The organism is Advenella sp. RU8, assembly GCF_048381675.1.
Classification (GTDB): domain Bacteria; phylum Pseudomonadota; class Gammaproteobacteria; order Burkholderiales; family Burkholderiaceae_B; genus Advenella.
In genome coordinates this window covers 1-93067 of the sequence record NZ_JBLWIS010000012.1, presented here as the reverse complement: position 1 = coordinate 93067, position 93067 = coordinate 1, and the positions used below count along the sequence as shown (strand labels likewise).

Here is a 93067-nt window from a genome sequence, read left to right as displayed (position 1 = left end):
GAGCGTGGGAACCACCTCCAAGCACTGGCCATTCTCAACTTCAGGAAAACCGCCAATGACCCGCTTGATTATTTCTTGCTATTTTCAATATCCATCAGGGCCTGGTCAACCAGCGCTGCACCAATCCGCTCTTTCCATTTATCAAACACAGGCCGGGTTGCCTTTACAAACGCCTCATGCTGGTCAGAAGTGAGTGCACTGATTTCTACCCCATGATTGACAATTTCTTTTAATAAGGACTCATCTTCCGGTGTGAATCCTTTGCGGGCAAGCGCCACTTCCTGCCTGGCGGCATCCAATGCGGCCTGGCGCACAATTTCCCTATCCTGCGCGGTCCAGCTGTTCCAGATGTTTTTATTCACCACAAACACCAGTGGATCATTCACATAATTCCATAAAGTCAGGTATTTCTGGCCAGCATCGTACAGTTTGGAGCCCAGATAAATCGACAGCGGGTTTTCTTGCCCGTCTACCGTACCTTTGGCCAACGCAGGCTGCGCCTCGGCCCAGCTCATTTGCACCGGCACGGCACCCAATGCGGTAAATATATCCAGAAAGAGAGGGGACCCCACTACGCGCAGCTTCATGCCTTTCATGTCCTCGGGCAATTTGATGGGCTGTTTGGCATTGCTGATTTGGCGAAAGCCGTTCTCACCCCAGGCCAGCGGCACTACACCGGCATTATCAATGAGCGAAAACAGTTGCCTGCCCACCTCGCCCTGTACCAGGGCATCCACCGCGGCATAATCAGGGATCAGAAATGGCATTGAAAAAATATTCAGCTGCTTGACCTGGGGGGACCAGTTAATGGTTGAGCCCACCGCCATATCAATTACCCCTTGGCGAATAGCGGTAAATTCGCGTGTCTGCTCACCCTGAACCAGCGAAGCTCCCGGATAGATCTTGATATTGATGCGTCCTGCCGTTCTTTCCTTGACCAGATCAGCCCAGATCTGGGCACCCTGCCCCCATGGAACCTGGGCATCAGCGACAATCGACAGCTTGTATTCCGATTTATAATTATTGGCCAACGCTTCAGTTGCAGACAAACAGGCCATGACCGCCACAGACAAGAAAAATGCGTTGAACAGGGCGCTTAATTTCATTTTGGATTCCGTTTGATCTGAACACATCGCGTATTTTCTGTTTCAATACTTTGCCTTGAACCCAATTGGAAAACAGGCAGAAGAGGAACCCTTGCGCCCAGCCAACTCCTTCAAGGATAAAACAATATCAGGGTATTCTATCTGAACCCGCACAACATGTAACTACGTATTTTCACTTAACGAACGCACACCTGCATTTAAGCAACTTTATGCAGGCAATTATCCGCTCAAAAGCCTGCCAGCCGCCAGAAAAAAATATCAGGGTTAAAATAAGCGCACTAAAAGCAGTAACAAAAACCGTTTCATATTCAATAAACCAACTTGATAGAAGGGTTAACCCGTGCAAACAAAAAAATGAATAAAAGCCTTTTTTATTGCACTAAATAACGAATATTCATTAGGTTAACTGTTGCCAGCCATGGTTAACCCCAATATGTTTACAAAACAAAAATCAGTAATCTAGCAACCATTTTCAAAAACAAAAAAGAAGGAAAAACATGGGCAATTTAAATCCTATGATTATTACTTTCGCCATTTACCTTATCGTGGTTATTGCGGTAGGGTTTATTGCGTACTTTTCAACCCGAAATTTTGACGACTACATTCTGGGTGGCCGAAGCCTGGGCAGTTTTGTAACGGCATTGTCAGCGGGCGCCTCGGACATGTCCGGCTGGCTGCTGATGGGCCTGCCCGGCGCCATTTACCTCAGTGGCCTGACCGAGTCCTGGATTGCCATCGGGCTTACTGTAGGCGCCTACCTGAACTGGCTCCTGATTGCTGGACGTTTGCGTGTTCATACCGAATACAATAATAACGCCCTGACCCTGCCCGAATACTTCTACAACCGTTTCGGTGCCGAAAGCCGCCTCATCAAGCTTGTGGCAGCCACCATCATCCTTTTCTTTTTCACCATTTACTGCGCATCCGGTATTGTTGCCGGTGCCCGCCTGTTTGAAAGCCTGTTCGATATCGAATACAGCACCGCCCTTTGGCTGGGTGCAGGTGCCACCATCGTCTATACCTTTATTGGGGGCTTTCTGGCGGTTAGCTGGACCGACACCATTCAGGCCAGCCTGATGATTTTTGCCCTTATCCTGACCCCTATCATGGTCCTGATCGGCCTGGGCGACTGGCAACAGGCCATGGCATCCATTGAAGCGGCTGCCATTACGACCGGCAGGGAATATTCCAGCCTGTTTGCCGGCACCACTTTCCTGGGCATTGTCAGTACCGCCGCGTGGGGCCTGGGTTACTTTGGCCAACCCCATATCCTGGCGCGCTTCATGGCCGCCGAAAGCGCTAACGCCATGAAAAACGCCCGTCGCATTGGCATGACCTGGATGATCCTGTGTCTGGCCGGTGCCGTGGCGGTTGGCTATTTCGGCATTGCCTACTTCCAGGCACACCCAGAACTAGCCGGTCCCGTTACCCAAAACCATGAGCGCATTTTCATTGAACTGGCCACCATCCTCTTCAACCCCTGGATTGCCGGCATCATCCTGTCCGCCATTCTAGCGGCTGTCATGAGTACCTTAAGCTGCCAGTTGCTGGTCTGCTCCAGTGCCATTACCGAAGACTTCTACAAGGGTTTCCTGCGCCCATACGCATCGCAGAAAGAACTGGTCTGGATTGGCCGTTTCATGGTCCTGCTGATTGCCTTGATTGCCATCTGGCTGGCCAGCAATCCCAACAGCCTGGTACTGGGTCTGGTTGCCTACGCCTGGGCCGGCTTTGGTGCCGCTTTTGGTCCCGTTATCATCCTGTCGGTGTTCTGGAAACGCATGACCGGCAAAGGTGCCTTGGCGGGCATGATTGTGGGTGCCATCGTAGTGGTGCTGTGGAAAAACTCGGGCATTAACCTGTACGAAATCGTACCCGGCTTTATTGCCTGCTTTGTGACTATCATTCTGGTTTCCCTGTTTGGTGCTGAGCCATCCAAAGAAGTAGTCAAGAAGTTTGAAGATGCCGATAAAGCTTACAGGGCTGAAGTTTAAACCAGTTGGCGGGGTAACCACCCCGTCAGGCTTTGTTTGGGACCGTGACTTGTTACGCAACCACCCCGTCAGGCTTCGCCTGCCACCCCTCCGAAGGAGGGGAATTTTCCTTCTTCGTGGCATCATTTGCGCTACACACTCCCCTGTGCTGAACTGACTCCCAAAGTTGAACACCCATTCAACCGTTGGGGGTCAGTCAGTATTTATTTCAATACCCGTTGCACCCGCTGCTTCAGTTCCGGCAGCACGTCTTCTTCAAACCAGGGGTTGCGCCAAGCGGCAAATGGGACTCACATAGCGCGGATGGCAGTACCGTCCTTTGAATACTTAATGATTTATACGCCCAGATAGCGCGACCACAGGCTGCGATCGTTGGCCAGGCTGGCAGACGTGCCCTCCCAGACCACCCGGCCACGCTCCAGAATAATATGACGGTCGGCCAAGCCCAGCAGTTTTTCCAGGTACTTGTCAACAATAAGCGTAGTTTGGCCCTCTTGGCGCAATTTGGCAAGACAGGCCCAAATTTCATCCCGGATAACCGGGGCCAGCCCTTCGGTGGCCTCATCCAGGATCAGCAGGCGCGGATTGGTGGACAAGGCCCGTCCAATCGCCAGCATTTGCTGCTCGCCACCGGAAAGCTGGTTGCCCATATGTGAAGACCGCTCTTTCAGCCGGGGGAACAGCGCATAAATGCGGTCAATATCCCAGCCATCGGCCCGCCCGTTGCGCTGATCGGCAAAGGCCAGCAAATGCTCGCGGACGGTCAGGTTCGGAAAACACAAGCGGCCTTCCGGCACAATCGCAATCCCCAAGCGGGCAATCGCATCCGCCTTCAGGGCCTGCACCGGCCGGCCCATAAAGTGAATTTCACCCGACTTGCCGCGGATGTCACCAATAATGGATTTAATGGTGGTGCTTTTACCCATGCCATTGCGGCCTAACAAGGTAATGGTTTCACCTGAATGAATTTCAAAACCCACATCAAACAGAACCTGGCTCGCACCATAACCTGCATTCAGGTGTTTACAGCTCAGCAAAGGCGTTTCGCTCATGCCTGTTCTCCGGTACCCAGATACACCGCCTGCACTTGTGGATGGCCCTGGATATGGGCAGCATTGCCTGAAGTTAAAACACGACCATACACCAGCACGGAGATCCGGTCGGCCAGCTGAAAAACGGCATCCATATCGTGCTCGATCAGCAAAATGGCGCAATCCTGCCGCAGGTTGCGAATCAATGCAATCATTTGCAAAGCATCCTCGGGCCCCATGCCTGCCATGGGCTCATCCAGCAGCAACAACTTGGGCCGCGAGGCCAGGGCCAGGGCGACATCAAGTTTGCGTTGCACACCATGGGGCAAGGTGCCTGCCAAGACATTCAGGCAATCGCCTAGCCCTGTTTTCTCAGCCAATGCCAATGCCCGCTGATGCAGCAACACTTCGTGGTCACGCCGGCCAAAAAAGCGGAAACTGGACCCTTCGTGCGCCTGGGCCGCCAGCATTAAATTGCCAAATACGGTTTGCCCGGTAAAAATGCTGGTTACCTGAAAACAGCGCGACAGGCCATGGCGTACCCGCTGGTTCATGGACTTGCCCACCAGCTCGACCCCGTCCAGTTTTATGGTGCCTTCGTCAGGCGCCAGCAATCCGGATATCAGGTTAACCAAGGTTGATTTACCGGCACCATTCGGGCCAATCAAAGCATGGATTTCGCCCGCTTCCACGCCAAGGTCAACATGATCGGTTGCCAGCAGGCCACCAAACCGTTTTACCAGGCCTTGTACTTGCAGCAAACTCATTTAATCACCCTTCGGCGACTGCCACCTGCCAAGCCTGCCGGTAGCAGGAAGACAGACAGCAGCAAAATCAAGCCCATGGGCCAGTGCCAGTAATCGGTATACAGCTTAAGCACTTCGGCCAGAGTCAGCCACACGACCACCCCCAGTGCCGGGCCCCAACGATGTCCCATACCGCCTAAAATAACCATCACCAACAACCCGGCCGATTCCCCAAACGACATCATGGACGGGCTGACAAAATTATTATTGACCGCCAGCATGGCACCAGCCAAACCGGCAAACGCACCGGCCACCACAAAGGCAAGCAGGCGAATGGCATACACCGGATAACCCATGGCACCCATACGCACTTCATTGTCGCGAATGCCCTGCAGGGCAAGACCAAACCGGGAACAGGCCACCCGGCTGCCCATGGCAAACACCAGAGCCGCAATCAGCAACACGATCCAGTACAGGGCATGGGGCACGTCATCGAGCCAGCTACCCAAGGATAACGGGGTATAAATGCCATAACCGTCTTCCCCGCCAAAGCGGCTGAATGAAACCGCCAGGTAATACAACATTTGGGCAAACGCCAGGGTAATCATGATGAAATACATGCCACGGGTACGAATGCTGATACTGCCAATCAACAGGGCAAACAGCGCCGACACCCCCATGGCCAGCCCCCAGGCCAACCACACGGAATCTTGCCCGCTATCAAGCAGGGCTACCAGCGTATAGGCACCAATGCCCAGAAAACCGGCGTGTCCCAGCGCCACCATGCCACCATAGCCAATCAGGAAGTTCAGGCTGCTGGCGGCAATACTGTAAATCATGAGCCTTTGCACAAAACCCACGTAATAGTCCAACCCAAGCAGGGGTGCCACTAGCGGAAAGACCGCCAGCACCCCCAACACCAGCCAGGGGGCAAATAAAAACCAGCCGCTTTCCTGCCGCAACTGGTACTGAAGCGGCACCGCAGGCACCATGGCTTGATCATTGTTTTGCATCGCTTAGCCTCTTGCCGGAAAAAGACCGGATGGCTTGAGTGCCAATACGGTAGCCATCAGGATATACATGGCAATACTGGCCAGTCCCGAACCCAGGTCTGCTGCCAAGGCGGGCGGCAACATCACATGCAGCAAAGGCGGCAAGAATGCCCGGCCGGCAGTGTCTATCAGGCCAACCAGCAATGCAGCCACAAAGGCGCCCCTGACAGAACCAATACCACCAATCACAATCACCACTAATGCTGGAATCAGGATAGCATCGCCCATGCCGATTTGCACCGCACTAATAGGCCCCATCAGAGCACCTGCCAACGCAGCCAGGCCTGCCCCCAGTATGAAAACAAAAGAAAACACCCGGTTTACGCGGACCCCCATCAGCTCGGCCATGCGCCGGTTGGAAGCCCCTGCCCGCACAATCATGCCAAGACGGGTATGGTTAACCAACAGATACAACCCCAGCGCCACCAGCAACCCTGCCACAATCAGCATCAGCCGGTATGACGGGTAAGGCAGGCTACCCAACAGCGTCACCGGCCCCGACAGCCAGGCCGGTGTGGGTGCCATGATGGGGGATGGTCCCCAAATGGCCCGTACCGCATCATCAGCAATCATGATCAGGCCAATGGTGGCCAACACCTGGGAAAGATGATCGCGCCGGTAAAGCCGTCGCATGACCAGCACTTCCACCAGCAAAGCCAGTATTTTTGTACCCGCAACCGCCACCACAATGGCAAGCAGGAAACTGCCACTGGCTTCGTGTACGCGGGCCGCCAGATAGGCCCCCACCATATACAGCGAGCCATGCGCCAGGTTCAACGTGTCCATGATGCCAAACACCAGGGTCAGGCCAGCCGCCAGCAAAAACAGCATCAGGCCATAACCCACCCCGTTAAGCAATTGCTCGAAAACAAAAATCACATCCATCAATACGTCCGTTTATAAACTGAACACAACTTACATCTTGCATTCAGCCACATAGGCATCCTGATGGTTTGGCAAAATGGTTTTCACCAGAACATTGGTTAATTCACCGTTGGCATTCTTGCCAATTTTGCGCACATAATAATTCTGGATAGGGTAATTGTTAGCCCCGTACTTGAACTCGCCACGTACCGAGTTGAAGTTGGCGTTTTTCAGGGCAGCCACCAGGGCATCACGATCCTGGACATTGCCTTTGACATCACGAACCGCTGCATCCATGGCCATGACCACGTCATAAGACTGGGCCGCATACACGGTGGGATAGCGCTTGTATTTGTCACGGAAGGCCTGCACAAACTCCTTGTTGGCCGGATTGTCCAGGTCATGCGCCCAATGCGCCGTGTTTTGCATGTTTTCCACCGCATCGCCCACCGCGGCAATCACGTCCTGGTCGGCAGAAAAGCCGGGTGCCACCAACGGAATGTCTTTCAGGCCTGCCCCCACAAACTGTTTTACAAAATTAATCCCCATCGCGCCCGGCAGGAACAGGTAAACCGCATCGGGTTTTTCAGAACGGATCCGGGCAATTTCAGCCGCGTAATCAATTTGGCCCACTTTGGTATAGATTTCTTCTTTTATTTCACCCTTATAAGTGCGCTTGAAACCACCCAGGTGATCTTTGCCGGCCGGATAATTGGGCGCAATGATAACCGCGTTTTTATAGCCGGCCTCGTTGGCCAGCACCCCTGCCGCTTCATCATAGGTGTCGTTTTGGTAAACACCAAAAAAATACGGGTTGCATTGCTTGCCGGCAAACTGGCTGGGGCCGGGGTTGCTGGAAAGAAAAGGTACTTTGGCGGCAAACAGGGCTGGGCCAACGGCCAGTGCCGCATTGGAAGCAACCGGACCGGTGAAGAAATCAATCTTGTCTTTCTGGATGAACCGGTTGGCCAGTTGATTGGCCTGCTGGGGGTTGCCGGCAAAGTCGGTTTGCAGGAACTCGGCCTCTACGCCACCCAGCTTGCCACCCAGCTTTTCAATCGCCAGCTCAATGCCATCACGGGTTTCCACACCAATCGCCGCAAAAGGGCCGGAAATATCCAGCGCAACGCCCACCTTGATCGGCTCGGCTGCCTGTGATGCTGACAAAACACCCAAGGACAGTGCCATGCAAAGCGTGGTTTTTTTCAGTTGAAACATATCGTCTCCTCTTTTTCTATGTTTGCAAAATTCCAAATATCCTGCCAAACCGTCTATTCACAGGCCAATTCACCAGGGCAAACAGAATGTTACCCCATTTAACACCACCCTCCATGGCCTGATTCACCGGATAGGGCAAATCTGGCCCGGGCTGTTTCCTGCATACAACGACAAATCCGTTAAAATCAATACTTCCTGCCCAATACCTTGTGGCCAAACACCCAAACGGAAATGAGAAATGTGGACCAACCTGATCGATGAACCGCTGCTTGCCATGTTAGTGGCTGTACTGCTTGCACTGGCAGCCTGTTTCTGGCTTAGCCGGGCCGCCTATATCCTGCCACGCACAATTGATCCGGACCTTCCGCTGCAAGTGCCTGCCTGGCATTTTCGGTTACGCAGCCAGTTCATGGTGCTCGGCCCGCTGATTGCCGCACTGTTCTGCTGGTTTTTTGGCAGTAGTTTTGCCGCCTTGGCCAGTATTGGCTTCATGCTGGTTTTACTAAGCCTGGCCTGGATCGATGCCGAAACAAGCCTGTTGCCCGACCACCTGACCCTTTCCCTGTTGTGGGCGGGTTTGCTAATCAACATTAATGATACTTTCGTGCCACTTGAGCATGCCGTGCTGGGTGCCGCAGGCGGCTATATGAGCCTGTGGCTGCTTTACCAGATATTTTTACGCATTACCAAAACCGAAGGCATGGGGTTTGGCGACTTCAAGCTAATCGCCGCCCTGGGTGCCTGGTTTGGCTGGATGTTCCTGCCCGTGCTGCTGATTGTAGCCACCGGGCTCTCTTTGATTGTCGTGCTGGTACAGCGCCTGCGCGGCAAGCGCAACGCAGGTAGCATGATCCGGTTTGGACCGTATCTGGCCTTTGCCGGGATAATCGGCATGCTGGAAAGGTGGATATAAACGCCATATCCGGCTGGCTGATGTTTTTTTCGGCTGACCGGATTTTCCATTTATTTCAAGATTGAATCAAATCACGGTAATCCATGAAGCGGGCATTGGCAGGATAGTCAAAAACCTTTTCGCCTCCATAACCGGCTTCATGATGGACGAAATCCATGTTGATCTGGCTGGCACACAGCGCATCTACGTAGGTATCACCTACAAAAACCGCCTCTTCAGGGGCCATGCCAATTTCCTGCAGGGCCTGCAACAATGGTGCCGGATGGGGTTTGGGATGCACGGCAGTGTCACCACCAATCACGCTGCCAAAAAATGGCAAAATTTCGCAATGCGCCAATACCCTTAATGCATCCTTCCTGATCTTGTTGGTACAAACCGCCATAACACACCCCCTTTGCTGCTGGTTTTGCAAAAACGCCAGCACACCGGGATACAATTGCGCATCGACATGGCCATTGTCACGGTAATATTTGGCATAAGCGGCAAGTAAATCGGGCATGGCCGCGGCAGGGATACCCTGGTTTTCCATGACGGTGGTAACGATATCCCCCAGCGTGGCATGCATATTGGGTACCGGCATATGCGCAGGCATGGGTTCAAAGCGGCATTCTTTCAGCGCATCATTGAGGGCACGGCGAATATCAGGCTCGGTATTGATTAAAGTGCCATCAAGATCAAAAATCAGTGCGGTACGGGTATTCAGGATTTTTCCTGCATCATTCATTGCGGTTTCCTGCAACAGGGTACCGGATAACATCCGGCACCCTGCAAATAGTTATACAAACTTCAGATTATAGTCGCGACTGCAAACCTTCCGGGCTGGCGGCATAGCCAGTCAAGGATCGATCGGCATGACGCAGGCGCCAGTTCAGCATTTTCTCTGCCATGGCAAGCCTTGCGCTGTCGTAGGCGGGATTCCCGGCCTGATTAACCAGTTGATGTGGGTCTTGCTCCAAATCAAAGAACAACGGTGGCAAACCGGCAAAATGCACATACTTGTATTGCTCATTCTGTACCACGGCCAGGGAACTTTCATCCATTTGCAGGCCCAAGACTTCTTCAGGTTTGGAGTAATAAATATTGCGGAAATCGAATTCGTAATGCACTTCAGTGCGCCAGTCCGCGGGGGCTTGCCCATCACGCACAAAAGGCAATAATGAGCTGCCATCGCAAGCCCTTGGCACCGGCAGTCCCATCCAGTCAAGGATAGTAGGCATCGTGTCGATGGTTTCGCTAAAGCGATTGACAATCTGGCCACGAGTCTGGTCGGCCTGTTGGGAAGGATCACGCACAATCATCGGAATATGAAAGCTCTGGTCGAAATAGCCCAGCTTGCCCAGCAGGTGATGATCGCCCAGCTGCTCACCATGGTCACTGGTAAACACGATCAGGGTATTATCCCACTGGCCGGTTTGTTTCAGGTAATCAAACACACGGCCCAACTGGTCATCCACCTCGCTCATCAGGCCATAGTAAGTAGCGCGCATCTGGCGTACTTCGGCATCATCCATTTCAGCACCCAGCCCCTCGCCATTTTCAAAAAAACGATTGCGCTTGATGGAGTCAAGATAGAACTTGAGCATGGGATGCTGCTCACCTTCCTTCTCGACCGTCTCGGCACGGATGGCATCAGGACAATCAGCCGGATCATACATATCATGGTAAGGCGCTGGCGCGGCAAATGGCGGATGCGGACGGTAGTAACCCAAATGCAGGAACCAGGGTTTGTCTTTAACGCCGTGCAAGTACTCAAGCGCCTTATTGGTAAACCAGGTTGTATCGGACAATTCTGCCGGAATAGAGCTGGGTTTATTCGTGGCACCAATATCACCGGCTTCCCGGCCTTGCGGCAACCAGATATCCCAAGGATTATCGGGTACCTCAAAACCTTTCGCGCTCAGCCAGGCAAAGTAAGACTCCATGTGCAAACCCCAGGAGCCTACCGGACGCCAGCCTTCCATATCACCGCCCAATACCTTGAAGCGGGGATCCTCGGGAGACACCTTACGTGGATCAGGCGTGGTTGTGGTGTAGCCAACCAGGGCCGGTTCATAGCCTGCCTTGCGTACTTCCCAGGCAATATTGGTATGACGGGAATCCAGCGGAATGGTGTTCTGTACGGCACGATGCGTCATCATGTACAAACCGGTCAGCAACGAAGCCCTGCCTGGTCCGCAAGGTACGGCTTGGGTATAGTGCCTGGCAAAGGTAACTCCCTCCTCGGCCAAAGCATCAATATTAGGGGTCTTGATGACAGGATGGCCCAGTTTGGCCAGGGTATCGCCACGCCATTGGTCGACAACAATCAATAATACGTTTTTTCTTTGCTTGCTCACAAGAAACTCTTTAAAAATGAAGGGTGTTAACGCAAGGTTGGATCCAGCCGGTCACGCAGCCAATCACCAACAATGCTAATGAAAAAAGTAGTCAGGACAATAATCAAACTCGGCGCCAGAAGAATCCACGGTGCGGACTGCAGGTATTCTCGTCCATAGCCCACCATGTTGCCCAGGCTGGTCATGGGAGGCTGTACCCCCAACCCCAAAAAGGACAAACCGGATTCAAGCAAAATAATTTCCGGGAAAGTCAACGTAACGCTGACAATAATCGTGCTGGCAATATTGGGCAGTACATGGCGGATATACACCCGCCACGGCGAAGCGCCAATATCATGTACGGCACTGGCATAACCCTGTTCATTGGCAGCAATCGTCAGGCTGCGGGTAATCCGGGCGGTTCGGTCCCATCCATAACAACCCATCAAGACAATGAATAGCGTGAGTGAATTGCCAAAGAAAGCCAAGACCGCCAGTGCGATAATCATGAAAGGCAATGAAGCCTGAAAATCAATCAGGACCAGCACCAATTGCTCTACCCAACCACGAAAGTGGGCGGCTAAAAAGCCAAGCACCATCCCAATAAAAGCGGATATCAGGGTACTGATAAAAGCAATCAACAAACTGATCTGGATCGAAATAATCAAACGGGACAACACATCCCGCCCCAGCTCATCGGTACCCAACCAGTGACTGGCCTCACCACCCAGGAATACGGGTGGTTGCAAACGCGCTTTCAGATCCAGCGCACTATATGTGTAAGGAGCCAGATAATTGGCGAACAGGGCCACCACCAGCATCAGTACAATCCAGGCAATGCCGGCCATCACCAAGGGTGGGCAGGCCTTCAACCAGCGTTTGGCACGACTGATACGCACCGGTGCAGTAGCCATATCAAGCACTGCAGGAGTAGCTAACGGCAAAGCACTGATAGACGAATTTTTTTGCATATTAGCCCCCTGTTCCGGAAAGACTGTGCCTGAGCTTTGGATCTACCAGGCAATACACCGCATCGACCAACAAATTAGCGGTTACCATACTGAACGTGATCAAGAGCAAGGCCGATTGCACAACAGCAAGATCACGATTGGAAACGGCCGATACAAGCAGGCGCCCCACTCCCGGCCAGGAAAAAACACTTTCCACAACCACCGCACCGGCAACCAGGCCACCCAGCATCAAGCCGATAATGGTAATAATGGGAATTGCCGCATTAGGTAAAGCGTGCCGGATAACCACCTGTTTCCAGTTCAATCCCTTGGCAACCGCAGCACGAATATATGGGCGTCCCAACACCTCGAGCATCGCTGAACGCGTAAACCGGGCCAGCACGGCGGCGCCACCGATCGTCAGGGTCAAGATAGGCAAAACAGCCGATTGCGCGGATTCATAGCCACCACTGGGAAGCCAGCCCAGACTGACCGCGAAGATCAATACCAGCAATAATCCCAATACAAAGCTGGGCAAAGTATGTCCCGCCACCGACAAGCTCATGACAAAACGGTCAATGAACGAGTTGCGGTTCAGTGCTGCCAGAATACCCATGGGCACACCCAGCAACAGCTGAAAAACAAACGCGGGAAAGGCAATATACAGTGTGGCGGGTACGGCCTCCAAAACCATGGTCATCGCCGACCGGCCATCACGCATTGACACACCAAACTCTCCATGGAGCAGACTGGAAAAATAACCCAGATACTGTTGCCACAATGGGGCATCCAGCCCTTGGCTTTTACGGAAAGCCTCAATCGCCTCCGGCGGTGCATCCGGTGAAAGAATAATCAGGGCCGGGTCACCCGACATCCGCAGAATGACAAACGCAAAACTGAGCACCAAAAAAACAGTTAATGAAGAACGAAAAATACGAGATGCAAAATACGACAGCATAGTTACGCTCCTGCTGCGATGCTGTGGTCCGCAACGCCAGCCACCTGATACAAGTGGCAAGCGACCTTGCGTTGCGAATCAAGCGATACCAGAGCCGGTCTTTCCTGCCTGCAACGTGCGGTTGCATGCTGGCAACGCGGATGAAAAGCACAACCGGCCGGTACATCAATGGGGTTGGGTGGCTCACCCTGCAAAACAATACGTTGGCTTTGCTGTCCCTGCCGCATAACGGGAATCGCAGAGACCAGTGCCTGTGTATATGGATGTGCCGGATGACTGAAAATTTGTTTGGTGTCCCCCTGCTCGACGATCCGGCCCAAATACATGACAGCCACTTCATCACAAATATGCCGCACCACCTTCAGGTCATGACTGATGAACAGGATGGCCACCTTTCTTGCTTTTTGCAGGTCCTCAAGCAAATTGATGACCTGGGCCTGAATCGAAACATCCAGAGCCGAAATCGGCTCGTCACACACCAGCAGGCTCGGTTCCAAGACTAGCGCGCGGGCCAGCACGACCCGTTGACGTTGGCCACCGGACAATTCGTGGGGATAGCGTTCAAACATATGAGGCATGAGGCCGACCGCCTCGAGACTATTGGCGGCTTTGCGATAATTGAATTCTCTTGAACCGTTACCCTGTACCGTTAATGGCTCAATGACCTGCTCGATAATCGGCAAACGACGATCCAGCACAGCCAACGGATCCTGATAAATCATTTGCATGCGCTTTCTCAGTGCACGCCAATGCCTGGTCCGCTGATGGGGGACTTCTTCACCTTCAAAACGGATCGAGCCCTGACTAGGCGCTAGCAACCCAAGCACCATTTTGGCCGTCGTCGATTTGCCACAACCGGACTCACCAACCAGACCCAGGGTTTTGCCGGCCTGCAGGGTAAATGACACCCCATCTACAGCTTTCAGGACATTTTTTTTACCAAATAACAATGATGATGACTTGACCGGATAGTGACGGACAAGTTGATTGACTTCAAGCAACACTTGACTGCTCTCCAAGGTTGAAACAGGAAACCAGATGTTCCCTGTCCAAGCGAACCTGCACCGGCTGGGCATTTACACACAATTGGGTACTACGCTCGCAACGCGGGCTAAAACTGCACCCTAGTGGCAACTTGCCCGGTTCAGGCACAAACCCCGGAATCGACTTCAGGCGACCAGACGATTGCAAATCAGGCAAGGCATCCATCAATCCACGGGTATAAGGGTGAGCCGGGCTGGAAAAAATCCGCTCGCTGCTTGCCGATTCCACCACCCTGCCGGCATACATCACCATCACCCGGTCACTAATATCGGCAATCACCCCCAAATCATGCGAAATCAGGGCCATTGCCATGCCAGACTCGGCACGCACTTCTTTGAGCAAGTCAAGAATCTGGGCTTGCACCGTGGCATCCAGCGCAGTGGTTGGCTCATCGGCAATCAAGAGTTCGGGTTCACCAGCCAGTGCCATGGCAATCATGACACGCTGGTTCATACCGCCGGACAATTCGTGTGGATAGGCTTTCATGCGTTGTGCCGCATCGGGAATCCGTACCCGATCCAGCAATCGTTTGGCTTCTTCCAGCGCAGCCTGGCCATGCAGGCCCCGGTGCAGGCTAACCGCCTCGGCGACTTGTGAGCCGATGCGGTGTGCCGGATTCAGGGAAGAAGAAGGATCCTGAAAAATCATGGCAATGCGCTTGCCCCGCAGGCCGGTCAAAACCGTTGATGAAGCCGACAGAATTTCCTGCCGGTTCAACTTCACCGAACCGGACAGACGGGCCCGCTTGCCCAGCAAGCCCATGATGGCCAGCCAGGTTACGCTTTTGCCGCAGCCGGACTCACCCACAATACCCACGGTTTCACCCGGCAGAATATCCAGATCGATACCATGCAATACTTGCACAATACGGTCTTGCTGCTCAAACGCCACTTTCAGATTACGTATGCTAAGGGTTGCTTCCTGGTTGGCAGGCGCGGCTGCCCCCTGGACAGAGCGCAAACCGGTTGCCGGTTTAAGCTGGATTTCAGGCTGCTGCCCGGCATCAACGTCTACATCGCGCCGGTTTTCCGGAGATGAAATAGGCAATGGCATAATGATTCAGGTCCTGTGCTTTATTTGAATGTGACGTTTTCAGCGCGGAAATCCATCATGAAATTGGGAGACCATTTCCAGTCGATGTCTTTACGCTTGCCATAAAACACAGCCGTACCATACAACACGGTATAAGCGGGATCCTCGCGCTCGCTGATTTCCAGCATGCGACGGAAAGTTGCCTTGCGCTCTTCAGGATCAACCGATGTTTCCAAAAGCAGGGAAAGCTTGTTGAACTCTTCATTGGCCCACTCACCATTTTGCTGTTGCTGTCCATTCGGGCCATGTTGGTTCACCAAAGAACTGACCGGGTCACTAAATGTTGCCGAGTTGGACCAGTCACGTGCACCACGATTGGTCTTTTCAGAAACCTGTGGCCAGTTTTCCTTCATTTGCAACTCGATGTTCAAGCCAACCGCACGCCACATTTCAACCAAAACCTGGGCAGTCTGGGTTTGGTTTCCATAGTAGTTGTTCAAAATGCGGTAAGGAATAGGCTCTCCGTTATAACCGGCCTCCTTGAGCAATTTTTTAGCCAGCTCAGGGTTATATTCAGGCACTGTCCAATCTTTCAGGAACATGTCACCGTAATATTCCCACTGCAAACCAGCCGGTACGCTGGTGCGACCGTCCCACAAAGCTTGCACAATCGCCTCACGGTCAATCGCATGGGTCATCGCCTGACGCACTTTGGGATTGGCCAACACAGGATGATTCTTGTCGAAAACAACAATACGGTGATTCAGAACCGGGCCACCCACCACTTCGAACTTGCCATTGGCTTCGATAGTCTTGATTTGATCTGAAGGCACATCGGTCACAAAATCATACTGGCCGGAAAGCAGACCATTAATCCGGGAAGACACCTCGGGCACAACCACATAACGAATTTCTTTTACATTGGGCTTGCCGCCGAAATACTCATCGTGAGCTTCCAGTATCAAATATTGGTCAGGCTTAAATTCTTTAACCTTGAAAGGACCAGCACTAACCGGGTTACGTGCCCAGCTGTTCCAGTCTTCAGCAGACAGATACGCTTTTTTCGACACAATCTCGGCACCCACACGGGTCAAACGGCCCTCCAATGTCAAATCAGGTACTGCATTAACCAGATGTACCGTATAGTCATCAATCACTTTGACTTCTTCAACAGAAGGCCACAAGCGACGCGCAATGGCAACTACCTCTGGCGGAGGTTCAATTGTGGTCTTGGTATTGACGGTAGCCAGTTTTTTACCATAGTCCACTGCAATGGTTTTATTGTCATTCTCTGCACGGCGCGGTTGGGTCTTGCCAAACATGCGCTCCGGGCCAAAGCTGAACGCCACGTCTTCTGCGGTCAGTTCTTCACCATTATGAAACTTCACCCCTTTGCGCAGCTTCAACTCTACGGTATTGTTATCAATCCGTTTCCATGATTCAGCAATGCCTGGTTTTTGCGACATATCACCGGTTGCATTGACCTCGATCAGGCCTGAGTAGATCATGGGCAGTACGCGTCCGCCAACGTTGCTTTGCTCACGCAAAGGATCCAGGGAACCCGAGTTCACAACTTGTTGCACGGCAACCGTGATAACCGGCCTGTCATCAACAGGCTGGGCCAGCAACTGGCCGGAAAAAAAAGGCGAAGAAAAGGCAAAGGCAGTGCTTATCAGCAGCATGCCGCGACGGGTAATTTTCATACAACTTCCATAAAAATGACACACAAATGACAGTAATTTTTTGTCATTAATTAACAATTAATTATTTTTTAAAAATAATTTTTATGGAATTTTAGGTAGGCTATATTTCAGGGTAATTACTAATATTGATTTAAATATATATTGTTTATAAACTTAATTTTTAAACTTAATATGATTGAAACATTATTAATATAAGTACATATAAAAATAATATTTAAATTTAAATTACACTTCATAAAAATGAAATAAAAAAAAAGCACTGGTCAAATACCAGTGCTTATCATACGCAATCTTAAAAGATCAGAATTATTTATTTCCAGTTTTACCTTCGCCCGGGAACCGGCTGCCTGTGACGCTCTTCCTTGCGCCGCTCAAGCCACTCCATCAGGATTTTCAGCACTAATGTCATTAATGCCATCAAGGCCAGCACACTGGCTGCCGTAAAGGCCGCTGCCACCTTATAGTCATTATTCAGCTGATCAACCAGCAATGGCAAGGTCAGGGTCTGGTTCATGATGGTACCGGACACCACCGCCACCGCGCCATATTCACCCACCGCACGTGCGTTGCTTAACACGGCACCATACAGCAGACCCCATTTGATATTGGGCAAGGTTACTTTGGTAAAGATTTGCCAGCCGTTGGCACCCAGCGTCAGGGCGGTTACTTCTTCATCCAGCCCCTGGGCCCTGATGAGCGGAATCAAAATACGGGCCACATAAGGTGAAGTCACAAACAGGGTCACCAGAATGATGGCAGGCCAGGCGAACACCACCTGGATGTCATTGGCCGATAACCATTGCCCCAAGGCACTTTCCCGGCCAAACAGTATCAAGTAGCAGAAACCGGCCACTACCGGCGAAGTGGCATAAGGAATATTGACCAGTGCCTGCAACAGCTTTTTGCCCTTGAATTCGTAATGGGTAATGCACCATGCCAACATGATGCCAAACACGATATTGACAGGCACCGCAACCAGTGCTGCCAGCACCGTCAGGCCAATGGCATGCAACATATAATCTTCGGAAAGATTGCTCCACAAAGCGGCAAGGCCATCACCCAGTGCCATTGTGAAAATCAATACCAAAGGCAGAACCAGCAAAACGATGGCAAAGACAACGCCCAAGCCAATCAGAAACCATTGCCCAAAAGTATCCGGTTTTTGTCCACTCATTTTATCTTCTACCTGTCTTCGTATTTATCAAGGAAATTGCTTTGCCACCATTGCAAGACAAACAGCAATAACAGGGAAGCTACTAATACCACAGAGGCAATTGCCGCTGCTGCCGGATAATTGAACTCCTGCAAACGCACAAACAACATGAGTGAAGTCACTTCGGTTTCGAAAGGAATATTGCCGGCAATCATGATAACTGCCCCGAATTCGCCCAGGCTACGGATAAAAGCCTGCGATGCACCGGCTATCAGGGCTGGCCTGACTGCCGGAAACAACACCCGGGAAAATGTCTGCCATTTATTAGCCCCCAGCATGGAAGCCGCTTCTTCGTATTCGCCCTTGAGGTCTTCAAGCACCGGTTGCACCGAACGCACAATAAAAGGAATACTGGTGAAAATCATGGCCACCACAATACCCGGAAAAGCGTAGGCAATCTTGATATCCATGGCGGCAAACCACTGCCCGATCCAGCCACTGGGTGCAAAAAGGGCCGACAAGGTAAGCCCGGCAACCGCGGTGGGCAGGGCAAACGGCAAGTCCATTAAAGAATCAAGCAGGCGTTTGCCCGGGAAGTCATAGCGGGTAATAATCCAGGCAAACAAAAACCCGATCACACAGACCAGGATAGTTGAATACAAAGCACCCAGAATAGTCACCCGATAACTGCTTAGCACGCGCGGGTCGGTAATGGCGCCCCAATACTCTGCCCATGTCATCCCGCTTACGTAAACCAGCAGGGTGGACAGGGGAACCAGAATAATTAGGCTGATGTATAAAACGGAAAAACCGAAGGTCGGGCCAAAGCCCGGCAGCAACGGTGTCCGTTTAAAAAATGAGAATGTGGTTGACATCAAGAATATTTAACGACGCTTGGACAATAAACCGTCAAGTATACCGCCTGAACCAAAATGTTTTTCCTGGATTTCATTCCATGATCCCAAAACATCGGTAGGGTTAATGGTACGTACAGGCGCATACTGGGCTTCTGTTGCCTTGACCACTTCAGGGTCATGCACACGCAGATTAAACGTGGTTAACAGTTGCTGGATATCCTTGCTGTACTGGAACTGCAGGTATTCTTTTGCCAGATCTCGGGTACCACGGTTATCGACCACTTTGTCCACCACGGCTACCGGGAATTCGGCCAGTACGGAAACCGGTGGCACCACCACTTCAAAGCCCTTGTCTTTATATTCTTTGTCGTTGGCAATGTTAATTACTTCCGATTCAAAGGTCAGCAGTGCATCACCCTGCCCGTTTTGGGCAAAGGCAACCGTTGCGGCACGGCCACCTGTCGGGAAGTTAACCACATTACCCAGCAATTTGCCGACAAATTCCTTAATCTTGGCCTCATCACCATTGAATTTCTCATTGGCATATAACCAGGCGCCCAAGTAAGAGTAGCGCGCATTGCCGGATGTTTTCGGGTTGGGAAAAACCACTTTTACATCTTCACGCACCAGGTCATCCCAGGTTTTGATGTTCTTGGGATTGCCTTCGCGTACCAGGAAAGCGATCGTGCTGTAGTAAGGAGAGCTGTTGTTTGCAAACGCCTTCTGCCAGTCTTCTTTAACAAGGCCATTCTTTTCCAGAAAATTGATATCCGTCACCTGATTGAAAGTCACCACGTCCGCTTTTTTGCCCTGGACGATATCCTGGGCCTGGCGGGAAGTACCGGCAAACGATTGGTCAATCTTGACGTCCTCGCCCGTTTTGGCTTTCCAGTATTCGACAAACTTGGGGTTAATGGCGCCAAACAGCTCGCGGGCAACATCATAAGAGGCATTCAGTATGGCTTTTTCCTGGGCATGCGCCGCTGTTGCTGAAAAAGCGGATACCGTTGCCACAGCCAGAATTATTTTCTTCAACATAATCTATATCTCATTCAAATAAGTAAATTTTGCAGGCACCTTTATTCTCTTTTACCCACAGTGTTTGCTTCGTTGCCAACTGGAAGTTATTAGCGTAAGGTTGAAGCAAGAATAACAAAGAGATATATACATAGGAACGACTAAATAATAATTTCCATATTACCAAAAGATATATTAAATATTCATCCACAAACAATGAAAAGCGGCTTTGCCCGCTGGTCCCGCCAGCCAACGCAAAGCCGCTTCGGTCTCAAAACCCGCCTGTTTTTCCAGGCAGGTCAATGACACATTAATAATGAATTACCGCACGGATGGATTTACCTTCATGCATCAGGTCAAACGCTTCGTTAATGCGCTCCAGCGGCAAGGTATGGGTAATGTACGGATCAAGATCAAGCTCTCCGGCCATGACCTGCTCTACCATGCCAGGCAATTGGGTACGCCCTTTGACACCCCCGAAGGCACTGCCACGCCAGACCCGACCGGTGACCAGCTGGAATGGACGGGTCCGGATTTCCTGACCGGCGGCCGCCACACCAATAATCACGCTTTCACCCCAGCCTTTATGACAGCATTCCAGGGCTGAACGCATCACATCAACATTACCGATACATTCAAAACTGAAATCCACGCCGCCATCGGTCATTTCAACAATGACGTCCTGAATGGGGCGGTCATGGTCTTTGGGGTTGACGCAATCGGTCGCGCCCAGTGCCTTGGCCAGAATGAACTTATTGGGGTTGGTATCTATGACAATAATCCGGCCGGCCTTGGCCTGCACGGCTCCCTGGATAACCGCCAGGCCAATGGCGCCCAGACCGAACACGGCCACGGTGTCTCCCTCTTTGACCTTGGCGGTGTTGTGAACCGCTCCAATACCAGTGGTGACACCGCAACCCAACAGGCAGACCTTTTCAAGCGGTGCCTCGGGATTGACCTTGGCCAGCGACACTTCGGCCACCACTGTGTATTCACTGAAAGTACTGGTGCCCATGTAGTGGTAAATGGGCTGGCCGTTATAGCTGAAACGGGTGGTGCCGTCGGGCATGAGGCCCTTGCCCTGGGTTTCCCGAACGGATGAACACAGATTGGTTTTACCCGATGTGCAGAATTTGCACTTGCCGCATTCTGCCGTGTAAAGGGGAATCACATGGTCACCCGGCTTGACGCTGGTCACGCCCTCGCCCACTTCCACCACAATACCGCCACCTTCATGGCCCAGGACGGCCGGAAAAACCCCTTCGGGATCAACCCCGGAAAGCGTATAGGCATCGGTATGGCACAAGGCGGTATGGGTGATTTTGACCAGCACCTCGCCTTTACGGGGTGGTTCAACATCAATCTCTACAATTTGCAAAGGCTTGCCCGGTTCAAAAGCAACTGCGGCACGTGATTTCATGGTTTTCTCCTGGAATAGCAGTTTGTTCAGAGGGAATGCGGCAACGGCCGCTTTATATTATTTCAGATATGAGCGGACCAGACCGGTTAACTCATTGACGCTTTGCGCACGCCGTTCTGCCGAAAGATCCGACTGACCGAACTCTTCGCGTATATGGGCCTCCATCACTTCCGACATCAGGCCGTTTACAGCACCGCGGATAGCCGCAATCTGCTGCAGTACGGGACCACAATCGGCCCCGTCTTCAAGCGCACGTTCAAGCGCATCACACTGACCGCGAATACGGCGTATGCGTGCGAGTACACGTTTCTTTTCCTGAGGCGAATGTGGCATGAGATATTGCCCTTAAATAATATACTAGGGTATAGTATATCAGAGGAAATTTGAAAATAAAAGGGTTAAATTTCAATACAATAACCGTGCTGATAATCCTCACACTGTACCTGATTCATGACTTTGCTATAGCCTCGCTGATTCGACAGAAAACGAGTTGCCCCCACCGTGGTTTCAATACAATCATGACTGTGACCGTATATCCAGACATCGGCCAATTGATATAAATGCGGGATATCCGTGGCCCAATAAGCACTCTGAATCAGCGCATCAGCATCCTGGCGATAAGCCGTAGCCAGCAACTCGAAGGCAGGCAGAAAATGTGAAACCACCACTTTTTTCCTGACCGCTTTGTTTTCTGACAGCAAGGCTTCCCGAATGAAGGCACAGGCTTTTTTATATTCTTTGACCGTATTGGCTGGCTGCATCGCCACCAGACTGCCATTAGCGGAATAACAATGTATTTTCCGGAAGTCGGGAATTTTTTTACGGGCCCACTGCATGGAAATATCGGCCTGCCCAGCCAGTGAAAAATCAGTCCAGAGCGTACTGCCTACAAACAGCACATCGCCTATTTGCACCACCTCATTGTCCAGCAGGGTTACCTGATAAGCTTCACAAAGCTGACGGTAATATTGTTTGGCCTTTTCAAACTCAAGGCCATAATATTCATGATTGCCTAATACATACAGAACGGGTAATCCGGGGGCCTCGCGCCTGATTCGGCCCAAAAAGTGGGCCATCGAAGACAAGTCTCCCATATCACCGGCCAGCACCAGGACATCCAGTTCTGGCAAATTAGTAATGGTACATGCACTAAACTCGGTATGCAGATCGCTGTGGATGCCAACTTTTAACATGGGTTTGCCTGTAACAATGAGGATTCAATAAGCTTTACATACTGGTTCACAGGATAGCCCGAATATTGGCAATTTTGAAGCAGTATCCGCCAGCCTCAACAAGACATGCATTAAAAATCACGGCCAGTTTCATTCTGCCCTGCAAATACCCATGCGCTCATACCGGCTTATGGAAAAAATAAAAGCGGGACATCGTAAAGCTGGCTGGACACTCCTGCCCAACCGTTGCCGGGCCTACCTGATGACCCTCAAAGCCTTGCAAAAACTGTATGGCAAGAAAGAGTCAAGCGGATTTTCGAGAATGCGGACCATCCAGAGTTGATTGTTTTCAGTTAAAACCACATCAATTCCGATGACTATCGTCCTTCAGGAAATGGTCAAGCCAGATTGTTGCCAGAGGGGTAAGCTCACACCAAGCCTGGAATTTAACCGCTAAACAGTAACTTGCCTGCCTGAGATTGGACTCACTGGATCCAATCTCAGGCAGGCATTTCTTATTATGAAAAAAAACGGGTTGAAATTTACAATTCTTATATATTCACCTTCACCAAGAAATGTACATTAATAAATTTACCATTGAAATACCTAAATAATGACAGTAATATTTAATAAAAATTGAAAATGAAAACTTACCTCGGTTGTTCATTCTGTTAAATTTCAATGTAAAAATTTCAGAACTAAAATTTTTTTGTCATAAACGCACAGTATTTTGCTTTTATGATCAGCAACAGTCAATCCTCAACCTTAACTTTCACAACACGTTCGCGCTTAGGATAGTAAAATGACTAAAAATCCAGATACGAGCTTTAATCAACTTGACGATGTGTACTCATCGCTCGAACTTTCTTCCTCCTTACCCAAAAGCAAATTCCCTTCACATGAACGCAACCCGCAAAATGTTTTTGCCGCTGTTCGCGATGAATTGATGCTTGACGGCAACTCACGACAAAACCTGGCCACCTTTTGCCAGACTTGGGTCGATGACGAAATCCGCGACCTCATGGATCTGTCCATCGACAAAAACATGATCGATAAGGATGAATATCCCCAGACCGCCGAGATTGAGGCTCGTTGCGTAAGAATGATCGCTGACTTGTGGCATTCTCCCGATGCGGAAAACACCCTGGGCTGCTCTACCACCGGCTCTTCCGAAGCCGCCATGCTCGGTGGCCTGGCCCTGAAATGGAGCTGGCGCAAAAAACGCCAGGCACTGGGCAAACCCACTGACAAGCCAAACCTGATTTGCGGTCCGGTACAAATCTGCTGGCATAAATTTGCCCGTTATTTCGATGTTGAACTGCGTGAAATTCCGCTGGAAGGCGACCGCCTGATCATGAGCCCTGAAGAAGTGCTCAAGCGCGTAGATGAAAACACTATCGGTGTTGTACCTACCCTGGGTGTCACCTTCACCTGCCAATACGAACCGGTCAAGGCAGTACATGATGCCCTTGACAAACTGCAAGAAGAAACCGACCTGGACATCCCCATACACGTAGACGGCGCAAGCGGCGGCTTCCTGGCTCCTTTTTGCGCACCCGATATCGAGTGGGACTTCCGCCTGCCACGCGTCAAATCCATCAATACTTCCGGCCATAAATTTGGCCTGGCTCCCTTAGGTGCCGGCTGGGTTGTCTGGCGTGAAGCAACTGACTTGCCCGAAGAGCTTATTTTCAATGTCAATTACCTGGGCGGCGATATGCCCACGTTTGCATTGAACTTTTCCCGCCCCGGTGGACAGATCATTGCCCAGTACTATAATTTCCTGCGCCTGGGCCGCGAAGGCTACGCCAAAATCCACAACGCCTGCTATGCAACCGCGCAATACCTGGCCAAAGAAATCGGCAAGCTTGGTCCCTTTGAAATCCTCTTCGATGGCGACAGCCAAAAAGGCATTCCAGCCCTGGCCTGGAAACTGAAAGAAGACCAGGCGATTGGTGGCTACACCCTTTATGACTTTGCCGATCGCCTGCGCAGCCGAGGCTGGCAGGTTCCTGCCTATTCCATGCCTGCCAACCGCGAAGACCTGGTCGTTCAACGTATTCTTGTCCGCCACGGTGTCAGCATGGACCTGGGCAGCCTGCTGATTGAAGACATGAAACGGGCGCTCGACTACTTCGAAAAACACCCTGTCTCCCGGCCCCTGACTGAAAAAGAAGGGTCCGGCTTCAACCACGGATAATCCGCTTTTCTGCCGTGTAATGTAAATCGACACTTTTTGGCAATGCTTTTTTCTGACCTTGCCCAAAAGTGTCGTCACGCATAAGGCCAATTACCTATTGGCCTTGTCGGTATCTTGTACCCTATTCTTCATGGAGACAGCGATCGTGAAACCATCTGCGTCCAATGCCAGCAAACAACTTTCCCTGCTGGGCTTTTTTGCCATTACCGCATCCATGGTGATGGCCGTTTATGAATACCCAACCTTTGCGACATCCGGCTTCAGCCTGGTGTGTTTCCTGCTTCTTGGCGGACTTTTATGGTTCATTCCGGTTGGCCTGTGTGCAGCAGAAATGGCTACCGTCAAGGGCTGGGAAGAAGGCGGTGTATTCACCTGGGTATCCAATACACTCGGTGAAAAATGGGGCTTTGCCGCCATTTCCTTCGGCTACCTCCAGATCGCCGTGGGCTTCATCCCCATGCTGTATTTTGTTTTAGGCGCACTTTCTTATATCCTGAACTGGCCAGCACTTAATACGGATCCAACCACCAAAACCGTTGCTGCCCTGATTATCCTCTGGGCATTGGCCTTTACACAATTTGGCGGCACCAAATATACCGCACAAATTGCCAAAATCGGTTTTTTTGCCGGTATTCTGTTACCTGCGCTTGTGCTGGTTGTGCTCGCCATCAGCTATTTGCTAAGCGGTGCCCCCCTGGCTATTGAAATGAGTGCATCCACGTTTTTCCCGGATTTCACCCAAATCGGTACCCTGGTGGTCTTTGTTGCCTTCATCCTGAGCTATATGGGCGTCGAAGCTTCTGCCACCCATGTAAACGAGATGAAAAACCCCGGGCGCGACTACCCGATGGCCATGTTGCTCCTGATGATTGCCGCCATCTGCCTGAGTTCGATTGGCGGCCTGTCAGTAGCATCTGTCATTCCTCATGCTGAAATCAACCTTTCCGCCGGTGTGGTGCAAACGTTCAACGTACTGATTAACCATTTCGGCCCCGGTTTTGAATGGACGGTACGCGTAATCGCTGCATTCCTGATGCTTGGCGTGCTGGCTGAAATCGCTTCATGGATTGTTGGTCCTTCACGCGGCATGTATGTCACCGCACAAAAAGGAATCCTGCCCGCCGCCTTTTCGAAAGTAAACAAAAACGGGGTACCGGTCAGACTGGTTATTTCTCAACTCTTGATTACGAGCGTTGCCATTATTGTGTTGACCAATACCGGTGGAGGCGGTGGAAACATGTCGTTCCTGATTGCCTTGGCGCTCACCGTGGTCATTTACCTGTGCAGCTATTTCCTGCTGTTTCTCGGGTACATCCATCTGGTACGCAAGCAACCTGAAAAAGAACGCGCCTTTAACATTCCCGGTGGCAATGGTGTCAAGATTCTGGTTGCCTCAACCGGCTTTATCATCTCGGTGCTGGCGTTTATCATCTCTTTCTTCCCGCCAAGCTCGCTGCCTGGTGCCGCTGCAGATGAAAGCTACGTAACATTGCTGGTGGTCAGCTTCCTGATCGTTGTGGCCCTGCCATTTATCATCTATGCCATCCATGATAAACGTGGCAAGAAAACCAACGTCACCTTGGTACCCATCACGTCACAGAATGCACCCAAAGGGCATTTCTTCATGCACCCACGGGCACGTTCACCGCACCATCTGTTGTCCAAAGAGGCCGATGAAAACGCCTAACGGCCAATAACAGCAAAATGGGGGACTTGACCCAAAATGGCATCCCCCATTTTTGCAACAGATCGTCCCCTGATCTTTAACGATTATCATAAAACTGCTTGATAAACGACTGACGGAAAATTTGATGACAAGCCAGGCAATTCTGCTGCGTTTTTGAAAACGCTGCAATAACACCTGGTCCATCAGCCTGCTTTGCCGCTTCGCCCATCTCTGTTGCTGCCTCTTTCATCTTCAGGTCGGTACCCCGGAATTTGCTGGCGTCAGCACCCAGCCAAGTAATGATTTTCACCCTTTCCTCTGGAGGGGGTTCGGCATGGTTGGCAATTTTTGATGCCAACCCGGCAACCAGTGCCCAGTCTTCATGGGAAATTGCACCGGTGACTGCCTGCATATCATCGCCAAGCTGTTTCATGACAGCGCGAAGCGCCATGGGCTTTTCATCTTGCACGGACTGAGCATGAACACCAGTGGCAAACGCTGTCAATGTGACAGACAAGGCAATACTCAATAGCGAACGGGACTTAAAAATAATACTCATGGAACTCTCCTTTGGTATTGTTAACTGCCAATGTGTATTGGCAATAATGATAACCAGTACCTGCCTGATTGCACTAAAAAATCCGTGCCATTTTCTTGGATAGTGTATAACCCGGGCCCTGTAATTCGCTAAAAACAGTCCGGCCAAACCCGGGAGTCCAGACATGAAATTAATAGCTGACATGATTTGAAAAAAAAGCCGAAACAGTCTTAACCCCCCCGTTAGACTGGGGCCATAAAGCAAATTTTATACATACCAAGGAATTATAAAAATTATATTTATTATACCTTTCTGTTATAAATTACCAATTTTTTTATATTTCTATTCCCGGGCTGCAACGTGATGTAATAAGTCACATTCTGTTAATAAACAGAACAATTTACGCAACCTGCCCAATTGAAATGGAATTGATAATGAAAAACAAAATTACGGCTTTAGCCTTGGTAGCCACTGCTTTTTTTGCCGGTTTTTCCGGTGCGGCACACGCCGATCGCCTGGAAGATATTAAAAAAGCCGGCGTACTTAAAGTAGCCTCTTTTGACAGTAACCCGCCATTTGGCTTTGTAAACGAAAAAACCCGCCAAATTAACGGGCTGGATGTCGATTATGCACAAGCACTGGCAAACAAGCTGGGCGTAAAACTGGAAGTGGTGCCCACCAACCCGGCCAACCGTGTACCTTTATTAACATCAAATAAAGTGGACTTAGTCCTGGCAAACTTTACCATCACGGAAGAACGCGGCAAACAGGTTGATTTCAGTATTCCCTATTTCGCATCAGGCCAGCAATTTATTGCCAAAAAAGGGGTATTAAGCTCTCCGGACCAATTAAACAGTTTACGTATTGGTGTTGATAAAGGCACCACCAATGAAATCGTTCTACGTGAAAAATACCCGCAAGCCAAACTGGTTGCCTATGATGATACGCCCTTTGCCTTTACCGCATTACGTAATGGCAATGTACAGGCCATTACACAAGACGGCCCTAAATTAATCGGCTTGCTGGCCAATGTACCTGATAAAGAAAACTATGAAATTCCCGCATTTTCAATTTCAGACGACTTGATCGGAATTGGCATACCCAAAGGTGAAACGGCATTGAAAGCATTTGTGGACAACGCTTTGCTTGAATTGGAAGCATCTGGTGAGGCAGAAAAAATATATAACACCTGGTTTGGCCCGGACACCAAAACACCATTGCAACGTATTTATAAAATTGGCAACAAATAAAAAATAATAATCCGGCAACCCGATAGGTAAAACTATCGGGTTCTACAAAATAAAAAAAATGAATGATTTTTGGCTTGCCCCGCATTACGTCAACTGGCTGTTGGCCGGTTTTGGCGTAACCTTAATCCTGTCTTTTTGTGTTTCCCTGGCCGCTACGCTGCTGGGATTTTTTGTTTGTCTGGCCAGGGTTTCCCATTCGGCCTTTTTTACCATACCTGCCAAAATTTACCTGAGCATTTTCAGGAACACGCCTTTACTCGTGCAATTGTTTTTCTGGTATTTTGGTGTTTCTTCGCTCCTTCCCGCTTCTGCCGTCACATGGCTGAATACCCCCCATATCTGGACTGTTTTTATGGGTGATATTCATTGGCCTGCTTTTGAATATATTGCCGGTTTCACCGGTTTAACGCTTTATACAGCCGCCTTTATTGCCGAAGAACTTCGTTCAGGCGTACAAAGCGTTTCCATCCAACAGCGGTTTGCCGCCACGGCATTGGGCATGAAAGCCTCGCAAATGTGGCGTTACGTGATTTTTCCCCAGGCAGTGCGCAATGCCTTTCCGTCTTTACTGGGGCAATACATGAATACCATCAAGAATACCTCTTTGACCATGGCCATCGGTGTGGCAGAACTGTCTTATGCTGCCCGGCAGGTAGAAACTGAAACATTTAAAACATTCCAGGCTTTTGGGATTGCCACTATTCTTTATATTCTGGCAATTGTGGTGCTTGAAGTGGTGGGCCAATACATCCTGAAATCCCGTACATTCGTACAAGGCAGGCGCTAATGGATTTCACCGTCATCAGCAATAACCTGACCTATTTTTTAATTGGTGCTTATCCGTACGGCCCCCTGGGAGGCGCGGCACTCACCATTATCTTAAGCATTGCTTCCGCCCTTGCTTCCGCCATTCTGGGATTGGCATTTGGCATCACCCTTGCATTAACAAAAGGCATTGTTCATACGGCACTGCTTACTTTCCTGGGGTTTTTCAGGGCGATTCCGGTCATCATGCTTATTTTTTGGGTTTATTTTTTATTGCCCATTCTTTTTCATATTGATATTCCGGGAACCATTACGGTGGTTTGCTCTTTATCTTTGATTGGCGGCGCCTACCTGGCCCATGCCGTCTATGCCGGCATTCGTAGCCTACCGGCCGGCCAATGGCAAGCTGCCGCGGCATTGGGCATGAAACCCCATCAGGTCATGCGTTATGTCATTTTACCCCAAGCCCTGCCGGTCATGATGCCCTCATTCATCAATCAATGGGTATCACTCATTAAAGACACCTCTCTTGCCTATGTGATTGGCGTTGCCGAACTGTCATTTGTGGCCACTCAGGTCAGTAACCGGGTAATGGTATATCCGGCAGAAATATTCCTGTTTGTTGCCGTTATTTATTATATATATTGTGTTGGCCTGTCTTTTGTTGCCAATGCCTTGTTAAAACGCTACCAGGCAAAATCAGCCCACACGTAATTTATTTCCAAATATGCCCCTATGATCAGCATTGAAAACATCTCCAAGTGGTATGGAACAACTCAGGTATTAAAAGACTGTTCCATACACGTCAACAAACAGGAAGTATTGGTTATTTGCGGGCCTTCAGGCTCGGGCAAATCAACCTTGATTAAAACCGTCAATGGCCTGGAGCCGTTTCAGCAAGGCACCATTACGGTGAATGGCACATCTGTTGGCGATCCGGCTACAAACCTGCCCGCTTTACGTGCCAAAGCCGGCATGGTTTTTCAGAATTTTGAATTGTTTCCGCATTTAACCGTCAGGGGAAATTTAACCTTGGCGCAACAAAAAGTGCTTGGACGCTCAAAAGAAGAAGCCAATGAACAGGTCAAAAAATACCTGGACCGCGTCGGCTTGGCCACCTTTGAGGACCGTTATCCGGCCAGCCTTTCAGGCGGCCAGCAACAGCGTGTGGCCATCGCAAGGGCGCTTTGCATGAATCCAGTCTGCATGCTGTTTGATGAGCCCACCTCTGCCCTGGACCCGGAGATGGTGCAAGAAGTGCTTGATGTGATGGTTGAGTTAGCCCAAGAGGGCATGACGATGATATGCGTAACGCATGAAATGGGTTTTGCACAAAAAGTGGCCGACCGGATTGTATTCATGGATAAAGGGCACATATTGGAAGATTGCCCCACAGCGTCGTTTTTCAATGACATACAGAATCGCTCTGAACGGGCACGTAATTTCCTGTCACGCTTGCTTTAACGCTCAAGCCAACTTGCTTCAACTATAAACAAAGCCCTTCAAATATTTATGCATTTGAAGGGCTTCTTGTTGAATAATTTTCTATTAAAATCAGCTGGTTAAACCAAACCAAATAGAAATTAATTAACTATATAATGTTTCTGGTAAAGCTTAAAACGGTATATCGTCGTCCATATCCATGATATTGCTGGCAGAACCGGCAGCAGGTGCTGATGGACGCTGGCTTTGCGGTGCACGCTGCGGTTGCTGGCGAGGTGCCGCATAAGAATCACTGAAATCATCGCCACCCATGCTTGTAGAGTCGGCACGACCACCCAGCATTTGCATCTGATCGGCAATGATATCAGTTGAATAACGATCCTGCCCGGTCTCTTTGTCTTGCCATTTGCGTGTCTTGATGCGGCCTTCCACATACACGGCGCTGCCTTTTTTAAGGTATTGACCGGCAACTTCAGCGAGGCGACCAAAGAAAGAAACGCGATGCCATTCGGTTTCATCACGGCGCTCACCGGTGTTTTTATCTTTCCAGCTAGAGGTGGTGGCAATAGAGATATTACACATTGCAGCACCGTCAGGGCTGTAACGGACTTCAGGGTCACGCCCCAGATTTCCCACTAAAATAACTTTGTTGACTGATGCCATAAAAATTTCCTAACAATTTGCATATACCTGGCCTGAATCTTAAAAAAACAAGCCGGTTAACAGAAGAATCATGTGCGCATTATAACCATTGTGGCTATCGCCTAACACCTTTCAGGCCCCTGGAGACAAAGAACCAGACTGCCGCCAGCAATGCCCCCAGCAGGAATACTTTTGGAGGCCCCGCATAACGCGCCACCAGGCCGCCAATAGCGCCACCAGCGGCAACACCCAGTGCCTGGGACATATTATAGAACCCCAGGGCCAAGCCTTTATGCTCGGGCGGTGAAAAGCGGGAAACCATTGAAGGCTGCAAGGCTTCCAGGATATTGAACGCGATGAAAAATAGCACAAAGGCCACCATGGTAGCGGCAAAAGACTGGCTGGCCAGCGGCATCATAGCCATAACCACGGCCAGGGCTGCCACACAGATTTCAAGGCTTAATTTATGAATATGACGGGTTTCGGTATAGAAAACCGCCGGTACCATTAACACAAATGCCACCAATATAACTGGCAGGTAAACCTCCCAAAGATTACCCACGGTATAACCACCCAGCTCCATCAACAAGGGAGGGGCCACCACAAAGATGGACATCAAAATAAAATGCAGGCAGAAAACCCCGAAGTTCAGGCGCAGCAAATCGGCATGTTTGAACACATCGGCTGCGCGTGATTTTTGCGATACCGCTTGGCCATGCATGGGCACCACAGGCACAATAAGCGTGGCCAGTAACAGGCAAACAAAACCCAACAGGCTGATGACCCAGAACAGGCCGGGCAAGCCGCTCCATTCGACCAGCAAGGGCGACAGCACCAGTGAAACCGCAAAGGAAACACCAATGGAGGCGCCCACCATGGCCATGGCCCGGGTACGTACTTCAGGGCGAGTGGCATCGGCAACCCAGGCGGTAATGGCCGCGGAAACCGCGCCAAATCCCTGGATGGCCCGGCCAATAATAACCGTCGTCACGGATTCGGCATTGGCACAAATAATGCCCCCAATGACAAACAACAGCATGCCGAAGATAATGACCGGACGCCTTCCAAACTTGTCGGACGCCATGCCAAGCGGAATTTGCATGATGGCCTGGGTAATACCGTAAGCACCAATGGCCGCCCCCACCAGGGCGGCATTATTGCCGTTGGTCAGGGTTTTGGCGGCATCGGCAAACACAGGGGTCAGCAGGAACAGCCCCAGCATGCGCACGGCAAACAATAAAGCCAGGGAAATGCTGGCTTTTCTTTCTATCGGTGTTAACTTGAGTTTTTCCCGCGGTTGCCGGGGGGCATGACGGGAATCAGGGTGACTGATTCTAGATTTAATGGACATGTGAGGGATTTAATTAATAACCAACTAATTGGAGGATATCTTTATAAGAGTGTAACGCAGACTGGCTGACTGCGTTATAGTTATGCATTCGGCTAACGAAAACCAGACTCATCTAACTGGAAGCTAGTATTAACAATGGTAATGGATACATCCCCGGACACAACCGGTGACTTCAACAGGGATGCAATCCGCATCCGCGGTGCCCGCACGCATAATCTGAAGAATATTTCACTTGATTTGCCCCGTCACAAACTGGTGGTCATGACCGGCCTATCCGGCTCGGGCAAGTCTTCCTTGGCGTTTGACACGCTGTATGCCGAAGGCCAGCGCCGTTATGTGGAAAGCCTCTCGGCCTATGCCCGCCAGTTCCTGCAACTCATGGACAAGCCTGATGTCGACATGATCGAAGGCCTGTCACCCGCGATTTCAATCGAACAGAAAGCGGCCGGACACAACCCACGCTCTACGGTTGGCACCATTACAGAGATCCACGATTACCTGCGCCTGCTGTTTGCCCGCGTCGGCACGCCGTACTGCCCCGAACATGGAGAGCCGCTGCAGGCCCAAAGCGTTGGTCAGATGGTTGATTTCATTCTGGCGCTGAAACCCGAAACCCGGATTGCCTTGCTGGCACCGATTGCCCGCAATCGCAAGGGCAGCTTTGAAGATGAATTCATCCAGTTTCAGGCCCAGGGCTTTATTCGCGTTCGCATCGACGACGCCATGATCGAACTTGACCGCATCCCGCCCCTGAACAAAAACGAAAAACACAATATCGACGTGGTGATTGACCGCCTGAAAGTGCGCGAAGAAAGCAAACAACGCCTGGCCGAAAGCATTGAAACCGCGATCAAGCTGGCTGATGGCCGGGTAATTGTACTGGACCTGGATGAAAACATTGAACATGCCTTCTCCAGCCGCTATGCCTGCCCTGTCTGCAATCACAGCCTGGCTGAACTGGAGCCGCGCCTGTTCAGCTTTAACAACCCGGTAGGGGCCTGCCCACGCTGTGATGGCCTGGGTCATGTTCATATCTTTGACCCCAAGCGGATTGTGGCTTTTCCAGAGTTAAGCCTGGCCAGCGGCGCCATCAAGGGCTGGGACAAACGCAATGCCTTTACCCATTCCCTGCTGCACAGCCTGGCCATTCATTACGGATTCGATATCGACGAGGCCTTCGAATCCCTGCCTGAACACATAAAGCAAATTGTCTTATACGGTTCCGGCGAAGAAGAAATTTCTTTCCTGTACCTGGACAACAAGGGACTCAGCACCTTCAAGACACACGCCTTCGAAGGCATTATTCCCAATCTCGAAAGACGTTGGCTGGAAACCGATTCCAGCGCCGTACGCGAAGAACTGGGCAAATACCGCAGCCTGCAAACCTGTCCCGAATGTAATGGCTCCCGCCTGCGTGCCGATGCCCGGAATGTACTGATTGGCAACGAAGAGCGGGAAGGCGCCAAGCGCGGACTGGGCATTTACGAAGTGGAAGCCATGGCGCTTTCCAAATGCCTGGAATGGTTCCAAAACCTGCAGCTCAACGGTGCCAAGCAGGAAATCGCCAACCGGATTGTGCGTGAAATCCAGTCGCGCCTGCAGTTCCTGAATGATGTGGGACTGAACTATCTGTCACTGGACCGCAGTGCCGATACGATTTCCGGTGGTGAGGCCCAGCGTATCCGCCTGGCCAGCCAGATTGGCTCGGGGCTGACAGGAGTGATGTATGTGCTGGATGAGCCCTCGATTGGCCTGCACCAGCGCGATAACGACCGTCTTATCCATACGCTCCAGCATTTGCGTGACCTGGGTAATAGCGTGATTGTGGTAGAGCATGATGAAGACATGATCCGCGCCGCCGACTGGGTCGTGGACATGGGTCCCGGTGCCGGAGAACATGGTGGCAGGGTGATTGCCCAGGGCAGCCCCCAAGAAGTTGAAGCCAACCCGCAATCCCTGACCGGCAATTATTTAAGCGGCCGCAAAAAAATCAATGTCGGCAACATCCGCCCGCTTGATGAGGAACAACCCTGGCTGAAACTGTATGGCTGTACCGGCAACAACCTGAAATCGGTCAACCTGAGCATTCCGGTTGGCAAGCTGATCTGCATTTCCGGGGTTTCCGGTTCCGGCAAATCCACCCTGATCAACGATACCCTGGCCACCATCATGGCAAGGGAACTGAACCGTGCCCAGGCAGAGTCCGCCCCCTATTCCCATATCGAAGGGCTGGAGCATTTCGACAAGATCATCAATGTGGACCAAAGCCCGATCGGGCGCACCCCGCGCAGCAACCCGGCCACTTATACCGGCCTGTTTACCCCCATTCGCGAATTGTTTGCCGGTACGCCCGAAGCCCGGGCCCGCGGCTATGATCCAGGGCGTTTTTCCTTTAACGTCAAGGGCGGACGCTGCGAAAACTGCCAGGGCGATGGCGTGATCAAGGTGGAAATGCATTTCCTGCCCGACATGTACGTACCCTGTGACACCTGTCATGGCAAGCGGTATAACCGGGAAACCCTGGAAATCCGCTACCGTGGCCGCACCATCAGCGATGTCCTTGATCTTACGGTAGAGCAGGCACTTGAATATTTCAGCGCGGTTCCCCTGATCGCCCGCAAGCTGCAAACCCTCATGGATGTCGGCCTGAGCTATATCCGCCTGGGGCAAAGCGCCACCACGCTTTCAGGTGGCGAGGCACAACGCATCAAGCTGTCACTGGAACTGTCCAAGCGCAGCACCGGCAAAACCATGTATGTGCTTGATGAACCCACCACCGGTCTGCATTTTGCCGATATTGCCCTATTGCTGGAAGTCATCAACCAGCTGGTGGATGCCGGTAATACCGTGGTGGTGATTGAACACAACCTGGATGTAATCAAGGCCGCAGACTGGGTCGTGGACATGGGCCCCGAAGGCGGCCAGGGCGGTGGCACCATTGTGGCTGAAGGCACGCCGCAAGATATTGCCAACCACCCAAAGAGCCATACCGGCCGTTATTTAAAACCGCTGCTGGCGTAATTCCCGGCGAATGATCTTGCCCGTGGTCGTCATGGGTAACCCAGGCACAAAATGAATCTGGCGTGGGTACTCATGGGCAGCTACACGATGGCGCACATGGGCCTGAATTTCTTTTTTCAGGTCCTCGCTTTCGGCAACACCCTCACTAAGTACCACAAAAGCGGTCACCACTTCGGTGCGCTCGGCATCGGGCAGGCCAATCACCGCCACCATGCTAACGGCAGGATGTCCCAGAATGCAGTCCTCAATGGGCCCCGGGCCAATCCGGTAACCGGCACTGGTAATCACATCATCGTTCCGGCCTACAAAGCGGATAAAACCGTTCTCATCCTGCACCCCCATATCCCCGGTCACCAGATAGGCTCCTGCATATTTTTCCCATGTCGCTTCAGGATTCTGCCAGTACGCCAGAAACATGACCGGATCAGGTGCCAGCACCCCAATATTGCCTTCCTGGCCATTGGGCAAGACTTGACCCTGCTCGTCCACAATCGCCAGATGATGCCCGGGCACGGCCTTGCCGATGCTGCCAATCTGCGGCTCAAACAGGGCCGAGCAGGCGGAAACAATCATATTGCATTCGGTCTGGCCATAAAACTCGTTAATGGTGAGACCCAGGTTGCGCCGTCCCCATTCAATCAGCTCCAGCCCCAAGGATTCCCCTCCACTGGCAATCGTGCGCAACTTAAGGCGCCAGCGTTGTTGCGGGTTCTCGATATGGCGCATCATTTTCAGGGCCGTGGGCGGCAGGAAGGCGTTGGTAACCTGGTGTCGCTCCATCAGCTCAAAAGCGGCTTCGGCCGTGAATTTTTCAAAGCGGCAGGCAAGCACCGGAATCCCATGATGCCAGGCAGGCATCAGTACATCAAACAGGCCACCAATCCAGGCCCAATCGGCCGGCGTCCACATAAGGCTGTCTTCAGCCAATAGAAAATTATGCGACATCTCCACCCCAGGCAAATGTCCCAACAGCACCCGGTGGGCATGCAAGGCCCCCTTAGGCTTACCGGTAGTACCCGAGGTATAAATGATAACGGCCGGGTCTTCAGCCAGGGTGTTTACCGGCGTGAAATCTGGCGCTTCCTGCTTCAAGGCTGGCCAGAAGGCAGTGGCACCCTCTGCGGATTTTTCAATATCAATATTGAAAACCGCCTGCAATTCATTCAGGCTGTCACGGATATCCTGCAACTTGGCCATGCCGTCCTGGTTGGTCACCAGGACCTTGGCGCCCGAGTTGGCAAGACGGTACTGCAGGGCATCTATGCCGAACAGGGAAAACAGGGGAATCGCAATCGCCCCCAATTTGTACACGGCAATATGGGCAATCGCTGTTTCAACCCCCTGCGCCAGCAAAATGCCCACCCTGTCCCCCTTGCCTACCCCCGCCTTTTGTAGCACGTGGACAAACTGGTTGGAGTACGCCTTGAGCTGGTCAAAGGTATAACGGCGGCTATCACCGGCGGCTCTTTCCTGGATCAAGGCCAGGCGGCCACTCCCATCGGCCCATTTATCGCAAACATCCACCCCGATATTGAAATTGGCCGGAATCTCCCATTTGAACGCCTCATAGGTTTGCCCGTAAGTTGGCTTTTGAATCAGCACCCGTGTCTCCTGCTTTTGAGTCATTATTGACTTGATTCTAGCACTGGCAATTCAACCCCGACCATCAGGGAAAATCATACAGGACGGTTGCAAAACAGCCCCCAATCCATGGCTTAAAACAAGACAAAATGCAAGGTCACCACCAGCGGTACCAGGAAAGCGGTCAACAACCCGTTCAGGCTCATGCCAAGGCCGGCAAAGGTACCCATTTCATTGCTAACCTGGAAACCGCGGGCAACGCCAATACCGTGCGCGGTCAGGCCCAGCATGAAACCCCTGATTTCCGGCGACTCGATGTTGATTAACCTGAAAACATAACGGGCGCTCATGACACCAAAGATACCGGTGCCCATCACCCCCACCGCTGCCAGCGACGCCAGCCCCCCCAGTTTCTCACTGACCCCCATGGCAATCGGCATGGTGGCCGATTTTGGTGCCAGGGAAATGAGCAGCACGTCTTCAGCGCCAAGGAAAGCAGCCACCAGCACCACCGACAACACCGCCGTCAGCGAGCCCGCCAGCAAACCGCAAACCAAGGGCAGCCAGGCCTTTTTGACCCGCTCAAGCTGCATAGCCAAAGGTATAGCCAGCGCAACCGTAGCCGGACCCAGCAGAAAAGAAATATATTGCGCGCCCGCCATATAGTCTTCATAAGGAACTCCTGCATACACAAGGAAAGGCACAATCAGGAGCACCGACAGGGCAACGGGGTTGACCAAAGGATGAAAGCGGCTTTTTTTGGCCAGCCAGGCAACCAAGGCATACACCAGCAAGGTTAGCAAAATGCCAAACAGCGGGGTCTTGGTAAACGGGAGCCAGAAATCATTCAACATCGGGCGCCCCCTTTTGCGAATCATGGGCCTGCTTTTCAAGTCGCTTCATGACCGTTTGCATCACCAACGCCCCCACCGCCATGGCCAGCACGGTGCTAACCACGATACCGGCGACCAACGCCAGCCATTGGCCCTTGAGCAAGGTATAAGAAGTCATGATACCCACACAGACCGGGATAAACATAATCATCATTGACTTAAGCAATTGCTCGGCGGATGCCGCAATATGCTGGATCAAGCCTGGTTTTAGCAACAGGGTGATGAACAAAAAAACCATGCCTAGCACCGGTCCGGGCACAGGCAAACCCGAGAGCACCGACACCAGCTCTCCCAATGCCTGGAAAAAACATAAAACAGCCAGCGTCAGTAACATTACCCCCCCGCTTTTTGTAATTGTTGTACCAATACCGCCATCTTACCCGCTTGCACGCCAGCAGGCATCACTTTCAAATTAAGACAACCGATATGAAGATGGCCGCACAGGCGGCCATATTTGCAAACACACAACAAACCTAGCCTGTTTAATCAGGCGTGGGCTACCTGCAGTGCCTCTTCAACATTACCTTTATATTTTCTGAACACCGAGGGCGAAACCCCGTAAAACTGCTGGAATGCCGTTGAAAAATTGGCAGAACTCGAATAGCCGATTTCTGCAGCGATGGTAAGGGTACGCAAGGAGGTTTCCAGTAACAGGCGTTTTGCCTCGTGCATGCGGGTATCACGAACAAACTCAAAGACACTGATATTGAGATGATCCTGGAAAGCCTTGGTCAAGCGTTTTTCGTGCATGCCGGCCACTTCAGCCAGATGGCTAATGGAAAGCGGTTCGTTAAGGTGTTCCTGTACATATTTTTGCACAATGGATACCACGAGCGCATCGTCCAGAGTTTCCTGGCAGGACATGGGCCGTGGAGAAAAAGCGGAAAAAGAATTCATTTCCTGCTTGAGGCCCAACTCCATGGATTGAATCATGCGTTTTTTGCTTGCCAAAGACAAATGTACGGTAATCCGGGCAATCACCTCGTAGTCGGAGCAATCATTGGGAATGTAATCAACTGCACCACTACGAAACGCTTCCAGCCGGTTTTCAGGATTTTCTTCCTGCCCATAGAAAATCATGGGGATATCGTTGGTGAATGGGTTGGCCTTCAATCGTCGACACAACGTAACGCCATTCAGTTTGGGTAATTGTATGTTTGAAAGAATCAGGTCTGGACGATTGGCGACTGCCCGCTCATATCCCTGTAAACCATCAAAAGCATGACTGATACGGGAGTTTTTTTCCCGCAAGATATTCATCAGCGCATTACGTCCATGTATTTCATTATCAATAATTAATATATGGGACAATGAAAAATCATCATTAGCTTGCATAATTGTGGAGTTTTATTAAATTTAATAACAATTGATTCGTTTCAGTTTGTAAACAAATCTTCATCGGATTGTTTTTGGTTTTGTTTTTTATCAAAACAAAAGTTATTAAAATAATAAAACTAAATCAAAAACAATCTTTTATGCTCTTTAATTGCATATCGATCAGTCATTCCAGCAATGTAATCAGCAATGGAACGGCCCTGTGCGAGCTCATCCTGTACTTGATAATCTTTAGGCAGCAAACGGGGATCTTCCAGAAAAGCACTATATAAATCAGTAATGATTCGCTTTGCTTTACCCGACATGCGCATGACCTTGTAATGCCGGTAAAGATTTTCCATAAGGAACCGCTTAAGCTCATTTGCCTGTTTCCTGATGGGGGCTGAAAATGCAACAAGCATGGGTGCATTATATACATCTTTTAGTGTTTCTATCTCAAATGTTTTGATATTAAGTGCCGTATTTTGTGCAAGATCAACAATTAATGTATTTATTATGCGCCTAATTGTTTCGGAAATTAGCCTCTTTTCAGAAACATTCTGATATATATTACAAACATTTTGATAATGACTTGCGAACAATTCTACCGATAGCAATTGATCAACCGTGATCAATCCTGACCGAAGCCCGTCATCGACATCGTGATTGTTATAGGCAATTTCATCCGCCAGATTAGCCAGTTGAGCCTCAAGGCCAGGCTGCTTTTTGTCGATAAAGCGCCGGGCCACTTCGCCAAGGTTGCGGGCATGGGAAAGGGAACAGTGCTTAAGAATACCCTCACGGGTTTCAAAACTCAGGTTCAAGCCATTAAACGAGGCATAACGCTCTTCAAGCTCATCAACCACCCGCAGGCTTTGCAGGTTATGCTCAAAGCCGCCCGCCTGCGGTATTTTTTCCCGCATGCAGGCATTCAGGGCGTCCTGGCCGGCATGGCCAAACGGGGTGTGCCCAAGGTCATGGGCCAGGGAAATGGCTTCCACCAGGTCCTCGTTCAGGCGCAATGTCCTGGCAAGGGCCCTGCCAATCTGGGCCACTTCCAGGCTATGGGTAAGGCGGGTCCGGAACAGGTCCCCCTCATGATTGACAAAAACCTGTGTTTTATATTCGAGCCGCCGAAAAGCGGAACTGTGAATAATCCGGTCTCTGTCACGCTGGAACGGATTGCGACTTGGATCTTCGATTTCCCGGTGAACCCTGCCACGGGTATCTTCGGGTTTAGTTGCATACGGTGCCAGCGTTGTCATGTTGATTTACCCTTCCTGTGTTGTTTTCTTCAAAACCAGCACCAAGTCTTCCCAAGGTACCGTTTGGCTTTTCGCCTGGCCGATGCCTGGCATGACAATGAATTTGATTTTGCCTCCTTCGGCCTTTTTATCGATTTGCATCAGTTCGATCCATTTGTCAGTTCCAAGATCAGGGGCGGTAACCGGGCAACCAATGGCTGCCACCAATGCCCTGACCCTTTCAACATCCGTCTGTGGAAAACCGCATACCCGCGCAGACAATTCAGCCGCCTGCACCATGCCACAGCCCACGGCCTCTCCGTGCAACCAGGTACCAAAGCCAAGACCGGCCTCTATGGCATGGCCAAACGTGTGCCCCAGGTTCAGGATGGCACGCATGCCGGTTTCTTTTTCGTCTTGGGACACCACATAAGCCTTGAGTTCGCAAGAGCGCTGAACGGCATAGCCGATGGCTTCAGGCTCTAGCGCCTTGAGGCTGGCCACGTTTTGTTCGCACCAATCAAAAAAGCCGGCATCCAGGATAAGGCCGTATTTGATCACCTCGGCCAGGCCTGCTGCAATTTCACGCTCGGGCAAGGTACGCAGTACGGTGGTATCAATATCCACGGCAATCGGCTGATAAAATGCGCCAATCATGTTCTTGCCCATGGGGTGGTTGACCGCCGTCTTGCCACCCACCGATGAGTCCACTTGAGCCAGCAACGTAGTCGGCACCTGAATGAAACGAATACCCCGCATATAGGTTGCCGCGGCAAAACCGCACATATCGCCGATAACCCCGCCACCCAATGCAACAATAACCGCACGGCGGTCCAGCCGCTGCTCCAGCAGCCAGGTATAGATGCTGTTCAGGGTTTCCAGTGTCTTGTAGGCTTCACCGTCAGGCACTTCGAATACATTGATTTTCTTGCCGGTGGCTTCCAGTGACTGCAAAACCGTTTTGCCATACAGGCCATAAACGGTGGGATTGCTGATCAGGACCACTGAGGTGGCATCAGCAGGAATGGAAGTACCTACCTGCTGCAACAAATGGGGGGCAATATGAATGGGATAAGCGCCTCCTTCGGTGTTAACGTTAACAATACTCATGCTTTACTCCTGGTTTTTTTGCAACAAATTATGAATGGTCTTAACTACCGACGAGATGGAACCTGAACCCGTTTCTATCGTCAGGTCGGCCACACTTTCATACAGGGATTCACGCTGTGCCAGCAATTCAACAATCCTGGCTTTCGGGTTAGGCGTGGCCAGCAAAGGCCGGTTCCGGTCTTTGGCGACCCGGCGATAAAGCTCATCGGCACTGGCTTTCAGGTAAATCACAACACCCCGGCGTCGCAGAATGGCACGGTTTTCTTCTCTTAGCACGGCACCACCACCGGTAGCCAGGACGATGCCATCAATCTGCGCAACCTCTTCAAGCACCATACTCTCACGGTTACGGAACCCTTCCTCGCCTTCGATGTCGAAGATAAATGGAATGCTGACCCCACACCGCCCGACAATTTCATGATCGAGATCCAGAAAATCCCGATTCATTGCCCGGGCCAGGGCCCGTCCTATTGTTGTTTTGCCTGCCCCCATCATGCCCACCAAAAACACTGGCTGTCTGGTGGACAACCTGACAGGGGTAGTATCATGTATTATTTCACTCATAAATTTAAAAATGTCGGTAATTTGAGACTTATTTTGCACTGTTTTGCATATTATCACTTGCAACCTAAGTGAGGAGCGCTAAACTGCACAATTCAGTTACAGAAACCGATGAGTTTTTCACGAAATTCTGTCCACAAAGCTTTAAAATCCCGTGTAATGAGTAAAACTACCGCACCCAAAAAAGAGAAATCGTCGTCCGGCTCATGGCTGGGACGGTTTATCATGAAATCCATCGTATTTTGCGCAGGCATAGGGCTTTGTGGCGCTTTGCTGGTGATCATGGCGATCGGCCTTACCTGGCCGAACCTGCCCGACCTCCAGGCAATGACCGATTACCGGCCACGTATCCCGTTGCGCATCTATTCGGAAGACAAAGTCCTGCTTGCCGAATATGGTGAAGAAAGACGCAATGTCATGCGTTTCAATGAAATTCCCGATGTCATGAAACTGGCCGTGTTAGCCGCGGAAGATGACAATTTCTATAATCACCACGGGGTTGACTGGTCGGGCGTAGGCCGGGCCGTATTGGCCAATATCACCTCGGGTGCCAAAGCCCAGGGCGCCAGTACCATTACCATGCAGGTGGCCCGTAACTTTTACCTGTCTTCAGAAAAATCGTTCATCCGCAAATTCTATGAACTTTTGCTCACCTATAAAATTGAAGACACCCTCACCAAAGACCAGATTCTCGAGCTTTACCTGAACCAGATTTACCTGGGTCATCGCGCTTACGGCTTTTCTGCGGCCGCCCGTACTTATTTTGGTGTTCCCCTGTCAAAAATCAGCATTGCGCAGGCAGCGATTCTGGCAGGCATTCCCAAGGCACCCTCACGCTTTAACCCCAAAACCAACCTGAAACGCGCCATCGAACGCCAGCATTATGTCTTGGGCCGCATGCTGAAGCTGAAGTACATCAACCAGGAACAGTATGACACAGCCATGAATGAGAAAATTCAGGTCAAGTCACGCGACAACAGTGCCCCGGAAACCCAGTTTGCCCTTCATGGCCAGTATGTTGCCGAGCTCGCCCGCCAGCTGATGTACAACATCTACAAAGATAACGTCTACGGCCGTGGCCTTAACGTATACACCACTGTCAATTCCAAAGACCAGGAAGCCGCCTACAAGGCTGTGCGTGACGGAATCCTTACCTATACCCGCCGTAAAGCCTATCCTGGGCCGGCCGCACAACTGGAGCTGCCTGCCGGACTGGAACAAAACCAGGAAAAAATGGAAGAGTTCCTGGATAAAGTCAAAAACGATTACCCTGACAGCAACGACCTGCAAACCTACTTGGTGCTTTCCGCAAGCCCAACCAAGGTGGTTGCCATTCGGGAAGCCGGCCACCCCATTGAGCTGACCGGCACCGCCCTTAACAATGCCAAGCGCGCCCTGGTAGCCAAGCCCAGCGCCAAACGGCATATCATGCGTGGTTCCGTCATTTACCTGCAAAAAACAAAAGACAGCTGGACCATCATCAACATGCCTGAAGTCGAAGCTGCCTTTGTTGCCCTTAACCCTACTGATGGTGCCATCAAGGCCATGGTTGGCGGCTTTGATTTCAACCGCGGCGACTTCAACCGGGTAACACAGGCGTGGCGCCAGCCAGGTTCAACCTTCAAGCCCTTTATTTATGCCGCCGGCCTTGAGCGGGGCTTAACCCCGGAAACCAATATTTCCGACCAGCCGTTCTACCTGAGTGCGGCAAAAACCGGCAGCAAACCCTGGACCCCCAAGAACTACGGCAACAGCTATACCTATAGTCTAACCTTGCGCCAGGGCCTGTACAAATCCAAAAACATGATTTCCATTCGCATCCTTGAGGCCGTTGGCCCGGATTTTGCCATGGAATTCATTGACCGTTTCGGATTTGACCCCGCACGACACCCCCCTAAAGGTGCCTACCTGACCATGGCGTTGGGTGCAGGCAGCGTGACACCTTTGCAAATGGCCAGTGCCTATGCCGTCTTTGCCAACGGCGGCTATCGTGTCAATCCCTTCATTATCGACTACGTCACTGACCCCAACGGCACTGTCCTGATGAAAGCCCAACCGGTCAAGGCAGGCAATGAAGCCAACCGCGCCATTGACCCTCGCACCGCCTACGTCATGGATGACCTGCTGCGGGGCGTTGCCCGCAATGGTACGGCGGCCCGGACCCAGGCAACGCTTAAACGTGCCGATATCGGCGGTAAAACCGGTACCACCAACCAATCTTTCGATGCCTGGTTTGCCGGCTATACGCCCAAAATGGTAGGCATTGCCTGGCTGGGTTTCGATCAACCCCGTTCATTGGGTGACCGCGAAACCGGTGGTGGTGCAGCCATGCCAATCTGGCTCGATTACATGGCTCAAGTACTGCCTTCGATACCGGTTGCCAAACCAGGCCCCTTGCCAGCAGGCCTGGTCAAGGAAGGCAATAATTTTTACTATTCCGAATTCCCCGCCGGACAGGCGATTGCCAACCTGGGTGTCGGAGGCAGTGGCTATGCCCCTGGCACTGAAGAAGACGGTGCGGCCAAACCGGCAGCACAAGGTAGCGGTGATGCCATCGGCAAGCTGATTGAGTCGTTCAATCCCTTGGGTGGACCACCAATACGCTTTTAGGAAACCATAAAAAAACGCTCATTTTCAACCCTATGAAATGAGCGTTTTTTGGTACTACAAGCATGAAAAACCTGGCCATCCAGGCAAGCACCCGTCGCCGGCAGTACTTCTCGCTGCCCCGCCACGGTGTTATTCTTCTTACAAGGTAACGGTCAGGGTCTGTCCGGTAATTGCTGAACACAGGGCGCCAACATTGGCAGCCAAATCAGCACCACCACGGGTATCTTGCCACACTTGGCCATCAAAGCGATAATGAAAAGCACCGCTAGGCGCCGCCACCCACATTTCCTGCAAGGGTGCCTGGCTATTGATCACGACATGCCGGGTACTGTCAAATACAAGGGTCAGCACCTGGCCGCTGCGGTTCGCATCAACATCAATATCCAGATGTTCGAACCAGCCATCAGCCTGGGCCTGAATCTTGTCTAAAATATCATCTGCACGTGCAAGAAATTCTGATTCAGTCATAATATCAATTCTATAAAAAAATTTTTTGGAGTAGTAAATTGCCTGCGTTTACAAAATTACGCCGCAGTCTTTCAATTGCATCCCTGCTTGGCTTAAGTTTGGGTCTTACCGCCTGCGGATACAAGGCACCTCTATATTATCCTACCCAAGAACAATTACAGCAAATAGAAGCACGCGATCAAAGGATAAAGGCACGCAAGCAAGCCGCCAAAGAAGCGGCGCAAAAAGAAAGGGAACAAGCGCGTGCCCGGGAGCAGGAACAAAAAACCGGCATCCCCCAATAATGTTCCCATTTATTTTTCATACACCGTTAATTCTGATTATCAATTTGCAATGACCACACAATCACAACCACTACCCGTCCCTGCCGGTTCTCCCTTCTTTCACTACCAAAACAACACCCTGCATGCCGAAGGCGTTTGCCTGGAAACCCTGGCCCGTGAACTGGGTACCCCCCTGTATGTTTACTCCCTGGCCGCACTCAAGGCAGCATGGCAATCCTACCAAAATGCCATTGGCAACCGCAATACCCTGGTTTGTTATGGCATGAAAGCCAACTCCAATCTGGCGGTCCTGAACGAATTTGCAAAACTGGGCAGTGGGTTTGATATTGTTTCCGGTGGTGAACTGGCCCGTGTCTTGAAAGCAGGTGGACAAGCCGCCAAGGTTGTTTTTTCAGGCGTGGGCAAACAGGACTGGGAAATCGAAGCAGCCCTTGATGCCGGCATCAAATGCTTTAACGTAGAGTCGGTAGCCGAACTGCATCGCATCTCTGAAGTCGCTACGCGACTGGGCAAAACAGCGCCCGTTTCTTTACGTGTGAACCCGGATGTCGATGCCAAAACACACCCGTACATTTCAACCGGCATGAAAGAAAATAAATTCGGGATCGAAATTACCAGCGCACCGGCGGCTTACCAAAAAGCCAGTACCCTGCCCGGTATTAAAATCGTAGGCATCGACAGCCATATCGGCTCACAAATTACCGAAGTCAGCCCCTACCTTGATGCCCTGGACAAAACCCTGGACTTGCTTGATACCCTTGGCCTGCAGGGAATCCAGGTAGCGCATCTGGACATTGGCGGTGGCCTTGGCATCCGCTATACCGATGAAATCCCGCTCGACCCTAAAGAATTGCTGGAACCCGTTTATGAAAAACTGGCACAACGTGGCTATGCCCATTTGCAACTGGTTCTGGAACCAGGCCGTTCACTGATTGGCAATGCAGGCATCCTGCTAACGCGTGTCCAGTACCTCAAGCATGCCGAAGCCCGCAATTTTGCCATTATTGACGCAGCCATGACCGACCTGATGCGTCCCGCGCTTTATGAAGCCTACCATGGACTGCTGCCCGTCAAGCCACGCGCGCAAACCCCCGAAACCTATGATATTGTGGGTCCCGTTTGTGAAAGTGCAGACTGGCTGGCCAAACAACGCAGCATTGCGCTAGAGCAAGACGACATCCTGGCTCTTGAATCCGCCGGTGCCTATGGCTTTGTAATGTCCAGCCAATACAATACCCGTCCCCGGGCGGCGGAAGTCATGGTAGATGGCGAGCGTTTCCATATTATTCGCCAGCGCGAAAAACTGGAAGACCTGTTTGCAGGCGAACAGCTCCTGCCCTAACAGCCCTGATTAAAGCTTTATAGCCAAGTATTTTCCGGCCTTTTACTTTTAATGACCTCTTTCATGGGGTCATTTTCTTTTCCAGCTGACGCATGCCCCTCATTGATCTTGTTTTGCTGATTTATTCAGACACTCTTTCCGGAATCAATACATTCGAACATATGAATATTTGGATGTATTGCCTTCAAATTATTACCAAAAGTAAGCTATAATCCAATTGTAAACATTGTCATCAATCTTACAATGTATTCATATTTCCTAGTGCGGTTAAGATTCTAAAACGCCCCCTTTAGCTCTGGAGAATCAGCATGATAGATCTGGATGTCGTCACCCTGTCGCGCTTGCAGTTTGCGCTGACAGCCATGTTTCACTTTATTTTTGTACCGTTAACATTAGGCTTTGCATTTTTGCTGGCCATTATGGAAAGCGTCTATGTCATGACGGGTAAAGACATCTGGCGTCGCATGACCATGTTCTGGGGCAAACTTTTTGGCATTAACTTTGCCGTAGGAGTTGCAACCGGTGTCGTCATGGAATTCCAGTTCGGCATGAACTGGTCTTATTACAGTCATTATGTCGGTGATATTTTTGGAGCGCCATTAGCCATTGAAGGCTTAATGGCGTTTTTTATGGAAGCCACCTTTATCGGCCTGTTCTTCTTTGGCTGGGACCGTTTATCCAAAGTGGGCCACCTTGTTGTTACCTGGCTGGTAGCCATTGGAGCCAATTTTTCGGCCTTGTGGATTTTAATCGCCAATGGCTGGATGCAAAACCCTGTGGGTGCCTACTTCAACCCCCACACCATGCGCATGGAAATGACCGATTTTGCCGAAGTCGTGCTTAATCCGGTGGCCCAGGCCAAATTTGTACATACGGTCAGTGCCGGCTATGTCCTGGCTGCCATTTTCGTGCTGGGCGTCAGTGCCTGGTACGTGTTGCGTGGCCGTCATATCGAAATTGCCCGCCGCTCCATGGTCATTGCCGCCAGCTTTGGGCTGGCGGGTTCATTGTCGGTCGTGGTTCTGGGTGATGAAAGCGGTTATTTAAGCACCGAACACCAGCAAATGAAATTGGCCGCCATGGAATCCATGTGGCACACAGAGCCGGCACCGGCCAACTTCAACCTGATTGCCATTCCCAACCAGGAAGAGCGACGCAATGAGTTTGCCGTGGAAATCCCATGGGCGATGGGTATTATTGGCACCCGCTCCCTGACCACTCCCCTGTTAGGCATCAATGAGCTGGTCGACAAGGCAAAGGTTCGCATTGAACATGGGGTACAAGCCTATAACGCCTTGCAAACACTGCGTGTGGATAAAACCAATGCACAGGCACAAACCGTCTTTGATGCGTACTGGAAAGACCTGGGCTATGCCCTGTTGCTCAAGCGTTATGTCCAAGACCTGAACACCGCCACCCCCGGGCAGATTGACCAGGCAGCCTGGGATACCGTCCCTCAGGTTGCCCCTTTATTCTGGACATTCCGCCTCATGGTCGCACTGGGTTTTTACTTTATTGGCTTCTTTATGGTTGCCTTTTACCTGGCCAGCAAAGATCGCCTTACCAGTTCACCACGCTTTCTCAAGCTGGCGGTATTCACCGTTCCATTGCCCTGGATTGCCGTTGAATGCGGCTGGTTCGTAGCCGAATTTGGTCGTCAACCCTGGATTATTGAAGGCGTATTGCCCACTTTCTATGCCGCCTCGGGGCTTAATGTCAGCGATCTCGTCATCAGTATGACCATCTTTATTGTGCTGTATGGCGCCCTGGCCGCGCTGGCCACCAAGGTGATGCTGTATACGGTACGAAAAGGCCCTCAAGAAGAAGATGACAAGCCTGACGCCAATGACTTTGCCGCCAGTGCCATTACCGCTAAATAAGGAGTTGGACAATGGAATCGTTAATTCTGTTTGATTATGACACCATGCGCCATATTTGGTGGCTGCTGCTGGGTGTGCTGTTAATTGCCTTTGCCATCATGGACGGCGCTGACCTTGGGGTGGCCATGCTGTTGCCCCTGGTTACCAAATCCGATGACGAACGGCGCGTTCTTTACAACGTGATCGGCCCGGTTTGGGAAGGTAACCAGGTTTGGCTGATTACGGCTGGTGGCGTTATTTTTGCCGCCTGGCCATTGTTATATGCCATGTCGTTTTCTGGCTTTTATCTGGCCATGATGCTGTTGCTGGTGGCGCTTATTTTACGTCCGGTTGCCATTAAATACCGCAGTCAGCTGCCATCAGAAAAATGGCGTAAAAACTGGGATCTCACCTGGTGTTTAACCGGGCTGGTTGCTGCCCTGGTTTTTGGCGTGGCTATTGGCAACGTCATGCTGGGCGTGCCATTCCGCTTCGAGGCTGACACTTTGCGACCTGTTTATGAAGGCAGCTTTTTCGGCCTGTTCCAGCCTTTTGCACTGTTGTGTGGCGTACTTAGCATTGCCATGCTGCTGCTGCAAGGCGCCACGGTATTAAGCTGGAAAACAGAAAACGGCATTGCACAGGCGGCACATCGCTGGGCCATCTGGTCGGGTCTTGCCGTGATCGTGCTGTTTGTGCTTGGCGGTGTCTGGATTGCCGCGTCGGTACCCGGATATAGGATGGATACTGCCCTGCTAACTGCCAACGATGTATCCAATCCCCTGTCCACCGACAAGGCGGTTACGGTTGCGTCCGGAGCCTGGATGGGTATTTACAGCGTAACGCCCCTGGCCTGGATCGCACCGGCCCTGGGTATTGTTACCACCTTGCTGGCCATGTTGCTGGTAAAACGCAGCGGTTTGCTTGCCTTGCTCATGTCCTCGTTAAGCATTGCCGCCATTATCTTTACCTTTGGCTTTTCCACCTATCCGTTCCTGCTGCCTTCATCCCTTGACCCGGCCGCTGGCTTAACCCTTTATGATGCCTCAGCCAGCCATTTAACCTTGTGGATCATGCTGCTGGTTGCGCTGTTTTTCCTGCCGATCATCATTGCCTATACCTCTTGGGTATATCGTGTCATGCGTGGGAAAGTTACCCCTGAAACGGTTAACGATGCCCCCCATGCTTACTAAGGAATCACCATTATGTGGTATTTTTCATGGATTTTAGGTTTAGGCCTGGCATGTGCTTTTTCCATCCTGAACGCAATGTGGTTTGAATTGCGTACAATAGAAAAGAATGCCAAAGCCACAAAAACCCAATAGTGTTTCATTAATAATGTCACCAGATACTCCCTCTAAAACAGAAGCTGCCATACAGAACCGCTGGTTGTCAGGTCTCTGGAAAATAGCACCCATAGCCATGATGTGGGCCATCGGTGCGCCACTTGTGGCAGGGGGAGTCCTGGTATTCCAGGCCTGGATGCTGGCAAAAACCCTCGACCAGGCCATTCGTTTATCGGTTGCCCCCGCCGAGTTATGGGGGCAAATGTTACTGATTGCCCTGCTGATTGCCCTTCGGGCCTTGATGGTCTGGTCTGGCGAAATGGCCGCTTCCCGGGCTTCCGAACACATCAAGCAACAATTGCGGCAACGGTTTTTTGGACAATTGCTGGCCCGGGGGCCTGTCTGGAGCAGGCAAACGCCGGCTGGCGCCCTCACCACGGCCATCCTCGACCAGGTGCAGGCACTTGACGGCTATTTGCAGCGTTTTCTGCCCGCCACCATTTCCGCGGTTTTTCTGCCCCTGGCATTTGCGGTTGTGATCCTACCCATCGACTGGATCGTCACCCTGGTGTTCTTATTCAGCGCCCCCATGATTCCCCTGTTTATGGCCCTAATCGGCATGCGTGCAGAGGCCGCCAACCAAAAACACCAACAGGCGTTAAGCCGTCTGTCAGGTATTTTTGCCGACCGGATTCGTGGTCTGTTCACCCTGGCCTTAATGGGACGCACCAAGGACGAAATCAAAGCCGTACATTCGGCCAGCAAAAGCTTAAGCGACACCACCATGAAAGTGTTGCGGATTGCTTTCCTGTCTTCGGCAGTGCTTGAGCTGTTTGCCGCCCTGGGCGTGGCCGGTGTGGCCATTTATATCGGGCTCAGTTATTTAGGCATGCTAGGCGCCCATTTTTCTGGCTATACCTTGCAGCATGGCCTGTTTTGCCTGTTACTGGCACCCGAAGTGTATATGCCGCTGCGCCAGATGGCAGCCAGCTACCATGACCGGGCCACCGCCAAGGCAGCAGCGCAAGGCTTGCACCAGTTGTATCAACAACTGCCCAATCATCACGACACCAGCCTGCCAACCGTTGCAGAATCCCCCATCATCCAGCGCCAGGCCCGTAACGGCAGTGGGCTTGTCTTGCAGGCACAGGAACTTGCCCTGCAAACCCCTCAAGGACGCGATATTTTATTACCCGCCAATTTTACCTTGCAGCTCGACCAGCCCATCGCCTTAATGGGCGAAAGCGGCATTGGCAAAACCTCTTTGCTTGAGACCCTGGCCGGACTGCGACCCTACGCCAACGGTCAACTGGTGCATTATTTTGCCGAAAACGAATACATCCTGATTGGCCAGCAGCCCTTTATCGGCCTGGGCAGCATCCGGCAGTTTTTATTGGCCGTCAACCCCCAGGCTACCGAACAGCAATTATGGTCTGCCCTTGAGCAGGCCCAGGCAGCCGGTTTTGTAACCGGCCTGGCACAAGGACTGGATACCGTGCTGGGTACACGCGGACACGGCGTGTCTGGCGGACAGGCCCACCGGCTTGCGCTGGCCAGGCTGTTTTTAACCGACCCGGCCCTGATCATGCTGGACGAGCCCACTGCCTATCTTGACGGGCAAACCCGTGACGCGGTTATCCAGGCCATTTTACGCTTTGCCCGGGGCCGTGCCTTGCTGGTGGCCACCCACGATGAGGAAATAGCACAGTGCATTGGCCAAGTCTGGCACATTCGCAATCAAAAACTTTTTATGAAGGAAAAAGCGTGAAATTGTGGTGGCAGTTGGCCGGACCCTGGATTAAACAACATTGGCGCCTAAGCATTCTGGCCCTGTTCCTGGCCTTATCGACCGTTTTTGCCGGCGTGGGGCTCTTAACGGTCTCCGGCTGGTTTTTAACCGGTGCCTTTCTGGCCGGCTCGGCACTGGCGTTCAATCTGTTTCTCCCCTCTGCCCTGGTGCGTGGCCTGTCAATGTGGCGAATTGCCTCACGTTATGCCGAACGGGTATGCGGACATATTGTCACGCTGGACTTGCAGGCGGAAATCCGCACCGGCAGTTTTGCCCGGCTGGCCGCTTTCAAACCCGCCCAATTGGCCCAATACCGTGACGGTGACCTGCTGGCGCGTCTCATCAACGACATAGAACGCCTGGATACTTTCTTTTTACTGATTATCACCCCGGTTTTTACGGCCGTCATGGCCGGTGCATTTTTCAGCTTTTTGATGGGTATGGCATTACCCTTGATGGGCTGGATCCTGCTGCTTGTATTATGCCTGGCAGCTGGTGTACTGCCCTATTTGCTGGCCCGCAAAACCGCAGCTGCGGGCTTGGAAGTCCAGGCAGCCAATGCCGAATTGCGCGCCCTGGCCCATGAGGCCATTTCCGCCCACACTGACCTGCTGGTTTTTGGCCTGACATCGGTGGCGCAAGAACAGTTTGACCAGGCCGGCCTGCGTTTGGCCAAGGCACAGCAACGGGTCACCCAGGCAGGCAGTTTGGGCACCCTGGTGCAGCAACTGTTAATGGGGGCATTGGTATTGGCACTATTATGGCTGGGTGCCAATGCACAGGCACAGCAGGCCTTGTCGGCCCCGATTTGGGTGGGACTGTTACTGGGGGCAATGGGCCTGTTTGAAATTTTATCCCCCATCATGCGCGGCGCTGCCGGCCTGGGTGCCGTTGAAGCCGCCGCCCGTCGTATTCAAGACCTGACTGTCACAGCGCTTGCCCAAACCGAGAGTGGACAGGCCCAGCCAACGGCAACCCTTCCCGCCACAGGACAATTGCAGTTGCAAAACATCGGTGTGGCCTATGAAAACCAGCCGGTTTTAAGCCAGCTAAATCTTAGTGTGGAACATGGCCAGCGGATTGCCATTCGGGGATTAAGCGGCACGGGTAAAACCACCCTGCTCATGGCCATCATGCAGGTGCATCCCTTGTCAGCAGGCACCATTACTTATGGTGACGTCAATTTAAATACGGTAAACACCCAATCGCTTTACCGGCACTTTGCCCTGCTGTCACAACATTCACCGGTGTTCATGGGCACTATCCGCCACAACCTGCTGTTGGCCGACCCTGATGCAACAGATGAGCGCTTATGGGAAGTCCTGAAGCAGGTTCATCTGGCTAGCCACATTGAACAGATTGGTGGCCTGGACGCCTGGACCGGCGAAGGTGGCAACACGCTTTCTACCGGCCAAATCCGCCGTTTATGCCTGGCCCGTGTCTTGTTATCCAAGGCAACGGTCTGGCTGCTTGACGAACCCACCGCAGGGCTTGACAAAACTACCGCCGATGCCTGGTTTACCAACCTGCAACAGGTGGCTAAAGACCGTACGGTGATCATCGTAACGCATGCCAATTTGCCTGAAGGCGTGGTTGATGAAAACTTTGTATTGGCAAATGGTCGTTTGCACAGTGAGCTCAAACCAGTTCAGCAACAAAAAACGGTGGCCAGTTCACATTTTTGAACAGACCACCGTTTTTTTACCCTAAAACCAAGCAGGTTTTAATGGGCATTCCTGTTTTACAACTCACCGTACGAATGCAAGCCAGACAGGAAGATATTCACGCCCAGGAAAGCAAAACTGGTAATGATCAAACCAGCCAGCGCCCAGTAGGCAGCAACCGTACCACGCATTCCTTTCATCAGGCGCAAGTGCAACCAGGCCGCATAATTCAGCCACACAATAAAGGCCCAGGTTTCTTTGGGATCCCACTGCCAGTAAGTTCCCCAGGCATCGGCGGCCCACAGCGCTCCCAGCACGGTAGCTACCGTAAAGAAGGCAAATCCCACTGAAATGGCCCGGTACATGATGTCATCAAGCACCTCTAGCGGAGGCAATTTGCTGGCAATCGTTTTACGGGCCATCAAAATGCAGGCCACAATAATAACGCTTAAGCCAAAATACAGAATCCAGAAACCGAAGTTTTCCTTGTCACTGAAAATGAACGGTTCAGACACCATGGCACCACCAATCAGCAGCAAGGGGATCATGGGCTTCCAGGACGTAGTTTCGCCATGTTGCTTGACCAGATAAGCAAAACCCACCATAGCCGACAATGCAAAGGTACCGTAGCCAATAAAGTTGGCCGGTACGTGCAGCTTCATCCACCAGCTGCGCAAGGCATTATTCAATGGTGTAATCGCTGCCGCATCGCGCTCGAAAGTGTACCAAAGCAGGAAAATGACCGCCGTGGATATGACCAGCAATACAAAGCCACCCAAGGCACGCGTGTTATAGCGCTTTTCATAGTACAGGTAAAAAACCGCGGTTATCAGGCAAAACAGCACGAAAACTTCATACAGGTTACTGACAGGAATATGCCCCATGTCGGGGGCAATCAGGTGTCCTTCACGCCAGCGGACCAGCAAGCCGGTAAAGCCAAAAAACACGCCCGCCCAGGTGAAGACGGTACCCATCCAGGCTGCGGTTGGGCTGACATACCCCACCCAATACACCACGGTAGCCATGAAAAACAGGGCGCACATCCATAAAATGGCAGACTGTGAGGACAGCAGGTATTTAAGCAGGAACTGGTTATCAGCCTGTGCCAGGTTGCCATCATAAAGGCCAATAGCCAGCAATGCCGCCAGGCCACAGGCAATCATGAGCGAACGCAAAGGACGCCACAACCAGCCCACCCAGGTCACAAAGAGGGTGGAACCGGCCAGGATATATTTCTCGTAAATATCCATTTCATTGGGATAGGTCACAATGGCATATGCTGCCCCTGCTACCAGAACCAGAAAGAAAACGAGATCGGTCCAGTCGGGTTTGCCCCGCAGGACACGGTTGTCACCAGTTTCTGAAATTTGCTCTTCCCAGTTCGCTGAGGGACGCGTTCCCGGAGAAGGTTGCACCAAGGTATTCGACATATTCAATTCCTACTTTTTAGCCAAATCTGAAAAGTCTTGCCTGAAGCGCTCGAACTCACGGTTGAAGTCCAGCGTTCTTTTCTGTGAAGTCATTGCTGACATTATTTTACTGCTATTTGCCGTGTCGCCAGGTTTAATCCACATCCAGATGCGGCGGTCACGAATATAAAACATGGCAAAGACACCGATAATCAAGAACAAAGAGCCCAGGTAAACAGAGCTTTTGCCCGGTGAACGGGTGGCCTGCAAGACACTGGCCTGGATATGTTCAAAAGTCTTGAGCTGCAACATGACAGGCGCCGGATAAGCACTTAAGTCGGACAGCGCACGCAATGACAGGTCAAACCAGCGGGCCTGCTTTTCAGCCTCTTCACGATTGCTTAATGAAATTGGCGCAAGACCCGCTTCGGTGCGTACCAGGTTGCGCAACTCTACCGCGCTGAAAAGCAGGTAATCACGCAGGATTTTTTTCATGGGTTCACGCAGGTTTTCTGGCATCCGTTCCGCTTCGGGCACATTGACTCCATCAACGTATTGATCAATACCCATGAAGCCACCCTTGGCAAATATGGCCAAGGCCTGCTCGGCCAGCGGAGTGATCATGTCAGCATTGAAACGCTCATCCTGGGATTTTTCCGCAAAACTACGGGCAGCCTTGCTTCGCAAGTCTGGGTTATCAAAGGCAGCCCGCATGGCCATGAACTCATTCAGCGTGCCTTGCTCATCGGCAGGCATGCGAACATAACGGAACATGCCTTCACCCGGCAGCTGGACACCCGCCAGAAAAACCAGCGAGTCATCAAGCATCATGGGCAGCATGTAATTGTTATACTTCACCGACTGGTTCTTGTCATCACTGAGGGTATACGCTACGCTTGGGCCCACGTTTTGCACTTCATGGGCTTTACCCGCCGCGCTGCCGGTAACCGCCAGGATCTGCTCTTCAAAACTTTTAGGCTGCAAGCCATCGCTGCCAGCGTTCAGGTTTTCAACGTTGATGGGCTTGAAGTCATCAATCGTGACCCGGTACTCTTTGTTTTCACCATTAAGCGTGGTGGTTAATTTAGTGGTCCCGGCCACCTCCATGTTCAACTCAAAGGTTTCAGTGGCCTGCCCGCTAACCGGATAACCGGTTAATTGCAGTTTGGAACCACCATCATGGAAACTGGACTGATACAGGGTAATGCCATCTTTGGCAAAGGGATGGTTAACCTCAATAATACGGTTCTGTACTTCTTTGGTTTTAAGATCGGTAATGGTAACGTCACTGGCAAAACGCTTGGGCATGCCATTGGTTTCGTAGTACTCGATAATAAATTTATTCAGCTTGATATCAAATGGCAATACCTGCAGGTATTGTTCGCCACCGATGCCCAACAAGGCGTAACTTGAATTGCCGCCTTCGGAAATGGCTACATTGCCACGAAAGCTAGGGTTGGAGGAAGAAAAGCGGGCCTCTTCGTCAACATCAGAAATATATTTCGCCGTTGCCGGAATGGGCGCTTTGCCACCAAACCAGATTTGCAGGCGGTTAGGCAATTCGCTGTCCAGCAAGCCGCCAATACAGATGACGACAATCGCAACGTGGGCAAATATATAGCCCAAGCGATTGGCACTGCCCTTTTTGGCAGCCAACAGCACGCCATTTTCCGAAATCTTTTCACGGTAGCTGTAACCTTGTTTTTTCAACCATGACTTGGACATGCGCACGGTGGTTTCCTGATCGAAACCAACCTCTACATTCAATTTGTGGGGAAACGCACGCAAACTACCTTCACGGATATACTCACGAAAAGAGCGCATATCCTTGATCATTTTAGGGGTGTTGCGAAGCAGGCAAACTGTGGTGGAAATAACCAGAAAACCCATAATGACCAGAAACCACCAGGTATTATAGATTTGCGATACGCCGAATTTACTGAAAACGGTATACCAGAACGTACCGAATTGATCGGTGTATTGAAGATCCGTCTGGTTTTGTGGCAAAACCGTACCAATAATACTGGCGACACAAATAAACGAGAGCAGGCTTACCGCAAAGCGCATCGAGCCCATCAGTTCAAAAAAATCAGCAGTCCATCTTCTGCCCGAGGTATGTTTTGCCATTGTAAATTATTAAATCATAAGAAAATAGGGAGTGCCGACGAATGGACTCCCTATCTTAGATAACGCTATCTGGAAAAGTTCCCCACGGCCTATACCGCGGGCAACAATTTAACGAATACCGGCCGCGTAATCGGCAACTGCCTTGATGTCTGCACGGTTCATGCGGTTGGCAATAACGCCCATCATGTTTTCAGTGCCGCCATTTTTACGATAACCGTCAGCGAAGGCCAGCAACTGGGCCTCGAGGTACTCGGGGTGCTGACCAGACAAGGACGGGAATGCGCCAGGCATACCCTTGCCGGTTGCTCCATGGCAGGAAGCACAGGCAGGAACATTACGGTCGGGAATACCGGCACGCCAGATTTCACGGCCACGCTGCACAATACTAAGGTCTGCACCCAATTTTGCGGTAGCAGGTTGTGTCAGGGTTTGCTTGCTGACATAACTGGCCAGATTCTGCATGTCTTCTGGTGTCATGTTCGCAACAATAGGCCCCATCATGGTTGGATTGCCTTGCGCATCGGTACGGTTGCTGGACTTGGCACCTTCAGGAACCTGGAAATTCTTGAGTTGGTTGACAATGTACTCATAGGGCATACCGGCCAGGCTTGGATACATGGGGACCATGCTATTACCGGCAACACCGTGACAGGCCACACAGGCCAGAATACCGCGTGACATATCGCCATTGGTATACAGTTCCTCTCCGGCCTTGACGTCAGGCTTGGCGGCAAAACTGGAAGCGCTCATGGCCAGGCCCATGGCAACGCCACTCGTCACTAAAATTTTTGATAAAACTTGCTTCATGAATACCCTCTATGATCACAGCGGATCAGTACGCATTTGTCTAAATTAGCGTCTATTGTAAAAGATAATGCTTATAAACGTAGGAGTATAAACCTCAATCACCAAATTTAGGCGATTTTTATGGATAAGGATTATACAATAGGGACTTATTTTTTATTTATTTGAGCGTACTTGTGTCAATTTTACATCGGGCATCCTTCTTTACCTCAGCAGCCAAACTGCACCAACTGCCTCCACCGTCGGTTCCCGAGGTTTGTTTTGTGGGCCGTTCAAACGCGGGCAAATCCTCTGCAATCAACGTGCTGGCCAACCAGAAACGTCTGGCATTTTCCAGTAAAACACCCGGGCGTACCCGCCTGATCAACATGTTTGGCCTGCCCGATCCGCTTGATCCGGAACACCCGTTAGGCTTTCTGGTCGACCTTCCCGGTTACGGCTATGCCTCGGTTGCCCGTGATGCCCGTGAAGAATGGGCCGACGTGCTGGGCGCCTACTTGCGAGAGCGCACGTCCCTGGCCGGCATCGTTCTGCTGGTTGATATCCGCCGTGGCGTGACCGACCTGGATCGCCGCCTGGCCAACTGGATCGCCCCCACCGGCAAGCCTGTTCTTGTATTATTAACCAAGGCCGATAAACTACCCTATGGCCAGCGCCTGAAAGCCGTTGCGGCCGTGCGCAAAGACCTGGCAGATATCGGTGCCCTGAATGCCATTCCTTTTTCAGCCACTCACCGTATTGGACTTGAAGAAGCCGATCTCAAAATCATCAACTGGATTTCACCAAAGGTTGTACCATGAGCTCAATTATTACTGCCGATTTTCCCGCTTCCCGCCCCCGTCGCAACCGCCGCGACGACTTTTCCCGCCGCCTGGTCCGGGAAAACATCCTTTCTGCCAATGACCTCATTTACCCTGTTTTTGTAAAAGAAGGCAACAATTTGCACGAACCCGTGCTATCCATGCCCGGTGTCGTACGTTACTCTCCCGACACCCTGCTGCCTGTGGCAGAAGAGTGTGTCAAGCTGGGCATTCCGGTACTGGCACTGTTCCCCTCTATTGACCCATCCCTGAAAACCCCTGACGGCATTGAAGCAACCAACCCCGAAGGGCTGATCCCACGGGTAGTCGCCTCATTGAAAAAAGAATTCCCCGAACTGGGTATTTTATGTGATGTGGCCCTTGACCCTTATACCAGTCACGGCCAGGATGGCTTGATTGACGACACCGGCTACGTGCTAAACGAGCCCACGGTTGAAATGCTGGTCAGGCAGGCTCTGGTACAGGCCGAAGCCGGTGCCGATTATGTCGCGCCCAGCGATATGATGGACGGCCGTATTGGTGCCATTCGCCAGGCACTTGAAGCCCATAACCATATTTACACCCGTATCATGGCCTATTCGGCCAAATACGCCAGTGCCTTTTATGGCCCGTTCCGCGATGCGGTGGGTTCAGCCAGCAATCTGGGCAAATCCAACAAAATGACTTACCAGATAGATCCTGCCAATCGCAATGAGGCCTTGCGCGAAGTGGCCGCCGACATCCGCGAAGGGGCCGACATGGTCATGGTCAAGCCGGGCATGCCCTACCTGGACCTGGTTCGCGATGTCAAAGAGATGTTCAGGATGCCCACTTACGCTTACCAAGTAAGCGGTGAGTACGCCATGATCAAGGCCGCGGCCATTAACGGCTGGCTTGATCACGACAAAGTCATGATGGAATCACTGCTTTGCTTCAAGCGGGCCGGTGCCGATGGCATCCTGACTTACTTCGCCATAGAAGCGGCTAAAATCCTGCAACAGCAATCATAAAGGCAAAGCGGCAATCTCCATGCCGCCAATGCTGATCATCCAAATTGTCCGGCTGACACCAAACCGGCCGGACAAATATCAAGACCTACGGTTTTATCCATGGCTATTCTTGCCATTTGTCATTAATATAAGCATTAACTATTTCAACAATCAACAAAAGGCAATACCATGAAAATCCTGATCACTTATGACCTGCGCCTGCTGGGTTCACGTTTTGCACGCTTAAAAGAAATCATCGACGAGCATTTCCCCAATCGCTGGCATTGTTTTGACACCAGCTACGTGGTTTCCACCGACCTTGACCCCAACCAGGTGCGTGACCTGCTTTTGCCCGCCCTTAATGTTAACGACTGCCTGCTGGTTAGCGAACTGGGCAGCAACTGGGCCGGTATCGGTATTTCTGAAAAAAACCGGCAGCTGCTTGAAAGTTAATTCGGACCAAACCCCGTTTCCTTAATACGGGTCAGGCAAGTATGCCTGTTCTTAGGCTAAAATGACCTTTGTGCTTATCTCAAAGGTCATATTCATGAAAACAGATACTGGCAATTGCGTTGTTATTTACAGTACGGTACCCGACCTGCTTCTGGGCAAGCGCATTGCCCATATCCTGGTTGAAGAAAAGCTGGCTGCCTGTGTGAACCTAAGTTCACCCGGCCTGTCTATCTACTTGTGGGAAAACGTGGTGGAAGGCACCGAAGAGATCACCCTGACCATTAAAACCACCCAGGAACGCCAGCAGGCATGCATTCAGAAAATTGCCGCGCTGCATCCTTACGAAGTTCCCGAAATTATTGTCTTGCCCATTCTGGATGGACATACCCCTTATTTACACTGGGTTCAGCAACAAACAAAAATTTGAGTCACGTTCCATGATCGCACCGCTGTACAAAAAAACGCTCTGGTTATTATCTGTTTTCACCCTGCTTTTTTTCGCTGCCCTTACCCCCCTGCAGGCGGAAGAAGAGTTTCTTGACCCTGAAAAAGCATTTGTGTTTTCAGCCCAAATGCAAACCGATAACCAGCTGAGCATCCGTTTTGACATTGCGCCAAAATATTACATGTATCGCGAGCGCTTTGAATATCACATCAAAGACGATGATGAAAACCGCACACAAGCCAGCCAGCTACTGGGCACGCCGGTTTATCCGTCTTCAGGACAGGTAAAATACGACCCGACTTTCGACAAGGAAATGGAGGTCTATTACCAGAATGTTGAGATACAGTTACCCCTTAACAAAAGTGATGGCCCTTTCACTCTTGAAGTAATCGGCCAGGGATGTGCCGATGCGGGCCTGTGCTATCCGCCCATGACCTACGAAGTTGGCCTGAGCCCCACGGCCACCGGCTATGAAATCACCTCGGGCAAAGGAGCGGTCTTAGGCGGCCCGTCACTGGCCTCAACGGCAGGCGACAACCGTGTTTCCCTGTTTGACGCCGGTGATACCGATATAGCCGCCTGGCTGACCGATGCCAGCCTGATAAAAATCATCCTGCTCAGCTTCGCCTTGGGGGTCCTTCTGTCTTTCACGCCCTGCGTACTGCCCATGCTGCCTATCCTGCTCTCTATTGTGGTTGGTGACCGCAAGGCAGGCAATGCCACACTCTCCCGCTTCAGGGGGCTTAACCTGACACTCATGTACGTGCTGGGCACATCAGTGGTATACACCATCCTGGGCATACTGGCCGCCTCTGTTGGTGCCGTTATGGCTTCCTGGATCCAGAATCCCTGGGTGCTTGGCCTGTTTGCCATTGCCCTGGTCATTTTGGCGATTGGCATGTTTGGTGCGTTCACCATTCAAATGCCAGCCAGCCTGCAGTCCTCCCTGAATGAAAAAGTCTCCCGCATGCCGGGCGGACGCATGGGCAATGCCTTTTTCATGGGTATTATCTCCGCCCTGATCTGCGGTCCTTGCGTGGCGGCCCCTCTGGCCGGTGTGCTGCTATTCATTTCACAAACCGGAGACCTGACCACAGGTGGCCTGGCCCTGTTTGTCCTGGCATGGGGCCAAGGCACTTCCCTGTTAATCCTGGGCACCTCTTCAGGCGCCTTACTGCCCAAGGCCGGCCCCTGGATGGAGAGCATCAAGAATTTCTGCGGCCTGCTCCTGCTGGCTACCGCGGTCTGGATGATCATGCCCATCACCCCTGTCTGGTTCAATATGCTGGCCTGGGCCTTCCTGTCCATGTGCCTGGCACTGTTGCTGGGTGCATTTACGCCCTTTTCTGGCAATAGCGGAATCCTGAAACTGTTACTCAAGGCCAGTGGCCTGCTGTTTGCCTTATGGGCCGCCCTGCTCATGCTGGGTTTGGCTACTGGCGGGCAAAGCGTGCTCAACCCGCTCAAGGGCTTAAACGCTGGCGCTGGCCAAGGACCTGCCACGCGTAGCAGCACCACACCGGTAGCGGCAACACCGTTTATACAAGTGAAAACATTGGCAGAACTTGAATCCACGCTAGCCAATGCCGGCAAACCTGTCATGCTGGATTTTTATGCCGACTGGTGCATTTCCTGCAAGGAAATGGAATTGTTTACCTTTTCCGATCCTGGCGTCAGGCAGAAACTGAATCAGATGCTCCTGTTGCAGGTGGATGTCACCAAGAACAACGAGGCCGATCGCGAACTATTGAAACGCTTCAAACTGTTTGGCCCGCCCGGCATTATCTTTTTCAATGACAAAGGCCAGGAACTGGAAAAAATCCGGGTGGTCGGCTTTCAGAATGCCGAACGATTTTCTGGCACACTGGATAAAGTCTTGAACTAAAGCGAACGGGCCGCACGGTTTAATTATTGCTGCCCGGATTTGCCATAAAACAAATAACGCTTTCCCCTGCCTTCTGGCAGGGAAAAATCAAGCTCATTGACCGTTTTCAGCGCTAAAAATGCCTGGCATGACCGTGAAGCCGTTAATGCCCTTGACGCGATCGGTCCAGCGACGCAAGGCCGGGTAATCAATTAAGGAAATGCCGGCCTGATCGGACAACATGATATGGGGAAAGCAGGCCAAATCAGCAATCGAGGGATGCTCGCCGGGACACAACCACTCCTGACCGGCTTTTTCGGCGAACCACATATGTTCCTCTATGACCGCCAGCAATTCACGGCCTGCCTTGCCCTGCACGGCCAGATTGCCACCTTCACCCCACACTTGTGCCCAGCGCGCTTTTGAGACCGTTTCATTCAGGTCATTAGCCAATGACAGCCACATCTGCACCTTTGCAATCCTGGCAGCATCATCATGGGGATACCATTTGCCTTTAGGGGCATATTTACAGGCCAGATAAACCAGAATAGCCTGTGAATCATGCACAATAAACCCGTCATCATCCAGCACAGGTACTTTGGCCAATGGATTGATGGCACGAAAATGGGCACGCTGGTGTTCCCGGCCCGGAAAAAGCTCAACGGGAATCACTTGATGCTCCTGTCCCAGAATACTCAGGAAAAGGCGAACCTTATAACAATTTTCTGAAAATTCGCAATCATACAAGTTCAGCATTCCCGCTCCTAAATATCCAATACCAGATCACCGCTGGCACTACGTGACACACAAGGCATCATGCAATCGCCACTTTGTTTTTCTTCTTCACTCAGGTATTCATCCTTATGCTCGATATTACCTGACAGGACTTTTGTATAACAGGTCCCGCATACTCCCTGCTCACACGAGGTTTCGATATGCACGCCGTACTCCTTCAGGGCATCGGTAATGCTAACACCGGAAGGAATGATGTAGCTTTTGCCCGATTTGGCCAGCGTAACCCTGAAGGTATGCTCATCGTTATGCGACACCCTATTGGAAAAAAGTTCATGGCGAACCTGGATGTGCGACCAGCCTTTTTCACGAATAACCCGGAAAGCAGTGTCAAGCAAACCTTTGGGACCACAAATATACACATTAGGCTGTTCAGGGCTTACCTTGGCCAGAATGGTTTCAAGCTGCCCGGCGACCTGGTCAGGCTGCATTGCCTGATAAAACGAGACGCTATCCAGTTGGTTAAGCTGGTCAACAAAAGCACGGGAATAGATATTGCGCACGAAATAATGCAAATGATAAGGCAGTTTTTCATGTTCAAGCTGGGTTGCCATGGCAACAATTGGTGCAACACCAATACCACCGGCAATCAGCGTTCCGCCTTTGCCCGGTACCAGGCGAAAATGGTTCCTGGGCGCTGAAATCTCAAGTACGCTGTCTTCCTTGACCTCATGATACAAAGAAGCCGAACCACCCCGGGACTCGGGTTCAAGCTTTACCCCGATCAGCAGCTCCTGTTGCTTGCTATCCCATTCGACCAATGAAAACTGCCGCACCAGGCCCTTTGGCGTACGGACATCAATATGTGCACCGGCTTCAATGCCCTTGAAACGGTTAAATGAAGGCAAATGCAAACGAAGTGACACCACCTGTTCGGCAATCTCCTTGCGCTCGATAACCCGTGCCGGTAGCCAGCGCGGTAAAGCCTGTACCGGTTGTGGCGCAATAACCGGCTCTTCTTCCCTGATCTCACGGCCTGCTTCCAGTTCAAGTTTTAAGGTCGTCAAGGCCTGGTTAATCCGCCGGGTCCACTGCAGTTCATCATCGTCCTGGTTACACATGACATGTATAACGGTTTTTTCGGTATGGGCGGGTTGCAGCATGAAAAGCACTTCGACCGTTTGGAACATATACTCTTGCCAGCAGACGTGCACCATTAGCCCGTCCTGCCGCGCCTGAAAAGTTTGAAGGTCAACATGGCGATCATATTGACAGAAACGCAGCAGATGCGTTTGCACTAGCGCCAGCGGGGCATTGACGGGTATGCTGCGCAACACGCTGGGTGGCAGCGCAAAGGGATGGGTAAGCACGCTGGGTTCGCTTAAATAGTCACGGGTAAGGTTAACCCAGACAAAACCGTTTTTTTCCACCACAGAAAAGCTTTTGGCACAGGCCGAGTGCGGAATGCTGCCATCGGTTACCGAGGGAATAACCGAGCACTGTCCGTCGCCGGAGTGGAACTGCCAGCCATGATATTGGCACTTCAGGCTCTTGCCGGTATTGATGCCATGCGTTAGCCGCATGCCACGGTGCGGGCAGCGGTTTTCCCAGGCATTGACCTCTCCCTTGTCGGTTCTCCATAAAGCCAGCTCCACACCCTGCAATTGGGCATGGAATACATGACGCAAGACCAGTTCATCGGCTCTGGCAACAGGAAACCATTTATCTTCAAACATATTCAACTCTTATCGGATTAAGACAGACAGTATTTCAGGGATTCTGAAAAGCTCCATAACACACGCCTTTTTCGCTTAACCAGCGTCGATAGGCTACCGAGGTGGCATCTGCGCCGGTTGATATTTCAAAATCGGTGGCCAGCGGCAGTTTACGCGGTATTTGATTATTCAGTATCGCCATGTCTTCCCCAAGGATGCTTTGTCGAAACAAACGCAATTCTTCAAGACTGGCACTGTCATCAAGACAGGCCATTGGCATATGCACAATGCTGCGATCTTCATCACAGGGCTGGACAAAAAGGCAAATCACGTCTTTTTTAGCCGGCTGCAAGGGACAGGTTTTATACAACAAGGCACTGAACGGGCTGCATACCCTGTAAATATACTCAATATTCATGCTGCCTTCATGACTGAAGGCAGCCACTGGTTGATAAAACTCGCAATCCCGGGCATAAATTTCATTGTTTTCAATTTCGACACGATAAGGCTTGACCGCCGTATAAGGCATTTCACCCAGTGTTCCTTCATGCACAAACGGAAAGTGCGCGATATCCAGAAAGTTTTCCACTACCCGCAAACCGGAAGCCTTGACGCACACCGAAGCAGCCGCCAGAACCCGCCGCTCAGCATCCTGGAATTCAGAAATTGCGAACATGTCAGGAGGATTGCCAAGGCTGACCCAATAGGTATAATGCTGCATTAATACCGGTAGCCTTTCCCGGGTAGCTAGCAAAATGGCATAAAACCCGTCTTTTTCATCCAAACCATACTCAATGGGCTGCCCCAGCAAGCGCGTGTGGTAAATCTTGCCCGCAACAGGCATGTTTTCTGTTGTCACGGGATACCACTGGTCAAGCACAACCGATTCGATTTTCATGTTTACACCTTCACAACCACAAGCAGGCTACCCGCCGCTTTACATTAAATAAAAACCCAGGCCAGACACAACCATATTACGCCCTTTACAGACTTTATGTCATTGGCTCCCGATCAGCCAATATAAAGCAACCATATCATGAGATTGCCCAAGGCAAAAAAAAAGCACCCATTTAAGGGTGCTTTTTCCTGATACCGGAATGATTGATTGCTCAATTACTCGGCATCAACAACTTCGTCAGCAACTTCTGGACGGTCAACCAATTCCATGAAAGCCATAGGTGCATTGTCACCTTGACGGAAACCCATTTTCAGAATGCGGGTGTAACCACCATTGCGCTCTTGAAAACGTGGACCGATTTCGGCAAACAGTTTAACTACAGCATCACGATCGCGCAAACGGGCAAACGCCAGGCGTTTATTGGCCAAGGTTGGCTCTTTGGCTAAAGTGATCAGGGGTTCGATGACACGACGCAGCTCTTTAGCTTTAGGCAATGTTGTTTTGATCGCTTCGTGCTGAATCAGGGATACAGACATGTTGCGGAACATAGCCAGACGATGGCTGCTTGTACGATTTAATTTACGTAAACCACTGCGATGACGCATGATATATTTCCTATGAATCTAAAGTTGAGATGACCGGTTGGTCATCTGGTTAAACCAGCTCTTCTATCCGTTCTTGAAATGATTACCAAAGACGGCGGTCCGGTTGATATGAATATTGCCAGCCGGATTAAAAAACCAACTGGCAATAAATACTTGCTTATGGGCGCTCAAGGCCAAGTGGTGGCCAGTTTTCGAGTTTCATGCCCAGAGTCAGGCCGCGTGCAGCCAGGACTTCCTTGATTTCGTTAAGTGATTTGCGACCCAGGTTAGGTGTTTTCAGCAATTCATTTTCAGTGCGCTGGATCAGGTCACCGATGTAGTAGATGTTTTCCGCTTTCAGGCAGTTGGCCGAACGAACGGTCAGCTCAAGATCATCAACAGGACGCAACAGTACAGGGTCAATTTGTGGCGCACCACGTACCGGTGTTTCATAAGTTTCTGTTGCACCTTCAAGGGCGGCAAACACGGAAATCTGATCCATCAGGATGCGGGCAGCCTGACGAACCGCTTCTTCGGGTGAAATCACGCCGTCTGTCTCGATATCGAGGATCAGCTTGTCAAGGTCGGTACGTTGTTCAACACGGGCACTTTCAACGGCATAGCTGACACGACGGATTGGGCTGTAAGAAGCATCCAGGATGATGCGGCCAATCGTGTGGGCTTTATCGTCTGCCAGGGCACGAACGTTACCGGGCACATAACCGCGGCCTTGCTCTACCTTGATTTGCATTTCAAGCTTACCGTTTTCGGTAAGATTGGCAATCAGGTGATCTGGATTGATGATTTCAACATCATGGGGAAGCTCAATGTCGCTGGCCAGGACTGGACCTGTACCGCTTTTGCGCAAGGTAACCGTTACTTCTTCACGGTTATGCAGCTTGAACACGACGCCTTTCAGGTTAAGCAGGATGTCAACCACGTCTTCACCGACGCCAGGCAAAGTTGAATACTCGTGCACAACACCGGTAATTTGTACTTCGGTGGGGGCATAGCCAGTCATGGAAGACAACAGGATACGGCGCAGGGCATTACCCAAAGTATGGCCAAATCCGCGTTCAAAAGGCTCCATGACCACTTTGGCGTGGTTTTCGGCAACAGGGGTTACTTCAATAGAACGTGGTTTAAGAAAAGCCTGAGACATTTCATTTCCTTTTCAATACCCTCGGCTCGTTACACCGATAAGGCTGATGGATAAGATAAAAGTATAAATAAACGGACTGATTGCAAAAATAGGTGCAGATCAACCCACAGAATAGCTGGAAGATTATAGCTTATTTTTATTATTTTTTATGCAATTGCATGTGCAAGCACGGGGATAAGATAAAAAGCAGAAAAGGCCAAAGCCTTTCCTGCATTTTCACGACATTAACGAGAATACAATTCAACAACCATTGATTCATTAATATCACGCGCAACATCTGCACGATCAGGGGCTTGTTTGAATGTGCCGCTTAATTTGGCAACATCAACTTCAACCCATTGTGGCAGACCATTACCGGTTGCCAGATCCAAAGACTCTTTAATACGAGCCTGACCTTTGGACTTTTCACGTACGGAAATGATGTCTCCGCTTTTGATCAGCATTGAAGGAATGTCAGCTTTGTGGCCATTCAGTTCAATTGCACCGTGGCTAACCAGCTGACGTGCTTCGGCACGTGTAGAGCCAAAGCCCATGCGGTATACCACGTTATCAAGGCGAGATTCCAACAACTGAATCAGGGTCTCGCCTGTGTTGCCACGGCGACGCTCAGCTTCAGCAAAGTATTTACGGAATTGTTTTTCAAGTACGCCGTACATACGTTTGAGTTTTTGTTTCTCGCGCAACTGCAAACCGTAATCAGAAGTACGGGCACCGGAAGTGCGACCGTGCTGACCTGGCTTGGAGTCCAGTTTGCATTTTGAATCCAGAGAGCGACGTGCACTCTTCAGAAATAAATCAATACCTTCACGACGTGAAAGTTTACATTTTGGTCCAGTATATCGTGCCATTATGTTCCCTTAATATATTAGATACGGCGGCGTTTAGGAGGACGGCAACCGTTATGCGGGACTGGCGTGATATCGGAAATGCTTGAAATCTTGATACCCAGCGCATTCAATGCACGCACTGAAGATTCACGGCCAGGACCTGGGCCCTTGATGCGAACTTCAAGTGTTTTGATACCATATTCCAATGCTACACGTCCCGCTGACTCGGCTGCAACCTGCGCTGCAAAAGGCGTCGATTTACGTGAGCCTTTAAAGCCCGCGCCACCCGACGTCGCCCATGACAAGGCATTGCCTTGACGGTCAGTAATTGTGATGATTGTATTGTTAAAAGATGCATGAACGTGCGCAATGCCGTCCGATACAACTTTTTTAATTTTTTTGCGAGCGCGATTTGCGCCGCTAGAAGCTTTCGCCATAATAACCTACCCCGATTATTTCTTCAGTGATTGAGCTGCACGACGCGGTCCTTTACGGGTACGCGCATTCGTACGAGTGCGCTGACCACGGACGGGCAGTCCACGTCTGTGGCGCATGCCACGATAAGTTCCCAAATCGATTAAGCGTTTAATCGAAAGTTGTACTTCACGTCGCAAATCACCCTCAACCGTGAACGTACCTACTTGTTCACGAATTTTCTCGAGTTCTGCATCTGTCAGGTCTTTCACTTTTTTATCGAATGGTACGCCTGATGCTTCGCAAATCTGACGAGAGCGGGTGCGTCCAATGCCAAAAATAGCAGTAAGACCGATTTCTGCATGTTGATGCGGCGGAATGTTGATGCCTGCGATACGGGCCATGACTGTTCCTCGTTAAGTCGTTAACGCAGGGATTAACCCTGGCGTTGCTTGTGACGCGGATCTGTACAAATTACTCGTACAACTCCGTGACGTTTAATGATCTTGCAATTACGGCAGATCTTTTTAACCGATGCCATTACCTTCATTGGTTGACTCCTAATTGTTCCCGCTTATTTAGAGCGGAATACGATCCTGGCGCGTGAAAGGTCGTATGGGGTTAATTCCACAGTAACCTTATCACCCGGAAGAATCCGAATATAATGCATCCGCATTTTGCCAGAAATATAGCCTAAAACTACATGGCCATTTTCCAGTTTAATACGAAAAGTTGCGTTCGGGAGGTTCTCTATAACCTCACCCTGCATTTGTATGACGTCGTCCTTAGCCATAATGATTATCTCATTGGTAAATTCGTACCCTTGAAACTGGTTTTCTTGAGTAACGAATCATATTGGTGCGACATCATGTAGGCCTGAACTTGGGCCATAAAATCCATGGTCACCACCACAATAATTAACAGTGAGGTGCCCCCCAGATAAAACGGTACATTCTGCCATTGCATTCTCAGGAATTCAGGAACCAGACACACCAGTGTGATGTAAATGGCGCCTACCAGCGTTAAACGCATTAATATTTTGTCAATATATTTTGCTGTTTGCTGTCCTGGACGAATACCCGGTACAAATGCACCGCTTTTCTTCAGGTTATCTGCTGTTTCACGACTGTTGAAAACAAGAGCCGTATAGAAAAAACAGAAAAATATGATCAAAGCAGTAAATACAGTGACATAAAGCGGTTGACCAGGCTGCAAAGCAGCTGATATATCACTTAGCCAACGAATTTGGCCTGCACTTGAAAACCAATTCGCGATCGTAGCCGGAAACAAAATAATTGACGAGGCGAAAATGGGTGGAATAACACCAGCCATGTTCAACTTGAGTGGCAAATGAGAACTTTGTCCACCATAAATTTTATTTCCAACCTGACGTTTGGCATAGTTCACGGTAATGCGACGCTGACCACGCTCGACAAATACAACCAAAGCGGTAATCGCCACGACCAGCGCAAAAATGAACAACGCTGCAACCGTTCCGATCTGATTCTGGCTAACAAGCTCGAACATGCTTGCCAGTGCAGTAGGCAAACCGGCCACAATACCTGCAAAAATCAGGATTGAAATACCGTTACCTAAACCACGTTCGGTGATTTGCTCACCCAGCCACATTACAAACATGGTGCCTGTTACCAAGGTAACCACCGTCGTGAAGACAAACATTGCTCCCGGAGTGATAACCAGATTAGGCTGTGCCTGTAAGGTTGCTGCAATACCAAATGACTGTACCAACGCTAATACAACAGTGAAATAGCGGGTGTACTGGGTAATCTTGCGACGCCCCGATTCACCCTCTTTTTTCAATGCTTCCAGGGATGGTACGACCGCTGTCACCAATTGCATGATGATCGATGCCGAAATATACGGCATGATACCCAATGCAAAAACGGAGAAGCGCTCAAGGGCACCACCGGAAAACATATTAAAAAGACCCAGAATTCCGTCTGACTGCGTATTAAACAGATCCTGCATGGCACCAGGGTTGATGCCAGGGACAGGAATATGTGTACCGAAACGGTACACAACCAGAGCAAGAATCAGGAACACAAGTCGCTGCTTAAGGTCGCCGTATTTTTTACCGCTACCTGCTTTACCTGCTGCCTGCGCTTTAGCCACTTTTACCCCTTTTTAAGCGAGTGAACCGCCAGCGGCTTCAATTGCTGCGCGAGCACCTGCTGTAGCGGTTAAGCCATTCAGTGATACTTTGCGTGACAATTCACCTGACAGGATGACCTTGGCGTAACGAACGCTTTGGCCAACAACACCAGCTTGTTTCAAAACCTGAACGTCGATGACATCAGCTTCAATTTTCTGTAAATCAGACAAACGTACTTCTGCGTACAAGTGCTGACCCAGTGGCGTGAAGCCGCGTTTTGGCAAACGACGTTGCAAAGGCATCTGACCACCCTCGAAGCCGACTTTATGAAAGCCGCCTGAACGTGATTTCTGACCTTTGTGACCACGACCTGCTGTTTTACCCAAGCCAGAGCCAATGCCGCGACCTACGCGACGTTTGGCATGCTTGCTACCAGCAGCAGGAGCTAACGTATTGAGTTGCATTTCAGACATCTCTGTTCCTTTAGGCTTCTGATACTGACACGAGATAATCCACTTTACGGATCATCCCACGTACTTCGGGCGTATCAAGCAACACGCGGCTGCTGTTCACTTTACCCAAACCGAGACCACGAATTGTTGCGCGGTGATCGCTTTTGGTGCCAATGACAGAGCGTACGAGTGTTACTTTAATTTGTTTATTCTGTGCCATGATTTACCCCAGAATTTCTTCAACGGATTTACCGCGTTTGGCAGCCACTTCAGATGGTGTCAAACATGCATTCAAACCGTTTAATGTTGCACGAACCAGGTTGTATGGATTGCTTGAACCCAAGCTTTTTGCAACCACGTTACGTACACCCATTACTTCGAAAATCGCACGCATTGGGCCACCGGCGATAACGCCAGTACCTTCTGCAGCTGGAGAGATCAGAACGGTAGATGCACCGTGCTTGCCTACTACAGTGTGATGCAGTGTGCCATTGTTCAGGGCAATCTTGACCATGCCGCGACGGGCCTGTTCCATTGCTTTCTGTACTGCTACTGGCACTTCACGTGCTTTACCTTTGCCCATGCCGATGCGACCATCGCCATCACCAACCACGGTTAACGCTGCAAAGCTCATGGTACGACCGCCCTTGACCACTTTGCTGACGCGGTTAACCGCGATCATTTTTTCACGAAAACCGTCATCGCGCTCTTGTTCAGGGGCGTTTTTGCCTTGTGCTTTAGCCATTTGACAATTCCTCGCTTAGAACTTGAGGCCGGCTTCACGCGCGGCTTCTGCCAACGCCTTTACTCGGCCATGATAACGGAAACCCGAACGGTCAAATGCGACCGATTCGATACCTGCGGCTTTGGCTTTCTCGGCAACACGTTTACCTACGATAACCGCTGCCTCGACATTGCCGCCATTCTTTTTGCCATCAGCCAGTTCTTTACGAACTTCTGCTTCAAGAGTAGATGCGCTGAATAACACTTTGTCGCCTTCTGGCGAAATAACGTTCGCGTAAATGTGCAGATTGGAACGATAAACAGATAAACGGTAAGTCCGTAATTCTGAAATCTTCCGGCGTGTAGCCACTGCACGACGCAAACGGGATACTTTCTTGTCCATGATTTATCCTTGCCTGCGCTATTATTTCTTCTTAACTTCTTTGATGTTGACCTGCTCACCAGCATAACGAACACCTTTGCCTTTGTAAGGCTCTGGCGGACGATAGCCACGGATTTTAGCAGCAACCTGTCCTACTACCTGTTTGTCGTAGCCTTTCAGAACGATTTCTGTCTGGCTTGGACATTCGGCTTTTACGCCTTCTGGCAGTGGATGGATGACATCATGAGAGAAGCCAAGATCCATTTTCAGCGCATTGCCCTGAACCTGGGCGCGGTAACCCACACCAATCAGATTCAAGCGACGCTCAAAACCTGTGCTAACACCGGTAACCATATTGTTTACCAGGGCACGCAATGTACCTGACATTGCTTTAGCATGGCGCGATTCGTTAGTTACTGCGAAAGACAATTTGCCGTCATCAAGCGTAATGGCAACATCACCGAACAGTTCCTGGTTCATTTCGCCCAGGGGACCTTTCACGTTGATGTTATTGGCGGCAATTTTTACTTCCACACCGTTAGGTACAATAACTGGATATTTTGCTATACGTGACATTGAATTCTCCTTATGCCACATAACACAGAACTTCGCCACCCACGCCTTCTGAGCGTGCTTTACGGTCTGTCATTACACCGCGCGAAGTTGAAACGATTGCTACACCCAGGCCGTTCATCACTTGAGGGATGGAACCGCGGCCTTTGTAGATACGCAAGCCAGGACGTGAAACGCGGTCAATGCGCTCAATCACAGGACGACCTGCATAGTATTTCAGTGAAATCTCAAGCTCAGGCTTGGTTTTTTCACCCTTGATTTCGAAGTTTTCGATATAACCTTCATCTTTCAGCACAGCAGCAATAGCCGCTTTCAGCTTAGAGGAGGGCATAGACACCGAAACTTTCTCGACCTGTTGGGCGTTACGGATACGCGTCAACATATCGGCGATTGGATCGCTCATGCTCATTTATATTCTCCTACCAGCTTGCTTTAGTCATACCAGGCACTTCACCGCGCATTGCCATTTCGCGCAGTTTGTGACGAGTCAAACCAAACTTGCTGAACACGCCACGAGGACGGCCAGTAATAACACAACGATTACGCATGCGAGTTGGGTTGGCATTGCGAGGTAATTGTTGTACTTGCAGACGAGCAACGTAACGCTCTTCGTCTGATTTAGATGTATCGTTAATGATCGCTGTCAATTCGGCACGTTTGGCTGCGTATTTGGCAACCAGTTTTGCACGTTTGATGTCGCGATTGATGAGTGATAGTTTTGCCACGTCATCGCCCCTTAGTTACGAAACGGGAAGCTGAATGCTGTGAGCAGCGCCTTCGCTTCTTCGTCAGTCTTAGCAGTTGTAATGATGCTGATATTCAGACCACGCAATGCATCAATTTTGTCGTATTCAATTTCAGGGAAAATGATTTGCTCTTTAACCCCGACGTTGTAGTTACCACGACCATCGAAAGCACGACCAGAAATACCGCGGAAGTCACGTACACGTGGCAGGGCCACGGTAACCAGACGATCCAGGAACTCATACATGCGTTTGCCACGCAGAGTAACCATACAACCGATAGGATAGTCTTCGCGAATTTTAAAACCGGCAATCGCTTTGCGGGTTTTGGTTACGACAGGCTTTTGACCTGCGATTTTGGTCAGGTCGGAAACAGCATGTTCAATAACTTTCTTGTCTGAAACTGCTTCTGAAACGCCCATGTTCAAAGTGATTTTGGTAATGCGAGGCACTTCCATGTCACTTTTGTAATTGAATTTTTCTTTCAATTCGCCAGCAATTTTGCTGATATACAAATCTTGTAAACGAGCCATTTATTGTGCCCCTTACGCTTTCACGCCAACGACAGCGCCGTTGGAGCGATAAATACGGACCTTATGACCATCCACTTCTTTAACGCCAACGCGATCAGCTTTACCTGTTTCTGGGTTAAACAAGGCCACATTTGAAATGTGGATAGGCAGTGTCTTATCAACGATACCGCCAGGATTGTTTGTCATGGGATTAGGTTTTTGGTGTTTTTTAACGACGTTAACGCCTTCAACCAGAACGTGATCAGCACCGACGCGAGCCAGCACAACACCACGACGCTTTTTGTCGCGTCCGGTTAAAACGATAACCTCATCACCTTTACGGATATTGTTCATCGTTACCCTCTTATAACACTTCAGGTGCCAGGGACACGATCTTCATAAAGCGCTCTGTACGCAATTCACGCGTAACAGGGCCGAAAATGCGAGTACCGATTGGCTCCAGCTTGGCATTGAGCAATACAGCTGCATTACCGCCAAAACGGATTAATGAGCCATCTTTACGACGAACGCCTTTGGCCGTACGTACGACCACCGCGTTATAAATTTCGCCTTTTTTGACGCGTCCGCGCGGTGCTGCATCTTTAACACTAACTTTAATAATGTCACCGATGGAAGCATAACGGCGCTTAGAGCCGCCTAATACCTTGATGCACATTATACGGCGCGCACCGGTATTATCAGCCACGTCTAGCGTGCTTTGCATTTGGATCATGATTATTCCTGTTCCAACTTAGTTACATATACCGCCAAACAAAATGTGGCGGACCATATTCGCTTTCGCTATTCATATAACCAGTTTTGGTCCCGTCAGATTGTTTAACTTAAAACCGCTTGGCTTTAAACCAAACCACCCTGGGTTGAAATCTGCTTAAATAAGAACTCTCCACCCACTGTAGAATGAGCGAAGACTACTAATATACACTAAAAGGCTTTCTTTAGCAAGCCTTTTAAACGCCCGCTTTCCGGATAATACTTTAAAAACAACAATATATCGCACTTTCCCAGCCGTATTTAGCCCTTTGGCAAAGATTTTTGTACCGTTTAGACGTGCTGACCACCGTTGATTTGCAGTTCCGAACCATTAATGTAGGAAGACTCTTCACTGCATAAATAATAAATGGCCTGCGCCACTTCGTGAGGCGTTCCCAGGCGGTGCATGGGAATCTGGGTCTCAACAATTTTATGCGTATCCGGAGAAAGGATGGAGGTATTGATCTCCCCCGGTGCTATGGCATTGACCCTTACCCCCTGGGGGGCAAACTCATGAGCCTGCTCGCGGGTCAGCGCCGCCAGACCCGCTTTTGACGCGGCATAGGCCGCACCGGCAAAGGGGTGAACCCGTGATCCGGCAATTGAGGTGACATTCACTATACTGCCGCCGGCTTTTTTAAGTTCGGGAAACAGATAACGCGACAACAGGGCCGTTGAAACCAGGTTCACCCGCAATACGTTCACCCAGGTGAACTCATCGGTATCCAATACGCCCAGGCGTTCGCCCCCTTCCCCCTTGGGTGAAATACCGGCATTATTCACCAAGGCATGCAGTTTTCCATCAGGCAGCTTTTGACGTACCGTTGCCACCAAATCACGCAATCCATTCAAATCGGACAAATCAGCCTGAATGTGACTTTCCCTGGCGTCTGCCCACCTGCATTCCTCCGAAAAAGGCTGGCGCGATACGGTAAAAATCCGCCATCCCCGCTCCTGAAACAGTTTGACGGTTGCATGTCCAATGCCACGACTAGCGCCCGTCAACAATACATATCGAGTTTGCTCTGCCATATTATTCTCCGTTCGCCAGTCCTAGGCGCATTTTTTCACTGCGTCTCCTGAGCCACTCCAGCGTCAGGAGCATAACGACTGAAAAAAGAATCAGTAAGGTGGCCGCTGCGGCAATAGTGGGATTCAGGTTTTCACGAATGCCACTGAACATGACCCGGGGCAAGGTAAACTGTTCGGGCCCCGCCACAAATAAGGTCAATACCACCTCATCAAAGGAAATACCAAAGGCGAACAGGCCGCCTGAAATAACACCGGGCGCAATAATCGGCAAAGTGACCCTGAAAAACGCATACACCGGGGATGCCCCCAGACTGCTGGCCGCCTTGACCAGATTCTGGTCAAAACCCTCGAGTGTGGCCAGTACGGTAATCACAACAAATGGCACCCCCAGCACCGCATGCATGACGATCAGCAGCCAGATATTATTGGCCATACCCAGAGGTGCAAAAAACAGGTAAGCCGCCACCCCCACAATCACAACCGGCACCACCATGGGTGAAACCAGCAAACTCATCAAAAATGCCTTGCCAAAGAAATTGGCACGGTTGAATCCCAACGCCGCCAGTGTTCCCAGCACCATCGCAATCAATGTGGCCACGGGTGCCACAATCAGGGTGTTCTTCAGGCCCAGCATCCAGGTAGGCGATGAAAAGAAATTTTCATACCACCGCAGGGAAAAACCCTGAACCGGATAAACCAGAAATGCACTCTCACTGAATGATAATGGCACAATCACCAGTACCGGCGCCATCAGGAACAGTAAAATCAGTGCACAAATAATCCGGTGCAAATAAAACCAAACCCTTTCCACGGTCGTACGGTTTTCTTTGTTTTTTTTCATGCGAGCCTCACTTTGCCACTGCCAACCAAACGGTTGTACACGGCATAAAGAATAAGCGTGGCCAGCAGCAGGAACCCACCCAGGGCAGCCGCCAGACCCCAGTTAATCGAACCGTTTGTATAAAAGGCGATGAAGTAACTGATCATCTGGTCTTTGGGACCGCCCAGCAATGCAGGGGTAATGTAATAGCCGATGGAGGTAATGAACACCAGCAGGCACCCGGCACTGACACCCGCCACGGTCTGGGGAAAATAAACCTTCCAGAAACTGATAATGGGGTGACAGCCCAGCGACACGGCCGCGCGGATATACGTGGGGGAAATCCCTTTCATAACACTGTATATGGGCAGAATCATGAACGGCAACATAATATGCACCATGGCTATGTACACCCCGATCCGGTTGAAGACCAATTGCACCGGCTGCTCTATAAGACCCGCCCACATTAAGAATCCATTGATAATTCCGCCATTTTGCAGCAATACAATCCAGGCTGCGGTTCGCACCAGCAGGGACGTCCAGAATGGCAATAAAACCAGGATCATGAGAAGGTTACTGGTTTTGGCCGGCAAAGTTGCCAGCAAATAAGCCAATGGATAGGCCAGGACCAGGGTACAAAGCGTCACCACCAGCGCCATTTTGAAGGTGCGCAAATAGATATCCAGAAAAACGGACTCTGATGGACCGGCACGGACAATCTCATTGCGTGCGTCATATTTCATATCCAGGGCCGTCAACAGATAAAAAGCGGTAAATTCACCTGAATTGCGCTTAAGCAGCGCCCAAATGGCCGGATCGGCCCAGCTGGCATCAGTTTTTGCAAACTCGTCCCGATAAGAGGTCACCGTTTCAGGAACCGGCATTCTACGCACCGTCTTTGACAACAGGCTACGGGCACCGGGTTCTTCAAAATTCAACCTGCGCATCAAGTCACCCGAGGTTTTCGCCTGCTTGGCCACGGTCAGGTCCTGGGCCAAAGCCCTGTAAAAACCTTCTTCCAGCGGCTGCCCCACTTCCCATGCACGCAACTGTTCGGTTGTCATGGGCAATACGGAAACCACTTCAGGGTTTTCAATGCTTTTATTCAAAAAAGCCAGAATAGGTGCCACAAACAGCAACAACAGAAAAATAACCAAAGGAAGTACCAGGCCAAACGCCTTGACTTTATTGCGCTTTGTTGATTTTGAAAACTTGACTTGCAAGGCTGCCGCCTCGCTGGCGGACAGAACCGGTTTTGTTATTGCCATCTGACTCATAATCCCTTCCTCTGGACCTATCCCTGGACGCTTGACGGACTAGCTCGAACTCCTCAACCCGACGTTACTGATAGGGATCAAGAATACGGACAAATTCCCGCTTCCAGCCTACATTAATCCGATTACCCACTTTCAGGGTCTGGCTCAGCAAGGCAATAGGCTGCTTGACCACAAAATTCGGATTATCATACAGATTCAGGCGCAAACGGACATGATCACCGAAATAAACGAATTCCAGAATTTCTCCCTGGCCGTTTTGGTCGGCACTACCGGCAGGCGGATCAATCACGACACGCTCGGGGCGAATGGAAACCGACACCATATCACCGGTTTTCAGGGACGGATTGGCCAGCACACCCTGTATTTGCGTGCGATTGTCCAGCAGAACCGTGCCATACCCGTTCTCAACCCCGGTAATACGACCATGGGTACGGTTATTCTCGCCAATAAAATTGGCGACGAATGCCGTGACAGGCCGCTCGTAGAGCTCTTCGGGTGAGTCGATTTGCTGAATGACACCATCATTGAAAACAGCCACACGATTGGACATGGTCAGGGCCTCACCCTGATCGTGGGTGACATAGACCACGGTAATGCCCAACTTGTTGTGCAAACGCTTGATCTCGTATTGCATATGCTCGCGCAATTGCTTGTCAAGCGCACCCAAGGGCTCATCCATCAGCACCACCTGGGGCTCGAATACCAGTGCCCTTGCCAGGGCCACCCGTTGCTGCTGCCCACCTGAAAGCTGGCTGGGAAAACGGTTGCCGAACTGATTCAGTTGCACCATGGCCAAACCGTTTTCCACCCGTTTTTTTATATCATCCTTGCCCAGCCCCCTGACCTTCAGGGGAAAGGCCAGGTTTTCGGCTACCGTCATGTGCGGAAACAGGGCATAGTTCTGGAACACCATGCCAATATTGCGTTTGTAAGCGGGCACATCGTCCAGCGAACGCCCTGCCAGCTCTATGGTGCCCGAGGTGGGCGTTTCAAAGCCGGCAAGCATCATCAGGCTGGTTGTTTTGCCTGAACCTGACGGACCCAGCAATGTCAGGAACTCACCATGTTGTATATCCAGATTCAGGTTTTTAACAATCATGGAGCGTCCGTCATAGCTTTTCTGAACATTCCTGAAACGCACCAGGACATCCGTATTATTGCTGTCAGGTCCAGACATAAGCATTATCCCCTCTGTTTAGCCATTCAATCTTTCATGAACAATATCAAGCGCCTGTTTGAATTTATCCACCATCTCATCAACCTGCTCAACCGTAATGATCAGAGGTGGGCAAAAAGCAAGCGTATCCCCGATATTGCGTGAGATGACACCCAGATCCTGCAATACTTTGCCTACCATGGTGCCCAGCTGTCCTGGGACTTCCAGCGCTGTTTTCTTGGCTTTGTCGATCACCAGCTCAACACCGGCAATCAGGCCAACGCCACGCACCTCACCCACCAGCGGATGATTTTCCAGCTCATGCAATCGCTTGAGCATATGCGCACCAACGGTTGCCGCATTCTCCACCAGATTACGCTCTTGAATAATGTTCAGGTTTTCAATGCCCACCGCTACGGCCACCGGATGGCCACCTGCGGTATAACCATGTCCCAGCACGCCCAGCTTGTTGCTTTCATCGGCAATCGGATTGAACATTTTCTCATTCAGCAAAATGGCCGACAAAGGCTGGTAGGAAGAAGAAATTTGTTTGGACAGCACCAGCACATCGGGTTTCAGGCCAAAAGTTTCGGAGGCGAACATTTTCCCGGTACGGCCAAAACCACAAATCACTTCATCAGCAATAAAAAGGATGTCATGCTTTTTCAGGACCGCCTGGATTTTCTCCCAATAAGTGGCAGGCGGCACAATCACGCCACCCGCCCCCATAACCGGTTCGGCAATGAACGCGGCAATGGTTTCAGGGCCTTCTTTCTGGATCAGGTTTTCCAGTTCCTGGGCCATACGGGTTGAGAACTGTTCTTCACTTTCACCTTCCTGGGCATCACGCCAGTAATGCGGACATGCCGTATGCAAAATGCGATCAATCGGCAAATCAAAACCACGGTGGTTGCCTGGCAGACCGGTCAGACTGGCAGCGGCAACGGTCACACCATGGTAGCCCTTAAGACGACTGATGATTTTCTTTTTATTAGGCAAACCCAAAGCATTGGAACGATACCAGACCAGTTTGACGACCGTATCATTGGCCTCGGAGCCTGAGTTGGTAAAGAACACCTTGCTCATGGGCACAGGAGCGATCTCAATGAGCCTTTTTGCAAATTGGGCAGCCACATCATGGGTTTTATGCGTGAACTGATGATAAAACGGCAATATATCAAACTGGCGCATGGCGGCCTGGACCAGCCTTTTCTCGCTGAAGCCCAGCGCCACACTCCATAATCCTGCCATGGCTTCCAGATATTTCTTGCCATGAATATCTTCGACGTAGACCCCATCTCCCTTAACGATAACCAACGGCCCCTGTTCCTGATGCTTGCGGGCATTGGTGTAAGGGTGCAAGTGGTAATTGATATCGTCACTTTCCTGCTGAATTAATGTATTTTCCATTTGGGTCTCCGTAACCGTCGAATATTGCAAAATCAAGTCAGTCCTGTTTTTTTATCCTAAGACAGGAAACTGCAATCGGCTATATCCACTTGTGTAATTTTGATCAGGCCAGTTGCGTTTTCAGGCGCCGCTGAAGAACATTCCCCGCTCGCCTTCAATGAAAATTTGCTGCAGGCGATCAACCGCTCCGGCAATATCCCGGGTAGGTACGCCACCGTAGCCCAGCACCAGGCAAAGCCCGTGTTCCGTGGGTTTGCGGAATTTGACCTGACGCACAATCATGCCATGGCGACGGGCACAAAGTGAGAACTGTTCGAAACTTAACAAGGTATTGAATCGGGCCATTAGGTGCAAACCCGAATTGCCCTGGGAAAGGGTGACTTTATTGCCGAAAACCGCTTTGAGCCTTTCCCGGAACAAGGCGCCACGCTCAAAATAAATGGCCCGCATTTTCTTGATATGCCGGTAGAAATGGCCATCATTGATAAATTCGGCCAGGGACGCCTGCAACTGCAACATGCCCGGCAAATACAGGTTTGAAATGGCCCGCCGCATGGCAGGAGCCAGTCCTGGTGGCACCACCATATAGCTTAAGCGCAGGCCTGAAAACATGGATTTGCTGAACGTGCCGAAATAAATCACATGATTGCCCTGATCCAGGCTTTGCAAAGAGGGCAAATGCAAGTCATCATGCCTGAACTCACAGTCATAATCATCTTCTATCACCCAGAGCTGATGCTTTCGGGCAAGCGCCAGGATCTTCTCGCGCCGCGCCATCGACATGGTGACACCGGTGGGGTACTGGTGTGAAGGCGTGACATAGATGAATTTGCCGTTTACGGCAATCATGTCATCCTCCAGCGCGATTCCCTCTTCATCAAGCGGTATGCAGTTAACCTTTATCCCCCCTGCCTCAAACACCGACTCGGTCGCCCAATAAGGTGGATCCTCAATATAGGCCTGCTGCCCGGGGTCACTCAGCAGCCGGGTACATAAATCCAGCGACTGGGGGGTGCCAAAGGTCACAATAACCTGGTCGGGATCACACTGCAGGGAGCGGGAAATGGCCAGATAAGCGGCAATGGCCTTGCGCAATTCCACATAGCCTCCCGACTCGGCATAGCCCGACAGGTGAAGATATTTTTTTGAATAATATTTGCCCAGGATTTTTCGCCAGATATGAAACGGGAACTCGGAGACATCGGGGATACCAGGCACAAATTCCCCCTTGGGTTGCGGCGGACTGCTTTCCGACAACAGCAACCTGGCCCCCCTTTCGGAATACACCCAGGATTTCATGACGGGTGCATTGCCGGAAGGTACCAGCGGCGTGACCACCTTTGAGACATACGTGCCACTACCTTCCCTGCTGTACAGATAACCTTCGGTAATCAGTCGCTCATAAACCAAAGAAACGGTAATTCGCGAAATACCCGCCTCTTTGCTCAGAAAACGGGAAGAAGGCAGCTTTTTGTCCGGTGGCAATTTACCATTGTTGATCAGATCATGAATGATTTGATAAAGCTGACGTTGCAATGGGGTTTTATCATCACGGTTCAGCTTTTCAAGCACTAGTTCAGCTAATGGAATTTCAAACATAAGACTCGCACATCAATCATTATTTTCATATTTAATTTAATATTGAAATTGTTGTTTTTTATAACCATGAACTAAAAAAGCATCAGACAATCTCACTCCAAATTCACGCCTCATTATCCATGAGCATTTATGGTTGTAATAACCAGTTAACGATTTATTGCATTCATTTTAATAATCCCGCAATCCATATCCATCAATCCTGCAGCCACCTCATCACTTCACGGGAAAACCCCTATTTCCTTTAAAAAACAAAAATTGCGATGATGTCACCACCATCACTTTTCTTCAGGCTCAACCTTCAGGGTTCCGCCCAAAAGCCGGCCTGAGACGGAAAATGATTCAATAATGTCCAAACACAAGGATGTGAAATTATGCTTAAACACGCTCGTTCAGCCATTGTCACAGGCTTCATACTCAGCGCCTTTACTGCTGCCGCCTCTGCTCAAAGTCTTACTGTGGTTTCTTTCGGTGGTGATGCAAAAACCGCCATGGAAAAAGTCTACTTCCAGCCTTTTGAAAAAGAAACCGGCATCAGAATCAATTCTGCGGACTGGAACGGGGAGATGGGAAAAATAAAAAGCATGGTTGACACCAAAAGCGTCCAGTGGGATGTGGTAGAGGTTGAGGCCCCCGAACTGGAGCGCGGTTGCGCCGAAGGCCTGTTTGAAGAAATTGATTACAGCAAGGTTATTCCACAATCCGACTTTATCGAAAATGGAGCACATGAATGCGGTGTGGGCACATTTATCTGGTCGGTGGCCCTGGCCTACAACAAAGACAAACTAAAGGAAGCCCCCACCTCCTGGGCTGACTTCTGGGATGTAAAAAAATACCCGGGCAAACGGTCCCTGCGCAAAGGCGCCAAATACACACTTGAAATTGCCCTGATGGCCGATGGCGTGTCTCCCAAAGAGGTTTACACAGTACTGGCAACCCCAGAAGGCGTTGACCGTGCCTTCAAGAAACTGGATGAAATCAAACCCTATATCCAATGGTGGGAGTCGGGTGCACAACCCGGTCAATACCTGGTGGCCGGTGATGTCATCATGTCTTCCGCCTACAATGGCCGAATTACCCATGCCATCAACAAAGAAAACAAACGCCCGCTTGGCCTAGTCTGGGACCAGAGTCTGTATGCCATTGATTATTGGGCCATTCCCAAAGGTTCTCCCAATGTTGAAAATGCCCATAAGCTGATCAAGCATGCCAGCCAGCCCGAGAACCTGGTGGCCTTTTCAACACTCCTGCCCTACGGCCCGCCAACCACTGCAGCCATTGAGGCCCTGCCGGCTGACATCGCCAAAGACATGCCCAGCTCCAAAGAAAACATGGAAAACGCCATTGCACTGGATGTCAATTTCTGGACTGATTATGGTGATGCCCTTGAGCAACGCTACAACGCTTGGGTAGCACAATAACAATCCTTTTTTAAATCAATGTATTAATCAATCATCTCCGGGTGCTTTCACCCGGAGATGATTGCATTGCGGCAAGCAAACCCATACATTGAACCCTGCTTTTCCATGGTACAGTTATTTTTTTGTATGCACACTCGCTTTTAACCAGAAGGAAAACCATGTTTGAGCATTTAGCACCTTATGCAGGTGACCCCATTTTCAGAATTGGTGATATGTTCCGCCAAGACCAGCGCCAAAACAAAGTAGATCTGACCGTTGGGCTTTACTATGACGGCAAAGGCCAGATTCCCGTCCTGAACAGCATCCATCAAGCCGAACTGAAACGTGCTCAACAACCCGAAACCCGCCAGTATCTTCCCATGGAAGGTTTAGCCAGCTATCGCAGCGCGGTCCAGAAACTGCTTTTTGGCACTGAATGCGCCGCCCTGGAGGAAGGCCGCATTGTGACCATGCAAAGCGTGGGTGGCACCGGTGCCCTGCGCATCGGAGGAGAACTGCTGCATTTGGCCAGCCCAAATAGTGAAATCTGGATTAGCAACCCGGGCTGGGATAACCACCATTCCATTTTTGAAGGCGCAGGCCTGAAAACCCATACCTACCCCTATTACGATTCGGTCAATGGCGTTTTGCTGTTTGACGAGATGAAACAAACCCTGCAGACTATCCCTGCGGGCAGCATTGTGCTGCTGCATCCTTGCTGCCACAATCCCACCGGGGCTGACCTGTCCACCGCACAATGGGAAGAAATTGCCGACATCCTGGTTGAGCACAAACTGATCCCCTTCCTGGACATTGCCTATCAGGGTTTCAGTAATGGCCTTGATGAAGATGCCTTTGCCATCCGGTTACTGGCGTCCAGAAACATCCCGATGCTGGTGGCCAACTCTTTTTCCAAGAATTTTTCTTTTTATGCCGAGCGCTGTGGCGCCCTTTCCGTCGTGTGCCAAAACACCCTGGAAGCCGATCGGGTACTGGGGCAAATCAAGTTGTTGGTGCGCCGCATTTACTCCAATCCGCCCTTGCATGGCGCCCGCATGATTTCCGATGTACTTAACGATCCGGAACTGTTTGCCATGTGGGATAGCGAAGTCAATGAAATGCGTACACGCATCAGGAATATTCGCCAGAAAGCCTACGACATCCTGAAGGCACAGGCACCTCATTTCGACAGCTCGTTCATCATCAAGCAAAATGGCATGTTCAGCTATACCGGCCTGAGCCTGCCGCAAATTGAAAAACTGCGTGCCGATTACGGCGTCTACTTTATCGACTCCGGGCGCATCAGCGTTCCCGGCCTTAATGAAGACAACGTTACCTACTTTGCCGAGTCTGTCAGTAAAGTGGTTTAGCAAAAAATTTAGTATTGAAATAATAAATTTAATCCAAACACAAAACGAGGACTGAAGAGAAATGAGTCAATATGAAGCACTGAGTCTGTATATAGATGGCGAGTTTATTTCCGGTGGAGGACGCAAAACCCAGGATGTAATTAACCCAGCGACACTTGAAGTATTGGGGCAGTTGCCCCACGCCAGCGAAGCCGACCTGGATCGCGCCCTGTCTGCCGCACAGCGGGCTTTCGATTTATGGAAACACAGTTCCCCCATGGATCGCTCCGCCATTTTACGCAAAGCGGCTCAATTGTCCCGCGAACGTGCCCAGGAAATCGGCTTGAACCTGACCCGTGACCAGGGCAAGCCACTGGCAGAAGCCGTTGGTGAAATCATCTCATGTGCAGACCACTGCGACTGGCATGCCGAAGAATGCCGCCGCATTTACGGCCGAGTCATCCCGCCCCGTACCCCCAACGTACGCCAGATCGTAGTGCGTGAGCCAATTGGCGTATGTGCGGCTTTCACCCCATGGAACTTCCCCTACAACCAGGCGATCCGTAAAATCTCGGCCGCCATTGGTGCCGGTTGCTCCATCATCCTGAAAGGCCCCGAAGACTCACCCAGTGCGGTCATGGCCATTGCCCGCATCTTCCATGATGCCGGCCTGCCCAAAGGGGTGCTGAACATTGTATGGGGTGAACCGGCAAAGATATCCGACTATCTGATTAAATCCCCGATCGTGCGCAAAGTATCTTTTACCGGATCGGTTCCGGTTGGCAAACAACTGGCAGCCCTGGCAGGCGCGCACATGAAACGCATCACCATGGAACTGGGTGGCCATTCTCCGGTGCTGGTCTTTGATGACGCCAATATCGAGCAGGCAGCCAAAAGCCTGGCCAAATTCAAGATCCGCAATGCCGGCCAGGTCTGCGTTTCACCGACCCGGTTTTACGTTCAGGAAAAAGCCTATGACCAGTTCCTGGATATTTTTGTCAACGCACTAAAAAGCATCCAGGTTGGCGATGGCACGGCACAAGGCACCGAAATGGGCCCACTGGCGCACGAGCGTCGGATTGGCAGCATGAGTGCCTTTGTTGAAGATGCAAGGCAGCGTGGCGCAACCATCGAACTGGGTGGCAACCCACTGTCACAAACCGGTTATTTCTTCCCGCCAACCGTTGTCACCAATATAAAAGATGACGCAAAACTCATGACTGAAGAGCCTTTTGGCCCGATTGCCCCGGTGGTTAAATTCAGCGATACCGATGAAGTCCTGGCCAGGGCCAACAGCCTTCCTTTCGGCCTGTCTTCATATGTATTTACCAATTCACTTCAAACCGCAACCAAAGTGTCCAATACACTTGAGGCCGGCATGGTCAATATTAACCACTTTGGCTCTGCCCTGCCGGAAACCCCCTTTGGTGGCGTAAAAGACAGCGGTATCGGCAGTGAAGGCGGCACCGAAACCTTTGACGGATATTTGGTCACGAAGTTTATTACACACGTATAACAATCATGCCGTTTTTACAATTTAACGGCAGATAAAAAGTTATTTATTTATAACTGAAAACGCAAAGAGCCGCATGTTCTTTGCGTTTTTTTCATTTCAACTCGCTTTAATCTTAAAACCCTATGGAAAGCACCTATAGCTAGCCAATCCATTTCTACCGCATACTCGTCCTGTAACAAATGCATGGGAGACACCCGTGTTTTCAATCACTACTTTTCAGAATTAATGCATAACATGAGTGATTTAATACTAGAGACAAAAAACCTGACCAAAGAATTCCTGGGTTTTGTGGCGGTAAACAATGTAAACCTGCAAGTGCAGCGCGGACACATTCACGCGCTTATCGGCCCGAATGGCGCCGGCAAAACCACCTGCTTCAATTTACTAACAAAATTCCTGCGTCCCACCTCAGGCAGCATTTTCTTCAATGGCATCAATATTACCGCTGAAAAACCGGCACAGATTGCACGCAAAGGCATTATCCGCTCCTTCCAGATCTCAGCGGTTTTTCCCGAACTGACCGTCCTCGAGAACGTGCGCGTCGGCCTGCAACGCCAGCAAAACAACTCTTTCCATTTCTGGCAAAGCAACAAATGCCTGCATGAACTTGACGACCGTGCCAGGGAATTGCTGGCAGAGGTTGATTTGCTTGAATTTGAAAATGAAATCACCTCGAACCTGCCCTATGGTCGCAAACGGGCACTGGAAATTGCCACCACACTAGGCATGGAACCCGAACTCATGCTGCTTGACGAACCTACCCAGGGCATGGGCCATGAAGACGTGGACAGAGTTACCCAACTGATCAAAAAAGTCAGTGCCGGACGCACTATCCTGATGGTCGAACACAATATGAATGTCATTGCCTCGATTGCCGACAAAATCACTGTCCTGGCACGTGGCGCAACCCTGGCCGAAGGCAATTACCAGGAAGTTTCCCGCAACCCTGCCGTAATGGAGGCCTATATGGGCACTTCCGAAGGTGTACTGGAAGGAGCTCACTAAAATGACCGCCCTCGCACTTGAAATCAAGGATTTGCAAGCCTGGTATGGAGAATCCCATATCCTGCATGGCGTCAACATCAGCATTCCCAAGGGGCAGGTCATTACCCTGCTTGGCCGCAATGGCGCAGGCCGTACTACCACCCTGCGGGCATTGTTGGGACTCACCGGATCCCGTAAAGGCTCCGTCAAGGTCCATGGTGTTGAAGCAATAAACCTGCCCACCCATAAAATTGCCCACCTGGGTATCGGCTATTGCCCCGAAGAACGTGGCATCTTTGCCAGCCTGAGTTGCGAAGAAAACCTGCTGCTGCCACCCCAACTCAACGGCAGCACCGCTGGTGGCCAGGGCATGTCACTGGAAGAAATTTACGACATGTTCCCCAACCTGCTAGAGCGTCGCCATTCACCCGGAACCCGACTGTCGGGCGGTGAACAGCAGATGCTGGCGGTTGCCCGTATTTTACGCACAGGCGCCAATATCTTGCTGCTGGATGAAATTTCAGAAGGTCTTGCACCCGTCATCGTCCAAACCCTGGCCCGCATGATCACCACCCTCAAAGCCAAAGGCTTCACGATTGTCATGGTTGAGCAGAACTTCCGCTTCGCCGCACCGTTGGCCGATCATTTCTATGTCATGGAACATGGTGAAATCGTTGAACAATTCCCGGCTTCCGAGCTGGAAGCCAAACAGGATACCCTGCATACCCTGCTAGGTGTCTAAGCTATTTTTCATTCAATACCCGGAGACAAACATGCAATTAAATAAAACAGCAAAACTGAAAAAAACAGCCTTGGCCACCGCAATCACCCTATCCAGCCTGGGCCTTGCCCATGCCCAGGGGATTTCCAATGACGTTATCAAAATCGGTTTTATTACCGACATGTCCGGTGTTTATTCTGACCTGGACGGCCCTGCCGGTGGCGAGGCCATCAAAATGGCCATCGAAGCCGCCGGTGGTGAAATCAATGGCAAGAAAATCGAATTGGTAACCGCTGATCACCAAAACAAGGCCGACGTGGCTTCAGCCAAAGTCCGCGAATGGATCGACCAGGACAAAGTTGACCTGATTATTGGTGGCACAAACTCTGCCACTGCCCTGGCTTCCGCTGCCGTCGCCGCCGAAAAGAAAAAGCCCTACATCTCGATTGGCGCAGGATCAACAGCCCTAACTACCACCCACTGCACCCCGTTCACCATTCACTATGCCTATAACACCAAGGCACTGGCCAATGTGACCGGTACTGCCGTGTATAACCAGGGCGGCAAAGACTGGTTCTTCATCACCGCCGATTACGCTTTTGGTCATTCCCTTGAGCAAGACACCATTAATGTGGTGAAAGCAGCTGGTGGCAGCATCAAGGGCTCGGTTCGTGTGCCATTAAGCACCACCGACTTTTCTTCCTACATGCTGCAGGCACAAACCTCTGGCGCCCAGATCCTGGGGCTGGCCAATGCAGGGGGTGACTTCATCAACTCCATCAAGGCTGCCAGCGAATTTGGCGTAACCCCCGCCATGAAACCGGCCGGTTTGCTGGTGTTCATCAACGATGTGCACGCACTGGGCCTGAAAGATACGCAGGGACTGTACCTGACAGCCCCTTGGTATTGGAACCAGGATGACGAGTCACGAGCATGGGCAGCCAAATTCGAGGAGCGCATCAAGCGCAAGCCCTCATTTGTGCAGGCTGCCGATTACACCGCCGCGGAAACCTACCTGAAAGCCATCAAGGAAACCGGCACTGATGATGGCGAAGCCATCATGAAATGGTTCAAATCCAATACCATCAACAACTTCTTTGCCAAAGACGCCATCGTTCGCAAGGATGGCCTGATGATCCACGACATGTACCTGATGCAGGTCAAAACCCCGGAAGAATCCAAGGCACCATGGGATTACTATAACGTCGTTGAAAAAATCGACGGAGAAAAAGCCTTCGGTCCGGCAAGCGAATCCAGCTGCAAGCTGTAAATTACAACTTCATCTGGATTAGTGCTGTAGTCATGGCAGCCTCTACCCGGGGCTGCCAGAACACCAGTTAAAAAATGTTGTCAATAAATAAACTGAACGTTATGCATTATGATTGATATTTTCGGCATCCCTATTCAAGCCTTTCTTGGCCAGATTCTACTGGGCCTGGTAAACGGCTCATTTTATGCAATTCTCTCATTGGGACTGGCCGTCATTTTCGGTCTTCTCAACGTCATCAACTTCGCCCATGGCGCCTTATACATGCTGGGTGCCTTCCTGGCATGGATCGGCCTGCAATACCTGGGCCTCAATTACTGGGTCATGCTTGTTGTCGCACCGATCCTGGTCGGTATTTTCGGCATGATCATCGAGAGGTTGCTGCTTCGCCATTTATACAAGCTCGACCATCTTTATGGCCTGCTGCTTACTTTCGGAATAGCCCTGCTAATCGAAGGCATATTCCGCAGTTTCTATGGTGTTTCCGGCCAACCCTACCCAACCCCCGAAGCCCTGCGCGGAGCAATCAACCTGGGTTTCATGATCCTGCCCATTTATCGCGGCTGGATTGTGCTGGCATCAATTATTGTTTGCCTGTTCACCTGGTTCATGATTGAAAAAACACGTCTTGGTTCATTATTGCGTGCTGGTACCGAAAACCCCAAGCTGGTGGAGGCATTCGGGATTAACGTACCCCTCATGATTACCCTGACCTATGGGTTTGGTGTTGCCCTGGCCGGTTTTGCCGGTGTACTGGCAGCCCCCGTGCTGCAAGTCTCTCCACTCATGGGGGCCAACCTGATTATTGTCGTGTTTGCGGTGGTGGTTATCGGTGGCATGGGCTCCATTATGGGCTCGATTGTGACCGGTCTTGGCCTGGGCGTTATTGAGGGGCTGACCAAAGTATTCTGGCCAGAAGCCTCCAGCACGGTTGTCTTTATCATTATGGCCATTGTTTTATTACTCCGCCCCGCCGGACTTTTTGGGAAAGAAAAATGAACCGACAAATCCTTGGCTATGTATTATTTGCCATTGTGGCCGCCTTATTGCCTTCGTTCGGCATATACCCCATTTTCGTCATGAAAATCCTGTGCTATGCCCTGTTTGCATGTGCCTTCAACCTCCTGCTTGGACACGTCGGGCTGCTTTCATTCGGGCACGCCGCTTTCCTTGGCAGCGCGGCCTACGCTTCAGGCCATGCCATTAAAGTATGGGGCTTTTCACCCGAACTGGGCATTCTTTACGGCATGCTGATTGCCGGTTTACTTGGCTTCGTTATCGGGGGCCTTGCCATACGGCGCAGCGGTATTTATTTCACCATGATTACCCTGGCAATGGCACAGATGGTCTTCTTTTTCTTCCTGCAAGCCCCATTTACCGGTGGTGAAGATGGCCTGCAAGGCGTGCCAAGGGGACACCTGTTTGGCCTGCTGGACCTGAAAAACGACCTGAACCTATACTATATGGTAGTAGGCGTCTTCATGATTGGCTATTTCATCTGCTGGCGAACCGTCAACTCGCCTTTTGGCCAGATCCTGAAGGCCATCAAGGAAAACGAACCCCGTGCCATTTCTCTTGGCTATGATGTAGACAAATACAAGTTGTTGGCCTTTGTGCTGTCTGCCGCCATAGCCGGGCTGGCCGGTGCCACCAAAACGCTGGTGTTCGTTTCTGCCACCCTGTCCGATGCCATGTGGCAAATGTCAGGGATGGTCGTGTTAATGACTTTGATTGGTGGTGTAGGCACCTTTATTGGACCCGTCATTGGCGCTTTCATTGTGGTCATGCTCGAAAACAAGATTGGCGACTTTGGCCGCATGATTGCCGATACAACCGGTGTACAATGGTTTTCAACACTGGGAGAATCGGTTACCATCGTCATGGGACTCATCTTTATTATCTGCGTCATGGCCTTCCGAAAAGGAATTGTTGGTGAACTATCACATTTTTTCATAGCAAGACAAAGTAAAAGTCAATAGTTACAAATATCCGCTAAACCTTGCAAGTATCGTACAAATATCTAAGCAATTACCCTTATTTTTTGTGTTTATGCTTGCAAGGCTCATGTTGTTCTTACTATCATCTGCCCTACTTCGAAATTAATTATTTTTATAAGCATATTTTTCGATATAGTATTTACAAATCGTCAAGGAATTTATATGAAAAAATCCCTTTTAACCGCCATTTTCAGTACTGCTGCCATCATTAGTGGTACCTCATATGCGGCTGACTTTCCTACTAAACCCATTCGCGTCATTGTGCCTTTTGCACCAGGCGGCTCTACCGATATCGTGACCCGGGTCGTCACCGCCAAAATGAGCGATATCCTGGGCAAACCCATGGTGGTTGAAAATAAAGCCGGTGCCGGTGGCGCAATCGGTGCCTCCGAGGCTGCCCGTGCGAAACCTGATGGCTATACGCTTTCCATCGCAACCGTTTCAACCTTGGGTGTAAACCCGGCTTGCAAACCCGAAGGACTGGGTTACGATGCACTCAAGGATTTTGCACCGATCACCAACTTCGCCAACGTGCCCAACGTTCTTGAAGTCAATCCTAAATTCCCTGCCAACGATTTCAAGGCTTTCTTGGCCGAAGTCACAGCCAATCCCAATAAGTATTCTTACGGTTCTTCCGGTACCTGCGGCGTCCTGCACCTGTTTGGCGAAGCCTTCCGCCAGTCAACCAAAACCGATATCGTTCATGTACCTTATCGTGGTTCAGGCCCGGCCGTAACCGATGCCGTTGGCGGACAAATTGCCATCCTGTTCGACAACCTGCCATCATCTTTCCCGCAAATCGAAGCCAAGAACCTTCGTCCCTTGGCCATTGCCTGGGAAGAACGCCTGGATAGCATGAAAGATGTTCCTACCTTTAAGGAACTGGGTTACCCTGAATTGAACCAACCGGTATGGTATGGCCTGCTGGCACCTGCCGGTACCCCCGAAGATGTCATTACCACCCTGCATAAAGCGGCAACTGAAGCATTGAAAGACCCGGCAGTAGTTACTGCCCTGGAAAAGCAGGGTGCTTTCCCCTCAGGCAACACACCTGAAGAGTTCGCCAAGGAAATCCAGCAACAGTATGACTGGGCCAGGGACGTTGTAAAAAAAGGCAATATTCAATTGCAGTAAATAGGTCTGCTCTGTAAAAGGCGGATGAAAGTCTCATCCGCTTTTTTGCTCAATCATTTATAAATCTCACATATTTTATCTATCTAACTAAGGTTGTAAGTTATGCACATTAAGAATCAACAGGACTTCTGGTCCGGCTTGATGTTCATCGCTCTGGGCGTCGGTTTTTCGCTGTTCGCCACGAGCTATGACATGGGCACGCCTGCCCGCATGGGGCCTGGCTATTTTCCATTTTGGCTGGGGGTTGTCCTGGCTTTGCTGGGCGGTCTTGTGACCCTGACTTCCCTGCGGGGCAAAGAAGGTGACGATCACCATATTGGCAAGTTCGACTTTGACATTCTGGCCCTGATCATCGGCTCGATTGTGGTGTTCGGTGTCATGCTGGATAACCTGGGTCTGTACATTTCACTGGTTCTGCTGGTCATTTTCAGCAGCCTGGCCAGTCATGAGTTCAGCCTTAAAATCGCCATCGGCAATGCCATTTTCCTGG

93 protein-coding genes are annotated in these 93067 nt (G+C 50.8%); 33 read left to right on the top strand and 60 right to left on the bottom strand.

What is annotated here, in order from left to right:
• Nucleotides 1-68 precede the first annotated feature (68 nt).
• Nucleotides 69-1106 (bottom strand): DctP family TRAP transporter solute-binding subunit, encoded by a 1038-nt coding sequence (locus tag ACM5Q9_RS13180; RefSeq protein WP_418145190.1) that lies wholly within the window; start codon nt 1104-1106, stop codon nt 69-71.
• 497 nt (nt 1107-1603) lie between these two features.
• Between ACM5Q9_RS13180 and putP the strand changes: the two genes are divergently transcribed.
• Entirely contained in the window at nt 1604-3100 is a 1497-nt protein-coding gene (gene putP / locus ACM5Q9_RS13175; RefSeq protein WP_418145189.1) for a sodium/proline symporter PutP, read from the top strand.
• A gap of 335 nt (nt 3101-3435) precedes the next feature.
• Here putP and ACM5Q9_RS13170 read toward each other — a convergent pair whose 3' ends face one another.
• Genes ACM5Q9_RS13170 through ACM5Q9_RS13150 form a run of 5 tightly spaced genes read right to left on the bottom strand, consistent with a single transcriptional unit; the run spans nt 3436 to nt 8011 of the window.
• Complete coding sequence (locus ACM5Q9_RS13170) at nt 3436-4152, bottom strand: ABC transporter ATP-binding protein (protein ID WP_418145188.1); 717 nt, start codon at nt 4150-4152, stop codon at nt 3436-3438.
• The gene (locus ACM5Q9_RS13165) at nt 4149-4898 is read right to left on the bottom strand and encodes an ABC transporter ATP-binding protein (RefSeq protein ID WP_418145187.1); all 750 of its coding nucleotides are present in this window, start codon (nt 4896-4898) and stop codon (nt 4149-4151) included. Before ACM5Q9_RS13165 ends, ACM5Q9_RS13170 begins: the two co-directional genes overlap by 4 nt.
• Nucleotides 4895-5890: a branched-chain amino acid ABC transporter permease gene (locus ACM5Q9_RS13160; protein ID WP_418145186.1), complete on the bottom strand. Its 996-nt coding sequence runs from the start codon at nt 5888-5890 to the stop codon at nt 4895-4897. The genes ACM5Q9_RS13165 and ACM5Q9_RS13160 overlap by 4 nt, the downstream gene beginning before the upstream one ends.
• A 3-nt stretch (nt 5891-5893) precedes the next feature.
• Complete coding sequence (locus tag ACM5Q9_RS13155) at nt 5894-6814, bottom strand: branched-chain amino acid ABC transporter permease (RefSeq protein WP_418145185.1); 921 nt, start codon at nt 6812-6814, stop codon at nt 5894-5896.
• A gap of 30 nt (nt 6815-6844) precedes the next feature.
• Nucleotides 6845-8011 carry an ABC transporter substrate-binding protein gene (locus tag ACM5Q9_RS13150; protein ID WP_418145184.1) on the bottom strand — a complete coding sequence of 389 codons (1167 nt, stop codon included), beginning with the start codon at nt 8009-8011 and terminating at the stop codon, nt 6845-6847.
• A 238-nt stretch (nt 8012-8249) separates the two neighbouring features.
• On the opposite strand from ACM5Q9_RS13150, the gene ACM5Q9_RS13145 reads away from it, so the two are divergent.
• Nucleotides 8250-8924, top strand: a complete 675-nt coding sequence (locus ACM5Q9_RS13145; protein ID WP_169293398.1) for a prepilin peptidase — start codon at nt 8250-8252, stop codon at nt 8922-8924.
• Between the two features lie 55 nt (nt 8925-8979).
• Here the strand turns inward: ACM5Q9_RS13145 and ACM5Q9_RS13140 are convergent, their stop codons facing one another.
• The 13 genes from ACM5Q9_RS13140 to ACM5Q9_RS13080 form a co-directional block, all read right to left on the bottom strand.
• Nucleotides 8980-9681 (bottom strand): HAD-IA family hydrolase, encoded by a 702-nt coding sequence (locus ACM5Q9_RS13140; protein WP_169293397.1) that lies wholly within the window; start codon nt 9679-9681, stop codon nt 8980-8982.
• 34 nt (nt 9682-9715) lie between these two features.
• Nucleotides 9716-11260, bottom strand: coding sequence for a phosphoric/sulfuric ester hydrolase PehA (gene pehA, locus ACM5Q9_RS13135; protein ID WP_169293396.1), 1545 nt, complete (start codon nt 11258-11260; stop codon nt 9716-9718).
• Between the two features lie 26 nt (nt 11261-11286).
• The gene (locus ACM5Q9_RS13130; RefSeq protein WP_248289982.1) at nt 11287-12210 is read right to left on the bottom strand and encodes an ABC transporter permease; all 924 of its coding nucleotides are present in this window, start codon (nt 12208-12210) and stop codon (nt 11287-11289) included.
• A gap of 1 nt (nt 12211) precedes the next feature.
• Nucleotides 12212-13147: an ABC transporter permease gene (locus ACM5Q9_RS13125; RefSeq protein WP_169293395.1), complete on the bottom strand. Its 936-nt coding sequence runs from the start codon at nt 13145-13147 to the stop codon at nt 12212-12214.
• Between the two features lie 2 nt (nt 13148-13149).
• Nucleotides 13150-14151, bottom strand: a complete 1002-nt coding sequence (locus ACM5Q9_RS13120) for an ABC transporter ATP-binding protein (protein ID WP_418145183.1) — start codon at nt 14149-14151, stop codon at nt 13150-13152.
• Nucleotides 14141-15244: an ABC transporter ATP-binding protein gene (locus ACM5Q9_RS13115; protein ID WP_169293393.1), complete on the bottom strand. Its 1104-nt coding sequence runs from the start codon at nt 15242-15244 to the stop codon at nt 14141-14143. The genes ACM5Q9_RS13120 and ACM5Q9_RS13115 overlap by 11 nt, the downstream gene beginning before the upstream one ends.
• Nucleotides 15245-15264: 20 nt before the next feature.
• Nucleotides 15265-16926: an ABC transporter substrate-binding protein gene (locus tag ACM5Q9_RS13110; RefSeq protein ID WP_169293392.1), complete on the bottom strand. Its 1662-nt coding sequence runs from the start codon at nt 16924-16926 to the stop codon at nt 15265-15267.
• Between the two features lie 322 nt (nt 16927-17248).
• Complete coding sequence (gene cysW / locus ACM5Q9_RS13105; RefSeq protein WP_169293391.1) at nt 17249-18100, bottom strand: sulfate ABC transporter permease subunit CysW; 852 nt, start codon at nt 18098-18100, stop codon at nt 17249-17251.
• A gap of 8 nt (nt 18101-18108) precedes the next feature.
• A complete protein-coding gene (cysT, locus tag ACM5Q9_RS13100; protein ID WP_169293390.1) occupies nt 18109-18954 on the bottom strand; it encodes a sulfate ABC transporter permease subunit CysT in 846 nt (281 codons plus the stop codon).
• A 9-nt stretch (nt 18955-18963) separates the two neighbouring features.
• The gene (cysP, locus tag ACM5Q9_RS13095) at nt 18964-19974 is read right to left on the bottom strand and encodes a thiosulfate ABC transporter substrate-binding protein CysP (RefSeq protein ID WP_169293389.1); all 1011 of its coding nucleotides are present in this window, start codon (nt 19972-19974) and stop codon (nt 18964-18966) included.
• A gap of 289 nt (nt 19975-20263) precedes the next feature.
• On the bottom strand, nt 20264-21373 hold the full coding sequence (locus ACM5Q9_RS13090; protein WP_418145182.1) for an S-(hydroxymethyl)glutathione dehydrogenase/class III alcohol dehydrogenase: 1110 nt from the start codon (nt 21371-21373) through the stop codon (nt 20264-20266).
• Nucleotides 21374-21430: 57 nt separating this feature from the next.
• Nucleotides 21431-21706 carry a formaldehyde-responsive transcriptional repressor FrmR gene (gene frmR, locus ACM5Q9_RS13085; protein ID WP_418145181.1) on the bottom strand — a complete coding sequence of 92 codons (276 nt, stop codon included), beginning with the start codon at nt 21704-21706 and terminating at the stop codon, nt 21431-21433.
• 65 nt (nt 21707-21771) lie between these two features.
• The gene (locus ACM5Q9_RS13080) at nt 21772-22566 is read right to left on the bottom strand and encodes a metallophosphoesterase (RefSeq protein ID WP_418145180.1); all 795 of its coding nucleotides are present in this window, start codon (nt 22564-22566) and stop codon (nt 21772-21774) included.
• Between the two features lie 151 nt (nt 22567-22717).
• On the opposite strand from ACM5Q9_RS13080, the gene ACM5Q9_RS13075 reads away from it, so the two are divergent.
• From ACM5Q9_RS13075 to gadC, 3 genes are all read left to right on the top strand, one after another.
• On the top strand, nt 22718-22888 hold the full coding sequence (locus tag ACM5Q9_RS13075; RefSeq protein ID WP_418145179.1) for a hypothetical protein: 171 nt from the start codon (nt 22718-22720) through the stop codon (nt 22886-22888).
• 459 nt (nt 22889-23347) lie between these two features.
• Nucleotides 23348-24745 (top strand): glutamate decarboxylase, encoded by a 1398-nt coding sequence (locus tag ACM5Q9_RS13070; protein ID WP_418145178.1) that lies wholly within the window; start codon nt 23348-23350, stop codon nt 24743-24745.
• A gap of 145 nt (nt 24746-24890) precedes the next feature.
• Complete coding sequence (gene gadC, locus ACM5Q9_RS13065) at nt 24891-26432, top strand: glutamate:gamma-aminobutyrate antiporter (RefSeq protein ID WP_418145177.1); 1542 nt, start codon at nt 24891-24893, stop codon at nt 26430-26432.
• Nucleotides 26433-26508: 76 nt separating this feature from the next.
• Here the strand turns inward: gadC and ACM5Q9_RS13060 are convergent, their stop codons facing one another.
• Nucleotides 26509-26970, bottom strand: a complete 462-nt coding sequence (locus tag ACM5Q9_RS13060) for a cytochrome c (protein ID WP_418145176.1) — start codon at nt 26968-26970, stop codon at nt 26509-26511.
• 413 nt (nt 26971-27383) lie between these two features.
• Here ACM5Q9_RS13060 and ACM5Q9_RS13055 point away from each other — a divergent pair, with 413 nt between their 5' ends.
• From ACM5Q9_RS13055 to ACM5Q9_RS13040, 4 genes are read left to right on the top strand one after another with little or no spacing between them, the layout of a single operon-like run.
• Nucleotides 27384-28199, top strand: coding sequence for an ABC transporter substrate-binding protein (locus ACM5Q9_RS13055; protein ID WP_418145175.1), 816 nt, complete (start codon nt 27384-27386; stop codon nt 28197-28199).
• A 58-nt stretch (nt 28200-28257) separates the two neighbouring features.
• Nucleotides 28258-28986: an amino acid ABC transporter permease gene (locus tag ACM5Q9_RS13050; RefSeq protein ID WP_418145174.1), complete on the top strand. Its 729-nt coding sequence runs from the start codon at nt 28258-28260 to the stop codon at nt 28984-28986.
• Entirely contained in the window at nt 28986-29678 is a 693-nt protein-coding gene (locus tag ACM5Q9_RS13045; RefSeq protein WP_418145173.1) for an amino acid ABC transporter permease, read from the top strand. Before ACM5Q9_RS13050 ends, ACM5Q9_RS13045 begins: the two co-directional genes overlap by 1 nt.
• 21 nt (nt 29679-29699) lie before the next feature.
• Nucleotides 29700-30428 carry an amino acid ABC transporter ATP-binding protein gene (locus ACM5Q9_RS13040; RefSeq protein ID WP_418145172.1) on the top strand — a complete coding sequence of 243 codons (729 nt, stop codon included), beginning with the start codon at nt 29700-29702 and terminating at the stop codon, nt 30426-30428.
• Between the two features lie 150 nt (nt 30429-30578).
• Here the strand turns inward: ACM5Q9_RS13040 and ssb are convergent, their stop codons facing one another.
• Nucleotides 30579-31070, bottom strand: a complete 492-nt coding sequence (gene ssb / locus ACM5Q9_RS13035; RefSeq protein ID WP_418145171.1) for a single-stranded DNA-binding protein — start codon at nt 31068-31070, stop codon at nt 30579-30581.
• Between the two features lie 94 nt (nt 31071-31164).
• Nucleotides 31165-32400 (bottom strand): MFS transporter, encoded by a 1236-nt coding sequence (locus ACM5Q9_RS13030; protein WP_418145170.1) that lies wholly within the window; start codon nt 32398-32400, stop codon nt 31165-31167.
• Between the two features lie 141 nt (nt 32401-32541).
• Here ACM5Q9_RS13030 and uvrA point away from each other — a divergent pair, with 141 nt between their 5' ends.
• Complete coding sequence (uvrA, locus tag ACM5Q9_RS13025; RefSeq protein ID WP_418145169.1) at nt 32542-35421, top strand: excinuclease ABC subunit UvrA; 2880 nt, start codon at nt 32542-32544, stop codon at nt 35419-35421.
• Here the strand turns inward: uvrA and ACM5Q9_RS13020 are convergent.
• From ACM5Q9_RS13020 to ACM5Q9_RS12990, 7 genes are all read right to left on the bottom strand, one after another.
• The gene (locus tag ACM5Q9_RS13020; RefSeq protein ID WP_418145168.1) at nt 35401-37023 is read right to left on the bottom strand and encodes an acyl-CoA synthetase; all 1623 of its coding nucleotides are present in this window, start codon (nt 37021-37023) and stop codon (nt 35401-35403) included. The two genes, uvrA and ACM5Q9_RS13020, sit on opposite strands and share 21 nt — an antisense overlap.
• 113 nt (nt 37024-37136) lie before the next feature.
• The gene (locus tag ACM5Q9_RS13015) at nt 37137-37856 is read right to left on the bottom strand and encodes an LrgB family protein (protein WP_418145167.1); all 720 of its coding nucleotides are present in this window, start codon (nt 37854-37856) and stop codon (nt 37137-37139) included.
• On the bottom strand, nt 37846-38229 hold the full coding sequence (locus ACM5Q9_RS13010; RefSeq protein WP_418145166.1) for a CidA/LrgA family protein: 384 nt from the start codon (nt 38227-38229) through the stop codon (nt 37846-37848). The genes ACM5Q9_RS13015 and ACM5Q9_RS13010 overlap by 11 nt, the downstream gene beginning before the upstream one ends.
• A gap of 152 nt (nt 38230-38381) precedes the next feature.
• Complete coding sequence (locus ACM5Q9_RS13005) at nt 38382-39230, bottom strand: helix-turn-helix domain-containing protein (RefSeq protein ID WP_418145165.1); 849 nt, start codon at nt 39228-39230, stop codon at nt 38382-38384.
• Between the two features lie 119 nt (nt 39231-39349).
• Entirely contained in the window at nt 39350-40474 is a 1125-nt protein-coding gene (locus tag ACM5Q9_RS13000; RefSeq protein WP_418145164.1) for a deoxyguanosinetriphosphate triphosphohydrolase, read from the bottom strand.
• A 6-nt stretch (nt 40475-40480) separates the two neighbouring features.
• Nucleotides 40481-41563 carry a 3-dehydroquinate synthase gene (aroB, locus tag ACM5Q9_RS12995; protein WP_418145163.1) on the bottom strand — a complete coding sequence of 361 codons (1083 nt, stop codon included), beginning with the start codon at nt 41561-41563 and terminating at the stop codon, nt 40481-40483.
• 3 nt (nt 41564-41566) lie between these two features.
• Entirely contained in the window at nt 41567-42127 is a 561-nt protein-coding gene (locus tag ACM5Q9_RS12990) for a shikimate kinase (RefSeq protein WP_418145162.1), read from the bottom strand.
• A 156-nt stretch (nt 42128-42283) separates the two neighbouring features.
• Between ACM5Q9_RS12990 and ACM5Q9_RS12985 the strand changes: the two genes are divergently transcribed.
• A complete protein-coding gene (locus ACM5Q9_RS12985; protein ID WP_418145161.1) occupies nt 42284-44734 on the top strand; it encodes a penicillin-binding protein 1A in 2451 nt (816 codons plus the stop codon).
• 138 nt (nt 44735-44872) lie between these two features.
• On the opposite strand, the gene cyaY is transcribed toward ACM5Q9_RS12985, so the two are convergent.
• Nucleotides 44873-45202: an iron donor protein CyaY gene (gene cyaY, locus ACM5Q9_RS12980; protein WP_418145160.1), complete on the bottom strand. Its 330-nt coding sequence runs from the start codon at nt 45200-45202 to the stop codon at nt 44873-44875.
• Between the two features lie 38 nt (nt 45203-45240).
• On the opposite strand from cyaY, the gene lptM reads away from it, so the two are divergent.
• From lptM to cydC, 7 genes are all read left to right on the top strand, one after another.
• Nucleotides 45241-45486, top strand: a complete 246-nt coding sequence (lptM, locus tag ACM5Q9_RS12975; RefSeq protein ID WP_418145159.1) for an LPS translocon maturation chaperone LptM — start codon at nt 45241-45243, stop codon at nt 45484-45486.
• Between the two features lie 49 nt (nt 45487-45535).
• Nucleotides 45536-46828, top strand: a complete 1293-nt coding sequence (lysA, locus tag ACM5Q9_RS12970) for a diaminopimelate decarboxylase (protein WP_418145158.1) — start codon at nt 45536-45538, stop codon at nt 46826-46828.
• A gap of 308 nt (nt 46829-47136) precedes the next feature.
• On the top strand, nt 47137-48708 hold the full coding sequence (locus ACM5Q9_RS12965) for a cytochrome ubiquinol oxidase subunit I (RefSeq protein ID WP_418145157.1): 1572 nt from the start codon (nt 47137-47139) through the stop codon (nt 48706-48708).
• Nucleotides 48709-48719: 11 nt separating this feature from the next.
• Nucleotides 48720-49880, top strand: a complete 1161-nt coding sequence (gene cydB, locus ACM5Q9_RS12960) for a cytochrome d ubiquinol oxidase subunit II (RefSeq protein WP_418145156.1) — start codon at nt 48720-48722, stop codon at nt 49878-49880.
• Nucleotides 49881-49892: 12 nt separating this feature from the next.
• Nucleotides 49893-50012, top strand: coding sequence for a cytochrome bd-I oxidase subunit CydX (cydX, locus tag ACM5Q9_RS12955; protein ID WP_418145155.1), 120 nt, complete (start codon nt 49893-49895; stop codon nt 50010-50012).
• 13 nt (nt 50013-50025) lie between these two features.
• Nucleotides 50026-51741 (top strand): thiol reductant ABC exporter subunit CydD, encoded by a 1716-nt coding sequence (gene cydD, locus ACM5Q9_RS12950; RefSeq protein WP_418145154.1) that lies wholly within the window; start codon nt 50026-50028, stop codon nt 51739-51741.
• Nucleotides 51738-53447 (top strand): thiol reductant ABC exporter subunit CydC, encoded by a 1710-nt coding sequence (gene cydC, locus ACM5Q9_RS12945; protein ID WP_418145153.1) that lies wholly within the window; start codon nt 51738-51740, stop codon nt 53445-53447. The genes cydD and cydC overlap by 4 nt, the downstream gene beginning before the upstream one ends.
• Before the next feature lie 56 nt (nt 53448-53503).
• Here cydC and ccsB read toward each other — a convergent pair whose 3' ends face one another.
• From ccsB to ACM5Q9_RS12930, 3 genes are all read right to left on the bottom strand, one after another.
• Nucleotides 53504-54856 (bottom strand): c-type cytochrome biogenesis protein CcsB, encoded by a 1353-nt coding sequence (gene ccsB / locus ACM5Q9_RS12940; protein WP_418145152.1) that lies wholly within the window; start codon nt 54854-54856, stop codon nt 53504-53506.
• 9 nt (nt 54857-54865) lie between these two features.
• Complete coding sequence (locus tag ACM5Q9_RS12935; RefSeq protein ID WP_418145151.1) at nt 54866-56962, bottom strand: cytochrome c biogenesis protein ResB; 2097 nt, start codon at nt 56960-56962, stop codon at nt 54866-54868.
• Between the two features lie 108 nt (nt 56963-57070).
• A complete protein-coding gene (locus ACM5Q9_RS12930; protein WP_418145150.1) occupies nt 57071-57769 on the bottom strand; it encodes a c-type cytochrome in 699 nt (232 codons plus the stop codon).
• A 173-nt stretch (nt 57770-57942) separates the two neighbouring features.
• On the opposite strand from ACM5Q9_RS12930, the gene yihA reads away from it, so the two are divergent.
• The 5 genes from yihA to dsbD all read left to right on the top strand — a co-directional run bounded on the left by yihA (nt 57943) and on the right by dsbD (nt 62338).
• Nucleotides 57943-58566, top strand: a complete 624-nt coding sequence (yihA, locus tag ACM5Q9_RS12925; RefSeq protein ID WP_189384657.1) for a ribosome biogenesis GTP-binding protein YihA/YsxC — start codon at nt 57943-57945, stop codon at nt 58564-58566.
• Complete coding sequence (gene hemB, locus ACM5Q9_RS12920) at nt 58563-59576, top strand: porphobilinogen synthase (protein WP_418145149.1); 1014 nt, start codon at nt 58563-58565, stop codon at nt 59574-59576. Before yihA ends, hemB begins: the two co-directional genes overlap by 4 nt.
• 168 nt (nt 59577-59744) lie before the next feature.
• Nucleotides 59745-60008 carry a hypothetical protein gene (locus ACM5Q9_RS12915; RefSeq protein WP_418145148.1) on the top strand — a complete coding sequence of 88 codons (264 nt, stop codon included), beginning with the start codon at nt 59745-59747 and terminating at the stop codon, nt 60006-60008.
• 94 nt (nt 60009-60102) lie between these two features.
• Nucleotides 60103-60435: a divalent-cation tolerance protein CutA gene (cutA, locus tag ACM5Q9_RS12910; protein ID WP_418145147.1), complete on the top strand. Its 333-nt coding sequence runs from the start codon at nt 60103-60105 to the stop codon at nt 60433-60435.
• Between the two features lie 10 nt (nt 60436-60445).
• The gene (dsbD, locus tag ACM5Q9_RS12905) at nt 60446-62338 is read left to right on the top strand and encodes a protein-disulfide reductase DsbD (protein ID WP_418145146.1); all 1893 of its coding nucleotides are present in this window, start codon (nt 60446-60448) and stop codon (nt 62336-62338) included.
• Nucleotides 62339-62431: 93 nt separating this feature from the next.
• Here the strand turns inward: dsbD and ACM5Q9_RS12900 are convergent, their stop codons facing one another.
• From ACM5Q9_RS12900 to ACM5Q9_RS12770, 27 genes are all read right to left on the bottom strand, one after another.
• Complete coding sequence (locus tag ACM5Q9_RS12900; RefSeq protein ID WP_418145145.1) at nt 62432-63073, bottom strand: glutathione S-transferase family protein; 642 nt, start codon at nt 63071-63073, stop codon at nt 62432-62434.
• An 8-nt stretch (nt 63074-63081) separates the two neighbouring features.
• Nucleotides 63082-64785, bottom strand: a complete 1704-nt coding sequence (locus tag ACM5Q9_RS12895; RefSeq protein ID WP_418145144.1) for a Rieske 2Fe-2S domain-containing protein — start codon at nt 64783-64785, stop codon at nt 63082-63084.
• 34 nt (nt 64786-64819) lie between these two features.
• Nucleotides 64820-65662, bottom strand: coding sequence for an aromatic ring-hydroxylating dioxygenase subunit alpha (locus ACM5Q9_RS12890; protein WP_418145143.1), 843 nt, complete (start codon nt 65660-65662; stop codon nt 64820-64822).
• A 215-nt stretch (nt 65663-65877) separates the two neighbouring features.
• A complete protein-coding gene (gene rplQ, locus ACM5Q9_RS12885) occupies nt 65878-66267 on the bottom strand; it encodes a 50S ribosomal protein L17 (RefSeq protein ID WP_169293361.1) in 390 nt (129 codons plus the stop codon).
• Nucleotides 66268-66424: 157 nt separating this feature from the next.
• Nucleotides 66425-67408 carry a DNA-directed RNA polymerase subunit alpha gene (locus ACM5Q9_RS12880; RefSeq protein ID WP_418145142.1) on the bottom strand — a complete coding sequence of 328 codons (984 nt, stop codon included), beginning with the start codon at nt 67406-67408 and terminating at the stop codon, nt 66425-66427.
• Between the two features lie 224 nt (nt 67409-67632).
• Nucleotides 67633-68256: a 30S ribosomal protein S4 gene (gene rpsD, locus ACM5Q9_RS12875; protein ID WP_169293359.1), complete on the bottom strand. Its 624-nt coding sequence runs from the start codon at nt 68254-68256 to the stop codon at nt 67633-67635.
• Between the two features lie 17 nt (nt 68257-68273).
• Nucleotides 68274-68672 (bottom strand): 30S ribosomal protein S11, encoded by a 399-nt coding sequence (rpsK, locus tag ACM5Q9_RS12870; protein WP_169293358.1) that lies wholly within the window; start codon nt 68670-68672, stop codon nt 68274-68276.
• 15 nt (nt 68673-68687) lie between these two features.
• The gene (gene rpsM, locus ACM5Q9_RS12865; protein WP_169293357.1) at nt 68688-69053 is read right to left on the bottom strand and encodes a 30S ribosomal protein S13; all 366 of its coding nucleotides are present in this window, start codon (nt 69051-69053) and stop codon (nt 68688-68690) included.
• 32 nt (nt 69054-69085) lie between these two features.
• Nucleotides 69086-69199, bottom strand: coding sequence for a 50S ribosomal protein L36 (gene rpmJ, locus ACM5Q9_RS12860; RefSeq protein WP_014752488.1), 114 nt, complete (start codon nt 69197-69199; stop codon nt 69086-69088).
• Between the two features lie 24 nt (nt 69200-69223).
• Nucleotides 69224-69442 carry a translation initiation factor IF-1 gene (infA, locus tag ACM5Q9_RS12855; RefSeq protein ID WP_169293356.1) on the bottom strand — a complete coding sequence of 73 codons (219 nt, stop codon included), beginning with the start codon at nt 69440-69442 and terminating at the stop codon, nt 69224-69226.
• A gap of 5 nt (nt 69443-69447) precedes the next feature.
• Entirely contained in the window at nt 69448-70782 is a 1335-nt protein-coding gene (gene secY / locus ACM5Q9_RS12850; protein WP_418145141.1) for a preprotein translocase subunit SecY, read from the bottom strand.
• Between the two features lie 12 nt (nt 70783-70794).
• Entirely contained in the window at nt 70795-71235 is a 441-nt protein-coding gene (rplO, locus tag ACM5Q9_RS12845; protein ID WP_418145140.1) for a 50S ribosomal protein L15, read from the bottom strand.
• A 10-nt stretch (nt 71236-71245) separates the two neighbouring features.
• Nucleotides 71246-71434, bottom strand: coding sequence for a 50S ribosomal protein L30 (rpmD, locus tag ACM5Q9_RS12840; protein WP_418145139.1), 189 nt, complete (start codon nt 71432-71434; stop codon nt 71246-71248).
• 3 nt (nt 71435-71437) lie between these two features.
• Nucleotides 71438-71959, bottom strand: a complete 522-nt coding sequence (rpsE, locus tag ACM5Q9_RS12835) for a 30S ribosomal protein S5 (protein WP_169293352.1) — start codon at nt 71957-71959, stop codon at nt 71438-71440.
• Between the two features lie 15 nt (nt 71960-71974).
• Entirely contained in the window at nt 71975-72340 is a 366-nt protein-coding gene (gene rplR, locus ACM5Q9_RS12830; RefSeq protein ID WP_418145138.1) for a 50S ribosomal protein L18, read from the bottom strand.
• 21 nt (nt 72341-72361) lie between these two features.
• Nucleotides 72362-72895: a 50S ribosomal protein L6 gene (gene rplF, locus ACM5Q9_RS12825; protein WP_418145137.1), complete on the bottom strand. Its 534-nt coding sequence runs from the start codon at nt 72893-72895 to the stop codon at nt 72362-72364.
• A gap of 10 nt (nt 72896-72905) precedes the next feature.
• Entirely contained in the window at nt 72906-73301 is a 396-nt protein-coding gene (rpsH, locus tag ACM5Q9_RS12820) for a 30S ribosomal protein S8 (protein ID WP_189384627.1), read from the bottom strand.
• Between the two features lie 10 nt (nt 73302-73311).
• Entirely contained in the window at nt 73312-73617 is a 306-nt protein-coding gene (gene rpsN, locus ACM5Q9_RS12815; protein WP_418145136.1) for a 30S ribosomal protein S14, read from the bottom strand.
• Nucleotides 73618-73628: 11 nt separating this feature from the next.
• Nucleotides 73629-74168, bottom strand: coding sequence for a 50S ribosomal protein L5 (gene rplE, locus ACM5Q9_RS12810; RefSeq protein ID WP_418145135.1), 540 nt, complete (start codon nt 74166-74168; stop codon nt 73629-73631).
• 12 nt (nt 74169-74180) lie between these two features.
• The gene (gene rplX / locus ACM5Q9_RS12805; RefSeq protein WP_418145134.1) at nt 74181-74501 is read right to left on the bottom strand and encodes a 50S ribosomal protein L24; all 321 of its coding nucleotides are present in this window, start codon (nt 74499-74501) and stop codon (nt 74181-74183) included.
• A gap of 10 nt (nt 74502-74511) precedes the next feature.
• On the bottom strand, nt 74512-74880 hold the full coding sequence (gene rplN / locus ACM5Q9_RS12800) for a 50S ribosomal protein L14 (RefSeq protein ID WP_169293345.1): 369 nt from the start codon (nt 74878-74880) through the stop codon (nt 74512-74514).
• A gap of 329 nt (nt 74881-75209) precedes the next feature.
• Nucleotides 75210-75950: an SDR family NAD(P)-dependent oxidoreductase gene (locus ACM5Q9_RS12795; RefSeq protein WP_418145133.1), complete on the bottom strand. Its 741-nt coding sequence runs from the start codon at nt 75948-75950 to the stop codon at nt 75210-75212.
• A 1-nt stretch (nt 75951) separates the two neighbouring features.
• Nucleotides 75952-76791 carry an ABC transporter permease gene (locus ACM5Q9_RS12790; protein ID WP_418145132.1) on the bottom strand — a complete coding sequence of 280 codons (840 nt, stop codon included), beginning with the start codon at nt 76789-76791 and terminating at the stop codon, nt 75952-75954.
• Nucleotides 76788-78047: an ABC transporter permease gene (locus tag ACM5Q9_RS12785; RefSeq protein ID WP_418145131.1), complete on the bottom strand. Its 1260-nt coding sequence runs from the start codon at nt 78045-78047 to the stop codon at nt 76788-76790. Before ACM5Q9_RS12785 ends, ACM5Q9_RS12790 begins: the two co-directional genes overlap by 4 nt.
• A 64-nt stretch (nt 78048-78111) precedes the next feature.
• A complete protein-coding gene (locus ACM5Q9_RS12780; RefSeq protein ID WP_418145130.1) occupies nt 78112-79224 on the bottom strand; it encodes an ABC transporter ATP-binding protein in 1113 nt (370 codons plus the stop codon).
• 18 nt (nt 79225-79242) lie between these two features.
• The gene (locus ACM5Q9_RS12775) at nt 79243-80613 is read right to left on the bottom strand and encodes an aspartate aminotransferase family protein (RefSeq protein WP_418145129.1); all 1371 of its coding nucleotides are present in this window, start codon (nt 80611-80613) and stop codon (nt 79243-79245) included.
• Nucleotides 80614-80733: 120 nt separating this feature from the next.
• On the bottom strand, nt 80734-82212 hold the full coding sequence (locus tag ACM5Q9_RS12770; protein WP_418145128.1) for a PLP-dependent aminotransferase family protein: 1479 nt from the start codon (nt 82210-82212) through the stop codon (nt 80734-80736).
• Nucleotides 82213-82583: 371 nt separating this feature from the next.
• Here ACM5Q9_RS12770 and ACM5Q9_RS12765 point away from each other — a divergent pair, with 371 nt between their 5' ends.
• The 10 genes from ACM5Q9_RS12765 to ACM5Q9_RS12720 form a co-directional block, all read left to right on the top strand.
• Nucleotides 82584-83630 carry an ABC transporter substrate-binding protein gene (locus ACM5Q9_RS12765; RefSeq protein ID WP_418145127.1) on the top strand — a complete coding sequence of 349 codons (1047 nt, stop codon included), beginning with the start codon at nt 82584-82586 and terminating at the stop codon, nt 83628-83630.
• Between the two features lie 158 nt (nt 83631-83788).
• Entirely contained in the window at nt 83789-84979 is a 1191-nt protein-coding gene (locus tag ACM5Q9_RS12760; protein ID WP_418145126.1) for an aromatic amino acid transaminase, read from the top strand.
• Nucleotides 84980-85040: 61 nt separating this feature from the next.
• On the top strand, nt 85041-86474 hold the full coding sequence (locus tag ACM5Q9_RS12755; RefSeq protein WP_418145125.1) for an NAD-dependent succinate-semialdehyde dehydrogenase: 1434 nt from the start codon (nt 85041-85043) through the stop codon (nt 86472-86474).
• 234 nt (nt 86475-86708) lie between these two features.
• Nucleotides 86709-87479, top strand: a complete 771-nt coding sequence (locus tag ACM5Q9_RS12750) for an ABC transporter ATP-binding protein (protein ID WP_418145124.1) — start codon at nt 86709-86711, stop codon at nt 87477-87479.
• Nucleotide 87480: 1 nt separating this feature from the next.
• On the top strand, nt 87481-88200 hold the full coding sequence (locus ACM5Q9_RS12745) for an ABC transporter ATP-binding protein (protein WP_418145123.1): 720 nt from the start codon (nt 87481-87483) through the stop codon (nt 88198-88200).
• A gap of 31 nt (nt 88201-88231) precedes the next feature.
• Nucleotides 88232-89449 (top strand): ABC transporter substrate-binding protein, encoded by a 1218-nt coding sequence (locus ACM5Q9_RS12740; protein ID WP_418145122.1) that lies wholly within the window; start codon nt 88232-88234, stop codon nt 89447-89449.
• Nucleotides 89450-89557: 108 nt separating this feature from the next.
• Entirely contained in the window at nt 89558-90445 is an 888-nt protein-coding gene (locus ACM5Q9_RS12735) for a branched-chain amino acid ABC transporter permease (RefSeq protein WP_418145121.1), read from the top strand.
• On the top strand, nt 90442-91425 hold the full coding sequence (locus ACM5Q9_RS12730; protein ID WP_418145120.1) for a branched-chain amino acid ABC transporter permease: 984 nt from the start codon (nt 90442-90444) through the stop codon (nt 91423-91425). The genes ACM5Q9_RS12735 and ACM5Q9_RS12730 overlap by 4 nt, the downstream gene beginning before the upstream one ends.
• A 180-nt stretch (nt 91426-91605) precedes the next feature.
• A complete protein-coding gene (locus tag ACM5Q9_RS12725; protein WP_418145119.1) occupies nt 91606-92577 on the top strand; it encodes a tripartite tricarboxylate transporter substrate binding protein BugE in 972 nt (323 codons plus the stop codon).
• Nucleotides 92578-92679: 102 nt separating this feature from the next.
• The coding region (locus ACM5Q9_RS12720; protein WP_418145118.1) for a tripartite tricarboxylate transporter TctB family protein at nt 92680-93067 on the top strand (388 nt) is incomplete at its 3' end.

Coding starts and splice junctions, on each gene's coding strand:
- ACM5Q9_RS13090 (WP_418145182.1), bottom strand. CDS start 21,373: ATGAAATCACGTGCCGCAGTTGCTTTTGAACCGGGCAAGCCTTTGCAA.
- ACM5Q9_RS12895 (WP_418145144.1), bottom strand. CDS start 64,785: ATGTTTGAAGATAAATGGTTTCCTGTTGCCAGAGCCGATGAACTGGTC.
- ACM5Q9_RS13130 (WP_248289982.1), bottom strand. CDS start 12,210: ATGCAAAAAAATTCGTCTATCAGTGCTTTGCCGTTAGCTACTCCTGCA.
- lysA (WP_418145158.1), top strand. CDS start 45,536: ATGACCACACAATCACAACCACTACCCGTCCCTGCCGGTTCTCCCTTC.
- rplE (WP_418145135.1), bottom strand. CDS start 74,168: ATGGCTCGTTTACAAGATTTGTATATCAGCAAAATTGCTGGCGAATTG.
- frmR (WP_418145181.1), bottom strand. CDS start 21,706: ATGCCACATTCGCCTCAGGAAAAGAAACGTGTACTCGCACGCATACGC.
- rplQ (WP_169293361.1), bottom strand. CDS start 66,267: ATGCGTCATCGCAGTGGTTTACGTAAATTAAATCGTACAAGCAGCCAT.
- rplR (WP_418145138.1), bottom strand. CDS start 72,340: ATGGACAAGAAAGTATCCCGTTTGCGTCGTGCAGTGGCTACACGCCGG.
- ccsB (WP_418145152.1), bottom strand. CDS start 54,856: ATGTCGAATACCTTGGTGCAACCTTCTCCGGGAACGCGTCCCTCAGCG.
- ACM5Q9_RS12780 (WP_418145130.1), bottom strand. CDS start 79,224: ATGTCTGGACCTGACAGCAATAATACGGATGTCCTGGTGCGTTTCAGG.
- rpsD (WP_169293359.1), bottom strand. CDS start 68,256: ATGGCACGATATACTGGACCAAAATGTAAACTTTCACGTCGTGAAGGT.
- ACM5Q9_RS13145 (WP_169293398.1), top strand. CDS start 8,250: ATGTGGACCAACCTGATCGATGAACCGCTGCTTGCCATGTTAGTGGCT.
- ACM5Q9_RS13055 (WP_418145175.1), top strand. CDS start 27,384: ATGAAAAACAAAATTACGGCTTTAGCCTTGGTAGCCACTGCTTTTTTT.
- ACM5Q9_RS13125 (WP_169293395.1), bottom strand. CDS start 13,147: ATGCTGTCGTATTTTGCATCTCGTATTTTTCGTTCTTCATTAACTGTT.
- ACM5Q9_RS12765 (WP_418145127.1), top strand. CDS start 82,584: ATGCTTAAACACGCTCGTTCAGCCATTGTCACAGGCTTCATACTCAGC.
- ACM5Q9_RS12760 (WP_418145126.1), top strand. CDS start 83,789: ATGTTTGAGCATTTAGCACCTTATGCAGGTGACCCCATTTTCAGAATT.
- cyaY (WP_418145160.1), bottom strand. CDS start 45,202: ATGACTGAATCAGAATTTCTTGCACGTGCAGATGATATTTTAGACAAG.
- ACM5Q9_RS13070 (WP_418145178.1), top strand. CDS start 23,348: ATGACTAAAAATCCAGATACGAGCTTTAATCAACTTGACGATGTGTAC.
- ACM5Q9_RS12990 (WP_418145162.1), bottom strand. CDS start 42,127: ATGAGTGAAATAATACATGATACTACCCCTGTCAGGTTGTCCACCAGA.
- cydB (WP_418145156.1), top strand. CDS start 48,720: ATGGAATCGTTAATTCTGTTTGATTATGACACCATGCGCCATATTTGG.
- putP (WP_418145189.1), top strand. CDS start 1,604: ATGGGCAATTTAAATCCTATGATTATTACTTTCGCCATTTACCTTATC.
- ACM5Q9_RS12735 (WP_418145121.1), top strand. CDS start 89,558: ATGATTGATATTTTCGGCATCCCTATTCAAGCCTTTCTTGGCCAGATT.
- ACM5Q9_RS13150 (WP_418145184.1), bottom strand. CDS start 8,011: ATGTTTCAACTGAAAAAAACCACGCTTTGCATGGCACTGTCCTTGGGT.
- ACM5Q9_RS13030 (WP_418145170.1), bottom strand. CDS start 32,400: ATGTCCATTAAATCTAGAATCAGTCACCCTGATTCCCGTCATGCCCCC.
- ACM5Q9_RS13140 (WP_169293397.1), bottom strand. CDS start 9,681: ATGTTATCCGGTACCCTGTTGCAGGAAACCGCAATGAATGATGCAGGA.
- rpsK (WP_169293358.1), bottom strand. CDS start 68,672: ATGGCGAAAGCTTCTAGCGGCGCAAATCGCGCTCGCAAAAAAATTAAA.
- ACM5Q9_RS12740 (WP_418145122.1), top strand. CDS start 88,232: ATGCAATTAAATAAAACAGCAAAACTGAAAAAAACAGCCTTGGCCACC.
- ACM5Q9_RS12750 (WP_418145124.1), top strand. CDS start 86,709: ATGAGTGATTTAATACTAGAGACAAAAAACCTGACCAAAGAATTCCTG.
- ACM5Q9_RS12775 (WP_418145129.1), bottom strand. CDS start 80,613: ATGGAAAATACATTAATTCAGCAGGAAAGTGACGATATCAATTACCAC.
- rplX (WP_418145134.1), bottom strand. CDS start 74,501: ATGAACAATATCCGTAAAGGTGATGAGGTTATCGTTTTAACCGGACGC.
- ACM5Q9_RS13005 (WP_418145165.1), bottom strand. CDS start 39,230: ATGCAAGCTAATGATGATTTTTCATTGTCCCATATATTAATTATTGAT.
- ACM5Q9_RS12795 (WP_418145133.1), bottom strand. CDS start 75,950: ATGGCAGAGCAAACTCGATATGTATTGTTGACGGGCGCTAGTCGTGGC.
- dsbD (WP_418145146.1), top strand. CDS start 60,446: ATGATCGCACCGCTGTACAAAAAAACGCTCTGGTTATTATCTGTTTTC.
- ACM5Q9_RS13050 (WP_418145174.1), top strand. CDS start 28,258: ATGAATGATTTTTGGCTTGCCCCGCATTACGTCAACTGGCTGTTGGCC.
- hemB (WP_418145149.1), top strand. CDS start 58,563: ATGAGCTCAATTATTACTGCCGATTTTCCCGCTTCCCGCCCCCGTCGC.
- ACM5Q9_RS12730 (WP_418145120.1), top strand. CDS start 90,442: ATGAACCGACAAATCCTTGGCTATGTATTATTTGCCATTGTGGCCGCC.
- ACM5Q9_RS12785 (WP_418145131.1), bottom strand. CDS start 78,047: ATGAGTCAGATGGCAATAACAAAACCGGTTCTGTCCGCCAGCGAGGCG.
- cysW (WP_169293391.1), bottom strand. CDS start 18,100: ATGAGTGGACAAAAACCGGATACTTTTGGGCAATGGTTTCTGATTGGC.
- ACM5Q9_RS12745 (WP_418145123.1), top strand. CDS start 87,481: ATGACCGCCCTCGCACTTGAAATCAAGGATTTGCAAGCCTGGTATGGA.
- cysP (WP_169293389.1), bottom strand. CDS start 19,974: ATGTTGAAGAAAATAATTCTGGCTGTGGCAACGGTATCCGCTTTTTCA.
- ACM5Q9_RS13180 (WP_418145190.1), bottom strand. CDS start 1,106: ATGAAATTAAGCGCCCTGTTCAACGCATTTTTCTTGTCTGTGGCGGTC.
- ACM5Q9_RS13115 (WP_169293393.1), bottom strand. CDS start 15,244: ATGCCATTGCCTATTTCATCTCCGGAAAACCGGCGCGATGTAGACGTT.
- ACM5Q9_RS12755 (WP_418145125.1), top strand. CDS start 85,041: ATGAGTCAATATGAAGCACTGAGTCTGTATATAGATGGCGAGTTTATT.
- ACM5Q9_RS12985 (WP_418145161.1), top strand. CDS start 42,284: ATGAGTAAAACTACCGCACCCAAAAAAGAGAAATCGTCGTCCGGCTCA.
- rpsE (WP_169293352.1), bottom strand. CDS start 71,959: ATGGCTAAAGCACAAGGCAAAAACGCCCCTGAACAAGAGCGCGATGAC.
- infA (WP_169293356.1), bottom strand. CDS start 69,442: ATGGCTAAGGACGACGTCATACAAATGCAGGGTGAGGTTATAGAGAAC.
- ACM5Q9_RS12915 (WP_418145148.1), top strand. CDS start 59,745: ATGAAAATCCTGATCACTTATGACCTGCGCCTGCTGGGTTCACGTTTT.
- ACM5Q9_RS12790 (WP_418145132.1), bottom strand. CDS start 76,791: ATGAAAAAAAACAAAGAAAACCGTACGACCGTGGAAAGGGTTTGGTTT.
- ACM5Q9_RS12965 (WP_418145157.1), top strand. CDS start 47,137: ATGATAGATCTGGATGTCGTCACCCTGTCGCGCTTGCAGTTTGCGCTG.
- cutA (WP_418145147.1), top strand. CDS start 60,103: ATGAAAACAGATACTGGCAATTGCGTTGTTATTTACAGTACGGTACCC.
- rpsM (WP_169293357.1), bottom strand. CDS start 69,053: ATGGCCCGTATCGCAGGCATCAACATTCCGCCGCATCAACATGCAGAA.
- rpmJ (WP_014752488.1), bottom strand. CDS start 69,199: ATGAAGGTAATGGCATCGGTTAAAAAGATCTGCCGTAATTGCAAGATC.
- ACM5Q9_RS12930 (WP_418145150.1), bottom strand. CDS start 57,769: ATGAAGCAAGTTTTATCAAAAATTTTAGTGACGAGTGGCGTTGCCATG.
- ACM5Q9_RS13080 (WP_418145180.1), bottom strand. CDS start 22,566: ATGTTAAAAGTTGGCATCCACAGCGATCTGCATACCGAGTTTAGTGCA.
- ACM5Q9_RS13110 (WP_169293392.1), bottom strand. CDS start 16,926: ATGAAAATTACCCGTCGCGGCATGCTGCTGATAAGCACTGCCTTTGCC.
- ACM5Q9_RS12770 (WP_418145128.1), bottom strand. CDS start 82,212: ATGTTTGAAATTCCATTAGCTGAACTAGTGCTTGAAAAGCTGAACCGT.
- uvrA (WP_418145169.1), top strand. CDS start 32,542: ATGGATACATCCCCGGACACAACCGGTGACTTCAACAGGGATGCAATC.
- ACM5Q9_RS13075 (WP_418145179.1), top strand. CDS start 22,718: ATGCGCTCATACCGGCTTATGGAAAAAATAAAAGCGGGACATCGTAAA.
- ACM5Q9_RS13040 (WP_418145172.1), top strand. CDS start 29,700: ATGATCAGCATTGAAAACATCTCCAAGTGGTATGGAACAACTCAGGTA.
- ACM5Q9_RS13000 (WP_418145164.1), bottom strand. CDS start 40,474: ATGACAACGCTGGCACCGTATGCAACTAAACCCGAAGATACCCGTGGC.
- ACM5Q9_RS12935 (WP_418145151.1), bottom strand. CDS start 56,962: ATGGCAAAACATACCTCGGGCAGAAGATGGACTGCTGATTTTTTTGAA.
- ACM5Q9_RS13155 (WP_418145185.1), bottom strand. CDS start 6,814: ATGGATGTGATTTTTGTTTTCGAGCAATTGCTTAACGGGGTGGGTTAT.
- ACM5Q9_RS13165 (WP_418145187.1), bottom strand. CDS start 4,898: ATGAGTTTGCTGCAAGTACAAGGCCTGGTAAAACGGTTTGGTGGCCTG.
- ACM5Q9_RS12725 (WP_418145119.1), top strand. CDS start 91,606: ATGAAAAAATCCCTTTTAACCGCCATTTTCAGTACTGCTGCCATCATT.
- cysT (WP_169293390.1), bottom strand. CDS start 18,954: ATGTCAACCACATTCTCATTTTTTAAACGGACACCGTTGCTGCCGGGC.
- ACM5Q9_RS13015 (WP_418145167.1), bottom strand. CDS start 37,856: ATGTTGAATGATTTCTGGCTCCCGTTTACCAAGACCCCGCTGTTTGGC.
- ssb (WP_418145171.1), bottom strand. CDS start 31,070: ATGGCATCAGTCAACAAAGTTATTTTAGTGGGAAATCTGGGGCGTGAC.
- ACM5Q9_RS12890 (WP_418145143.1), bottom strand. CDS start 65,662: ATGAAAATCGAATCGGTTGTGCTTGACCAGTGGTATCCCGTGACAACA.
- rplO (WP_418145140.1), bottom strand. CDS start 71,235: ATGTCTGAAATGCAACTCAATACGTTAGCTCCTGCTGCTGGTAGCAAG.
- cydD (WP_418145154.1), top strand. CDS start 50,026: ATGTCACCAGATACTCCCTCTAAAACAGAAGCTGCCATACAGAACCGC.
- ACM5Q9_RS13160 (WP_418145186.1), bottom strand. CDS start 5,890: ATGCAAAACAATGATCAAGCCATGGTGCCTGCGGTGCCGCTTCAGTAC.
- ACM5Q9_RS13060 (WP_418145176.1), bottom strand. CDS start 26,970: ATGAGTATTATTTTTAAGTCCCGTTCGCTATTGAGTATTGCCTTGTCT.
- ACM5Q9_RS12880 (WP_418145142.1), bottom strand. CDS start 67,408: ATGTCTCAGGCTTTTCTTAAACCACGTTCTATTGAAGTAACCCCTGTT.
- ACM5Q9_RS13010 (WP_418145166.1), bottom strand. CDS start 38,229: ATGTTACTGACGCTGGCTGTTTTATGTTTTTTCCAGGCATTGGGAGAG.
- rplN (WP_169293345.1), bottom strand. CDS start 74,880: ATGATCCAAATGCAAAGCACGCTAGACGTGGCTGATAATACCGGTGCG.
- ACM5Q9_RS13170 (WP_418145188.1), bottom strand. CDS start 4,152: ATGAGCGAAACGCCTTTGCTGAGCTGTAAACACCTGAATGCAGGTTAT.
- ACM5Q9_RS12900 (WP_418145145.1), bottom strand. CDS start 63,073: ATGCTGAACTTGTATGATTGCGAATTTTCAGAAAATTGTTATAAGGTT.
- rplF (WP_418145137.1), bottom strand. CDS start 72,895: ATGTCACGTATAGCAAAATATCCAGTTATTGTACCTAACGGTGTGGAA.
- cydX (WP_418145155.1), top strand. CDS start 49,893: ATGTGGTATTTTTCATGGATTTTAGGTTTAGGCCTGGCATGTGCTTTT.
- rpmD (WP_418145139.1), bottom strand. CDS start 71,434: ATGGCACAGAATAAACAAATTAAAGTAACACTCGTACGCTCTGTCATT.
- ACM5Q9_RS13045 (WP_418145173.1), top strand. CDS start 28,986: ATGGATTTCACCGTCATCAGCAATAACCTGACCTATTTTTTAATTGGT.
- aroB (WP_418145163.1), bottom strand. CDS start 41,563: ATGAGTATTGTTAACGTTAACACCGAAGGAGGCGCTTATCCCATTCAT.
- rpsH (WP_189384627.1), bottom strand. CDS start 73,301: ATGAGCATGAGCGATCCAATCGCCGATATGTTGACGCGTATCCGTAAC.